We start from the raw sequence: 115,343 nt of genomic DNA, 5'->3' as shown, positions 1-115,343 counted from the left end.
GTATAGATTTTATTTTTAATAGGTACCGCCACCCGCATTCCTTTTTTTATAAAATGGAATTCAGCCTCAGAAACACGATAAGTAAGGGGCTTAACTGAGGAAAGCGGTAAAATAACGTCGATAAAAAACATGTAGTAATTTTAAAAAATTGAGAAATGACGCAGAACAATCAATATTTAATTTCTTTCAAACCAATTCTCCATCTGAATTCCGTCTAAAAGTTTAAAATCCTTAGTATTATCTGTAACTAAAATCAATTGATTCTCAACTGCGGTAACTCCAATTAAAAGGTCAAATTCATCATTCATTGGCTTTCCGATTTTTCGAAGTCTAACCTTCTCAATAGCATATCTTTTAATTGAACCAAAAATTGGAATTATCGTCAAACCTCTTAAAAAGACATCCACAGCTTTATTCGATTTTACTGGATCATCGCTGTTTTCTGCACCAAAACGAAGTTCCGCAACTGTTATTTCTGAGATATAACAATTTTCTAAACCAACTTGTTTCACCATTTTATCAAGATTAAGTTTTCCTCTAAGAAAGAAAACGCAAATACTTGTATCTAATAAATACCCCATTAAAACTTAATTTCTTTGTCCTTAAAGTTTCTATTAGATTTTATTTCTGAAACAATTTCCTCTGCAGATTTTTCAGATGCAAAAGCTCCAAAAGATTTATAAAAACTATTCTCTTTTGATTTATTACTTTTTAAAGATTTTGTAAGTCGTTCTATAAGTTCAATTTTATTAGAAAAACTAAGCCCTTCAAATAAGTTTGAATAAGTTTCAAGTATATTTTTATCTGTTACTGTCATTTCGATTTTTCTTAATAATTACAATTACAAAATTAAACTATTTTTAGGCTTTAATTATACACCACCGAGATTTATAAAATTTACTTTTTCTCGAAAGATTTTTGAGCTAAATATTCATCAACCAATTTCAAAGTATGATTTAAAGATTCAATATTTTTCCAATCTTCATGACCTGGAATAATATACTTTGGATTTTTAAACTTTGACTTCACTTTTGCAATTGATTTCTTCCATTCTTTCACATCAGCATCACCTAAATAACCAAGATCCTGAGCATCGGCACTTTTTATAAAACAAGCTCCATAAAGTACTTTTTCTTTATCAAACCAGACCACAATATTATCTGGCGCATGACCTTTTCCTGGATAATAAACTTCAAAAGAATACTGTCCGACTTCAAAAGTCTTGTCATTCGGAATTATAAATTCGGCTCTCGGTTCATTTTTCTTTTTCAGAATCTCATCTGTCAATTTAATAGAATAGGTTTTAATTCCTTTTTTTCTGTAAAAGTCGAATCCTCCCGCACGGTCTTCATGTGAGTGTGTAGCAAAAAGCATTACGACTTCTTTATTATGTTTTGCTTTTATTGAATCTAATAAAGGCTGAAATTGTGTTTGATCCCATGGAGCATCAAACAGAACAACTCCTTTATCTGTAACCAGATACATGGCATTGGCAGAAATCAACGTTCCTTTATAATCATGAAACGTTTTATAAACATAAAAGTCACCCGTAAGATGACTTATTTGTAATGGCGAATTCTTAGATTGTCCAAAGCTATTTGCAGTTAAAACTAAGAATAAAATTATCGAAGCTAATTTTCGCATGTATTTTTTGAATTAGTTATTTCACTCGTGTCCAGTATTGTGTTCTTCCCATTAAAGAAATCCCAACATACCCGCGAAGTTTTAATTTATCAGCAGATTCTAAAGTGATATAACATTTGTATTTTTTACCATTTGTAGGATCTAAAATAGTTCCGTCATTATATTCTGAACCGTCTTTTTTAAGACCGTTGATAATCACCATTCCTATAATTGGTTTGTTTTTTTCAGCACCATCGCATTTGGAACAAACATCTTTTTTATGATTTTCACGAAGTATCTCAACAACCTTTCCGTAAATTTTCCCTCCTTTTTCGTAAACCTCTACGATTGATTTTGCTTCTCCGGTTTCGTCGTCAATTGTTTTCCATTTTCCAATTACACTTTGACTTTGCATGGTCAGCGCAAAGAAGAACACTCCGATAGTTAGCATCAAATTTTTCATACTTATTTATTTTTTTTTTGTTTTAATTTTCTGATTGTAGCGTTCAATTCGAACCCTAAAAGCAGAATCATACAGTTTATCCAAATGTAGAACATTAGAATTAATAATGTCCCAATTGAACCATAAAGTTCGTTATATTTTGAGAATTTTATAACCCAAATCCCAAAAAAGAACGAAGATATAACAATTAAGACCGTTGTAAAAACAGATCCAATACTTATAAAAGGCACTTTATTGTACTGTTTAGTACCATAACGCAATAATATTGAAGATGTTATCAAAATCATTAAAACAACAAACAAATATCGGCCCAAAATAATCAACGGAATTCGATCACTAAGCACATCTTGAATGATTGTTTTTTGAATAAATACCTCAAAAACTACAATTGTTGCCACTGTTACGAACAAAATTATGGTCATTACAAGCGAAATAGCCAGCGCAACCAAATATTGATGCAAAAACCCACGTTTATCAAAAACATGTTTAGACGATTCAAAACCGCTCAGGATTCCGTTAATACCGTTCGCCATCAAGAAAATCGAAAGAAAAAAACCGGTTGACAATAATCCCGAGTGACTATTGTTTAAAATATCGCTGATAATTTTACTGATGGCATCAAAAGTATTTGGAGGAACACTTTGTTGCACAAACTGAAGAAAATCATCCTGAAAATTATCAATCGGGATAAACGGAATTAAGTTTAAAATAAATAAAGCAAACGGAAATAAAGCCATAAAAAAACTAAAAGAAACCGCACTCGCATGATAAGAAAATGCACCGTCAATAATTCCGATGACGTACATTTCGATCAAATCATACAGCGAAAAACCCTCAAGCCAAGGCAATTTTATTTTCTTTAAAAGTCGGGCTAAAGAGCGCACCACAGGCAGTTTCTCAATCCGAGCTTCTATCTCTTGCGACATATTTATTTGATTTTAGATTTTAGAGTTCAGATTTTAGATTAATAATCCGCTTTCTTTGAGATGTTTAAATATAATTTTATCGACTTCTGATATTATATCTAAATCATTATAATTTAACCATCTAATTTCTTCTATTTCATTGTTCTCTTTTAGCTCTCCAATGTAATTAGCTTTGTAACACGTCATTTTTACATTAATTCCTTCAACAGCGCCGTCTGATTGGGCTATAAACGTTCCCACATATTCAATAGTTTCATTTATTATTTCAACACTTAGCTCTTCTTGAATTTCTCTGCTTAAAGTTTGATGGTCAGTTTCATTATTTTCTCTTTTACCTCCTGGAATATAATATTTGGTTTTACCTTTCGATTTTGTGCTTAAAATTTGATTATTTTCAATTTTTATCAATGCTATTTTATCAATTTCTTTCATCGGGCTTTCCTTTTAACTGATACCTAACTCATAACTTATAACTAATAACTCATAACTTAAAAAGCTTTTAAGCTCAAATCCATATTATAAACAGAATGCGTCAAAGCTCCAGACGAGATATAATTTACACCGCAAAGACCGTACCCGCGAATTGTTTTTTCGTTGATATTTCCTGAAGATTCTGTCTGGCATTTTTTACCAATTAAATCCACAGCCTTTTTGGTATCTTCATAATTAAAGTTATCAATCAAAATTCTGTGAACGCCGTCGCTTAACAAAATTTCACGAATTTCATCAAGATTTCTAGCTTCAACAATAATCTTCAAATCTAAATTATTGGCTTTTAAAAACTCTTTGGTTTTTTTGATTGCAAGCGTAATTCCGCCAGCAAAATCAATATGATTGTCTTTCAGCATAATCATATCATACAAAGCATAACGATGATTTTCGCCTCCGCCAATTTTTACTGCCCATTTTTCGGCCACTCTAAAATTTGGAGTTGTTTTGCGTGTGTCTAAAATTTTCGCTCCAGTGCCATCTAAAAGTTGCATCAAATGATTTGTTTTTGTCGCAATAGCCGACATACGTTGCATGGTATTCAAAACCACTCTTTCGGATTTTAAAATCGACTGAGAACTTCCCGAAACTTCAAAAACGACATCGCCATATTCTACATGCGTTCCGTCTTCGATAAAAGTCTTTACTTTTAATTTTGGGTCAACAAATTCAAAAATCATTTTCGCCAAAGCAACACCCGCAATAATTCCCTGATCTTTTACCAATAATTTCGCCTGACCGTGAGCCGTATCCGGAATACAAGCCAACGAACTGTAATCGCCCGGGCCAACATCTTCTCTTATGGCATTGCTTATCAAAAGTTGTAATTCTGCCTGAAATTGCGCTTCGCTTATCATTTTTCTGTTTTTAATAATATGCTAAATTAGGATATATTTTATGGATTTGAAAGTTTACTTAACATGAAAAATTTTTCAAAACATTAAAATTTTCTTTTTTAACTATTAAAATATTCAGAAAAAAAAGTTACAATTCTTAACAAAACTTACTCCCATAATAAACGTTCAATTAAATATCTTTGAGGTTCATTCAAACAAAATCATGGGATTAATTAAAGATATTTATTCGGTTTCTTTTTACGAAAAATTTGGTCAGGCTGTCGCCGAAGTACATCCAACATTCAATAAACAAAAATTTATTGAAGCAATCTACGAAGGCGATTTTGCACAAAAAGAATGGAAAGAAAGAATGAAACATACAACTGTTGTATTTCATCAATTTATGCCTCAAAATTTCCCTGAAGCAGTTTCTTTAATTGATAAAATCATTGAAAATTTAAAGAAAAACAATTTTGCAGAAAGTAATTTGGCTTTCATCTTTTTTGCTGATTATATCGAAATATACGGTTTAGACGATTTTAAAACTTCGGCGAAAGCCTTTGTTTCCATCACACAGTTTATAAGCTGTGAATTTGCCGTTCGTCCTTTTATTTTAAAGTATAAAGAACAAATGATTGATGAAATGGTAAAATGGTCTTTACACGAAAATCATCATGCTCGTCGTTTAGCCAGCGAAGGTTCCCGCCCGAGATTACCGTGGGCAATGGCGATTCCGTTTCTTAAAAAAGACCCAACTTCTATTCTTCCAATTTTAGAGAATCTAAAAAACGATCCTTCAGAATATGTTCGCCGAAGCGTTGCCAATAGTTTAAATGATATTGCAAAAGATAATCCGCAGATTGTTCTTGAAATTGCCTCGAAATGGAAAGGCCACGGCAAAGAAACGGACGGAATTATAAAACACGGATGTAGAACTTTATTAAAACAAGGCCATCCTGAAATTTTAAGTCATTATGGTTTAGAAAGTACCAATATTGAACTTTCTTCTTTTGAAATTAAAACACCAATCGTAAAAATTGGTGATTATTTGCAGTTTCAATTTCATTTAAATAATAAAAATGAAGAAGCAAAAACGATTCGTTTAGAATATGCTGTTCATTATAAAAAAGCAAAAGGACATTTGGCTAAAAAAGTCTTTAAAATCAGTGAGAAAGTGTATCATCCAAATCAATTGACTAAAGTTGAACGAAATCAGTCTTTTAAGTTAATTACGACTAGAGTTTTTCATATTGGAGTTCATCAATTGTCGATTATTATTAATGGAACGGAAAGTGAAATTTTGGAATTTGAATTGATTGATTAAATGTAAATTATTCCCGTTTTAGTGCTCCAGCGGAGCAAAATATTTATAGAAAAACCATATTAAGGTCAAAAAAAGCTCCAGCGGAGCGACATTTATTTCGCCCCGCTGGGGCTCTATTGGATGTGATATTTTTATTTTCTATAAATATTTCGTCCCGATGGGACTTTTAAACTTAAATTTAATCATATCCTAAAAACTGAACCAACGTTTTTTCTTATTTTTATAATTCAAAAATCCAAAAACAACTTTTCTTAATCTAAATTAAGTTACAGATTTCTATCACAACTGTAATTTTGTTTTCAAATCAAATCAAAATACCACATGTCAAATATCAGTTTAATTATCGAAGAACGCTCAGCCAATATTGGCAACTTTATGGTAGGTCGATTATTACCTTTCCGTGAAAAAAGAGCTGTTGGGCCATTTGTATTTATCGATCATATGGGACCTGCACATTTAAGTGATCATGAAAATATGGATGTTCCTCCGCATCCGCATATCGGACTTTCAACACTAACTTTTTTGTTTGAAGGAAGTATTATGCACCGCGATAGTTTAGGAACAGAATTAGAAATAAAACCCGGAGCAGTAAACTGGATGACAGCCGGAAAAGGAATTGTACATTCTGAAAGAACTCCAGAATATTTAAGACATTTAGACAAAATGCTTCACGGATTACAAATTTGGGTGGCGCTTCCAAAAGAATTGGAGCAAATGGATCCGAATTTCACTCATGTTGAAGCAGATGATATTCCGGCTTGGGAAGAAGACGGTATTTCTTATAAATTAATCGCCGGAGAAGCTTTCGGAAAAAAATCGCCAGTTCCTGTTTATAGTCCGTTGTATTTTATAGAAATCAAAAGTACAGAAGCCAAAAAAATCAATATTGGAAGTCATTTATTTGGCGAAAGCGGTTTATATATTTTAGAGGGAAGCATTAAAAACGGTGAACATGTTTATGATCCGAGACAAATTTTAATTACAACTGAAGCTTCTCTTTGTGAGTTCGAAATTTCTGAAAATTCAACCGTTTATATCTTTGGCGGACAGCCGTTTCCTGAAGAACATTTTATCTTTTGGAACTTCGTTTCTTCGGATAAAGAATTAATCGAAAAAGCAAAAAAAGACTGGACAGAACAGACTTTCCCCAAAGTCCCAGGAGAAACCGAATTTGTTCCTTTACCTGAACCAAGAATCAAATAATTATGGATACAATATCTGCAAAAATAGATACGCGTTTGTATCGCACAGAAATTACTTCTGCAAGTGGCAATATCTTAATTTCAGATGAACCACAAGAACTTGGAGGAAAAAATTTAGGTTTAAATCCTACTGAACTTTTGGCTTCATCATTAGCATCTTGCACATTAATTACTTTAAGAATGTACATTAATCGCAAGCAATGGAATGTTGAAGAAATCAATATCAAAATTGATTTTGAAAGAGATTCAGAGCGAAATTGTACCTCATTCACCAGAAGAATTGAAGTAATCGGTGAAGTTGACGAAACACAAAGACAAAGATTAGAAACGATTGCAAACAGCTGTCCAATTCACAAAACATTGACACATTCAATTGAAATCAAAACCACATTAATTTAAAAACATGGAAATTCAACAAATAAACGATACAAGAAGAGGCTATTTTGAAGCAATTGAAGACGGAAAACAAGCTGGAAAAATGACTTACACTTGGGCAGGAGATTCAAAATTCATTATCGATCACACTGAAGTAAGCCCAGAATTCAACGGAAAAGGTGTTGGAAAAAAACTAGTTATGGCTTCAGTAGAATATGCAAGGGCAAACAACTTAAAAATTATTCCGCTTTGTCCTTTTGCTAAAAGCGTTTTTGATAAAGTTGAAGAAATTCGTGATGTACTTTTTTCTTGAGTTACAAAGGTTCAAAGTAACAAAGGTTCAGAGGTTTTAGTATAGAGACGCACAACAGTGCGTCTTTTTTTTATTTAATCATTTCTTTAAAAACTTTGTCCCTTTGAACCTTTGAGCCTTTGTCCCTTAAAAACAAAATTTTCAAATTTCTCCGAAAACTCGTATATTTGCGCGTAATTTAAACTTAATGTATGACAAGGATAATTACGCTTTTCTGTATTTTTATAGCACAAATCGGCTTTTCTCAAACTGCTGAAAGTTATTTAGAAAAAATCAGAAATAATGAAGCTCTCTTAACCGCTTTTTTTCAACAAATGCCAAAAGGAGGCGATTTACACCACCATTTTTCAGGATCAATTTATGCAGAACCACTTTTAGAAAGAGCCATTTCTGAGAATTTTTATTTGAATTTAGAAAACTTAGCAGTTTCGAAAACAAAACCAGAAAAAGGAAATTGGGAAAGCTTCTCCTCTCTTAAAGAAAAAGGAAAATTAGATTATTACGAACAGCAAATTATGCAAACCTGGTCGATTAAAGATTATAATGGTTCCGTTCCTTCTGATGATCAATTTTTTGACTCTTTTATGAAATTCGAGCCAACTATCGCAGGTCATTTTGCAGAAGGAATGCTTGAATTAAAAAAGCGTGCCATTGCCGAAAATGTAAGTTATATTGAAACACAATTATCGACAATTCCGTGTGATATGAATGTTTCTGATTTATCGGATTTTAATTCAAAATTACGTCAGGCTTCTGCACAAAAAGATGAAAAAGCAGTTTTAAAACTTTTAGACGAGTTATACAAATCGCTCCAGAAAAAAGAGGCTAAAAAATACGCCGAAGATTTTAATACCAATTTCTTAACAAAACTTCATAAAGACTTAAAAATTGACGACGAAAAATTCACAATGCGTTATCAGAACTTTGTACTTCGTTTTATGGAGCCGGTCGATTTATTCAAAAATCTGGTAATTGCTTTTATTTCGTCAAGCGAAAGTAAATTGACCGCGGGTGTAAATATCGTTTCTCCGGAGCACGGACAAACTTCCATGAAAGATTACTGGCTTCACATGGTTATGTTTAAATACTGCCACGATAAATTTCCGAATGTAAAATATACACTTCACGCGGGCGAATTGACTTTAGGTTTGGTTCAGCCCGAAGATTTAACTTGGCACATTAACGACGCGATTTATATAGCTGGCGCTAACAGAATTGGTCACGGAGTTGATATTGCATACGAAGTAAATTCATACGATTTGTTGAAATATATGTCGAAAAACAATATTCCGATTGAAATCAATTTAACCAGTAATGAATTCATTTTAAAAGTAAAAGAAAACAGACATCCGTTTACACTTTACAAAGAATTTAATGTGCCAATTGTAATCAGCACAGATGATGCAGGAATTCTAAGAAGCAATATGACCGAACAATATGTTTTATTGGCTAAAAGATATCAGGATGTTTCGTATGCAACTATAAAAAAATACGTTTACAATAGCATTAATTATAGTTTCATTCAAGATGATTCGGTTAAAAAACAATTGATTAAAAATTTAGATAATCGATTTAAAATTTTTGAAGCGAAGTTTTCTAAAAACTAATCTTTGCGAAAATTGCACGCAGATTTTAAACAGATTTAAGCAGATAAACACAGATTTTTATGCTAAAACATTAAAAATAAATCTGCTTAAATCTGTAAAATCTGCGTGAAAAAAATATTTTTATTATGATACTAGAAGCCGTATATCTTTTTATAAAACCTGAGTTAGCATCAACATTTGAAGCTGATTTTGCAAAAGCAAGCCAATACATTTCATCAATCGATGGTTATTTAGGTCATCGTTTAGAAAAATGTCTTGAAGTCGAAAACAAATATCTTTTATTGGTCGATTGGAATACGCTTGAAGATCACACCATTGGTTTCAGAACTTCAGAAGCGTATTTGGAATGGAAAAAGATTTTGCATCATTATTACGAACCGTTTCCAATTGTAGAACATTTTGAAACGGTTTATGAGAATAAAAAATAGAGCTTAAATTGGACCACAGATTATGCGGATTAAACTGATTAACACAGATAAATTTGTGAAAATTTGTGAAATTCGTGGCAAAAAAACTTTACAAATGAACATCAAACTTATTGCAATAGGAAAAACAGACAACAAATCGCTTCAAACTTTGATTGACGATTACACCAAACGTTTGTCGTTTTACATCAAATTTGATTTAGAGATTATTCCTGATATCAAAAACGTAAAAAACTTATCTGAAAGTCAGCAAAAAGAAAAAGAAGGCGAATTGATTTTGTCAAAGCTTTCCGCAACCGATCAGTTAATTTTATTGGATGAAAACGGAAAAAACTTTTCCAGCGTTGGTTTTTCTGAAGAATTGCAAAAGAAAATGAATTCTGGAGTAAAAACATTAGTTTTCGTAATTGGCGGACCTTACGGATTTTCTGAAACGGTTTACAAAAAAGCTCAAGGCAAAGTTTCACTTTCGCTGATGACGTTTTCACATCAAATGGTTCGCTTGTTTTTTATCGAACAATTGTATCGCGGATTTACGATTTTACGAAATGAACCTTATCATCATCAATAAAGTTTAATCGTTAATTTGTTTAATTGTTTAATCGTAAATCTAAAAAATAAATTCTTCGTTTGTGAGATTCATCTCTGGAACAGGAAACTTTAAAGTGCTAATAAAAATTTTGTTTTTTATATAAGCGTCGTAAGTAATGTTTTTGTCAAAAGAAAACATATACTTATTTGGTTTGTCACTAACCATATTATCAAAATAATGTTGTAATTCCGATTTCCCAACTGAAATGCCGTTTACTAAAACTGAATTATCTTTTTTGAAATAAACTACTACTCCAAATTTAGGTTTCTCCATTTTATAATACACTTTCGTGAAAGGCAAAAAAGCTAAATTCTTTCCAATTGAATCTGCGTAGGAATAATAATTTTGGGCATTTTCGTTTTTATGCGCGCTGTCGCCTCGTTTTTTCTCCTGTAATTTAATTACTTCCGGAATTATCAATTTTAAAGGTAAACGTTTGTCAATATTGAAAATCCAATTGGTGGAGATGATGCTGTTTTTTCTATTTACATCAGCAATGGTGTCATTTCCTTTAACTTTAAAAAAGATGTAAATTGGCGAATGATCTTGTACATCTTTTACAATTGTAATGTTTGATTTTGGGAGTAAAACGTCTTCTTTTTTTCCACAGGAGAAAAGAAGGAAAGCCATAATTAAAGAGATGTATTTCATATTTTTTATTTTCAGCAAACAGTTTGTCAATTCCGAGGAACGAGGAGATTAAATATACAATTTGTTGTATAAAGCAACACATTCCACCGCCTCTTTCACATCATGGACACGTAAAATTTTAGCGCCTTTAGTCAACGCAATTGTATTCAAAAACGTTGTTCCGTTTAAAGCTTCTTGTGGCGTTATATTAAGCGTTTTATAAATCATGGATTTTCTTGAAATCCCGACTAAAACTGGTAATTCCAACAAATTAAAAAGTTCCATCTTTTGCATCACTTCATAATTTTGATCGGTTGTTTTAGCGAAACCGAAACCCGGATCTAAAATCAAATCGTTGATTCCTAAACTTCTTGCTTTTTTTACTTTTTCAGAGAAATAAAAAAGCATTTCTTTAACAATATCGTCATATTGCGTCAAACTCTGCATTGTTTGAGGATTTCCGCGCATGTGCATCATAATATAAGGAACATTATATTTTGCAATAACCTCAAACATTTTATCGTCAAGTTCGCCCGCTGCGATATCGTTTATAATTGCTGCGCCACTTTCAATACTTGCTTTTGCAACTTCGGCCCTAAAAGTGTCGATGGATAATAATGCGTTTGGAAAATGCTTTAAAATCAATTCTATGGCTGGAACAATTCGGTCGATTTCTTCTTGTTCCGAAACAAATTCTGCACTTGGCTTGCTGGAATAGGCACCAATATCGATAAACGTTGCTCCTTCAGAAATCATTTTATCGACTTGCGAAATAATCTCGTCTTCGTTTTTATATTTTCCTCCGTCAAAGAAAGAATTTGGCGTAACATTCAGGATTCCCAGAACTTTAGGAATCGAGAAATCGATAAGTTCGCCTTTACAGTTAATAGTCATTGTTTATTTTATTTCAGGTTTCAAGTTTCAAGTTTCAAGTTGATGCAGATTGCACAAGTTCTGGAACTTAACCCGAGGCTGAAAGCCGAACTGACGAAGCAAACGTGAAACCTGAAACTTGAAACATTATTTTCAATTTCAAGTTTATCCCTGTTAACACTTTGTTTAGAAAAAACTTGGAACAAAGAAAACCTGAAACTTGAAACTCTTAAAAAATTATCCTTATTTTTGAAAAAATTTAAGCAAATATACAGCATATAAATGAAGAATACTTCCCAAGAATTTGATAATGTTATCGCGATTTGCCGAACATTGTACATCAATAAAATGAAAGATTACGGCAGTGCATGGAGAATTTTAAGACTTCCGTCATTGACCGATCAAATTTTCATCAAGGCGCAACGAATCCGAAGTTTACAGGAAAATGAAGTCCGCAAAGTGGATGAAGATGAAAAAGGAGAATTTATCGGAATCATTAATTATTCTATCATGGCTTTGATTCAGTTAGAATTAGGCGTAGTTGATCAGCCGGATCTTGACGTTGAAAAAGCAACTGAATTATATGATGCTAAAGTTAAATTGACAAAAGATTTAATGGAAGCCAAAAACCACGATTACGGAGAAGCTTGGCGTGATATGCGCGTGAGTTCTTTAACTGATTTGATTCTGCAAAAACTCCTTCGCGTTAAGCAAATTGAAGACAACAAAGGAAAAACTTTAGTTTCTGAAGGAATTGATGCTAATTATCAGGATATGATTAATTATTCTGTTTTTGCTCTGATTCTTAATCCTATCAAATAAATATTTAGCCACGAATTTCACTAATCTCCACGAATTGATTTGTGAAAATTTGTGAAATTGCTCCGCCAGTTCGCTATCGCTCGGGTCGTGGCAAAAAAAATCCCAAATAAATTATCATGAAAAACATCATTACCCAATTTTCCCGATTATTTGTCGGTGTATTATTTATCATTTCTGGATTAATCAAATTAAATGACCCAGTTGGATTCTCTTATAAACTAGCTGAATATTTCAGTGAACCAGTTTTCAACATGCCATTTTTAGAGCCTTTGGCTTTAGGATTAGCAATCTTTTTGGTGATTTTAGAAGTAGTTTTGGGCGTAATGCTTTTGGTGGGTTATAAATCAAAATTGACGATTTGGGCTTTATTATTATTAATCGTTTTCTTTACCTTCCTTACCTTCTATTCTGCTTATTTTGATGTAGTAAAAGATTGCGGTTGTTTTGGAGACGCTTTGCATTTAACGCCTTGGCAATCATTTACCAAAGATATTGTTTTACTTTTCTTTATCTTGATTTTATTCATCAACAAAAAATTAGTAAAACCATTATTTTCAAAAATGCTTACTAATATCGTCGTATTAATCAGCATTATTCTTTGTGTATTTATGGCAGTTTGGGTTTTAAATCACAATCCGATTAAAGATTTCCGCCCGTATAAAGTTGGAACCAATATTGAAAAAGGAATGGAAATTCCAGAAGGCGCTCCAAAATCTGTGGTTGAGATGATTTTCATTTACAAAGTAAACGGAGTAGATAAAGAATTTACTGAGAAAGATTTAATGAACATTCCTGAAGGCGCCACTTTTGTTGACAGAAAAGACAAAGTAATTACAGAAGGATATGTTCCGCCAATTCACGATTTCACGATGACAAAAGATGATTCTGACTACAAAGCAGAATTTTTGCAGGACCCTAAATTAGTGATTTTTGTAACTTATGACTTGGCTTTATCGAATCCTGAAGGAATGAAAAAATTAGAAAAAGTAAATCAAGACGCAAAAGCAAAAGGTTATAAAGTAATTGGGATGACCGCTTCTGGACCTGACGAAATTGCAAAAGCTAAAAAGCAATATGGTTTGAATGTTGATTTTTATTTCTGCGACGCAACAGCTTTAAAAACGGTTGAAAGAGCAAATCCGAGCATTGTAGTCTTGCACAAAGGAACAATTGTTCAAAAAGTACATTACAACGACGTCGATGATTTGAAATTATCTGATGTTGCGTATGGTATTTAAAAGCAACTTTAATAAAAACGACGCCAATATTCTTTTTGATTATTGGCGTTTTTTTTTGTTTTTGATTTTTTTAAATAGTAAAAATGGTCAATGCGACGTTGAAATATTTTAACAATTTATGAAAAATCAGATGGCTTTTTCCTTGCAAAAAATGGGCAAATGAAAATTATGATTTGAATTGATCTTTGAATAAAAAACAGATAGAAAGTCTTCGAAAAAAAATTAATACCGAAGACTTTTTTGATTCCGTCACGACGTTTTTTCTTCTTTAAAATTTCTTTCAAAACAAAAAAATCAATCCGTTTTTCATCTTTTGAAAAATGCAATCAAAAAAACTCAGGAATTTTAACCCAACTATTACGATTTCACTCCCCTTTTTCTAACCGAAATTCCATGTTTTGTTACAAAATAAACGACTGTTCAAATTTTGTTAATCTCCATTTGGCATTCCATTTGTTTGTTTAACTTTGTGAATTCAGTACTTAATTAAAACAATTAAAATATAATATGAAACAATTAGCCCTAGTCGTTATTGCGTTTATAACATTCTCTTGCTCTCAAGCTCAGAAAAAAGAATTTTCAAAAGAGGCTTTATCTGAAAAATTATTAGCTTCAGACGGAAGCCAAGTTGCTTTCAAAAACATTCTAAAAAAATACAAAGGAAAAACTTTAGTTATTGAAGTTTGGGCTTCATGGTGTGGTGATTGTGTAAAAGCAATGCCAAAATTAAAAGAATTACAAGCCAATAACCCAGATGTGTCTTACTTATTTATTTCAGCAGATAAAACGGCAGATAAATGGAAGGCTGGAATTGAAAAACATGAATTAAAAGGCGATCATTATATGATGAATGATGGTATGAAAGGTCTTTTTGGAAAAGCTATCGACTTAGATTGGATTCCGCGTTACATCATTGTTGACAAAACAGGAAAAATTGCGCTTTATCGTGCCATTGAAACAGATTTTGTTAAAATCGACGAAACATTAAAAGGTTTAAAAGATAACAAGGCATTTTAAATTAAAAAAAACAAAAAATTAAAAGAATAATAAAAACTACCAAAATGAGAAAATCGATTGTTGCAGGAAACTGGAAAATGCATAAAAATGCTGCACAGACTGAAGAATTATTGAATGAATTAATTGCTAAAATTCCAGCAAAAACTAATGCACAAGTAATTGTAGCTCCAACTTTTGTAAACTTACAAGCGGCTGCTTCAAAATTAAAAAACACACCAATTGGAGTTTCTGCTCAAAATGTTCACCAAGCTGAAGGCGGTGCTTTTACAGGAGAAATTTCTGCAGATATGTTGACAAGCATTGGCGTTAATACAGTAATTTTAGGTCACTCTGAGCGCAGAGCTATTTTCCACGAAACTGATGCATTAATCGCAAACAAAGTTGATACAGCTTTGAAACATGATATGACAGTAATTTTCTGTTTTGGAGAAGAATTAAAAGATCGTCAATCTGGAAATCACTTCAATATTGTTGAAAATCAATTACGTGACGGTGTTTTCCACATTGCAAAAGAATCTTGGTCTAAAATTGTTTTGGCTTACGAACCAGTTTGGGCTATCGGAACAGGAGAAACTGCTTCACCAGAACAAGCTCAGGAAATGCACGAATTCATCAGAGAAACTATCCGCAAAGCTTTTGGAGCTGAAATCGCTGACGAAGTTTCTATTTTATACGGTGGTTCTGTTAAGCCAGAAAACGCAAAAGAAATCTTCTCTAAACCAGACGTAGATGGTGGTCTAATTGGAGGTGCCGCTTTAAAAGCTGATGATTTCTTGGCAATTGTAACAGCTATCTAATTTTAGATTTTAGATTTTAGATTTTAGATTTTGAAATCTTACATTATAAAAAAAAGTGTTCGCCACGGCGAACACTTTTTTGTTTTAAATTATTCTTAAATTATCAATGTTCTGATAAATTTATAGACAACTTTTACTTTGTATTCTTACCTTTGCAAAAATTTTTATTTATGTCGAACATCTATTTAGGATATCATTTTACAATCGAACCAAAAGAATTGGGTTCTGAAATTTTAGTTGCGGAATTGGGCGAAAAAGCGTTTGAAAGTTTCACAGAAACTGAAAACGGAATTTCGGCTTTTGTAAAGAAAGATTTATGGGATGAGAATATTCTGGATGATATTTACATTTTACAATCTGAAGAGTTTAAAATTGAATATACAGTTGAAGAAATCGATCAGGTAAACTGGAACGAAGAATGGGAAAAGAACTTTGAACCAATAGATGTTGACGGAAAATGCCACGTTCGTGCTCCATTTCATCCAAAAACTGACGCAGAATTTGATATCGTAATTGAGCCTAAAATGAGTTTTGGAACAGGTCATCACGAGACAACTCACATGATGATTCAGCATTTATTAGAAATGGATGTAAAAGGTTTAAAAACTCTTGATATGGGTTGCGGAACTGCTATTTTGGCTATTTTAGCTGAAATGAAAGGCGCTGAACCAATCGATGCCATTGACATTGACAACTGGTGTTATTTGAACTCTATTGAAAATGCAGAACGCAATAACTGCAAGCACATCAGCGTTTATGAAGGCGATGCGGCTTTATTGGCAGGAAAAAAATACGATTTGATTATTGCTAATATCAACAGAAATATTTTGTTGAACGATATGCAAGCTTATGTTGATTCTTTGAACCCAAAAGGAATTATTTTATTCAGCGGTTTTTATGAAGAAGACATTCCGTTTATTGATGCGTCTTGTGTTGAAAAAGGGCTTACATATGTTAAAAAATTTCAAAGAAACAACTGGGTTTCATTAAAATACGTAAATTAGTTACAGTTAATTACAAAGTACAAAAACGAAACAAGATGAGTACTAAAGAAAAAGTAAGAGAAAGAGTTCGCGAGAAAGAAGCAACGGTTTTTAATAATGAAATTATTGTTTATAATGACGATGTAAACACTTTTGACCACGTAATTGATACTTTGATGCGTGTATGCAGCCACACGGCGGAACAAGCAGAACAATGTTCTTTAATTGTACATTACAACGGAAAATGCACTGTAAAAACGGGTCCGCTTGACAAGTTAAAACCACAATGTACACAACTTTTAGAAGCTGGATTGAGCGCAGAGATTGTTTAATTGCAAATAATTTAAAAAGCATTCTATTTTATTCTATATTTGGATAAAATAGAATGCTTTTTTTATGGAAGAATACGGAAAAATACTAATCATTGCGATGCCCGTTTTTTTGGCTTTAATCATTTTTGAAAAAATTTATGGCATTTATAAAAAAAACGACACGGCACCTTTAATCGACAGCGTATCGAGCATCAGTTCCGGAATCACTAATTCGGTAAAAGATGTATTGGGCTTGAGCATTACTTTTATTTCCTATGAATGGCTTGTTTCTAAAATTGCTTTACAACACATGGAACCAAGCGTACTCTCCTATTTTATAGCTTTTTTTGTTATTGATTTTTACGGTTATTGGAGCCACCGATTGGCGCATCAAATCAATTTTCTTTGGAACAAACATGCTATTCATCACTCCAGCGAAGAATTTAATCTTGCGTGTGCATTGCGTCAGCCTATTGCTAGTTTAGTGAACCTTTTTACATTTTTATTGATTCCCGCAGCACTTTTGGGAGTTCCAGCTTCAGTCATTGCAATTACGTTGCCGCTTCATTTGTTTTTACAATTTTGGTACCATACCAAACATATCAACAAAATGGGCGTTTTGGAACATATTATTGTAACGCCTTCACATCACCGAGTGCATCATGCCATAAATCCTGAATATTTAGATAAAAACCACTCACAGATTTTTATTTTTTGGGACAAATTATTTGGTACTTTTCAAGCCGAATTAGATGATGTTCCACCCGTTTTTGGCATCACGAGACCAGCAAATACTTGGAATCCAATAAAAATTAATTTTCAGCATTTAACACTCCTTATTAAAGATGCTTGGCGTGCTGAAAACTGGAATGACAAATTCACTATTTGGTTTAAGCCAACTGGTTGGAGACCCAAAAATTTTGAAGAGAAATATCCGGTAAACAAAATTGAGAATGTATTTGATTTTGAAAAATATGGTACACAAAACTCACAAAAACTAATTTATTGGTCCGTTGCTCAAGTGCTAATAACACTTTTGTTTGTCAGTTATTTGTTTGATAATATTGCCAAAATCGGTCTGCCAAACATTTTTATCTACGGATTTTTCATTTTTATAACAATATATAGCTACAGTGAGTTAATGGATAAAAGCAAATATGCCATTTTGTGGGAAGGATTCCGATTTAGCGCTGCAATTGGAATCATAACTTACAACGGAGACTGGTTTGGCTTAAATACAATTTTTTCGTTTTCTAATTACATCATTTTGATTTACTTAGGAATATCATTTTTAACCACAATTTATTTTGTAACTGTCGATTTCAAAAACAATCAAAACCAAACCATAAATTCATTAAACCCTTTATGAGAAACGCCACATATTTTAAAATTTTCATTGCTTTTTGCTTTGTCTATCTGCTTATTTTGATCTTAGGATATGAAAGTTTTGATTTGTTTTTAAAACCTATTTTAATTCCGCTATTAAGTTTTGGCGTTTATTTTTATAGATCATTTCCAACAAAAAACATGTTATTGCTTGCTTTATTATTTTCATGGATTGGTGACGTTATTCTACTTTTTGCAGATTTGGGCGAAATTTATTTCATTCTCGGATTAGTTTCTTTCCTAATTTCACATATCGTTTATTGTGTTTTATTCAACAAACAACCAAAAATCAAAAAGAAAAGAAATTTTATCATTTTTGGAATTGGAAGCGTATTGATTGCCTTATATTTAATTGGAATGTTATCTGTTTTACTGCCTACTTTGGGCGATTTGCAAATTCCTGTAATAGTTTATGCAAGTGTAATTTCGATTATGCTTTTATTTGCTTTTAACGGATATTTGGTGTGGCAAAAACCGGGGAACTTGTATGTTTTTTTTGGTGCAATTGCTTTTGTAATTTCAGACAGCATTTTGGCAATTAATAAATTTTATGCTCCATTTGAGAAAAGTTCTTTTTTTATAATGCTGACCTATCTTGTGGCACAATATCTGATTGTAGTTGGTATATTAAAAGTTAATCCGAAAAAAGTTGATTCATAATTAACTTGATTTTGATTTTCACAGAAAAAAAAATTAAAACCATTTTTTGTGAATAAAAAGCCTATACATTTGTATGACCAAAACTCTCAAACCATGAAAAGAATATTCTTTTTTTTAATTTTATTATTTTCTGCAGTTTCCTGCATGAGTACAAAATCGACTTTAAAAAATGTTGATGACAATGCTCCCGATTTAATTTTGAAAAAAGACAATACGTTTGCCATTACACTTTTTGCAAAAGACAAAAAATACGGTTACGACCCTGATTATCCAGTTAATATATTCTATCGAAACACCAAAGATGAAGCGCTAAATGAAACGCGTTTTCTGAATGCTTTGGCTGGTCCAAAAGGCGAAAAAATCACTTATAAACGCATGGAAACTTGTTGTCCTTTTCCAACAAAACGAAGCGACATGGGAGCAGGATTTTTAAATGTTTATGAATTGACTTGGGAAGGACAAAAAAAACCAATTACACTTTATTTAAATATTTACGAAAAAGGAATTTTAATGGTTCCGATGGGATTGAGTTTGAAGCAGAATTAATATGCTCTCAAATTGAAAAGGATAATTATTTGCATTGCAATTCTGTTATTTATCTTTTTAGGCTTGATTTGCTCTAGCTTGTATGTAATGGAAATTGAGGATCATTATGGAAGTCTTCAAGAAGTCTATTTTGAATCTAAAAACGGAGATATCATCGTTAACAAACAAACTCAAAACTTTGGTCTAATTTCAAAAGATTGGAAAAGAATCCATGTTATTACAAAAGAAAAAGACACTGTGGATTTATATGAATTCGTCAATGAAAACAAATACGAAGTTTTTAGAAGCGAAAATGAATTTTATTTAAACAATTTGACTTTTGAAAAAATAATTGATTTAAAAAGTAAAAAACTAATTGAATCAATCATCAATAATTAAACCTGATTTGGAATAAATCTATGATTAAGACAAAATTAGCTTTTATAGTATTCTTGCTTTTATCATTGATAATATTTCCATATTATATCCTAATTCATCTATCTTCAGATTTCTTTTCCTCATTGGTTCCTGGCTGGAATACCAATATCTATCCAGGAGAAATGATGGGAGATTTATTGAAATTTATGATTCTGAGTTTTTCAGTATTCTATTATTGGAAACTCTCTAAAAACTTGAATAATTTAAGTTTCAAAAGATTCATAATTCATTTTCTGCTGACAATTCCCGCAATTATAATCTCTAAAATTAGTTTTTATGAGCTTTTAAATTTGAATATTTTAGATCCTGAAAAAACTGTCGGAAGAATGCATATAATTGTTTACAGCATTACACTTGTCAATATTTTATTTTTTGCTGGTCAAGTTTACTTTTGGAGGTTTTATAATCAGTGCGAAAAAAGCAAGGAAAATTAACTTAATTTCTCATAATCCTACTAAATCTAGCCCTGATAGAAGTGGAAATCATTTTTCTCTAAAACTTACTTTTTTCTGGCTAAGCAGAGCGACCGGAGGAAGCTCCTGAACAAAATTTGGAAAAAAAAGTTGCCGAGAAAAATATTGAAACTGATAGCAGCTCCGATAGCTATCGGGTTCATAAAATAATCTTAAATCTTCATCTGAAACTCATAAATCATAACTACCTTTGCAGTGCAAAAAAATAATTTTATGAACTTACAACATATTCCACAAATTAAGCATACTGACAGCGGGAATTTCTTTTTATTAGCGGGGCCTTGTGCTATCGAAGGTGAAGAAATGGCGCTGAGAATTGCTGAAAAATTAGTTGGTATTACCGACAATCTTCAGATTCCTTATGTGTTTAAAGGATCTTTTAAAAAAGCAAACCGTTCTAGAATTGACAGTTTTTCTGGAATTGGCGATGAAAAAGCTTTAAAAATCTTAAGAAAAGTTTCGGAAACTTTTCACGTTCCAACTGTAACTGACATTCATACAAATGAAGATGCTGAGAAAGCAGCGCAATACGTTGATGTTTTGCAAATTCCAGCTTTCTTAGTACGTCAAACTGATCTTGTTGTCGCTGCAGCCAATACAGGAAAGACGGTTAACTTGAAAAAAGGACAATTTATGAGTCCGGAGAGCATGAAACATGCTGTTCAAAAAGTTTTAGACTGTAATAATGAAAATGTTATGGTTACTGACCGCGGTACTATGTTTGGCTACCAAGACATGATTGTTGACTTCAGAGGAATTCCTACTATGCAACAATATGCTTCTACGGTATTGGACGTAACGCATTCTTTACAACAACCAAACCAGACTGCTGGTGTTACAGGCGGAAGACCTGACATGATCGAAACGGTCGCTAAAGCTGGTATCGCTGTAGGTGTTGATGGTATTTTTATCGAAACACATTTTGATCCTGCAAACGCAAAAAGCGATGGCGCAAATATGCTTCATTTAGACTATTTTGAAGGTTTAATGAACAAATTAGTAGCCATAAGAAAAACTGTAAATGCCTTTTAATTTATAATACTTAAGTTCTTTGAAAACAAAAATTTTATTTTTCTTACTGGCTTGTGTTTCTTTAAACACATTTGCTCAGGAAGAAATACCTGTACAAAAATATGCTGCGCACAACAAAGGCAAATTCTTTGTGATGTGGGGAGGAAACAGAGAAAGTTATTCTGATTCTGATGTGAATTTCAGAGGTAAGGATTACAACTTTACGGTGGATAATATGGCAGCTCATGACAAACCAAAAGGATGGCATATTGATTATGTTAATCCGGTAAATATGACTATTCCGCAAACAAATTTGAGGTTTGGTTATTTTTTTAGCGATCATTACAGCGTTGCAATAGGTGTTGACCACATGAAATATGTAATGACGCAGAATCAAATTGCAAATGTTACTGGAAACATTAATTTACCTGCAAACGACCCTGGTTCAATTTACAATGGAATTTACAACAACACTCCTGTAGACATGTCTCAAGGTGGTGCTCAGGAAGGCGGTTACGAGAACGGTATTATGCCACCAAACGGCCCTGCTTTCTTAATGTACGAACATACAGATGGTTTGAATTATGTTCATACTGAAGTTGCAAGATTTGATGATATTTCTAAATGGTTTGGATTGCCTAATATTGATAAAGTGCAAATCAACTTAACGGAAGGTCTTGGAGCAGGACTTTTATATCCTAAGACCAATACAACACTTTTAGGCAAAGAACGTCACGATGATTTTCATGTTTCTGGTTATGGCATTTCTGCAAAAGCAGGTCTAAACATTACTTTTTTCAAACACTTCTATGTTCAAGGAGAATTGAAAGGTGGCTATATCGACATGAAAGATATCAGAACTACTTTAAGCAGTGAAGACAGAGCATCTCAGCATTTTACTTATTTTCAACGTATTCTTGCTGTTGGTGGGATTTTCAGAATCTAACAGAATTCTTTACAATATTAAAAACAGAATTTCATTTATTTGAGATTCTGTTTTTTTTTATAAAACGAGAATAAATCATATTTCTAATTTAAAATTCAAGATATGAAAAAGCCAAAATATCTCTTTCTCATAATTACTTTTATACTCAGCTTTTGCTGTGCCTTGTTTGTTTCGATGAAAGTTTTTCCAAACAATCCTTTTTCAGGAGAAAAGTTTAAAAATGAAAATTTTGAGAAAATTAAGGATGCTGATATTATTTTCCAGACTTCAGAATCAAAACAATGTGAAGCGGTCCGAATTGCAACAAATTCTAAATTTTCACACTGTGGGATTATTTATAAAATAAACGGTAACTTATTTGTTTTTGAAGCTGTACAACCAGTAAAACTTACGCCTTTACAAGATTGGATTTCACATGGAAAAGACGGCAAATATCTTATAAAAAGATTAAAAAATGCAGAGACAGTTTTAACCTCGTCGGCTTTACAAAAAATGAAGGATTACAGTCAGCAATTTAATGGAAAAGAATATGATGCCTATTTTGAATGGACAGATACCCGAATCTATTGTTCTGAATTAATTTGGAAAATTTATAAAAACGGAGCGGGAATCGAATTATCCAAACTTCGTAAATTGAAAGAATTTAATTTAGAAGATCCGAGAGTTCGAAAAATAGTACAAGACAGATATGGAAATGAAATTCCCCTTGAAGAAAAAGTAGTTGCACCTTCTGATCTAGCCGATTCTGATTTATTAAAAACCGTTATCGATACATATTAAACTTTTGCGAGCAATTAAAACAAAAAAGCTATGAGAAAATCTCATAGCTTTTTTGTTTATATACATTCAAAAATTAATTTGATGCAGGAAGAACAATTCCGTTTTGATCTATCAAATAAATTAATGACGTCATTGTTGCTGCACCAAGTTCTAATTCTCTTTTGTTGATTGCATCAAACTTATCGTTTGCTGCGTGGTGATAGTCAAAATAACGTTGTGAGTCTGGCTGTAAACCAGCTTTCACAATAGTTTTTGAAGTTAAATGATCAATATCTGATCCTGCATGTCCTTTTGTGAAATTATGAATTAAATATGGCTCAAAAAGGCTTTTATATTCTTGAAGCTTTTTAAAGTTAGCATCATCAGCTTCTATTGAAAATCCTCTTGGAGTAAATCCACCTGAATCGCTTTCTAAAGCAAAAATATGATTCTCGTTCTTTTGTTTAGAGACTTCTTCATATTTAGCGCCACCTTTTCCTCCATTTTCTTCGTTCATAAACAATACAACACGAATGGTGTTTTTAGGCTTATAGTTTAAATTTTTAAGAATTCGAACCACTTCCATACTTTGTACTACTCCTGCTCCATCATCATGAGAACCATCTGCTAAATCCCAAGAATCTAAATGTCCTCCAACTACCATAATATTTTCTGGAGTAACAGTTCCTTTTAATTCTCCAATAACGTTATATGACAATGCATCTGGCAAAGTCTCGCAAGATTGTTTAAAGAAGAATTTTATACCAGGATTTACTTTCAAAGTCTTACTCAACAGTTCAGCTCCATTTGTACTAATTGCCGCCGCCGGAATATATTGTTCTTTTGGCAAATCGCCATAACTTTGAGCTCCTGCATGAGGAAAATCATCTAAACGCAAGTTTAAAGAACGTACTATTGATCCCACCGCACCAAGTTTAGCTGCTTCTTTTGCGCCACTTCTTCTTTGATCTCCTGCCCCTGAATAAGAATCAAAAGTTCCAATATTTTCAGGATTCATTGGTCTGTTAAAAAATACAATTTTGCCTTTTACTTTATCACCAAGCCCTTTTAATTCGTCAAGGCTTTGTACTTCGATTACCTCAGCTGTAATTCCTGCTTTTGGAGTTGCAACAGAACCTCCCAATGCACAAATTGGTACAGCCGTTTTTACTTTTCCATCTAATATAAAAGCAGTCTCTTTTTCACCGCGAACCCAGTGAGGAACCATAACTTCTTGTAAATAAACTTTATCAAGCCCTAAACTTTCCAATTGACGTTTAGTGTATTCTACGGCTTCTGCAGCGCCTTTTGATCCAGATAAACGGCTTCCAATATCATTTGATAGATATTCTAACCAAGAATAGCATTTAGCTTCGGTTAGAGCTTTTTTGTAAAATAATTTAATGTTTTTTTCATCGTTCGACTGCGCAAAAGATGTCAATCCGTTTAAAACTAACGCAGCTAACAGAATCGTTTTTTTCATGGTTTTTATAGCATTTTTGGGTTGTTTCACAAAGGAACAAAATTCTTTTAGAACTGTCAGATTTTTTTGGAGTGTTTTCACAAAAAAACTCCAATTACAAAATTGCGATTGGAGTTTTAGTAATCTTTAATGAAAATTATTTCACTTCGATAAGTTTGTTTTTTGTACCGATTCCGTTTTCGTTAAAAGGCTCAATCGTAAAATAGTATTTTGTGCCTTTATCCAGGCCTCTAAAATCGTAGGTGTTATCACCGTAAACCATAATACTATTGTATAATTTATCGGGAGCAATTCCGTAATAAATATTATATCCAACGGCATCACTTTGTTTTTTCCAAGAAATCATCGCATTGCGCGAATCAGCTTTGTTTCTATCCACTTTAAAAGAAGAAACTGCTTTTGGTTTTTCTGCCAAACCATTTCCAAAAACTCTCAAATCAGAAATGGCAAACAAGCCTGATGCATTGTGAATGTTTTCCATTTTAATATAACGTGCTTTTATCGATTTTGAAAGCTCAACATAATCATGAGGGACATCTTTGTCATTTTTAGATTTATCTACAACCAAAGTCCAGTTTTGAGCATCATCAGACATGAATATTTTATATTGATAATAAATATCCATTGCTTTGTTGTACTGAGTAGCTTTGTGGTCTGCGTAATTTATTTGCAAAGCGTTGATTTCCATTTTTCGTCCTAAATCCATTTGAAGCCATTCGCCTGGATTGCTTGTTTTTGCCGACCAATAGGTTTGGATATTTTCATCTGTTAAATTTTCAGGTCCGTAACAAAATTTCTCATATACTTTTTTACCGCCATTGTCCATTCTGTGCGTTTCTACTTCCATACATTCTTCAGAAGATGAAACCGTCACAGGCTTTTTATACGAAAGCAACATCCAACCTGATGATGCTCCTTTTGTCTGATCACGCTGGCTTGTAGGAAGTACAATTGGAAAATCTCCGTAAGCAGTAATAGAATACATTACATCATCTTTATCGAATCCAGCTGGAAACATATCAATACGACGCTCAAAACGATCTTTAATAGAGATTTTGCAGGTTCCCGTATTCCAATAATTTCCGTAATTGTCTGCAAAAGTATTTCCGTGTCCTGCACCAATTACGAATCCGCCTGGTTTATAAGACATTGGATTATGCTTTTGATACGTAAATGGCCCTAACGGGTTATTACCAACATGAACACCATTTGCATAGCCTTTAAATTCGGTTGCAGGCGCTCCATATTGCATATAATATTTCCCGTTATGTTTGGTCATCCAAGCACCTTCAATAAAATTCCCCCAAGGTGCAGGTTCCATATCATTGTTTGGACCAAAGCGTTCCCATCCATGAGCTGAAGGATCTAGAATTGCAACTTCTTTGATTTGTCCGTATGGCTTTTGAATATCTTCTACTTCTGTAGCTTTGTATAATGTAGCATAATCCGCTTGATTACCTTTTGGAAGCCAAGTATTGTAATCTACCTCTACCCCAACAAGAGGCAATTTTCCACTTGAGCCGTAGTACATGTAAACTTTTTTGTCGTCATCTTGAAAGATCGCTGGATCCCAAGTTGGCAACATTGCTTTATCGACGTGACGCGTCCAACGACCCGATTTTGGGTCGGCTGTTTTCCAAATTGGATGATCTCTTTTCCAAGTTGAACCTACATAAAACAATGTATCATTCACTACCCAAGCCGCAGGAGCGCATTGATCGTCATCGCCTGGCTGTCTTTGGAAGCTTCCATAAACAAAATTCCAATTCGACATGTCTTTACTCCAGAAAAAACCAGCCTGATTGGTTGCAAATAAATAATATTCACCTTTGTAAGTTATAATCACAGGATCGGCGCTAGAACGGCGAGATTCAGGAATTCCATTATGATTGTGGGTTGTAAAATTATATCCAATATTAATTGGATTACAATACGTCGTGGCTGGTTTATTTGGGTCAAACCATTCTGTTTTGCCAAGTGCATTTTGAGCCAAAATGGCATTATTGCAAACAAGGAAAAACAATAAGATGGGCAATCTCATTTCTTTATATACTCTTTTCATGATTTGATTTGGTTTAAGAGGTTTTAAGATTATTTTTTTGCGTTTAATCTTTCCTTCAAAAGTTCTGGTTCATTTGTAGTGATATAATTGAATTTATGCGCGATAATCCAATCCATATCTTTTGCATCATTTACAGTCCAAGCATTCAAAATAATTTTGTTTTCTTTGGCTTCGTCTATCCATTCAGGATGTTTTTGAAAAACCGAATAATGGTAATCAACACCGTTAATATTATCGGCTTTCACTTCTTTTGGCGATTTATTCCCTTCTAAGTATTGCAGCGAAGTTTTAACATCTATTGCTCTAATTTGTTTTAGGATGTCGTAATCAAAACTTATGTAGCAGGCAATTTTATCTGCTTTTAATTTCTTGATGGTTTCAACTGCTTTTATGGCCGTTTCCTTTCCTCGCTCTTTACTAATTTCTGAAGGCTTTATTTCGCAAACCAAAAGCGTACGTTTGTTTTTTCTTTTTCCTGCTGAAATGTATTCATACAGCGTTGGGAGCTTTTCTCCATTTGATAATTTAAACTTTATCAAATCTTCATAATTAGTTTGCTCAATTAGCATTTTATTAAAATGAGCATCATGATTAATTACAAGCGAATCATCGGCAGTTCTCCAAACATCAAATTCTGATCCTGGCAATTTCAAATCAATTGCATGTCGCAAAGAAGCAATTGAATTTTCTGGAAGATTATTTTTTTTCCACGCGCCTCTATGTGCAACAATTGCATTTTTTTGTGCATTCGAAGAAAAACCAATCAATAAGAAGATTAGAAAAGAAAAAGAACGAAATATTTTAAAAGTATTCATGGCATTTTAAGATTAAAAAGGTTTACTGTTTTAGAAAAAAAGCCCTCCAAATGAAGGGCTTTTAACTAACCAATAAACCAACTATTTAGTTAACTCGAAACTAACTTTCTTATCGGCGTTTGAATTTCCTCCAACGAAAACATCAAACTGTCCAGGCTCTGCTACGAATTGTAAATCAGAGTTATAAAATTTTAAATCCTCAACAGTAATGTCGAAACTTACGGTTTGTTTTTCACCTTTTTTAAGTGCTATTTTTTGGAAACCTTTCAATTCTCTAACTGGTCTTGTTACTGAACCAACTAAATCTCTAATATATAATTGAACTGTTTCTTTCCCATCAAAATTTCCAGTGTTCGTTACATCAACTGTTACTTTCAATTTTCCGCTGAAATTCATTTTATCAGAAGAAATTTTCAAGTTTGAATAATCAAAATTGGTATAGCTCAAACCAAATCCGAATGGAAATAAAGGCTCATTTCTTTCGTCAATATAGTTTGATCTGAATTTTTCGAATTTTCCTTCTGTATTAGAAAGTGGTCTTCCAGTATTTTTATGCGCGTAGTAAATTGGCAATTGACCAACACTTCTTGGGAAAGTTGAAGTCAATTTTCCAGAAGGATTTACATCTCCAAATAAAACATCAGCAATAGCATAACCTGCTTCTGTACCAGCAAACCAAACGTTTAAGATTGCAGGAACCGTTTTTTCTTCGTCAGTAATCACTAATGGACGACCATCAAATAAAACGACAACAACTGGTTTTCCTGTTTTCAATAAAGCATTCAATAAATCTTTTTGCGCTTGTGGAATCTGTAAATTTGTACGGCTGCTTGATTCTCCACTCATTTCTGCAGATTCTCCTAAAGCAGCAACAATTACGTCTGACTGCTCTGCTACTTTTAAAGCTTCTGCTAATAATTCTTCTTTTGAACGTGAATCACGGTGTAATGTTTTTCCAAACATTGTAGCGTTGGTTTCAAAAGTTTCGTCATAATCTAAATTGCTACCTTTTGCATATAAAACTTTAGTTCCTGTTCCAGCAACTTCTTTAATACCTCTCAATAATGAAACAGCATTTTCCATTTTAGTAGCCACACTCCAAGTTCCCGGCATGTTTTCTTTAGCATCTGCCAATGGTCCAATCAAACCAATAGTTCCAGATTTTTTAAGTGGTAAAAGCTGGTTTTGATTTTTTAATAAAACTAAAGATTGCGCTGCAATTGCACGAGCTTCTTTTCTGCTATCATTTGTAAAAATTTCAGTTTTAGCTCTTTTCTCATCACAATATTTATATGGATCTTGAAACAATCCTAAATCGTATTTTGCTTCTAAAATCAATTTTACAGCATTATCGATTTGTTCGATAGTTACTCTTTTTTCATCCAAAGATTTTTTCAAAGTTCCTAAAAAGCCTTCTCCAACCATATCCATTTCAACACCTGCATTTAATGCTAAAGCAGAAACATCTTGAAGATTACCCATTCCGTGCTCGATCATTTCAGGAATTCCTGTAAAATCTGTTACTACGAAACCTTTGAAACCCCATTGTTTTCTCAAAACATCTGTCATCAACCATTTGTTTCCTGTTGCGGGGATTCCGTCAACTTCATTAAAAGATGCCATTACAGAACCTACACCAGCATCAACTGCAGCTTTGTAAGGAGGAAAATAATCATTAAACATTCTGATATGGCTCATATCCACTGTGTTGTAATCACGGCCAGCTTCTGGAGCTCCATATAATGCGAAGTGTTTAACACAAGCTAAAATTGAGTTGTTTTTAGAAAGATCATGTTGTTGGTAACCGTTAACCATTGCTTTTGCAATTTGGCTTCCTAAGTATGGATCTTCTCCTGAACCTTCAGAAACTCGTCCCCAACGCGGATCGCGAGAAATATCAACCATTGGAGAGAATGTCCAGTTGATTCCGTCTGCACTAGCTTCTTTGGCAGCAATTTGAGCACTTCTTTCAATCAATCCCATATCCCAAGTACAAGACAATCCTAACGGAATTGGGAATGTGGTTTCATAACCGTGAATGACATCCATACCAAAAAGCAACGGGATTTTTAAACGGCTTTTTTCAACCGCAATTTTCTGTACTTCTTTAATTTTTTGAACTGATTTAATGTTGAACAAACCACCCACTTTTCCTTCAGCAATATTTTTTGCCACATTTGAGCTGTTCGCTTGCCCTGTGGTAATATCACCAGATGTTGGCAAGTTCAATTGACCCAATTTCTCGTCTAAAGTCATTTTTGACATTAATTCCGCCACAAATTCAGACTTTGGTTTAATTTTCACTGTATTTTTAGTTGTCTTTTTTTGAGCATAACCCAAAACAGCACATCCTAAAAAAAGCAAGACTAATTTGTTTTTCATTCTATTGTATTTATTTGTTTGTATTCGTTTTTCTTTGCTGCAACATCCAGTCGTAGATTGCTGCGTTATCATAAACTCTTGTCCAGCTATCGTGATTTGCATCATCAAAAATGGTCAGCTTTACATCTTTTGCATTACACTTTTTCAATTCTTTATAAATTGTGATTGCATAATTCACATTCACGACATCGTCTAATAATCCATGATAAATTCTGGTTGGAATATTGGCTATTTCACAAGCGTATTCTAACTGAATTAAATCTACAAAACCAGCGACAGGTACATTTGCGGCAAATAGATCCGGATGTGCAAAAGCCAAATTCCAAGAAGCCCAACCTCCTGAGCTCAAACCAGTAACATATATTCTTTCTGAATCAATTTTGTTTTCTTTCTGGATTTTTAAAATCAGTTCATAAATTGATTCGATATCCCAATTTTCATCTTCTTTACATTGCGGTGCCAAAACATAAGCATCTAATTGATGTGTTTTTAGGTATTTGAGAGGTCCATGATTTTTTACCTTTTCAATATCAGTTCCCTTCTCTCCATCTCCAGAAATAAACACTATCAAAGGCTTCTTCTCTTTTGTATTTGCAGGTTTGTGCAGTGCATAACCCAATTCATACTTTGTCATTATTACTGTATTTATTTTTCCCGTTGTTTCACTTTGAGCAAAACCAAATACAGAAAACAATAAGACTAGAAGCGTTATTTTTTGTTTCATTATTTTGAATTAAATTCCGTATTTCCCTGATGTGAATCCAAGTTTTTTCAAGCCTTGCTTGGTTTCTGAAGCATTCATAAATAATTTCCATAACAAACCGCTTCGATAGTTTTCGACCATCGGAGCGATTGTTCCTTGATCAATCGCTAAATAACGTTTTGTTACCCAATTGTATTGAGGTGAAAAGGCATCATATGGCCCAGCAATTCCAACATATTTTGCTTTGTTGTCATCATATAAATAATGCAAAAACTTCATTGCTTCAACCGGTGTATAAGGGAATGAAGACAGCGCTGCAGTTGGAGAAATCACACCATTATCATTATTTGGCTGATGAGCAGTATATCCTGTAGTTCCGTCAGGATTGCGAGTATAACTTGCAGTAAGTCCCCAACATTTATCAGAGTAATCTTTAAACCCTTTTGGATTGGCAACACTATATTGGACCATGATTTTAGCATGATTTTGTGACAATTGCCAATAATCAGCATATTTATCTTTTAATGAATTTGGATCTAAACCTAAATAAGAATAATGCGACCAAAACATAGGACCAACATTTCCGACTGCTCCGTTATAACTTAAAACAACCGGAATTCCATATTGAGAACCTCCGTTTACTATAGCACCATTTCTTGCCCAAGCTTGGTGATAAGCTTCTGCTGAAATTGGATGTGTTGGCGATGAAGCTGCCATTACGTATGTAATCAGACATTCATTATAGCCTTCCAATTTGAAATTCATTTCCCAGCCATAATTTGGAGACCAATGCCAATAAAGAGCGTTTTCTCCTTTTGTGTACCAGTCCCACTCTACACCTTTCCATAGTTCATCTGCTTTGGCAGCTAATGCTTTTTCAGATGTACTTCCATCTTTAAAATATTCTCTAATTGTGATTAAAGCCTGGCAAACGAAAGAAGTTTCGACTAAATCTCCTCCATTATCTTTTGTTCCAAATGGTATAACTTTTCCCGAAGTATTGTCCATCCAGTGTGGCCAAGCACCGTGAAATCTATCAGCTTTTTCAAGAAAGTTTAATGCCGTTGTAAGTCTAGAAACAGCTTCAGCTCTTGGCAAAAAACCTCTTTCTACACCTACTACGATTGTCATTAAACCAAACCCAGATCCTCCCGTAGTTATAATATTTGATTCAAAATTTGGATCTTCTGTCAAGTATCTTTCTCTTGCCAATTTTGAATTCGGATCAGCATAATCCCAAAAATATTTTATTGCATCTTTTTGAACCTGATCCATTGCCTCTGTATCTGTCAAAGGTTTTGTTGGCGTTGTTGGATTTGTTGGTAACGGAGTTCCTCCAGTATTACCTTCATTTGGTGAAGAAGACGAACAAGAAGCTACTGCCCCTAAAAACATTATAATATATAAACCTAACTTCATTTTATCAATTTCTAATAATTATTATTTAAATAAAACATACACCTGATTTTTAATCAGGTGTATGCTTAAAAAAATTTTATCTCTTGTCTTTTTCTAATTTGTATAAAGCTGTGACCTCGTTATCTGCCAGTGCTGAATCGTAAATTCTAAATTCATCCATCAAGCCTGTATAGTGCAGCATCCATCCATCAGCAGCGCCCCATGGAGCGCCTAAATGTTGTTGATAGCCACCAATAATAAATTTTGAAACTTCAGAACTAGCCAATTCTCCAAAAGGACCGCCTCCTGCTGCAGGATCGCTTGCGTATCTTTTAGAAATTGATGCTGGCAAGGTCACCTTTTGTCCGTCAATATAAAGGCTGTAAGTTGAACTTGTTCCATTATATGACCAAACTACATGTTTCCACGCACCAAACATATTAGGCAAAACATTAGCTCCTCCATGCTCAATAAATTGTCCAGCCCAAGGAATACTTGGTGTAACATCTCTTTGAATATGGTTTTTCATCAACATTGTTGTTGCTGGTCCAGTTCCTTCAATCAGTGTGAAAATATTTCCCCAGAAATCTGTTTTCTTTGGAAGCATAAACAAGGACTGAGCTCCTCCAGTATGAGGATCAGTTTTAATCCACATTGAAACTGTGATATTCTTTAAGTTTACAACTGAATTTGCAACATTGTTGTAAGCAATAAATGAAGTTGCTGAACCTTTGTAAGCACTTCCTTTCACACCAGTTTCATAAGAAACATTTGTTCCTGTTCCACCAGTAATTCCGCCTTTTGAATCATCGATAGTTCCATCAAAACTAAATTTTGACACTAAGTGACCAGGAGCAATATCATCTGAATTCTCATATCCGCCAATTGACTCGTATGGAATTGGACTGTTAACTTTATCTATACTATCCTCACAGCTCACAAAAAATTGCGAAGCCAAAGCAAAAGAAAGTAATAAAATAGATTTATTTTTTTTCATTTTAATTAAGATTTAAGGATTAGTAACCAGGATTTTGAGCTGATAAACCACCAGCTTGTTTAATGAATGTAGCCGGAATTGGGAATAACTCATTTTTACCTTCTGTAAAAGTTTTGCCATCAATTGCAAAAGCCGCTTTTGCTTGACCAGTACGAACTAAATCAAAAAATCTGTCGTGCTCAAAAGCCATTTCTACTCTTCTTTCTTTCCAGATTGCTGTTCTAACATCTGCTTGAGAACTTGCAGTTGTGTTTCCTAAACCTGCTCTGTTTCTGATTTGATTCAACAACGGAATCGCAGCAGAAGTTTGTCCTAATTCATTTGATGCTTCTGCTTTCATTAATAAAACTTCAGCATATCTTAAATATTTAATATCAACATCTGTTTCCCATGCATTTGTATACGCAGATGAATATGCTTTGTAGTTGTATCTTTCGTTTTCAACCGTATTTGGCACCACTCTTCCATCGTATAAAGTCTGACCTCTAAAAATAATTGTTGCCGCTTTTCTAACGTCACCTGCCTCATATGCATTTACTAAACTTTGAGATGGTGTATTGAAACCCCAGCCCCAGCCTCCAGTACCACGAGCGCCTTGTGTATTAGAATAACCTTCAATTCCTTTTGCTGGTATAGCACCTTGCGCATAAATTTCAAAGATAGACTCAGAGTCAAACTTTCCTGTCACTTTATACTGTGATGCATAATCACTTACAAGAGCATATCCAGTAACTTTATTGCAATTGTCAATTACTTGCTGCCATTTCTTTTGGTACAAACTTACTTTTGCCAATAAAGCGTAAGCGGCACCTTTTGAAACTCTTGATTTTTCATTAGCTGAATAAGCTGTTTTGTCTGGCAAGGCTGCAATAGCATCGTTCAAATCAGATTCAATAAAAGCATATACCTCAGGAGCCGTTTTACGTGTCAACTGCATAATTCTGTCTGCATCTGAACCTGGAACTGGCAAATGATCAACAATTGGCACTCCTCCATAACATTTCACCAAGGTGAAATACATAAAAGCTCTCATAAATTTAGCTTCACCAGCTAATCTGTTTCTTAAATTAGCATCAACTTTATCTAATTTTGGAAGTATATTCAAAGCTTGATTACATCTATTGATTCCATCATAATTAGCAATAAAAGTACTTTCTGCAGAAGGATTAGAAGCATTGTAAGTCAAAGCATCCAATACATCTTTATCAGTTCCCGTATCTCCTGGAGACGATCCTTTGTCAGCATCATCAGAAGTAATACTCGACAAACCAATCCATCCAAAAGAAGTCATATCCCAATTTAGAAACTTGTTGTAAATAGCGGTAACAAACTGAGTTGCACCTGCATCATTATTATATAACTCAACATCACTTGTTGAAATAGTTTCTGTTTGATCTACGTCTAAATAGTCGCTTGAACATCCTGTAAAAATGGATGCTGATAATACAAACGCTGCTATATATATCTTTTTCATCTTATTAAAATTTTAAATTAGCACCAATTACAAGCGATCTTAAAGTTGGATATGCATCCAGCTCAACACCTTGAGTTCCATAAGGATCTCCATCTCCATTTAACTCTGGAGAAAATCCTGAGAATTTTTGTGTAATAAATGGGTTGATAGCATTTACATACAATCTGCAAGAACTAATAAAATTGTTGCTTGCGATAGGCAGTTTGTAACCAACAGTAATGTTGTTTATTCTAAAGAAATCACCTGACTCTAAGTAATAAGTAGAAGCTACTGGCACTTCATTGAATGGTGCAGGATTTGAAGCTGATAAATTATTTAGTGTCCAGAAATCTGTAGCTAAAGAATCTTCAATATTTTCTCCTGAGAAACGTTGTGCTTTTTTACCATTGTAAACTTTAGCACCGCCAGTACCATATCCGTCAACTGAGAAATCAAAGTTTTTATAGTTGAAACCTAATGTGATTCCGTAGTTTGTTTTTGGCAAACTAGACCCCATGTATTTTCTATCTTTATTAGCATCTAAAGCATCTTGAGTAACTTTATCTCCTGCTGCATTGTAATATAACATTTTTCCGTTTGTAGCATCAAACCCAGCATATTCATAAAGGTAAAAACTTCCTAATGGCTGACCAATTGTTGTGTTATCCAACAATTTAGTAGTTTGACCATTCCCTAAACTTCCACCCGTTTTTGGAGCTAAAATAACGTCTTTTAAACCTGTAAGTTCATTTTTATTGTTTGAAAAGTTACCACCAATCCAGTAGCTGAAATCATCACCAATTTTGTCTTCCCAACGCAATGAAATCTCATACCCTTTGTTTGATACTTCTCCAACGTGTGCTGGTGATTGATCTGTAAGCCCTGAAGTCATGTAAGGTTTAGTATATAAAATTACATTAGATGTATTTTTATCGTACAAATCAAAAGATCCTTTTAATCTATTATTAAGCAATTCGAAATCTAAACCTACAGAAGATTCTTCAGTAATCTCCCAAGATAAACTAGGATCGATTTGCGAACTGATTGTAGTTCCTTCATATAAAATAGAACCCCCTAAATAAGCATTTTTACCAGATGCATAAGACTGATTGTTAAGCGGTACATTTTGGTTACCTAATTTACCCCAGCCTCCTCTTAATTTCAATAAATTGATCGCTTTAACATCAGACATGAAATCTTCTTTTGTTATAACCCATCCTAAGCCAAAAGCTGGAAAAGTTCCCCAACGATAATCTTTACCAAAGTTAGATGATCCGTCACGTCTTAGTGTTCCCGTAACCAAATATCTATCTTTTAATTTATATTGAAAACGACCAAAATAAGATGCCAATTTAGTTTCGTTGAATACTACATCATACAAACTTGTTACTGTAGCCGCATATTCAACTCCGTGTCCTACTGTTGGATCATTTAATGCCCAGTAATTAGAATCTGGATTTACATTTTTTCTAGCAATTGTAAGCTTTTCTCTTGGCCCTTTTACAGAAGTCTCAATACCAGCTGTCGCTTCCACATCATGAATCTCAGCAAAAACTTTATTATAAGTCAAATAATTAGACAAGTTCCAGTTAAAGTATTGCTCTCTTCCTTTTGTCAATAAATTGATGTTTCCGTTTGGAAATTCTTTTGCGTAATCGCTATCCACTTTATTAGGATTTGCTGCTAGCCAAATATTTTTAGTATCATCATAATTATACTGTTTCCAAGTATAAAACTCACCATTAAATTGTGAAGTAAATTTCAATGATTTAATAATTTCGTAGTCTAATTTTAAACCACCTTGCAAAGTTACGCTTCTCTGTTCTTCATCATAAAAATTCAATTGAGCAACTGGATTTCCAACATTGTTGAATGAAGAACCCGTTTCACTTGCAAAACCGTTTTCACCTACACGAGATACACCATATTTACCATCAGGAAAATATACTGGTACAATAGGAGATTGTTTATAAGCATTTGTAAATGCACTTAACGGTTTTGGCGATGAATTTGCGCTTGAAACGCTAAAATTTTGATTTAAAGTGATTTTTTTAGAAATCTTATATTCATTATTGTTTCTAAACGTTGTACGACCATAATCTAAGCCATTTAAAACTGCTTTTTCTTGGTAGTTACCCAAACTGAAAAAATATTTTACACTTTCAGTTGCTCCTGATACCGACACGTTATTTTGAGTATAACTTCCAGTTCTTGTAATTTCGTCAAACCAATCTGTATTAACCGGCTGATCTTGTGAAAAAGTTGTTGATTGCAAAGCCGAATTTGAATAATAAGCATACTTATTACTTCCAGCCATTTTTACCGTTTTAAGAGGTGCTCTAAAACCAGCAAAACTTTCAACTTCTACAGAAACCTTGTCTCCTGAGCCTTTTTTAGTAGTAATGATAATAACCCCATTTGCGGCTCTGGTACCATAAATGGCTAAAGCGGAAGCATCCTTTAAAATCTCATATGACGTAATATCATTAGTATTGATATTATTGATGTTTTCAGTTTGCATACCGTCTACAATATATAATGGATTTCTTCCTCCAATTGCTGTACCCAAACCTCTAATAACTACTGAAGGTGTGCTTCCTGGCAAATCAGATGAAATTACCTGAACACCAGCCGCTTTACCTTGAATAGCTTGGGATGCATTTAAAACTTTGGTTTTTACAATCTCTTCTGATTTGATAGAAGAAATTGCGGTAGTATTATCAACCTTTTTCCTAGTTCCATATCCTATTACAACAACTTCTTTTAAAGCAGTGTCTTCAGATTCTTTTAAGGTGATTTTCATTGGAGTTAACGTTGCTGCTACAGAAACAGCTTCGAAACCCAACATTGAGATTTTCAAGATCTCACCTTCTTTGGCATTGATTGTAAAGTTACCGTCGAAGTCAGCATCAGCAGTTGTTCTGGAACTTGAAGCGCTGATAACCGCCCCTGGAACTCCCATTCCACTGCCGTCTACTACTTTTCCTTTAATTGCTTGTCCAGACATATAAGCCGGAAGCAGCAATAGTGCTAAAAAGCTAAAAATAAAATTTTTCATACAGTATGTAATCGTTTAAGTTAGTACAGCCAAATTAAACAATTACAACGTTGTAGTACATCAATTTGCACTACTACATAGCTACATCATTATGTTAAAAACCTTTTGTATACTATTAAAAATCAACACTATAATTGTTAATTTATTTTCTTTAACATTACCTTATGATGTAGTAATGATGTATTGGAATTCTATAAAAAAAGAACAGTAAAAGTATAATATCTTTAAAAATCAAAAGCAAATCTTACACTGTTAATAAAAATTTTGACAGGTTTTCGTCTTGAGTTAGGTTTAACTTCTTTCTTAAGCGATATCTGTGCAATTCTACACCTCTAAAAGAGATATTCATCATTGGTGCTATTTCTTTTGAAGAAAGATTCATTTTAAGATAAACACACAGTTTTATATCCTTTGGAGTAAGGTTTGGAAACTTTTTGGAAAGATTAATAATAAACTCATTATGGATCTGATTCAGATTTGTTTCGAAAATCTCCCATTCGTGTTTATTCACCTCGTTAATTTTAATCGCTTTCTTGATTTCACTTTTCAGTTTATTGAAATCTTTTTCAGTATCTAAAATATGTTGAATATTATCAATCATTTCGCTTTGTTTCGCAATTGATAACGATTTCCCAGCAACTTCTGAAGATTTTGTCTGTAATTCAAGTTCAAGAATATGTTTCTCATATTCCTGAATATTCAGCTCATTTTCTTTTTTCAACTCCATTTTCAGAATTTCACGCTGATGCTTCAATTCTTCAGCCTGCAATTTTAATTTTTGAGTGTAGCGAAGTTTGTTCCATTTGTAATAGAAAAACAAAACTGCTCCTATTATCAATAAATAAAGCAAAATCATCCAAAAAGAAAAATACCATGGCTGCGCTACTTTAAAATCAAAAAAAGAAACTTTGTCATAATTTGCACCGTCATGCTTAAAAATAACAATCGAATGCCATCCACTGTTTAAATTATTCAAAACAATTTTTCCGTTTGAAATTGGAATGTAATTTTTTCCGCCATTGATCTGATAAAACAAATTTGGTTTGCTAGCTCCATAAATTCCAGAAATCACATTTATTCGCAACTCTGTATTATGTTTTATTTTACCTTCATTTGGAAGCAAAAGATTCTCGTTGTAAGCTTCAAGTTTAACACCTTTATTTTGCTTGTTTTCATAAGAAAGTTGAAGCGAAATAAAACCATCGTCAAGATTCATTAAATAATGATTGTTGCTTTTGAAGATTCGCAGATTCTCATTAATTAATTTTCCTTTATAATATTTCTCCTGAATCATATTCCAGACAAACTTGTTTCCGGTGGCATATATGTGATACAAGATCCCTTCTTGAAGTACAATAAAATGATTTTCGTCAATGGCTACAACATCAGATATATTTCTAAAATTTGCATTGAATAATTCGTTTTCTTCTAATTTGTTTGTAATGGAATTGAAAGTGTACCATACATTATTAATCAAGAAAAGAATCTCTTCTCTGAATTCAAAAATCTTGACACCAAAATCATTTTCAATTTTGCTTTGCTGTGTGATATTTTCAACTTTAGTGGTTTTATAATTATCATCAAAAAGAACTCGGTACAAACCACGGTAATTATCTGCGGCCCAAATTTCATTTCTTTTATTTTGAGCTACATATTTTATAGGTTTTGAAAAATCATTAAATTTCTTGCTGTGACCAAAATCAGAAGCATTATCGTAAACCAAAACCCCGCTATAAGTAGATTGAAAGTAGGTATCATTTATGATACTTTTTGACAGATTCCATCCACCGCTAACATTATTGATTTTTGTTAAAGCTCCATTTTCATAACTAAATGTTCCATCATTGTGGCCAATCACATATTTATTTCCAATTTTGGTAATATTCCATCCTTGCCCTTGCGTATTTGGAAGCATTTTGAAATTACCCGATTGAAACTCAAAAATCCCATGATTTGAAGCAATCAAATAACCTTTATTAGTTGTCGCTACAGAATAAACAGAACCTAAAAGACCTGAATTATCATAAAAAAATGAAATAGGCGAATTTACCTCAACATGTGCAATCCCATTATCCAGACCTAGCCACAAGTCCTCTTCCTTATCAAAACCAATGCATAAAACCGAATTGTTCATCAAAACATTATTTCGGTCAATGTTTTTAAAAGTCTGAGAGCTAAAATCGTAAATATAAACCCCTTTATTTCCTGTCCCAATTACGAGTTTATTGTTTTTTATAAACTTGGCAACATTAATTCCCGTCCCTTTTAATTCTTCATTTAATGGATGATTCCAAACTGCTAATCCATTTTTTTCAACAACAAAAATGCCGCGTTTATGCGTAAAAATATAAGTCTTGCCTTTATACTTTTCAATTGCATGAACAACAGTGTTTTTTAGAACATTCCAGCCTTTTGGGTTAGTAATTCTCGAGCCGTTCATTTTAAAAATACCTTTATCTACAGAAGCTACGTAAAGATTTTGGTCGACAACAAAACAATAGGAAATTAAAAATGGAAACTTGATTTTTTTAATATGTTTTCCGTCATAAATAAAAACATCATTAAAAGATTGAAAATATAAAGAACCGTTAAATCTGAAAATTTTCCAGATTTCTTCATTGTCTTTTTCATCAAACAAACGAAGCTTTTTTGTGATAGAAACATAACGCATTTTTCCATCTTTCCTTTGCCAATAACCAAACTCTTTATAAGAACCTGAATAAATTCGGTCTCCTTCAATCAAAATAGAGCGAATAATGGTTTTATTAGGCAAAGAATATTTTTCCCAAACTACACCATCATAACGAAGCAAATAATGATTGTTTGCAAAATACATGGCTTTGTCCTTTCCTTGGACAATGTTCCAAATTTGATTATCACCCTGATAATCTGATTTATTGTAATTTTCGACAAATGGAAGTAATTCTTGTGCTTGTAGATGCGAAGCAATGAAAAAGAAGAAAACTAATTTTAAAAGTATCGATTTCAAGATATTCGTTTTTATCCTCAAAGATACTGACAAATATTTGATTTTTAGAAGTAAAAAAGCTTCTCAATGGAGAAGCTTTCGAAGTTTAGAATGGATAAATTTTAGTTTTTCAACAGATGAAAAACCTGATTTGCAATTTCATATTCTTCATCAGTAGGAACGACTAAAACTTTTACAATTGCGTTTTCCTTATTAATTTCTCTGATTTCCTTTGAACGAACTTGGTTTTTTGAAGCATCAATTTCAATTCCTAAATAATCCATATCTGTGCAAACTAGATTACGCATATATGATGAATTTTCACCGATTCCTGCCGTAAATACAATAGCATTCAAACCATTTAAGGCTGCTGCATATGCCCCAATTGTCTTTTTGATTCGATATGCGTTCATTAATAAAGCCAACTGGCATTCCTTATTTCCTTTTTCTGCTTCAGCTTCAATGTCGCGCAAATCGCTGTAGCCAGTAAGACCAAGCATACCACTTTGTTTCAGCAAAACAGCATTTACTTCATCTGGCGTATAACCTAAATTTTTAATCATATAAAAAATCACAGACTGATCAATATCACCAGCGCGTGTTCCCATAATCAAACCATTGGAAGGCGAAAAACCCATTGTTGTATCAATACATTTACCATCTTTGATAGCTGCCATGCTACAGCCATTTCCTAAGTGTATAGTAATTATTTTGGAATTATCTTTTAAATAATTAATCGCTTTTTCTGAAACATATTTATGACTTGTTCCGTGAAAACCATAAACACGAACTTTGTTTTCGGTCAATAAATAATTCGGAATTGCGTATTTATACGCTACTTCAGGCATTGTTTGATGAAAAGCCGTGTCAAAAACAGCAATTTGTTCTGCCGAGCTGAAAATCTCTTCTGCAACATTAATTCCCTCTAAATTTGCGGGATTATGCAGCGGTGCTAATTCAAAAAGTTGTTTGATTTTTGCTTTTACTTTTTCGTCGATTTTTACGGTGTCACTAAAATCGCTTCCCCCATGTACCACGCGGTGTCCAACTGCCGCAATTTCTGAAGTTGATTTGATTACGCCTTTTTCGGCATCCAAAAGCATATTGGCTACTTTTTGCAAACCTACTTTGTGATTTGGAATTGCAATCATTTCTTCAAGCGAATTAACCGCTGTTTTAAATGTAACATTTGAAGTTTCCAAACCAATTCTGTCAATCATACCAGAACAAATAACTTCGTTTTCTGGCATAACCATTAATTGATATTTTATTGAAGAACTTCCAGAGTTTATGATAAGTATTTTCATATTTTTTAAGGTGCTGACACGCTAAGGTTTTAAGTCTGATACTGTAAACTCAAAGCAGTTTATTTTTAATTTTTAATTGATTTTACATTCCCTGTGCTTGAATTGCCGTAATTACAACAGTATTAATGATATCATCAACCGTACAGCCACGACTTAAATCATTTACAGGCTTGTTTAAGCCTTGCAACATTGGGCCAATGGCCAATGCCCCAGTTTCTCTTTGAACGGCCTTATAAGTATTGTTTCCTGTGTTCAAATCAGGGAAAATCAATACGCTGGCCTGTCCAGCTACTTCAGAATCTGGCATTTTACTTTTTCCTACTGCACGGTCAACTGCAGCGTCATATTGAATTGGCCCTTCGATTTTTAAATCGGGGCGTTTTTGTTTAACGATTTCCGTTGCCGTTCTTACTTTATCAACTTCATCTCCTTTTCCTGACGCTCCAGATGAATAGGAAAGCATTGCAATTTTAGGTTCAATTCCGAAAGCAGAGCTCGATTCTGCTGACGAAATAGCTATTTCTGCCAATTGCTCTGCTGTAGGATTTGGGTTAATCGCACAATCTCCAAAAACAGATACCCTGTCCTCAAGACACATAAAAAAAACTGAAGAAACTACAGACGAATTAGGTTTTGTTTTGATAAACTGCAATGCTGGCAAAATGGTATGCTGCGTAGTGTGCGCCGCGCCCGAAACCATTCCGTCTGCGTGGCCTTTGTATACCATCATAGTTCCGAAATAAGAAACATCCTCCATTAAATCTCTTGCCATGGTAATGCTTACATTTTTTGCTTTTCTTAGCTCATAATATGTATTGGCATAATCCTCGTATAAAGGTGATTTTTTTGGATTAATGATATTTACTTTTGAAAAATCCAAAGTAACTCCGAGTTCGACAACTTTGCTTTCAATTTGTTTTTTATCTCCAATGATTGAAATATCAACCACATCCATATCCATTAATCGTGATGCTGCCAAAATTATTCGATCATCATTCCCTTCTGGCAAAACAATATGTTTTCGGTGCTGTTTAGCTCTTTTAACCATGTTGTACTGAAACATTTTTGGTGTCATTCCTTCTGGTTCAAAAGTAATTACGCGTTCAGACAAAGCTTCAATTTGAACATATTTTTCGAATGTATTTATTGACGTTTCAATCTTATGCGTATTTGTCGCATAGATTTCAGATTTTATAGAACCTATTTTATTGGTAATATTATACGTTCCGCCGTCAACAGCAATAATTGGAACAACAGCAGAAAGTCCTTCTATCAACTTCAAAATGCTTTCTTCAGGAACAATATTTCCAGTTAGAATAATTCCCGAAATCGTAGGGTAATTTGCTGATTCATTAGCTTGTAAAGCACCTAAAATAATATCTGAACGATCTCCAGGCGTAATCACAAGAGCATTATTATTCAAATGCACTAGATAATTATGCAATTGCATCGCACCAACGCTATAATGTCCTATTTCATTATTAAGATAATTTTCTCCAAACAAGACTTTGGCATTAAGCGCATTTACAATTTCTTGCATGGTAGGATTGTTCAAGCTTGAAATAAGCGGAATTGTATTAATCAAAACACTTGGTGGCAAACTTTTTTGAAGACTTTTAGTTACCAATTTAATATTCTCAGGCTGCACTTTATTTGCAAAGACCGACAAAACCTCAACCTCTTTTACTTTGAACGAATCGTATACCAAATACAAACTATCAACCAATTCTTCTAAAGTCTTTCCAACACCTGAGCCAATAATGATGGTTGGAATTCCAAGATTTTTGGCAATTAAAACATTCAGATCCAATTCTATTGAAGTTCCTTCGCCAGTAAAGCTCGTTCCTTCGACCAAAACAAAATCAAAACGGTCTTCGAGTTTTTTATATTTTTCGATAATCAGATCTAAAACCTCACCTATTTTGCCTTTATTTTTCTTCTTGATCAGTTTGCTTTTTGTTATTGCATAAGCATCTTCAAACTTAATATCGAGGTTAAAAAAGGACAAAACAGTCTCAATATGATTATCTTTTTCACCATCTACAAAATCTTCAATTATTGGCCTAAAATATCCCACTTTAGCCGTTTTACCAATCAAAATGCTCATCACTCCTAGCGTAACAATCGATTTTCCGCTATTGTGATCACTCGTGGCAATATATATTGCTTTGCTCATAATTTATATTTTTAATTTGCAGCTATTTTTACTAATTGGCATTAAAACCAACGTCTTTTTTTAAAATAAACAATCAAGGCAACAACTAATAAAAGCATCACGCCCATTACAATAAAATAGCCGTTTTGCGTCTTTAGTTCAGGCATATTTTCAAAATTCATTCCGTAAACTCCAACTATGAAGGTGAGCGGAATAAATATGGCTGAAATTATCGTCAGCGTTTTCATAATTTCGTTCATTTTTCGGCTTTGTTCCGAAAAATAAAAATTGGAAGCACTTTCCAATGAACTCATATCCGATTCTATTTGTTCTAAAAGTTCCAAGCTCTTTTGATGCAATCTGATAAAGAAATTAAAAGTGTCCTTTTGAATTAATCCATTTGTCTCGTCGTCTTTAATCGTTTTCAGATAGTATAACGAATCACGAAGAGGCACAATAGAACGTTTTAAAAAATTAAAATTATCACGATGGTTTTCAATCTTTTCCAAAATAACAGGATCAGCGCCTTTTTTGGTCAAATTAATCAGTTCTTCAATGTTATTTTCTTCGTCTTCTATCGTAATGTAAAAGTTTTCCATCACGGCATCTAACAACAGATAAAGAAGATAATCGACTTTTTTGGTTCTTACGATTCCTGCATGGGTACGCAGACGCTCGCGGATGTGAGTAAAGAAATCGCTTCGTTTTTCCTGAAAGGAAATCAAAATCCCATCTTTCAAAATAAAACTAAGTTGTTCCACTTTTAGATCGTCGGATGACTCTGACGGTAAAAGTGATTTTATATTGAAAAATAAAACGTCTTGTTGTTCTTCAAGTTTCGTTCTTTTAGTAGTGTTTAAAATATCTGCCAACAAAAAATCGTCAAGTGCAAAATGTGCACCAATCATTTTGATAAGATTAATATCATTTAATCCGTGGATGTTAAGCCAATTGTTTTTAGAATAATCAAAACAAGAATTTAAAGCCAAAGGATTAAACTTTTCATATTCTGTAATCTCAGTATCATTATATACAAAAAGTTGCATCTCTGTCTGAAAATCTTTGTGAGATCCTGTATACTCTAAACTAGTATGTTGCAGTTTACGCCCTTTCTTGTATTTTATCTTTCTCATTCATGAAAATTTACAATAGTAATATTACGAAAAAGATTTGGAATGGGAAATGACAATTGTCAGTTTGTGAAAAACCTATAAACAAAAAAACCGAGCCATTTCTGACTCGGTTTTCTATCTTAATACTTTGTACTAATTACTTAATGCTAAAGAATTATTTTACTTCTTCGAATTCAACGTCTTCAACGTTATCTCCAGAAGACTGCTCTTGTTGTGGAGCAGCTTGTTGACCTTCACCACCTTGAGCGTACATTGCTTCTGTAGCTGTTTTCCAAGCTGCATTTACATTGTCTAATCCTTTTTGGATTGCATCAAGATCTTGAGATTGGTGAGCCATTCTCAATTCAGTTAAAGCATATTCGATAGCTGTTTTTTGATCGTCTGTCAATTTATCTCCTAACTCTTTCAATTGAGATTCAGTTTGGAAAATAGTACTGTCAGCTTCGTTCAATTTCTCAGCTCTTTCTTTTGCAATTCTGTCAGCATCAGCGTTAGCTTCAGCATCTTTTTTCATTTTTTCGATTTCTTCAGCTGTTAATCCAGAAGAAGCTTCGATACGGATATCGTGAGATTTTCCAGTTCCTTTATCAGTTGCAGAAACTTTGATGATACCATTAGCATCGATATCGAAAGTTACTTCGATTTGAGGAACTCCTCTTGGTGCTGGTGGAATACCATCTAAGTGGAAACGACCGATAGTTTTGTTATCAGCAGCCATAGCTCTTTCTCCTTGTAATACGTGGATTTCAACAGATGGTTGAGAATCAGCAGCAGTAGAGAATACTTGAGATTTTTTAGTTGGGATAGTTGTGTTAGACTCGATTAATTTAGTCAATACACCACCCATAGTTTCGATACCTAAAGAAAGAGGTGTTACGTCAAGTAACAATACATCTTTTACATCTCCAGATAAAACTCCACCTTGAATAGCAGCTCCAATAGCAACAACCTCATCAGGGTTAACTCCTTTAGAAGCTTTTTTACCGAAGAATTTCTCCACTTCGTCAGCGATTCTTGGCATACGAGTAGAACCTCCTACAAGGATTACTTCGTCGATATCAGATGTAGATAAACCTGCATCTTTTAATGCTTTAGCAACTGGCTCCATAGAACGTTTTACTAAAGTATCAGATAATTGCTCAAATTTAGCTCTAGATAATTTTTTCACTAAGTGTTTTGGTCCAGAAGCAGTAGCAGTTACGTAAGGTAAGTTGATTTCTGTTTCAGCAGAAGATGACAATTCAATCTTAGCTTTCTCAGCAGCTTCTTTTAAACGCTGTAATGACATTGGATCTAAACGTAAATCAATTCCTTCTTCAGATTTGAATTCGTCAGCTAACCAGTCAATAATAACTTGGTCAAAATCATCACCTCCTAAGTGAGTATCACCATTTGTAGATAATACTTCGAATACACCGTCTCCTAATTCAAGAACAGAGATATCAAAAGTACCTCCACCTAAATCGTAAACAGCAATTTTTTGATCGTTTCCTTTTTTATCTAATCCGTAAGCAAGTGCAGCAGCAGTTGGCTCATTGATGATACGCATAACTTTAAGACCAGCGATTTCACCAGCTTCTTTTGTAGCTTGACGTTGTGCATCGTTAAAGTAAGCAGGAACTGTAATAACTGCCTCAGTTACTGTTTGACCTAAATAGTCTTCAGCAGTTTTTTTCATTTTTTGAAGTGTCATTGCAGACAATTCTTGAGCAGTGTATAAACGACCATCAATATCCACACGTGGAGTATTGTTGTCACCTTTTACTACTTTGTAAGGAACTCTTTTTGCTTCACCTTCAGTTTCTGCAAAAGTGTGTCCCATAAAACGTTTAATAGAAGCAATCGTTTTTGTAGGATTCGTTACTGCTTGTCTTTTTGCAGGATCACCTACTTTAATTTCTCCACCTTCAACAAAAGCGATGATAGATGGTGTAGTTCTTTTTCCTTCTGCGTTAGGGATAACAACTGCTTCGTTACCTTCCATTACAGAAACACAAGAGTTCGTCGTACCTAAGTCAATTCCGATTATTTTACCCATTTTTTATATATTTAATTTTTGATTTAATTTTATAACTCAGGTGGCATAAGTCAATCTTTGTGCCATTATAAAAAACTAAATAAAATTGTCAGTTTTGCCGTCAGAACTTTTAAAATCATCTGACAACATGACATTTTGTACGTCTGACAGGTGTGGCATAGTTATTTTTGGCTGTCATTATTTTCGACAAACTTTTTGATTATGACATAATTACAAGGAATTCATCTTTTATTAAACTCTTTATTTACCAAATAAAAAATCTTGTTTGAAATAATCGCTAGCATTGTTAAAAAAATAAATTCCTTAAAAGAAAAACCGAATTAAGCGATAATTGTTTTATTTTTAATCACTTAAACAAAAATAAAATGAAGTCAGAAATTACAGCAACCACGCCAGAATCAGAAATCGTGACAACCCGAGTTCTGAATTTTCCCCAAGAACTGGTTTTTAAAGCTTGGAGTGATCCTGATCATTTGAAAAATTGGTGGGGACCAAAAGGCTTTACCAATACTTTCAATGAATTTAATTTTTGCGAAGGCGGCAAATGGAGCTTTATCATGCACGGGCCTGAAGCTGGAAATTATGCCAATGAATGTGAATTCATAAAAATTGACAGACCCAATCTTATTGCTTGGAAACGTTATTCCAAACCACTATTCCAAATTCTAACAACTTTTGAAACGGTTGACGAAAACAAAACAAAAGTCGTTTTTAAAATGCTTTTCGAAACCGTCGAGGAATGTCAAAAACTGAAACCCTACGTTGTCGATAAAAATGAAGAAAACTTTGATAAACTTGAAGTTGAATTATCGAAAATGAATCTCTAAACATCTAAATAAATTATATCGCATGGTAATTAATGAAGAGCGAATATGTGTAGAGTTTACAATACCATCGGATGTCTAAATACTTTACAAATTGATTTAGTCAGATATAACATTGACCATTTTGATTCGTTGAATGAACTAATTAATTTCCGGAATAATCATCAAATCAACGAAGAGCAAATTATTTCGAATCATACTTTATTTATTGAAGAAGAAAAGTTCGCACTTGAAAAAGATTTATCCGATTTAAATACTTCCATTTCACAAAAAAAAATGGTTCTCGAACTGCAATTAAGACAGCAACTTGACAATTTTAATGACCAAATTGAAAATCTTCCGGAAACCCATTCCAAAATTATCCCCACAATAAAAGACTATTGGCTCAATCTCGTTATCTGCACAAAATTTTGGTCGGCACAGCTTAAATTTCATTACGACATCTTTCTTTTTAATTATCAGGTAAAAAAACAGCTTTTTCGAAAAAATAAACGATTCGAGTATATTTCTGCCAATTTCCAAAATGTTGTAAACGAAAGCAGTTTTTATGATTTACAAGCTTTTGAGAAGAAAAAAGACATAATTGAAACACTAAGCAATACCATTTACGGCGCAATTGGCGAGCAAAAAGTAGAAAGCACACTCAAAAAATTAACCGACGATTACATTTTGATAAATGATTTTTGCTGCACTTTCGATCCGCCAATCTATAATAAAAACAACGACGATCGCATTCATTCGATTCAAATTGATCATCTATTGATTTCTCCCGCTGGAGTTTTTCTGATCGAAACAAAAAACTGGAGTGACAGTTCTTTAAACAATCCCGATTTGCGCTCTCCTGTTGAACAAGTCCTTAGAACCAATTATGCTTTATTTCGGCTCTTCAACAATCAAATAAGCAAATTAAACCATGATTTTTCCCGGCAATATTGGGGAAACCGAAAAGTACCGATTAAAAACGTAATTGTTTTTACCAACAAAAAACCAATCGAAGAGTTTCAATTTGTAAAAATACTCACAGTTGATGAATTACTTCCTTACATTAAATATTTCAACCCAAGCTTTCTTATTGAAGAAACCGAAATAATCGCTGATTTTCTCCTAAAATTCTCTGAACAAAAACGACTTCACTCTAAACTAAACAGTTAACAATAGTTAAGATTTTCTAAAGAATTCTTACAATTAAAAATCAACTTACAAAAAGCTCTTATATTTATCAAAAACTATAAAATCTAACCCATGAAAAAACTAATTTATTTTGCTCTTTTGTTAATTACACCGCTCTTTTACGCACAAACTAAAGTCGCAAAAAAACCTGAAAGAGTAATCATAGCCAACAATGAAATTATCACCATGCAACAACTTGAAGAATATGGCAAAGAAGGGCGTATAAAATCAATGTCAAATGGTGTTTCGGAAGAAAAAAGAAATGAATTTGCAAAAAAATTTGGTGATAAAATTGGAGATAAAGAGTTTATAAGCTTGGTCGAGATTTATGATATTGCAAAACCAGAAAATAGTAGTTCAACTCCTGAAAAAATAGCCAAAAAAGAAAATCTCGAATATCTTCTGAATGTAAACGATAAAGCCAAATATTTTACCTTGAAACTTGTTGATGGAAAAGAACTAAAACTTTCCGATTTAAAAGGAAAAGTGGTTCTTGTCAATTTTTGGGCAACTTGGTGCGCGCCTTGCCTTCAAGAATTTTATGATGTTCCGGAAAAAATTCTAGAGCCATTCAAAAACGACAATTTTGTGTTTTTAGCCATTTCAAGTGGAGAAGCTGAAAAAATAGTGGCAAAAAAAGTTATTAAACTTAAAAGCGACGGACTGAATTTTAATTACGGAATCGATGCCGACCGAAAAATTTGGAACGATTATGCCACAAATTCAATTCCTAAAAACTTCGTGATCGATCAAAATGGAGTTGTAAAATTTACGGCAACAGGAAATGCTGAAGGAAATCTAGATAACATTGCCACTGAAATCAAAAAACTGCTTGCAAAATAATCCATTCTCATACATCTATAGAAATAATTCAAAAATAGCAAGATTTGGATTTTCTAATATTCTAAAACAAAAGATTTTTGCTTAAAAAAAAATATGAAAGCAAATTTTAAAATTCTTCCTTTAAATCATCTTCAGTTTTTAGGATTATTTGAATTAACTGATTTAGAACTAGAAAAAATTGGTGCAATTAAAATGACAGTTGATAAGTTTCCTGGATTTCCTTGTAGATTAAGTCTCGAAGATGCAGAAATAGGAGAAGAAGTTATTCTCTTGCCATATCAGCATCACAAAACAAACTCGCCGTATCAAGCTAGCGGACCAATTTTCATTCGACAAAGAGCCAGCACCCCAATATTTAAAAACAACGAAATACCAACAATGCTCAATCATAGGTTACTTTCACTCCGTGGTTATGACAAAAACGGTATTATGAAGGAAGCAACCGTAATAGAAGGAAATAATCTTAAGGAACAGATTTTTAAGGCTTTTGAAAACGAAAAAATAGATTACATCCACATTCACAATGCAAAACCTGGTTGCTATAACTGTTTAGTTGAAAGAGTATAATGAAAATATTTCCCTTAAAGAAAAACAATAAAAATATGCATGCATAGTAATTTTGTGTTATTCGTCTATTTTTTATTCGTAATTTCGGTTTCTCATTAATTACAATTACAAAATGGCTTCATTTATTAAAGAAATTTCTTTTCGCTGGTCCGATTTAGACCCAAATTTTCACGTTCGCCACAGTGCTTATTATGATTTTGGTGCACAGCATCGTATTGAAATCCTCGAAGAACTTGGTTTGACTTTGAAAGTAATGCAGACACAAGGTTTTGGACCGGTTTTATTTAGAGAAGAATGTGTTTTCAGAAAAGAATTAAAACTTTCAGACAAAATATTCATTCATACCAAAACATCAAAAATGAAAGCCGATGCTTCGCGCTGGTCAATCATTCATGAGTTTAAAAGAGAAGATGATACACTTTGTGCAACCATTACCGTTGACGGCGCATGGATGGACACAAAACTTAGAAAACTAGCTTCTCCAACGCCAGAAATAGCAATTGAAGCGTTGAGCATTTTCCCAAAAAGCGATGATTTTGTTGGACTATAAAATCGAACAAATATTTGTCTTAACTTTATAAAATCCAAAAAGCAATATTCAAAAATTGTTTTTTGGATTTTTTTTCTCAAAATCAAAATTTATGATTGATTACGTAAAAGACTTTAGAATTGTATTTTTTATTGTTATTATCGCTATCGTTACAATAGTTTTGGGCGCTTTAACAGATAAAATTCTTCGTTATTTTTTATACCGAAAACTAAATGACAAAGAATATGATGCCACTGGTTTTAGATTCTTAAAACATTTGGTCATAACCGTAATTTACATTCTTGGATTTGCTTTTGCCCTAATCCAAATTCCCGAGTTTAAAATCATCGGACATTCCTTTTTAGCCGGCGCCGGCGTTATTTCTCTCGTTGCTGGTTTGGCTTCTCAGCAAGCGTTGAGCAATATTGTTAGCGGAATATTTTTAGTTATTTTCAAACCTTTCAAAATCAACGATAAAATCACAATCAATAATTTTGTCGGAACAGTTGAAGATATTAATTTAAGACAAGTTGTTCTGAAAGATGCTGAAAACAACCGAATCATTATTCCTAATTCTGTAATCAGCGCTCAAATTATTGTAAACACCAATATGCACGACACAAAATGCTGTAAAATAATAGAAATCGGAATTGGCTATGAATCAAATATCGAAGAAGCATTAAAAATCATGCAAGATGAAATTGCCAAACATCCATTTTTTATTGACACCAGAACTGCCGAAGCCAAAAAGCAAAACACACCATTAGTCGTGGCTCGCGTTGTTGCGCTGGCAGATTCTAGCGTAAATTTAAAAGCGTGGGCCTGGGCAAAAAACTCTACCGAAGGTTTTGTTATGTATTGTGATTTGCTTCAAAGCATTAAAAAACGTTTTGATGAAGCGAAAATCGATATTCCATATCCACAAAGAGTGGTGACAATCAAGCAATAATTAATTTCAACACATAGAATCATAGATCCTATAGTTTAAAATAAGGCGTTTCACTAATTTAAATGCATCCCGAGACTTCGGGACTATGTGTTGGAAACTAGTTTCTTTCTCAACTCTTTTCGCTAAATAAATCTATGTTTCTATGTGTTAGAAAATATAGAGGATCTTTTATTCAAACTTAAGTCCAAAATTTACTTTCTCAAAAGTCGTACTGCAGGAAAAGGCAAATCGGCCAACATTTACAGTTCCGAAGATTCCTCCTACTGAATGTCCTGAATAAAACCCGCCAGCAGAAAATCGGCGAACTTGATATTTCAGGGCAATATCATTCACTCTTGAACTTAATTGTCCAAAAGCAATCACATGTGGAATAATTTCATAGCTTCCAAAAACTTTCGGAACTAACTTTTTGTAATAATCAAAACTTTCATCGGTTTCGTAATCAACACTTGTAGAATGCAGATTTTCTAGATTTCCACCTATATAAGTGTTTTCAGAGAAATGCCACGAAATACTGAAACCTGTAAAAGTTCCATCATAGCCGCTCCGCGATTCAAAATAACCAACTCCAATTGTGGCTCTGAATTTACCGCAAATTTTTCCGATGTAGCCAATGTAAGTTCGATCAATTTCCGACTTGTCGATTCCAGCGCCGAAAATAATGTCGTCATCACACATACTAAAGGCGTACTGAAAATAAGCCGAATATTGATCTTCATTGGCAGCGACCACACTCCGTCCTTTATCAAGATCGATATTTGCAGAAATTAAGGTTGAGTTTATAACGGCGAAATCAAATGTATTGAGTTCTTGGGCAAATGTGGGGACTGTGAGCAGGAACAAAAGTATTGCTTTTCTCATAATACTATTTTTTAGCTAACAACATTCTGATACTAAATTACATACAATTTTCCTGTTAATAAAAGAAGCTCCCTGAAGTGCTACATTACTCGTCAAAATGCATTATTTTCAAAATCGATATCATTTAATCGATAAAATTTCAATAAATCATCGATAATTGGCAATAAAAGCTATCAAACTATTTCAAAAGCTTTTTTTCTGATAACTTTAAGAGAGTATTCTTTGCATTTCAAATTGGTTAACGGTAATTTTATGCTTTTAACATATAATCTGCTCCAAAATGAAAATTGCAAAGCTTTTATTGTTCCTATTTCCTTTTTTGGCACCTGCTCAAGATTTCAATATCAAGCCTTTAGATATTAATTTAACAAATTACGAATATCCTTTTCCTGTTCAATTTTTGGAATTAAGCAATCAGCGCCAATACATGCAAATGTTTTATATGGATGTTGTTCCTGAAAACTATAACAACAAAAATGTGGTATTGCTTCACGGAAAAAATTTTAATGGTGCGTATTGGGAAACTACAATAAAAGCATTAAACGCTGCTGGTTACCGTGTAATTGTTCCGGATCAAATTGGCTTTGGAAAATCATCAAAACCAGATAATTTTCAATATACTTTTCAGCAATTGGCAGAAAATACCAAAAAATTATTGGATCATCTTGGAATTGGAAAAGCTACTATTCTTGGTCATTCAATGGGTGGTATGCTCGCTACACGATTTGCGTTGATGTATCCAGAAATGACTGAAAAATTAGTTCTTGAAAATCCAATTGGTTTAGAAGATTGGAAATTAGTCGTTCCATACAAACCTGTGGATTGGTGGTACGAATCGGAGCAAAAACAAAATTTTCAGTCGATTAAAAATTACCAAATGGCCAATTATTACAACGGAAAATGGAATGCCGATTACCAAAAATGGGCTGAACTCAGCGCAGGTTGGACAACCGCTCCTGATTACGACAAAGTAGCGTGGAATTCGGCACTTTTATATGAAATGATTTTTACGCAACCCGTTTTATATGAATTCAAAAACATTCAGGTTCCTACGCTTTTAATCATTGGAACAAGAGACAAAACGGCTTTAGGAAAACCCTTGGTTTCTGAAGACATTCAAGCAACAATGGGAAATTACGCCGAATTAGGAAAACGAACTCAAAAAGCAATTCCGAATTCAAAACTGGTTGAAATTCCAAACACAGGACATTTGCCACATATTGAATCTTTTGACCAATTTATAAAACCATTAATCGTATTTTTGAAAGAATAATTTTTAAAAGCCACGAATTCACGAATTACTTTAAATTAATTCTTAAATAAAAATTCGTGAATTCTGGGCGAAAACTTTTATAATAACTAATTTAAAACCACAAACTATGTTTACAATCGAACAAATAAAAGACGCACATGCTAAAGTAAAAAGCGGAGCTGATTTCCCAAATTATATACAAGATTTAATCATTCTGGGCGTAAAAGGATATGACACTTACGTGAATGACGGACATGCAGAATATTTTGGCGTGAACAATTATTCTGTTTCTTCAGATGAAAAATACAGCACCATTTCTGTTGCTTCATCTGTCAACAAAGAACTTTTTATCGAATTTTTGGTAAAACACCAGCACGGAGAAACTGATTATCTGACTTTCTGCAATCATTGCGGACAATGTGGTATCGCAAAATGGCGCGTCGATATTATCGAAATGACTTGTACTTATTTTGATAGTGCCGAAAATGAAATTTTAATTGAAAAAATTCCAAGCTAATTTTAAATAGATATGAAGATTTTCAAGAGAATAAATTCAGTTTTTAAAACAAATATTTTAATTGCCTTTTTGTTGGTTTGCTTTACAGCCTTTTCACAACATAAAAAAGAAAAAACTAAGTTTAAAGTAATTGCATTTTATACTGCCAAAAATGATCAAGCACACATTAGTTTTGTGCATGAAGCCAATAAATGGTTTCCAAAAGTTGCAGAAGAAAATCATTTTGAATACGATTCTACAAGCAATTGGGACAATTTGAATGCAAAATTTTTAGCAAAATATCAAGTTGTATTGTTTTTAGACACTCGACCAGAAACTCCAGCGCAACGCGAAGCCTTCCAAAAATATATGGAAAATGGAGGCGGTTTTATTGGATTTCACTTTTCAGCCTTTGCTTTGAATGATTCTTCGTATGCGCAAAACTGGGACTGGTATCATAATACGTTTTTAGGTTCTGGTGAATACGGAAGCAATACTTGGCGACCAACATCAGCCATTTTGAGAGTTGAGAATCAAGATCCAATCACTAAAAATATCCCAAAAACCTTTAAATCACAACCGAATGAATGGTACCGATGGAGCAATGATTTGACAAAAAATCCAGACATAAAAATCCTTCTGGTGATCGATGAGAGCAGTTTTCCATTAGGAACTGGGCCAAAAGCACATGAAATTTGGCACAGCGGGTATTACCCTGTTGTTTGGACTAATAAAAAATACAAAATGCTTTATGTAAACATGGGGCATAATGATATTGATTATGAACACGGAACGAATAAAAGTTTGTCATACACTTTTGAGAACGAAAATCAAAACAAATTAATTTTGAATGCTTTACAGGTATTTGGAAAATCAAAAAAATAAACTTCTTCAAAATGTCTAAATTGTCATCTCTTATTGATCCTCAAGAATTAATTCAATTGTCACATTCAAAAGCCATTGTTTTAATCGACGCAAGAGCAGGATTAAATGCTCAAGAAAATTACGAAAAAGAGCATTTAAAAAGTGCTCGCTACGTTGATTTGAACAAAGATTTGGCAACAGTTGACTGCAACCCGAAAAATGGTGGAAGGCATCCACTTCCTTCTTTAGAAAAATTCTCCGATGTACTTTCTAAAACAGGAATTTCACCAGAAAGCCATATCATAATTTATGACGACAAAAACGGCTCAAATGCGGCTTCGAGATTTTGGTGGATGCTGAAATCAATTGGACATGAAAAAATTCAGGTTTTAAACGGTGGTTTGCAGGAAGCTATCAAAGCTGGGTTTCCTGTAAATTCAGAAATAGAACAATTTGAAAAAAGCAATTATCCTGTTTCAAATTGGAAATTAGCTGTCGCCGATATTGAAGAGGTCGAAAAAGCACGTAAAAACGATCAAAACATCGTAATCGATGTTAGAGATAAAAATCGATTTGATGGTTTGACAGAACCGCTGGATTTAATTGCTGGGCATATTCCTGGCGCAATCAATGTTCCGTTTAGTGAAAATTTAGATGAAAACGGATTTTACAAATCACGAGAGGATTTAAATGAAAAATATACAGCCATTTTAGGCAATATCAATCCAGAAAATGTAATTGTGCACTGTGGCTCAGGTGTAACGGCCTGTCACACCCTATTGGCAATGGATTACGCAGGAATTCCGATTCCGAAACTTTACGTTGGTTCATGGAGCGAATGGTCAAGAAATGATCGCGAAATGGCAACAAAAAAAATAGAATAATTATTTTAAGAATTTATAATGCAACACTGGGATATACTTTTATCAAATCAGGTAAATAAAAAAAAACTAATCGACAACATATTAAATGGCGAAGCAACTGGAGAATTAGCTGTTTTTAATACTCAAAAAGGAATACTGTTTTCTGATATCGCGATCGAAAAATTCATTGAAAAAGAGTTCCAATATGACAGCGTAGAAGCTTCACCAGAGTCGCACAGACAACTTCGAACTTTTTCGTCTGGCGAACGCAAAAAAGAGTTTTTAAAATACTGCATCAATCAAAAGCCAGATTTTATCATTTTCGACAATCCTTTTGATCATTTAGATCAGGCTTCGAGAGTCGTTTTAGCTGATTCTTTAAAAGATCTCACAAATAACATTGCAATTATCCAGCTCTTAAATCGTACTGTTGATGTACTTGAATTTGTTCCAAACAAAGCTCAAATCAAAGACAATACTTTTGAACTCCATCCATTTGTAAAAAACGAAAATCATTTCAAGACCTTAAACACAACTGCAATTCCAAAAGCAACAGAAGTTCATACTTTTCCTGAAAATGAATTAATAAGACTGGAAAATGTTTCTGTAAGCTATGACGAAAGAAAGATTCTCGATAATATTTCATGGACAATAAAACAAGGCGAATTTTGGCAACTAATCGGGCCAAACGGCTCGGGAAAAAGCACCATTTTATCTTTAATTACGGGCGATAATCCAAAAGGCTTTGGACAAGATTTATTTTTATTCGGAAGAAAAAAAGGAACTGGAGAAAGCGTTTGGGACATCAAGAAACAAATCGGTATTTACACCACCGCAATGATGGATTTGTTTCAAAAAGGTCATACTTTAGAACAAATGATTCTATCAGGTTTCTTTGACCAGATTGGGCTGTATACAGAACCTACAACACATCAAAAAAATATCGTAACACAATGGCTGGAAGTGATTGAAATGACACATCTAAGAAAAAAGCGTTTCATCGATCTTTCTATCGGACAACAAAGAGTTGGGTTAATCGTTCGTGCCGTTTTAAAACATCCGCCATTATTAATTTTAGATGAACCTGTAGAAGGTTTAGACGATGAAAATGTAGATTTGGTAATTCAGCTTATCAATACGATAAAACAAGAAACAAATGTATCTATACTGTACGTTTTACATCGTATCGAATCTGGATTAGCTCCTACTTCAGTATTTGAACTTCTGCCATCAGCAACAGGTTCAACAGGACAAATAAAATAATTGGGCAATTAGAAAATTAGATAATTTGGCAATTCGATAATATCGCAATTATAACACAAAGCACATCTGTAGAGGCGCACTGCAGTGCGCCTACGCAACGAATATCCACAATATGTTAGACGCACTGTGGTGCGTCCTCTACGGAATATCAAATTGATTATAAAAATATCTTAAAAAAAACAAAAAGCTCCATCAGGAGCTTTTTGTTTTTTCATTAAAAGAAATTATCTAATTTTCTAATTGACACATTATCTAATTCAGTTCTCCTCCTCAGTATTGTGCGATTTCACATAATTTTGCCATTTCTCGATACAATCCTTAAAATCTTGAGGAAGTTCAGTATCAAAACGCATCATTTCACCTGTGTTTGGATGAACAAAACCAAGCGTTTTAGCATGCAGTGCCTGACGCGGCAACGCTTTAAAACAATTTTCAATAAACTGTTTGTATTTTGTAAACGTTGTTCCTTTCAAAATCAAATGGCCGCCGTAACGCTCATCATTAAATAACGGATGCCCAATATGTTTCATGTGCGCACGAATCTGGTGTGTTCTTCCTGTTTCCAGTTTGCACGAAACCAAGGTCACGTAACCAAAACGTTCCAAAACTTTATAATGCGTAATAGCTGGTTTTCCAATTTCAGGATCATCAAAAACAGCCATTTGCATGCGGTCTTTTAAATGCCTTGCTAAGTTTCCTTCAATTGTACCACTATCTGCAACGACATTTCCCCAAACTAGAGCAATATACTCGCGTTCTGTCGTTTTAGCTTCAAATTGTTTCGCTAAATGTGTCATTGCTGCTTCCGTTTTCGCCACAACCAAAAGTCCAGAAGTATCTTTGTCAATTCTGTGAACCAATCCAGGGCGCTCACTGCTGTTCATTGGCAGATTTTCAAAATGAAATGCCAACGCATTCACCAAAGTTCCGGTATAATTGCCATGACCTGGGTGTACAACCAATCCGGGTGGTTTATTGATCAGCAAAAGTGCATCATCTTCATAAACGATATCCAGTGGAATATCCTCAGGATCCACCCTATTTTCAAATGGAGGATGCGACAACATCACTGTTATCACATCAAAAGGTTTTACTTTATAATTTGATTTTACCGGAATATCATTCACAAAAATATTCCCATTTGTTGCCGCATTCTGAATTTTATTTCGCGTGGCATTCGGAATCAAATACATTAAATATTTGTCAATACGCAAAAACGCTTGACCTTTAGGCACTTCAAATCTGTAATGTTCGAATAATTCGTCTTCCAGATCTAAGTTTTCTTCAATATTATTGTTCATCTTGTGGGGTTTCTACAGGTGCAGTTGCAGTACTGTCTGCCTGACTATCATCTACATAACTCGCTTTTCCATCTCCTAAAACCAAATCAATTTTAGACGCTTTCAAAACACGGTCTCCTACTTTTAAATTTCTTCCTTTGTAACGCATTTCCAAAACCATATCTTTTCCAAGATTCGGAATATAAGTAATAGTTCCTGGCTCAAGCCCTAAAGCTTTCAATGTTGGAACTGCTTCACGATATGTTTTTTCAATTAAATCAGGAATCTTAACAGATGAAAATCCCGATGCATTAATTTTGATATATATTTTTCTACCTACTTTAACCATCGTTCCCGGCAACGGATCTTGCTCGACAACACTAAATTTCGGATATTCACTTCGGTAATCAACACTGTCCAAAAGCACATAATCTAAATCCAGTTCATCAAGTTTGTCCTCAACTTGCTCTTCTGTCAATTTAGATAAATTTGGAACCGCAATTTCATGCCCATGATCAGTTGTAAAAGTCAACCAATGCATAAACAAATAACCCAAAACTGCAATGATAGCTGCAGCACTTAACAATTGTAAAAAAAATACGCGGCTAGTTAAATACTTACGTAAACTCATAAATTAATTTTTAGATGAACGCAAAGATAAAGTATTTCATTTCAAAAAAAATGATAATTTTGTTTAAAACAAAAATGCTCTGCGATTGTTATTTCTATTAAAAACTAAAATCTTCGGAATTTGGTATTTTAGAATTTAAAATTTCAATTTTTAGGAGCTGTTTCCTGCTGTCCGCTGTATCTTTTGCGCCGAACCCCGGCACAAAAGGATGCCGCTCCCATCAGGGCTAGGGCACTCGGTTTCAAAAGAAAATCTCGATTAAACAAATTAACGATTAAACAAATAAATAGAAAGTCAATGAAAAACATTGCCATTATCATGGGCGGATATTCAAGCGAATACAAAATTTCGCTTATCAGCGGAAACGTTGTATATCAATATCTTGACAAAACAAAATACAACGGATTCCGAATTCATATTTTCAAAGAAAAATGGGTTTATGTAGATGCAAACGACGCCGAATTCCCAATTGACAGAAATGATTTCTCAGTAACTGTAAATGGCGAAAAAATCACTTTTGACTGTGTTTTCAATGCCATCCACGGAACCCCAGGAGAAGATGGATTAATGCAAGCTTATTTTGATTTAATTGGCCTGCCACAATCATCTTGCGATTATTACCAATCGGCTTTGACTTTCAACAAAAGAGATTTGTTATCCGTTTTAAAACCATACGGAATCAAAACGGCAATTTCATATTACCTAAACAAAGGAGACGAAATTAACACAGCCGAAATCGTTAAAAAAGTAGGCTTACCATGCTTCGTAAAACCAAATAAAGCAGGTTCTAGTTTCGGAATCTCAAAAGTAAAATCTGAAGCTGAACTTCCAATTGCAATTGAAGTCGCTTACAAAGAAGACAACGAAATTATCATAGAAAGTTTCCTTGATGGAACTGAGGTTTCAGTTGGCGTAATCAATTACAAAGGAGAAATAAAAGTATTGCCAATTACAGAAATTGTATCAGACAATGATTTCTTCGATTACGAAGCAAAATACGAAGGAAAATCACAAGAAATCACACCAGCGAGAATCTCTGATGAACTGACACAAAAAGTTGGAGAAACAGCAAAACGTGCCTACGAAGTTTTAAAAATGAAAGGTTTCTCAAGAAGCGAGTTCATTATTGTGAACAACGAACCATTTATGCTTGAAATGAATACAATTCCAGGTTTAACAACCGAAAGTTTGATCCCACAACAAGCAAAAGCAGCGGGAATTTCTCTTGAAGAATTATTTACAAATGCAATAGAGCTAGCGCTCTCTTAAAGGTGCTAAGATACTAAGATGCTAAGGTTCTAAGATCTTAGCATCTTCTTTTTTCAAGCGCATATTGTCAGGCTGAGCGAAGTCGAAGCCTCTTCCATTAAATAAAAACCTTAGTACCTTAGCCACTCAGAACCTTAGAACCTCAAAAAAAATGCGAAAAGCCATATTCCCAGGATCCTTTGACCCAATTACTTTAGGACACGAAGACATCATCAAAAGAGGAATTCCTTTGTTTGATGAAATTGTAATTGCTATTGGTGTCAATGCCGAAAAAAAATACATGTTTTCATTAGAAGAAAGGAAACGTTTTATTGAAGAAACTTTTAAGGACGAGCCAAAAGTTTCGGTTATTACTTATGAAGGATTAACAATCGATTTGGCGAAAAAAGAAAAAGCGAATTTTATTCTAAGAGGTCTTAGAAATCCTGCCGATTTCGAATTCGAAAAAGCAATTGCGCACACCAACAGAAAACTTTCAAAAATCGAAACCGTATTTTTATTGACTGCAGCTAGTACTTCATTTATCAGTTCTAGTATTGTACGCGATGTATTGCGCCATGGAGGTGAATACGAAATGCTGGTTCCAGACGCTGTAAGGGTTAAGAAATAAAATTAGTTATCAATCTTTAAAATTTAATATTTGTAAGCGAAGCAAATTATAAGTAATTTCGCATTTTTAAAATAAACGAGAAATAATGAGCATCGAGAGAGAATTAAGCAAACGTAGCGGATCTAAATGTGAACTTTGCGGAAATGAAGAGAATTTAAAAGCTTATCAAGTCCTGCCAACAAGAAAAGGCGGAATTGATGAAGCTGTATTTGCCTGTAACACTTGTATTGATCAGATTGAAAATCCAGACAACGTAAATGTAAATCACTGGAGATGCCTTAACGACAGTATGTGGAATGAAAATATTCCAGTTCAAGTGGTAGCATGGAGAATGTTAAGCAGATTGCGCGCTGCAGGATGGCCTCAGGAATTACTTGACATGATGTACCTAGACGAAGATACGCTAGAATGGGCAAAAGCAACTGGCGAAGGCGAAGACGACGAAAACAAGCTCGTTCACCGCGATAGCAACGGAGTGGTTTTACAACACGGAGATTCTGTAGTTTTAATCAAAGATTTAAAAGTAAAAGGATCAAGCATGGTTGCCAAACAAGGAACTGCTGTTAGAAACATTCGCTTAGACCACGAAAATGCTGAATATATTGAAGGAAAAGTTGATGGTCAACAGATTGTGATTATCACGCAGTATGTCAAGAAAATATAGTTGTTTTTAGTAACAAAGAGACAAAGTTACATAGGGACAAAGGTATTTCACTTAAAACCTCAATTTAAACAAAAAAGCTGTTCAATTATGAACAGCTTTTTTTATGTCAATAAGTAACAAAGGTTTAAAAAACTCTGTCCCTTTGTAACTTTGTAACTTTGAACCTTAAAAAAATTACTTCTGGAATAATTTACTAATTTGATCTCTTACAAATGGCTCCGAAACGCTGCTTGTTGCAGAAGTTGCTTCTTTGCTTGAAACCATAAACTGAACTGTAGCTTTCTCAGGAATAACACTTCCTACGTAGTGTAACCAGATATAGTTGTTTGGCAATTCTAATTTAATATCATACAATGGATTTGCTCCAAAACCATTCATAATGATAGTGTAAAGATTTGCGTAATCGTTATTCACATTTTTGAATGAAAATTTTCTCAAAGATGAAGAATCGTCATCGTTTTGAATACTAGTGTAATACACTGTGTACTCGTCTCCAATTTTTTGAATGTAATTGTTATTTACTTTTCCTAATTTTTCAACTGGAACTGTTTCAAGAACTTTAATTTGTGCAAATGAAACAAAACTTAAAAACAAAGCAGCAACGGTAATAATGTTTTTCATAACAGATTTGGGGTTTACAATTTTACTGTAGCAAAAAAACATAGAAATAATGAAAAAATCGCTATCAAATCATTATTTTTTTAACACAAAATTGTAAAACTTAATTCAAATTTTACAAAACACTGACAAACAACATAATAAGACAAATTTTACACACCTGTCCTATTTTTCCTCATACTAATATTTCTTGTTTTTATCTTCTTCCTTCTTCACGACATTGCGGGCAACTTCAATTTTAAACTTTTTGCCTTTCATTTTTTCGTCTTTAATATTCTTCAAAAGATCTTTTACTTTATTGAATTTTACCGCCGCAAACGAAACAAAATCTTTTACTTCGATCAATCCCAAATCATCTTTTTCCAGTTTTCCTTTTTGAGAAAAGAAACCCACGATGTCAAATTTATTCAGTTTTGTTTTCTTTCCGCCACTGATATAGATTGTTTGAAATTGCGGTGGTTTTGGCAACGAAGCTTTTCCTTCAACGTCCAAAACTTCCATTTCGTAATCAATATAATCCAATTGTTTTTCACTTTCGTGAATAATTACATAAGCCGTTCCAGTTGCCTGCATACGAGCCGTACGCCCATTTCTATGTGTGAATTCGTCTTCTTTTAATGGCAAATGGTAATGGATAACGTGTTTCATTTCTGGAATATCCAATCCACGTGCAGCCAAATCAGTTGTCACCAAATAACTGATGCTTCCGTTTCTAAACTGAATCAAAGCGCGCTCTCGTTCGTCCTGATCCATTCCACCATGATAATAAACAGAATAAATGCCTTTTTCATTCAAAGTGTCGCTAATTCGTTCCGCGGCATCTCTATGATTACAAAAAATAATAGCCGATTCTGATTTTAACGAACAAATCAAATTAAATAAACTTTGTAATTTATCTTTTGCTGGTGAAATCACCATTTTCATCGAAAGATTTGTTTTTTCCTCTTCTTCAGGAATAAAATCCAAAACAACAGGATTTACAACTTTAGTATATTTCGGAATTTCAATATCTGAAGTTGCTGAAACCAAGACTCTTTTATTGATTTTCGGCAATCTTGCAATAATAAAAGACATTTGCTCATGAAAGCCCAATTGCAAAGATTTATCGAACTCATCTAAAATCAGCGTCTGAATTTTATCTGTTCTGAACGTTTCTCTATCAATATGATCGGCAATTCTTCCCGGAGTTCCAATCAAAACTGCTGGCGGATTGCTTAAATTCTTAATTTCAGTATCAATCGAATGTCCGCCATAACAAATATTAACTTTGTACTGCGTTCCCATTTTTTTCCAAACCTGTTCAATCTGCAATCCAAGCTCGCGCGACGGAACTAAAATCAAACATTGCACTGATAAAATCTCAGGTTGCAACAATTCTAAAATTGGAAGCAAAAAAGCTAACGTCTTTCCAGAACCTGTTGGAGAAAGTAATAACGTATTGTTTTCGTTTAAAATAGCATCATGTGCCATTTCCTGCATTTCGTTCAGGCTCTCAATCCCTAAATTCGAAAGTATATCGTTGGAATGGTGTTTTTTCATGCTGCAAAAGTAATTAAAAGGTTTCAAGTTTCAGGTTTTCTTTGTTTCAAGTTTATGAAGCGCAATGACACAAAGAAAATCGGAAGAGTAATAAAGATTTATTCTCTCGCAGATTTTGCAGATTGAGCAGATAAATTTTAAATAAATAAAAAATCCGCGCTATCTGCAAATCTGCGGGAGATTAATACCCGCAAAGTTCGTTAACCTGAAACTTGAGACTTGAAACAAATAAAACTAAATCATATATTTGAATCCTATTAAAAACCAAATCATGAAACGCATTACATTTCTCTTTTCACTTTTCACTATCACTCTTTTCGCTCAAAACAACAAAAAATACGATACGTTTTTTGAGAAAGGAAACGGAAATCAATCGGCATCATATCAAGAGACTATTGCTTATTTTAAGATGCTAGCAAATGATTTTCCGACCATTCAAATGAAAGAAATGGGTTTGACAGATTCTGGAGAACCTTTGCACATGATTACGTTTAATCCTGACGCAGTATTTGATTTTGATAAAATTCAGAAAACCAAAGCTGTTTTATTTGTCAATAACGGAATCCATGCGGGAGAACCAGACGGAATCGACGCTACAATGCAATTTTACAGAGATTTAGCAACGGGAAAGATGAAAGCGCCAAAAAATACTGTTTTGGTTACGATTCCAGTTTATAATATTGGCGGTGCTTTGAATAGAAATTCTACAACGCGCGCCAATCAAGACGGACCGGAAATTTATGGTTTTAGAGGAAATGCTCGAAATTACGATTTGAATCGAGATTTAATGAAATCGGACACTCGAAATACAAAAAGTTTTGTCGAAATTTTCCAGAAAATAAATGCAGATGTTTTTATCGACAATCACGTGAGCAATGGTTCTGATTATCAATACAAACTGACTTATATTATGACGGAACATAACAAACTGGGGAAAGTTTTGGGCGATTTTATGAACGATGAAATGATGCCAGCTTTGGTAAAAGATCTTCAGAAAAAGAAAATCGAAACTACTCCGTACGTTGATTCGTTTAAAGATACTCCAGATAAAGGTTTCGGGCAGTTTGTCGACAGTCCGCGCTACACGACGGGTTATACTTCTTTGTTCAACACAATTGGTTTTGTGGTGGAAACGCACATGCTGAAAAAATATGCCGAGCGCGTAAAAATGACGTATGAATACATGAAATCGACTTTGGATTTTACCGATGCGAATTATCAAAAAATAAAAGATTTAAGAGTAAAGAATTTAGAACAATATCAGCCAAAGAAAAAATACACTTTGCAATGGCAATTAGACAGCACAAAAGCGACTACTTTTTCGTTTTTAGGATATGAAGCTTCATACAAAAAAAGCGAAGCCACAACAGGCGATCGTTTGTATTACGACCGAAGAAAACCTTATAAAAAAGACGTTCCGTACATCAAGGAATTCAAATCACTGAAAGATGTTGTTATTCCGTCTGCTTATATCATTCCAAGAGGATATTGGAATATCGTTGACCTTTTGAAAAACAATAATATCTCATTCAGACAAATTAAAAACGACACGATTATAGAAGTCGAAAGTTACAGAATTGCCGATTTTAAAACTGTTCCATCTGCTTACGAAGGACATTACTTGCACAGAAACACAACTGTAACTTCTAAAATGGTTAAAATAGCTTTCGCAAAAGGAGATTATTATGTTCCAACAAGTCAAAAAGGGGTAAAATATTTAATTGAAGCTTTTGAACCAGAAGGTGTTGATTCGTTTTTTAACTGGAATTTCTTCGACCCAATTTTACAGCAAAAGGAACATTACTCTGAATATATTTTTGAAGATACCGCTGGACAACTTTTAAAAGATAATCCAGCTTTAAAAGCAGAATTGGAAACCAAAAAACAAAACGACCGCGAGTTTGCTAAAAATGCTGAAGCGCAGTTAAACTGGATTTACAAACATTCTGTTTATTATGAGAAGGCGCATTTGCAGTATCCTGTTTATAGGGTTTTATAGATTTTTTTAAACCACAATCCCGATAGCTATCGGGATTGTGGTTTTTTAATTTAGATTGAGTTGAGCAAACGCTAAGATCGCATATAGAACTTTCACATTTTTTTAGCTCGACTACGCTAATTTACAATCCCTACCAATAAACAAATCGTCAACTAGTGTAAACATTGTGCTAATCAACGCATAAAATTCAATTATATTAAAAATGTATATTCAAATTAATGAAAGAGCGACAATGACAAACAAAATCCTAAAACCAATATTCATTTCTTTTATTCAATTCATTCTATCGGTGATAACATATAAGGCAATTGTCCGACTTTATCCAATACCACACAAATCTGTTGGGTTTGGATTAACGATTTTTTTCACTGGAATTTTTTTCAATCTCGCTATTCTTTTATTTAATTTTTATTTAGCATTTTTTAAAAAGAATATTTATTGGGTCGCATTAATACTTTTCTTTTTGGTCGCTGTTTTTCCATTTGAGGCTTTTAACGAAAAACCATTAAGAAGTTTACTTTTAATTTTAATCGCTTTCTTTGGTTTTCTATCTTCTTTAATACTAAACAAGATATTAACTAAAAAAGAACAATAGATTGGATTTGAAACCCCCAGCTAGCGCGAGCGTCCCGCTCGTGAACGAAATCAAAATCAATTCAATAAAAATTTAAAAAAGTAATCATGAGCGGGACGCTCGCGCTAGCGAAAAACTTGAAACCTGAAACTCGAAACTTAAAACCTGAAACAAAATTAAAGACAAAGTGAAGCTCCGCGTGAGGGATAGAAGCAAGCTACCGAAGTAGCGCGGATAGCCCGACAGCAATAAAAAAAAGACCCAATGAACGCAAAGTTGATTGGGTCTTTTTTTTTATTGCTGGCACGCCATTATTTTAAAGATGCTGAGGTGCTAAGTTACTAAGATTCTAAGTTTTCTTTTTTTGTCTTTAAATCTACAGGAACTTTTTTTTCTTCTTCAAACAATAATTTAATGTTTTCGTAAGAATTTTTAAGCGCTTCTTTGATTTGTTCTGGATTTAACCAGGCAACTTTTTCGATTCCTTCTTCTAATTGTCCGTGTGGAGTTCCTTCAAAATCAGATTGCATTTCGAACCAGTGCGTGATTTTGAGCTTGTATTTTCCGTTGCGTTTAAAGATATGATAGGTTTTTTGAAGTTTATTCGTAATACGAAGCTTGTTTACTCCTGTCTCCTCCTCTACCTCACGCATAGCCGTCGCCTCGATGTCTTCCCCTTTCTCGATACCGCCTTTTGGCAGGTCCCATTTTCCGTTTCTAAAGATAAACAAGACTTCGCCTTTCTTATTGTAGACAAAGCCTCCGCCCGCTTTATTCACCGGAATTTTGGCCTTCAGGGTTTTCATCATTTCACTTTCGTCGGGATGATATAGAATCGCTTTTTGAATTTTATTTTGAAAAATTTTTATAATAAGCTGTTCGATATCAATACTCTCCAACAAGAACAATTGGAAATCTGTTTCCTTCGAGATTTCATTTGTCAAAAAAAGTGGTTTGTCGTTTACAAAAACTTTATACATTTGTACTATGATTTTTAATAAAGATACTGCCGAAAAAACAGCCGAATTGCTTTTGCAAATAAATGCAATTAAATTGAATCCCGAAAATCCTTTTACGTGGGCTTCTGGTTGGAAATCTCCTATTTACTGTGATAATAGGTTAATTCTTTCATTTCCGAGCATCAGAAACTATGTTCGTGATGAATTTGCTAAAAACATTGAAAAACAATTTGGAAAACCTGATGTGATTGCTGGTGTTGCTACTGGAGCGATTGGCGTTGGAATTTTGGTTGCCGAAAGTTTAGGACTTCCTTTCGTTTATGTACGCCCGGAGCCTAAAAAACACGGCAGACAAAACCAGGTGGAAGGTTTTTTACAAAAAGGTCAAAATGTTGTAGTTGTCGAAGATTTGATTAGTACTGGAAAAAGCAGTTTAATGGCTGTGGAAGCTTTAAGAAGCGAAGGTGCAAATATAAAAGGCATGGCTGCGATTTTCACCTATGGCTTTGGTGTTGCCGAAGAAAATTTCAAAGAAGCTAATATTGATTTATTCACTTTGAGCAACTACGAAAATCTTTTAAGCTTAGCGGTTCAAAAACAATATATCACCGAAGATCAACAATCGACTTTATTAGAATGGAACGCGAGTCCATCGACTTGGGGACAGGACTAAATTTTAGATTTTAGATTTTCAAAAAGTTGCTCCTTTAGAATTCATCTAAAGTTTTAGCTTTGTGAACTTAGCGTTTATTTATAAAACCTTAGTATATTAAAAAAATCTTAGCGCCCTTTGCGTTAAAAATAAAAAAACAAAAACAATATGAACTTAGAAAGTCCAAAAGTTACTGTTCAGAAATCGGCTCAGGATTTATTTGACCAACTGACTGATGTAAAGAATTTCGAAAAATTAATGCCAGACAACATCGCTAAATTTGAAGTGACTGGCGAAGACGCTTTTATTTTTGGATTGAAAGGGATGCCGGAAATCAAATTAAAAATGAAAGACAAAGTAGCTCCAAACAAAATCGTTTTGGGCGCTGCTAGCGATAAACTTCCGTTTACTTTGACTTCAAACATTGATAGTGTTTCTGACTCAGAAAGTGCTGTTCAATTATTTTTTGAAGGCGAATTCAACGCTATGATGGCAATGATGATCAAAGGGCCAATCAGCAAGTTCATCGAGACTTTAGCAAACAATATGCACAAACTTTAATAATGGTTAATTATTAATTGTGAATTATAAATGAAATGCCCGATAAATTATCGGGCATTTTTATTTAGAAGAAATGACAAACATAATATTAGACGCACTGCAATGCGCCTCTACAGAAAAAACTTAGCAACTTAGTATCTTAGAACCTTAGCATCTTTAAAAAAAAAACACTTCATCCTCAAAAAACCACAGTTCGGCAGCAAAAATTATTTTCCGTTGAAATATTGATCGAAGTTTGAATCATCAAACTAAACATATCAAAATGGAACCAGCTATTAAGATTTTAATTTACATTCACGCATTTTTTGGAGGAATTGGGTTAATTACCGGAATTGGAAGCATCGTTGTCAAAAAAGGCGGAAAACTGCATAAACGAATGGGGAAACTGTTCTCTATCGGAATGATCACTAGTTCACTTATTTCACTTCCAATTTGTTGGATGCCGAATCACCAAAACATCTTTTTATTCCTTATTGGATTATTTACGATTTATCTAGTAATTTCAGGAAACCGAGCTTTAAGCTTCAAAACAAAATCAAAAGCCGATTTGCTAGACAAACTCATTTCTGGAACAATGCTTTTCTTTTCTGTAGTAATGATTTCGATTGGCTTCTACTGTCAGATAAATTCAATTGCAAACGGAATATTATTTACATTTTTCGGCGGATTTGGACTTTTTATGACCATAAAGGATTTTATCTTTTTCAAAAACTTCTCAGAAACCAACAGAAACTGGCTTTCTAAACATATCGGAAAAATGATGGGTGCATTAATCGCCTCAATAACAGCATATATTGTAGCAGGATTAGGAATTGGTAGTTTGATTGCCTGGATAACACCATCAATCTTAGGCACATTCTATATTATTTATTGGAACAGAAAAATAGAACCAAAAGCAATAATCAATCCGAGCTAAACAGTTGCGATAAGAGAAACCTTAGCAACTTAGAATCTAAGCGTCTTAGAGACTTTTTAATAAAGCATCTGAATTTCTTTAATCTCAAATTCTGCAACCGAATCATCTTCCAATAAAACTTGCAATTTTCCAATCGAAGAAACACCTTGAATGATTCCCATAAAGTTTTGTCCAGAGGAATTCGGATGCAGATTTTTAAAAGGCATTGGAACACCTTTTCGGAACAATGTATTAAAATATTTGTCCCAAAAGTCAGCAGCATTATTTTCCCATGAATTGATTTTCTCTTTGATTTTTTCAATAATCAATTCCGGCAGAATATCTTTGTTTATAGAGTTGCCCAAAATAACTGCCAGTGAAGAGGCATTTGGCAATTCAGTAAAATTAGTTTGATTGACATTTAGTCCCAATCCCACAACTGACACGATTCTGCCATCACTTTTAATGGTATTTTCAATTAATATGCCACCAATTTTTTTATTGTATGACATAATGTCGTTTGGCCACTTTATGCTTAATTCAGGAATATTAAACGATTTTAAAACATCAACAACACTCAATGAGACAATTAAACTTAAATTAAAAACCTGTTCATGATCAAATACAAAATCTTTAACCAAGGCACTCATAATTAAGTTTTTACCCGATTCCGACTGCCACTTCGATCCCATTTGCCCTTTCCCTTTTGTCTGATTTTCAGCCGTTACCACTGTAAAATTCTCGAGTTTATCTTGGCTTGACAATACCTTCAGAAAGTCATTTGTAGAATCTATGGCATCGAGTTTGATTAGTTTCATCTAAATAATTTAAATTAACTTAATTTAATATTTTGTTAAGGTTCAAAAATAATCACAAATTTTGGTAACTTTACAAATTCATAAAAATAATTCATGGCGAAAAAGACTATTAATAATGATGTTCTATTGGCGAACATAATCAAAGGGATTGAAGAAGTAAAAGGGAATGATATCGATATTCTTGACTTAAGAGATATAGATACAGCTGTGTGCGACTATTTTGTTATTTGCAACGGTACTTCAAACACTCAAGTTAACGCCATAGTAAACTCTATACAGAAAACAGTATCTAAAGACTTAAAAGACAAACCTTGGCACGTAGAAGGAACCGATAATGCAGAATGGGTCCTGATGGATTATGTGCATATCGTGGTACATGTTTTCCAGAAACACATTCGTGAATACTATAATATCGAGAGCCTTTGGGGTGACGCCAAAATAACTACAATCGAAAACAAATACTAAAGAAAATTTTTCTAATGGCTAAAGATAATAATCCAAATCCGAATAAATTTAAAATAAGTCCTTGGTTAATATATACCGCAATACTTTTAGTTTTTTTATTTATAAGTTTTGCAACCGGAGGATCTAACTTAAGCGAGCCTGCTCAATTGACTTCTTCTAAATTCAATACGCTTTTAGAAAAAGGACAAATTGAGAAAGTTATCGTTTACAATAAAGCTGAAGCCGAGGTATATTTGAATGCAACCGCACTTAAAGATCCCGCAAATAAAAAAGTAGCAAAAGATATTTTTGAAAGACCAAATAAAGGCCCTCACTATACACTTGAAATTGGTAACGATCAAATCTTTCAAACTAAACTTGAAAAAGCAGTTGGTGAAGGAAAATTAAAAGATTTCAATTTCTTGCAGAAAAACAACTGGAGCGATATTTTAATCAGCTTGCTTCCTATCATCATCATTATTGGTGTTTGGATTTTCATTATGCGTAAAATGTCAGGCGGAGGCGCTGGCGGAGGCGGACAGATTTTCAATATCGGAAAATCAAAAGCTAAACTTTTTGATGAAAAAACAGATATCAAAACGACTTTTAAAGATGTTGCTGGTTTAGAAGGTGCAAAAGAGGAAATTCAAGAAATTGTTGAATTCCTTAAAAATCCAGAAAAATATACAAATTTAGGTGGTAAAATCCCTAAAGGAGCTTTACTTGTAGGGCCTCCGGGAACGGGTAAAACTTTATTGGCAAAAGCTGTTGCTGGTGAAGCTCAAGTACCATTCTTCTCACTTTCAGGTTCTGATTTCGTAGAAATGTTTGTAGGAGTTGGTGCATCACGTGTACGTGACTTATTCAAACAAGCAAAAGAAAAATCTCCTGCTATTATTTTCATTGATGAGATCGATGCTGTTGGTAGAGCAAGAGGAAAAAGCAATATGTCAGGCGGAAACGACGAGAGAGAAAATACTTTGAACCAATTATTGACAGAAATGGATGGTTTTGGTACAAACTCTAACGTAATTGTTTTGGCAGCAACAAACAGAGCAGACGTTTTGGATAAAGCTTTAATGCGCGCCGGACGTTTTGACAGACAAATTTTTGTTGATTTACCAGACATCCGCGAAAGAGCTGAAATTTTCCAAGTTCACTTAAAACCAATCAAAAAAGTTGAAGGTCTTGATCTTGATTTCTTAGCAAAACAAACTCCAGGTTTCTCTGGTGCGGATATTGCAAATGTTTGCAACGAAGCTGCCTTAATTGCAGCTCGTAACAATAAAGATGCTGTTGACAGACAAGATTTCCTTGACGCCGTTGACAGAATCATTGGTGGTCTTGAAAAGAAAAACAAAATCATTACTCCTGACGAAAAAAGAGCAATTGCGATTCACGAAGCTGGTCACGCTACTGTAAGCTGGATGTTAGAGCATGCTGCGCCACTTATCAAAGTAACAATTGTTCCTCGTGGACAAAGTTTAGGGGCCGCATGGTATTTACCAGAAGAAAGACAAATCGTTAGAACAGATCAAATGTTAGACGAAATGTGTGCAACAATGGGCGGAAGAGCTGCTGAAAAAGTAACTTTTGACAGAATTTCAACTGGAGCATTGAGCGATTTGGAAAAAGTAACACGTCAAGCCCGTGCTATGGTAACGATTTATGGTTTGAATGACAAAATCGGTAATGTTACGTATTACGACTCAAGCGGACAAAGCGAATATAATTTCTCAAAACCATATTCTGATGAAACAGCAAAAATTATTGACGCTGAGATTTCAGAATTAATTGAAGGCCAATATCAAAGAGCTATTCAAATTCTTGAGGAAAACAAAGACAAATTAAATCAGCTTGCTGATATTCTGATAGAAAAAGAAGTTATTTTTAAAGATGACTTAGAAACAATTTTCGGAAAACGCACTTTTGACAAAAATTTAGAAGAAGTGGTTTCGTAAATTATTTAGAAATATGTAATATTTTTCAAAATCTTAATTCAAAATAGCCTTTTGAATTAAGATTTTTTTTATCTTTGAACGTTTTCAATTAACATGTAAAGTATTTCATATAAAAATGAATTTTTTCAAAAAAATATTTGGTTCCAGCGACGCTGCTTCTGACGAAGAAAATGAAAGCGAATACGGAAGAAATCCTGTTCAAAACAGTCATTTATCTATAGACGAGCAATTCATTTTCAACTTCAAGAAAAATGGAGGTAAATTTTTGTATTGTGAAAATACACAAGAAGTTGCTGAACAATTTGAAAATATACTAGAAGAAAATGATTGGTTTGAAAACGAAGTTTTATGCTATGAGCCTGGTTTATTTCATTTATTAGAAGAAAATAAACTGCTTTATATTTCGCCAAAAAATCCTAGATTTTTATTGGCTTCCTGTGAAAACTTAATTGCTGACGAAGGTTCAATTTTGTTTTCTTCCAAACAAATCAGACAGGACAAACCAAATGAACTTCCTGCAAACATTGTCATAATTGCTACCACAAGCCAAATTCTGCCAATGAAAAGTGACGGACTAAGCGCTATTAAACGCAAATACGAAAGAGACTACCCAACTAACATTACCACTATAAAATATTTCGAAAAGGCAAAAGAGGAAGATTTTACTCAATACGGAAGTGTTGCGAAGAATCTTTATTTACTGCTTTTAGAAGATCTTTAAGATGAACGAAACATTGAAGAGAACCATTTCTGGTGCTGTTTATATCGCTTTGCTGCTTACCTCTATTCTGTTTTCGACTGAAAGCTTTATTGCTCTTTTTGGGATTTTCTTGATTATTACAATTTATGAATTCAGCAATCTGGTCAATCTCAATAAAATATTTTCAATTCTTTTTGGGATTCTGATTTACACATCTGTTCTGTTGATTAGTCACTACAACAAACAAACGACTTTGTTTTTGAATGAAAAATTAAATGCTAATTTGGATTTAAACACTAACATTCAGCAATTAGACTTAATCTTGCTTGCTGTGACTGTTGTTGTTTCAATCAAATGTATTTTGTTTTTGTTTTATGACTCGGTTCAAAAAATCAGCACTTCATCAAAATATTTATACTTATTAGGATACATTACGCTTCCTTTTATTTTTATTGTAAAAATCTCATTTGGAACCAATGATTACAATCCAAAAATCATTCTTGGACTATTTATTTTGATTTGGACGAATGATACATTTGCATATTTGGTTGGAAAATCAATGGGGAAACATAAATTATTCGAAAGAGTTTCACCTAAAAAAACAATAGAAGGATTTTTAGGCGGTGCCGTTTTTGCTGCTTTTGCAGGTTTTTTGATATCAAAATTATACATACAGCCTACTCCTGAGTTCAGCAGCAAATCCATTTTGATCTGGACCATCATTGCCATAATTGTGAGCATTTTTGGAACGATTGGAGATTTGATTGAATCCAAATTCAAAAGAATTGCCGGTGTAAAAGACAGCGGTTCAATAATGCCAGGACATGGAGGCATATTAGATCGCTTAGATAGTGTTATATTTGTAGCACCAATTATATTTTTATTTTATCAAATTTTATATTATGTTTCATAAAGAAGGAGGACCATCCATTTTACTAGGTACTATTTTTGCCGTTGCTGTACTGCTAATTGCCGACAAATTCATTGATATTGCCTGGCTGAGAATGCTTGTCCAGATTGCTGGCGTAGTAGTTTTGATTATTATTTTACAGTTCTTTAGAAACCCTAAAAGAATTGCAATCCGCAACAGCGATCACGTTCTTGCACCGGTTGATGGAAAAGTAGTGGTTATTGAAGAAGTTTACGAAGGAGAGTACTTCAAAGACAAACGTTTACAGGTTTCTATCTTTATGTCTCCAATCAATGTGCACGTTACACGTTACGCAATGGACGGAATTATAAAATTCAGCAAATACCATCCCGGGAAGTTTTTAGTTGCATGGCATCCAAAAGCGAGTGAGGAAAATGAAAGAACCACTGTTGTAATCGAAAATGACACTTTTGGAGCTGTTCTTTACAGACAAATTGCAGGAGCATTGGCACGAAGAATTGTCAATTATGCTAAAGAAGGAATGCAAGTTGTTCAAGGAACTGATGCCGGTTTTATTAAATTTGGTTCAAGAGTAGATTTATTTTTACCTTTAGGTACTCCAATTGATGTGGTTTTAGGCCAAAAAGCAATTGGTGGAAAAACGATCATAGCTAAAAAAGCTTAATGGCTGAAAAAGATTTAGATACACGCTTTTCTGAGGCTGTTGAAACTGCCATGCAAATGACCCAAGCCTCGCTGCCTCAAGATGTGCAGTTAAGGCTTTATGCTTATTACAAACAAGCTACTTTTGGGACAGCAGTTTACAATCAATCGCAAAATTTTGATTTGAGAGATGCTTTCAAAACAAACGCTTGGATGCAGATAAGTCATATTTCGATTGAAGAAGCAAAAGAATGCTATATCGAAATCATCAATTCACTAACATCAAAATAAATTAATCATGAAGAAAAACATTACTCGTTTTGGCATATTAGCTTCATTTTTTGTATTATTTTCTTGTAATGATGGTAATAAACTGACTGAAGTAGTCGAGGTTCCTCTGCCAACTAAAGAAGAAAAAATTACCATTGGAACTCCTGATCAGGTGACTATAGAACCAGGCTCTTTTGGCCTTACAAAACTGCCATTTGGCTACGACGGTTTAGCACCAGATATTCGTTCTTTAACTTTGGAATCACATTATTCGAAACACTATGTTACGTTCACGAATAATTTAAACAAAGAAATCATTTCGACTGAGTATGAAAATATGCCTATTGAGGATATTTTGAAAAAAATGGATCTGAGCAATGCTAAGCTCCGTCAAAATGCTGGAGGCTATTATAATCACACATTATATTTTAATGTGCTGACGCCAAAAGAACAGACTCCCAAAGACACACTTTCTGGATCAATCAACAAAGAATTTGGTTCATTTGGAAATCTTACAAATCAATTCAAGGGACAGGCCGAAAAACAGTTTGGTTCAGGCTGGGTTTGGTTGGTTGTTGACCGATACGGTAAACTGCAAATCACCACAACTGACAATCAAGACAATCCATTGATGAAAAACGCTCTGATTCCTGGAACTCCAATTTTAGGAATTGATTTGTGGGAACACGCTTATTATCTTGATTACCAAAATAGAAAAGGAAGTTATATCGATGCTTTTTACAAACATATAAATTGGGAAAAAGTAAACGAAAATTATATCGAGGCTTTAAAGAAAGTCAAAAAAGTATAAATCATAAAAAAGCTGATACACAACAATGTATCGGCTTTTTTTTTATATCTTAATGTTTAATTTCAGAAAACATGAAAGATATTGCCAACCGTTTTATAGAAAATCCGTTATTATCTCCGGCGGATATTCCTCCCAGCAGAGAAGGATTAGAAATCACTTGTCTTTTGAATCCAGGCGTATTTCAATTTCAAAATAAAATATGGCTGGCGGTACGAGTTGCTGAAAGACCAAAACAAATTGAAAATATTATTTCATTTCCAATCTTAACCGAAACGGGAACGATTCAAATTATTGAAATTTTAAAACACCATCCTGAATTAATCGCCACAGACGCTCGGGTGATTAACTACAAAGGAAATGACCACTTAACAACCCTCTCGCATATTAGACTGTTATGTAGTGAAGACGGACATCATTTTTATGAACCTGAAGATTATCCGCACTTGGTTGGCGAAGGCGTTTTAGAAACTTTCGGTATTGAAGATTGTCGTGTTGCATTTATTGAAGGGAAATATTACCTTACTTTTACTTCTGTTTCTGATAACGGCGTGGGAGTTGGATTACGCACTACAACAGACTGGAAAACCTTCCAAAAATACGGAATGATTTTGCCTCCGCACAATAAAGACTGCGCAATTTTTGAAGAAAAAATAAACGGATTATTTTATGCTTTGCATCGCCCAAGCAGTGTCGATATTGGTGGCAATTATATCTGGATTGCTTCTTCGCCTGATGGCATTCATTGGGGAAATCATAAATGCATTATCAAAACCCGAAAAAATTTCTGGGACAGCAAAAGAGTTGGTGCAGGCGCCGCTCCGATAAAAACAGAAAAAGGGTGGTTGGAAATTTACCACGGCGCAAATGAACATCACTTATACTGTCTAGGCGCTTTTTTAATGGATCTTCATGACCCATCGAAAATAATTTCAAGAACCGAAAATCCTATTATGTTTCCAACAACTGATTATGAATTAAGTGGCTTTTTTGGAAATGTTGTTTTCACCAACGGACATATTGTAGAACCTGATGGCGACACGCTTACAATGTATTATGGCGCATCAGATGAATTTGTTTGTGGCGCTCAATTTTCAATTAAAGAAATCTTGTCACTTTTAGTGGCCATCTAAAAAAAACAGGTTTAGAAAATCTTTCCTTAAACCTGTTTTTAATATAATTTAATGCGTGAATTTAATTTAATTCACTTCATAAATAAATGATTCTGACGGTTTGATTTTAACTCTCGCCACTCCTTCTCCATTCTTCACCGTAAAATAGGTTTTATTTTCTGAATACAATTTATCAACGAAAACATACGAACCGTCTTTCAGTTTCCATTTTGAAATAACATCAGCAGGCACTTTCAACTCGAATTCACTTGTTTTTTCAGATGAAAAATTAGCAATAACGATCAATTTTTGTTTTTCAGACCATCTTGCATAAGAATAAATCAATTCGTCATATCCCGCATTCTGGCGATTAGCAGATTGAATTTCTTGAAAACTTCCCATTAAAGCCGAACTGTTAATCGAAAAGTTCAATAATCTTTTATAAAAATCACGCAGTTTTTTTTCTGAATCAGATAATTTTCCGCCATCGAATTTTCCGCCGTTCATCCATTTTTGATGATTTGGCACTCCGATATAATCAAAGATCGAAGTTCTCGAACGTTTACCAAAACCAGCATCTTCATTTCCTGCCTCTCCCACTTCTTGTCCAAAATAAACCATTGTAGGCGAAGTGCTTATTGTTGTAGAAACCACCATCAAAGGTTTTCCACGCTCTGGAGTTCCAGCAAATTCTGGACTTGCTAAACGCTGTTCATCATGATTATCCAAAAAGTGAAGCATATGATGTTCTATATCTGCCATACCTTTTTGAATATCCGAAAGTCCATCTGGAGAAGATTTTCCTCTAATCACATCTTTTAGCTTATCATATGTTTCTACTTTATCATACAAATAATCCATTTTACCTAATCGAATATAATTTCGATATTCATTTGGATTATAAACTTCGGCTAGTAAAAATGCATTCGGATTCTTCATTTTGATAGCCGAATTCATATAACTCCAAAATTCGTATGGAACCATTTCGGCCATATCATAACGGAAACCATCAACACCTTTTGCTGTCCAGTACAAGGCAATATCCCTGAACTTTTTCCATGAACTTGGAACATCCTTATCCTGCCAAAAAGCAAAATGTTCTTGATAGTTTTTTTGATCAAATCCTGCAGGAAGTTCTGGAAAATCTTTTGAACCATCAGGACGAACGCCATAATTTACTTTTACGGTCTCGTACCAATCATTTTGGTCTGGTTTTGCTTTTCTAGAACCATTTCCTGTCCATTTCGCGGGATTTTCTCCAAACTTGCCATCAATCAGCGGATTTTTTTCTCCATTTAGAGGAACATCTCCATCAGGAATTTCAAAAGGAGCATTTGGAATATAATAAAAGTTGTTATCTCTTTTGTATTCAACAGTTACATCGTCATCAACACCAAAATCGCTAACTCCTTCCGGATTATTTTTCCCTTCATATTTTCTCGCAATATGATTTGGAACAATATCAATAATGAGTTTTAGACCTGCTTTATGCGTACGCGAAATCAAAGCTTCAAATTCCTGCAATCTGTTTGCTGGATTTTCTGCCAAATCTGGATTTACATTGTAATAATCCTTAACCGCATAAGGCGATCCAGCGCGTCCTTTTACTACCTCTGGATCATCATTTGAAATTCCGAAAGTGGTATAATCTCGAACTAAAGCATGATGAGGCACACCAGTGTACCATATGTATGTTACGCCCAAATCTTTAATTTCATGCAACGCTTTGTCGGTAAAATCATTGAACTTTCCAATGCCATTTTCTTCGATTGTACCCCAAGGCTTGTTTGTTGCATTTTTATTTCCAAACAAACGTGTAAAAACTTGATAAACTACAACTTTATTTGCTGGAGCATTTTCTTTTTTGACATTACTCATTTTTAAATCTTTTGTTTTACATGCCGTAAAAAGCATGCTTGTTGCCATTCCTACAGCAAAAAATCGTTTATTTATCATATTCTTTATAAAATCAGTCTTTATTGAGATTTCAGAATAAAATTAGGTTCTGAAAATCATTTCCTAAATTTACTCTAATTTTTAAAACTCAAATAAAACTGATTTCAAATTGTTTTAAAATCAGCAAAAAACAGTTTACTACAACGTGAGAGTTAACCGTTTTGTTGATAAATTTAAAGATTGAGAGGGACAAAGTAACAAAGGGACAAAGATTCCTATAATATCATTAAAAATATAAAGAAAATCAATAGTAAACTTTGCAACTTTGCCTCTTTATCACTCTAAATCTAAAAATATAAATTAATCCTAATAACATTATAAGGTTGTAACCTTTTTCATAAATTTGACAAAAATTTAATCAATTGAAGAAAGCACTCTTTTTCATATCTTTTAGTCTGTTGTTATTGACTATGCAATTCGGTTTTGCGCAGGCATCAAAAAATAAGCCTGGAACTAAAAAAATCATTATCGAGAATGCTGACTTTTCTGATGTCAACCAAGAAATAGCTCCAGATGCGGTTTTATTAACTGGGAACGTAAAAATAAACCATGATGGAGTGGTTTTGACTTGCAATAAAGCTTATTTTTTTCAGAAAGAGAATTACTTAAAAGCTTTTGGAAATGTACAACTGGTGCAAGGTGATACGTTATACTTAAACAGCAAATATGCTGAATACAACGGAAATTTTAAAAAAGCGTTTGCGACTGGAGATGCCGTAATGACTTCGCCAGATGCTACTTTGCAAACCGACACAATTAATTTTGACCGAAATGTACAGCAGGTTTTTTACAATACAAAAGGGACGATTGTAAACAAAGACAATACTTTGGTCAGCAAATCAGGAAAATATTTTGTTGCTGAAAAAAAATTCCAGTTTTTGACGGAAGTAACCATTACCAATCCGAAATACGTTATCAAATCAAATCATTTGGATTATTATAGTAATTCTGGGCATACTTATTTGCTTGGTCCTTCGACCATTACTAGTAAAGCCAATTACATTTATACCGAGAAAGGTTTTTATGACACCAAAAAGAATCTCGCTCATTTTCTCCGAAAATCATACATAAAATATGACGATAGGCGTATTGAAGGCGATAGCTTGTATTATAATCGAAACATTGAATTTGCATCGGCAACACGAAATGTAAAAATTACCGATTCTATAAATCGTGGTATTGTAAAAGGTCATTATGCGGAAATTTTCAAATTAAAAGATTCGATGTTTGTGACCAAAAGAGCAGTGGCCGTTAATTTTGTTGAAAATGATTCGGTTTACATTCATGGAAAAAAATTAATGGTGACTGGAAAAGAAGGTGAACGAATTTTGAGAGCCTTCAACAATGTCCGTTTTTATAAAACCGACATGAGCGGTAAATGCGATTCGATTCATTCAAATTCTAAAACTGCGCTGACAAAATTGATCGGAAATCCAATTTTATGGAGTGGCGAAAGCCAAATTACCGGTGATGTCATGCATTTAATTGGCGACAACAATACCAAAAAAATAGATTCGCTAAAAGTACTCAACAACACTTTTCTGGTCTCGCGGGATACATTAGGAACCGGGTTTAATCAAGTAAAGGGGCTCAATTTGTTTGGGAAATTCAAAGACGGAAAACTTCATAATGTTGATATTATCAAAAATACAGAGGTAATTTATTACAGCCGAAACGACCAAAACGAGCTCGTTGGAATTGACAAAAGTGTGAGTAGTAAAATTAATTTGGTTCTAGAAGACAACCAAATCGAAACGCTGACTCTCTTTACTAATGTCGATGGAGATTTATATCCTGAAGCTGATTTGCCTGAAAATGCCCGAAAATTAAGAGGTTTACATTGGCGTGGTGATGAACGAATAAAATCTAAGGATGATATTTTTACTGATGAAGACAATGAACTGAATGACAAATTAATAAAAGAAGGAAAAGATCAAGAAGAAAAAGGCAAAGACGTCCCGATAAAAGTCAGGAAAGAAACCCTGAATTACGACAAAAAGAAGCCTGCTGTCAAGACGAAGAAATAGTTTTCAGTCTCAGTCTCAGTTTTCAGTATTCTGAGATCTTTTAGTTTTAAAAACTTAACCTAAGCCTAAAATTAAAATCTTAGCGCCTTAGTATATTTGCCACTTTGAACCTTAAAAAAATGAATCCAGATTTTATAAAATACCAGGCACAAACTTCACCTTATCCTTTAGGAATGGAAGTTTCTCACGCCATTGGCTCTTATATTTACGATACAAACGATAAAAAATACTTAGATTTTGTTGCAGGTGTTTCTGCTTGTACGCTTGGACATCAGCATCCTAGAGTAAATCAGGCAATAAAAGATCAGTTGGACAAATATTCGCACGTTATGGTTTATGGCGAATATTCGCAAAGTCCAGCCGTTCAATACTGCAAATTAATGGCTTCACTCCTGCCTGAATCTTTAAACAAAACCTATTTGGTAAATTCTGGCACTGAAGCTATTGAAGGCGCTTTAAAATTAGCCAAAAGAACCACAGGACGCAGCCAATTAATTTCGTGCCATAACGCCTATCATGGAAACACAATGGGTTCGATGAGTGTTATGGGTTTTGAAGAACGCAAACAAGCTTTTAGGCCACTTCTTCCAGATGTTGATTTTGTTACTTTCAACAACGAAGAAGATTTACAAAAAATAACTACTAGAACCGCAGCAATTCTTTTAGAAACTATTCAAGGCGGCGCAGGATTTATCCAACCCGAAAATAATTATCTAGAGAAAGTGCGCAAGCGTTGTGATGAAGTTGGGGCATTAATGATTGTTGATGAAATTCAACCTGGTTTCGGACGAACAGGAAAGCTTTTCGGTTTCCAAAATTATGACGTTGTTCCAGATATCGTCGTGATGGGAAAAGGAATGGGAGGCGGAATGCCTGTGGGCGCATTTACTGCTTCGGCTGAAAAAATGGATTTACTTACAGAAAACCCAAAATTAGGGCACATCACCACTTTTGGAGGACATCCTGTCATTGCGTCAGCCTGTCTTGCTACTTTGCAAGAATTAACTGAAACAAATTTAATGGCAGAAACGTTGCAAAAGGAAAAACTCTTCAGATCGCTTTTGGTACACCCTTTGATAACAGAAGTAAGAGGAAAAGGATTGATGTTAGCTGCCATGACAGAATCAGCTGAAATTACAAACGAAGTCATTTTAAATTGTCAAGACAAAGGATTGATTTTGTTTTGGCTTTTGTTTGAAGGGTGCGCAATTAGAATTACTCCTCCTTTGACCATTTCGGAAGAAGAAATCAAAGAAGGATGCGCAACGATTTTAGCGGTTATGGATGAAATATTGAAGAAGAAAAACAAATAGATTTTTAAAAACTTTTTTAATCTTCTTAGCGCGTACAGAACATCAAACAACAGATTTACAACCGATTAAAAATTTAGGTTATGAATCAAAAAAAAATCAAAAACGAAGCTGATCCCTTGAGAATAAAGGAGATTTCTTCCCAAAATAGAATAAAAAACCTCATATATTGTTAATTAAATTGTTCAAAACAATTAATTCCCTTTCCTTTCAACAATTATATGGTTGCCTAAATTTATAACAGGCTAATTTCAAATAGAGAGAGTATGCAATTAAGCAACGAAGAAGAAGATTATAACCTATCCCTATCCAAATTTGAGTCGATGTTAAAAACTAACAAAGTACTCTTTTTTGATTCTGAAGAATTCGAAGAAATTATTCTTCATTATTTAGACATAGGTAAGGCTAATTTAGCAAAAAAGGCCTTAAAACTTGCATTAGATCAGCATCCAAAATCTACAGGCTTAAAATTAGTACAAGTAGAAATGCTGGTTTACGACGACAAACTAGATATTGCTGAGAAGCTTTTGAACGAGTTGTATGCAATTGAGCCGAACAACGAGGAAATTTATATCCAGAAAGCCAATATCTGCTCAAAAAGAGATCAACACGAAAAAGCTGTAGAATTACTGAAAATTGCGTTGCAATATACAGATGACTACGCCGACGTGTACAACTTGATTGGAATGGAATATCTTTTTATGGATAATCTTGAAATGGCAAAAGACAGCTTCATTAAATGTCTTGAAGAAGATTTGGAAGACCAGTCTGCCTTGTACAACGTAGTGTATTGTTTTGAGTTTTTAGATCAAAATCAAGAAGCTATTATTTATCTTAACGAATACATCAACAGAAATCCGTATAGTGAAATTGCTTGGCATCAGCTTGGACGTTTGCATTATGGCGTAAAAGAGTATGAAGCCGCCATTCGCGCTTTTGACTATGCAACCTTGATTGATGATGAATTTTTAGGCGCGTTTATGGAAAAAGCAAAAGCTTATGAACGTCTTAAAAAATACAACGAAGCAATTGAAAGCTACAATCGAACGATTGAGCTTGACGATGCAACTTCGTATGCTTTACTGCGAATTGGAAAATGCTACGAAAAACTTGGAAATTCGGTAAAAGCCCTTCAATATTACAATCAAACTGTTCATGAAGATCCGCTTTTGGACAAAGGATGGATTGCGATTACTGACTTTTATATGCGCCAGAAAAATTTCCAAAAAGCATTGTTCTTTGTAAACAAAGCTTTGGCAATTGACAATCAAAATCGTTTGTATTGGAAACGTTATGCAACAATCAATAAACAAATGAACTTTTTTGAAGAAGCCGAATTTGGATACCGAAAAGCTGTGGAATTTGGCGATTATGCATTAGATACTTGGTTGTTTTGGGTTGACATTCTTCAATTTCTTGGTGAATTTGAAAGCGCAATTCAAACATTATTGCAAGCAACAGAATATTTTCCAGAAGAAAACGAAATTGAATACCGTTTAGCAGGATTGTATTTCATGATTCAGGACAACACAAAAGCGAAATTCCATTTAAGCAATGGTTTGCGTTTGAACTTTGATAACTATATCTTAATTGAAGATTTATTTCCGGTTGTGTGGTCAAAAAAAATGGTTAAAAATTATATTGAAAAACATAAGAAATAAGAATGATTGATACTCTAAAAAGACGTTTTGGCTTGTTAGGCCGTAATATAAGTTACTCTTTTTCAAAAGGATATTTTACAGAAAAATTCAACAATGAAGTTTTTGCCGGAAATACTTATGAAAATTTCGACATTTCTGAAATTAGTCATTTCAAAGGATTACTTAAAAACAATCCTGATTTGAAAGGCTTAAATGTTACAATTCCGTATAAAGAGCAAGTTATTCCCTTTTTAGACAAGCTTTCAACAAAAGCAACTTTGATTGGCGCCGTAAATACCATTAAGTTCACTAAAAAAGGCAAATTAAAAGGCTACAATACTGATTATTATGGATTCAAAAAATCCTTAAAGCCGTTATTGGAACCACATCATAAAAAAGCATTGATTTTAGGGACTGGAGGCGCTTCAAAAGGTGTAGCTTTTGCACTTGACGAACTTGATATTCCTTATGTTTTTGTATCTAGAGAAGCTAAAGAAAATATAATTGACTATAGCTTGATCAATGCGACAACTTTTGACAATTTTCAAATCATAATCAATTGTACTCCAATAGGAACAAGTCCGAATATTGAAGCTTGTCCTGACCTGCCATATGATTTTTTTACCGAAAAACATATCGCTTACGATTTAATTTATAATCCAGCTGAAACCCAATTTTTAAAAAATGCAAAAGAAAAAGGAGCAATTATTAAAAATGGTTACGATATGTTAATTTTTCAGGCCGAAAAAGCTTGGAAAATTTGGAACAAATAAAAAAAAGCTGACCATCAGAATGTTAAAGTAATTTTTGTAAATTAGTCTACTCATTTGTAGACAGTTATGAAAAAAAAACTACTTTACGTCTTTCTGGTTTTTCTGTTTGCTTTTTCAGCTAAAGCACAAGATCAAGATATTAGCAAAGTCGATGGTCCCTTTAATGAACCGCGATTTAATTATTTTCTAAAAACGATTTTGCTTTACAATGAATATTTAGATACTAAAAACGGTTCCTTCAATACAACCAATTTACGTATCCTGCATCCAATTGGAAACAAATCTTGGAATCTCAGATTTGATCTCCCTTTAATTTCTACTAATAATCCTAATTCAACCAATCAAACAGGTCTTGGTGATGTAGGTGCTGGAATTAGTTATATTCCCTACTTTAAAAAAAATGAAGGATTTGCTGTTAGAACTAGAGTAACAGCACCGTCGGCAGTTGCCCCAAATTTTGGAAGCGGAAAATGGGTCGCTATTCCAGCTTTTTTTTACGCGAGGTATTTTAAGCAAAGGCAATTTTTATGGATTGCAGATGTAGAACATTCCCAAAGTTTCGCAGGTTCAAACAACAGAAGTGATGTTAGTGTAACCGTGATCGAAAATAATTTGTTATGGTTCTTTGGCAAAAACTGGATTGCAACCGATGTAGCCTTTAGATATAATTACGTATTGGACGGTTTTCAAAATAATGCCTTTATTGAGTTTGGACGAAAAATTACACCAAAAAACCTAGCGTACGTACACCCAAGCGTAGCGTTTGGAGGTGAAAAATCTTATAATTTTGGTATAGAAATGGGATTATTAATTTTATTCTAATTTAAAGATAAGTTGCATAAAAAGCCCATCATCAACATTTTTCTTTTCCTTTTTCTAAAAAATTTAAGAAATGTAAATTTTCATTTCATTCAACAAAAAAGATAAAACTAAAGTATCCTACTTGCAAAATAGTATAACTAATAGGAATTTAATCGTAAAATAAAGCATAAACAAGTGATTTATTTTGTATTTAGAAACACCTTTACTATCTTTCGCACTGCTAAAAGTAAAAACCTTATACATTTAAAATGTTAGAAGAAAAGAATGATAACCTGCAAAAAGCAGACGGAAAATTAGGAATCGACACTACTGATTCTATTCAAGAAAACGCAATTGATACATCGAGCGCTGAAACAACTGATGAAAATGCAGTTTCAGAAACAGAAACTGCAACAGTAGAAGCTGCAGAAAATGACCATCAAGAAGCGCTAGACGCTATTACAAATTCTAATGCAGAAGAAAGTGAAGATGAAACGCTGAAGGAGCGTCATGATATTCCTATGAAGGATTATGACACTTTTACATTAGATGCTCTTGTCGATGAATTAAGAAAACTGATTCAGATAGACAAAGTAATGTCTGTAAAAGATCATATCGAAGAAATTAAAAAGTCATTTTTACTGCAATACAATCATTTAATTGAAGAGAAAAAAGAAGAATTCAATGCTTCAAAACAAGATCCAAATGAAGAGTTTGAATATCATTCACCACTGAAATTAAAATTTGATGAATATTATAATGTTTTTAGAGAAAAAAGAAATGCTCACTTTAAACATTTGCAAAGCAATTTAAAAACCAATTTAGAAACTCGACTTGCAATAGTTGAAGAACTAAAGGAACTTATAAATCCGCAAGAAAACATCAAAGATACTCTTAAACATTTTAATGAATTGAGAGAAAGATGGAAAAATGCTGGCGCAATCCCTAAAGACAAATACAATCACGTTTGGAATAATTACCATTTTCATGTAGAAAATTTCTATGATTATCTGCATTTAGACCGTGAAGCGAGAGATTTGGATTTCAAATACAATTTGGAACAAAAACAAAAAATCATCACTCGCGTTGAAGAATTGGCTAATGAAGCTGACATCAGCAAAGCATTCCGTGAACTCCAGGATTTACACAGAATTTGGAAAGAGGATATCGGGCCGGTTTCGAAAGAACATCGTGACGCTATCTGGAATAAATTTAGCGAATTGACAAAAAAAATTCACGACAAGAGAGAAGTTTTGTTTGAAAGCCAAAGAGCTAACGAACAAAAAAATCTTGAAGTGAAAAAAGAAATAATTGGCAAAATTGAAGTTTTAGGAACTGAAAAAGTAAATTCTCATTCACAATGGCTTGTTCAAATTCAAAAAGTTGAAGCACTTAGAAATGAGTTTTTTGCCGCTGGAAAAGTGCCATCAGAAGTAAATGAAGAAACTTGGGCCTCATTTAAAACTGCAGTTAGAAACTTTAACGCATTTAAAAATTCGTTTTACAAAGACATCAAAAAAGATCAAAACGATAATTTAAATAAAAAAATGGCTTTAGTAGCAAAAGCTAAAGAGTTACAGGAAAGTACTGATTTTAACAGCACTACTCCAATTATGAAGCAAATTCAGGAAGAGTGGAAACAAATTGGGCATGTTCCTAAAAAATATTCTGACAAAATCTGGAAAGAATTCAAAGATGCCTGCAATCATTATTTTGATAAATTAAAAGAGCACAAATCTGAAGAAAATCAAGATGAAGTTGTCGCTTTTGACAACAAAAAAGCTTATTTGGATATCTTAAGAGCTTATCAGCTTACTGGCGATCATAAAACTGATTTAGACGCTATTAAAAAACATATTGAAATCTGGAAAGGCTATGGTAAAGTACCTTTTTCAAGACGCCATATCGAAGGGAAATTCAATAAAATTTTAGATGCTCTTTTTGAAAAATTAAGCTTGAGCAAAAAAGAAAGCGAAATGATGCGTTTCTCTAATCGCATTGATTCGCTTACCGATAGTAATGACACACGCAAGTTAGACAATGAAAAAATCTTTATTATGCGTAAGATTGAAGAGGTTCAAAATGAAATTTTTCAATTGGAAAACAATATTCAGTTTTTTACGAATACGAAGAATGCTAAAAAAGAAAACTCAATTGTTCTAGAAGTACGCAAAAACATTGCAATCCATAAGGAAAGCCTTGAAGTATGGAAAGATAAACTAAAACAATTGCGTAATTTAAATCAAGAATAACAACAAAAAATACAATCCCAAAGGTTTTTCGGGATAAAAGATGCAACAATAAATCATTGCATCTTTTTTTATGCATTTTACTTTCAGATAACAAATTGATAAAGCGACACTTAAAAATATTGACTATATTTGATATCATCATAACAATTGATAATCAACATCTTAACTGCTTTTTATTTATTAATTAAAAAATAACTGAAATATGAAATTTACAAGAAAAGCACACGCCAATTGGCAAGGAACCGGCATGGAAGGCAAAGGAACGATAAGCACGCAAAGTACAACTTTAGACAATGCACAATTATCATTTAAAACGAGATTTGCAGATGGTGTTGGTACAAACCCAGAAGAACTTGTTGCAGCTGCACATTCGGGCTGTTTTACAATGCAATTAAGTTTTTTATTAAATGACGCAGGTTTTACAGCAGATGATTTAACAACAGAAGCTTCTGTAACTTTTGAAGACGGAACCATCACATTAATCCATTTGGAATTAAAAGGAAAAGTCCCTTCAATTTCTGCAGCTGAATTCAATGCTATAGCTAATAAAGCAAAAGAAATTTGCCCAATTTCCAAACTTTTAAATACAACAATTACGCTTAATGCCAATTTAGAATAAAACAAAAAGGCATAAAAAAAAAAAAAAACATTCACCGCGGTGAATGTTTTTTTTTATATATCTAGAAAACTGTTATTACATTTTAGCTTTCAATGCTTTAGCTTCAGCAGTCATTTCAAGAGCGCTGTAAACTCCTAACAATGTTTTAGTAACATCTTCATTTTTAGGATCTAGCTCGTTAGCTTTTTTAAGGTAAGGAATTACACTTTTGAAAACTCCTTCTCTTTTCGCTTTTAATACATCATAACGCTTCATATCTTTATCTGAAGTACCTAACTTATTCATTTCATCAATGATTGGTTTTTCAGCCTCTAATTTCAACGCTGCAAGGTTGATATAAGCATTTACATAATCAGGTTTAATTTCTATTGCTTTTAGATAGTATTTCTCAGCATCTGCAGTATTTTTTGCACCCGCACTAATAACTCCTAAATTAAAAATCAAATCAGCATTATTTGGATCTTTTTCCAAAGCTTCGTTAACTAGTTTTTTGTATGTATCAAAATCTTTAGTTTCCAAGTACAAGTTAGCCTCTGTAAGAATCAAAGAAGTGTCTTCTGGATTTGTTTTTCTTGCATCGGCAATTGCTTTTTTAGCATCTTCTGTTCTTCCTTTTTGAACTAAAATCAACGCCAAATTTTTGTAAATCTCACCTCTTTTAGAAGGAACTGCTTCTGTTTTTGGTTTTTCGTGAGTTCCTAATTTTACAGCTAAATCTCTATCTTTTGCATTAGCAAAACCATCTTCGCTTCCAGAAATCTTGTTTACAGCAGTATAAAGAGTTCCTTTTCCAGAATAGTTTAATTTTTTCAATTCTTCATACATAGGCAAAGCAGTATCATAATCTTGTGCATTTACTGCTGTAGAAGCTGCATAGTATAAATTGATTGTATCATTTTTGTCCAACATATAAGCATCATACAATTTTTTAGCCCCATCAGTGTTTTTACCAGCCTGAGAATCAGCAATAGCCGAATTGATCAACAATCCTTTAATGCTAGTTATTGAAGCAGCTGCTTGAGTTGAGTATTTTTGTTTCCCAGAAGCTTTTTCAACCTCAATTAATTTTTTGTAGCTTTCAGCAGCAGCACTTAAATTTTTGCTTTCTTCAACTTTTTTGTTAGCCAAATCCAAGTAAGCATTTCCTTTAACAAAATAGTATTGAGCTTGCTCAACATCTTTTGCATTTGTTACCAAGTTTTCAGCATCTTTCAATATTGCAATTGCCCCTTGAGCATCTCCGCCTTTTAAAGCTTTCTCAGCATTTTTGATTTGATCTTTCTGAGCAAAAGTAGCTACTGAAATCAATAACGCTGAAGCAAGTATTACATATTTACTTTTCATAATATTCAATTTGTGTATTTAATTTTAATTTTTCTTTTTTATTATTCTTCTGATTCCTCCTCATCAGATTCTTCTTCGTCTTCAACTACATCATCAGCGTCATCATCGTCATCATCTGATACTCCATCGTCTTCAAGAACTTCATCAAGATCAGGCTTAACTCTTTCGATTGCAGATTCAATCACATTTCCATCTTCGTCTACAACAACTTCTTCAGCTTCGTCTTTCATTACAGTTGTTACAGCAGCGATAGAATCTTTTCCTTTTAAGTTGATCAATCTCACACCTTGAGTTGCACGTCCCATAACGCGTAAGTCTTCGATCGCCATTCTAATTGTCAATCCTGATTTGTTGATAATCATCAAATCATCAGAATCTGTCACAGCATTGATAGAGATTAATTTACCTGTTTTTTCAGTGATATTAAGCGTTTTAACTCCTTTACCACCACGGTTTGTAATTCTATAAACATCTTCTCCATCTTCGTCAACCAATTTGGTACGTTTTCCGTAACCGTTTTCAGTTACAACCAAAATTTGAGATTCTGCGATATCGTTTTTATCAACAGTAACCATTCCGATTACTTCGTCAGTTTCATCTTTCAATGTAATTCCACGAACTCCAGAAGCTGTTCTTCCCATCGGACGTGTTTTAGTTTCCTCAAAACGAACTAATTTACCAGATTTAACCGCTAAGATAATTTGGCTTTCACCGTTTGTTAACTGAGCACCAATCAATTCGTCACCTTCTTTAATTGTAATCGCAGCAACTCCATTTACACGAGGCTTAGAATACTTCTCTAACGAAGTTTTCTTAACCTGTCCTTGTTTCGTTACCATTACAAGATTATGGGTATTGATATAATCTTTATCTTTTAAGTCTTGCGTACAAATGAAAGCTTTTACTTTATCATCACTTTCAATGTTCACCAAGTTCTGAATTGCTCTACCTTTTGCCGTTTTGCTTCCTTCAGGAATTTCATAAACACGCATCCAGAAACATTTTCCTTTTTGCGTAAAAAACATCATATACTGGTGATTAGTTGCAACGAACATGTGCTCAAGGAAATCCTGATCTCTTGTTCCGGCACTTTTTTGACCAACTCCACCTCTATTTTGAGTTTTGTATTCTGTCAAATTAGTACGTTTGATATAACCTGCATGTGAAATTGTAATTACAACATTTTCGTCAGCAATAAGATCCTCAATACTTACATCCCCACCAGAATATTCAATTTGAGAACGACGATCATCACCGTATTTATCACGAATTTCTGTAAGCTCTTCTTTAATCAAATCAATTCTTAAATTAACATCTGCTAATAAAGCTTTTAAGTGCTCAATTAACTTCATTAATTCTTCAAACTCAGCTCTTAATTTATCTTGTTCCAGACCTGTTAATTGACGTAAACGCATTTCAACAATGGCACGAGCCTGAATATCTGATAATTTAAATCTTTCGATTAATTTCTCTCTCGCTTCATCTGTGTTTTTAGAACCTCTAATTAACGCAATTACTTCATCAATATTATCAGAAGCAATAATTAATCCTTCTAAGATATGTGCCCTTTCTTCCGCTTTGCGTAATTCAAACTGTGTTCTTCTAACTACTACATCGTGACGGTGCTCGATAAAATAGTGAATCATGTCTTTTAGATTCAACAATTGAGGACGTCCTTTTACTAATGCAATATTATTTACACTGAAAGAAGATTGTAATTGAGTGTATTTATATAAGGTATTCAAAACTACGTTTGGCGTAGCATCACGTTTCAAGATATAAACGATACGCATACCACTTCTATCCGATTCGTCACGGATATTGGCAATACCTTCGATTTTTTTCTCGTTAACTAAATCAGCCGTACGTTTGATCATTTCGGCTTTGTTAACTTGATATGGAATTTCAGTAACGATGATGCATTCTCTTCCGTCAACTTCTTCAAAACCAACTTTTGCACGCATTACAATACGTCCACGCCCCGTTTTGAAAGCTTCACGAACACCTTCATAACCATATATTACACCACCAGTTGGAAAATCTGGTGCTTTAATATGCGTCATTAATTCGTCAACTTCAATATCGTTATTATCTAAGTACGCTAAAGTACCATTGATAACTTCAGTTAAATTGTGTGGTGGCATATTGGTTGCCATACCAACTGCAATACCTGTCGCCCCGTTTACTAATAAAGTAGGAACTTTTGTAGGCATTACTTTTGGCTCATATAATGTATCGTCAAAGTTCAATTGAAAATCAACTGTTTCTTTTTCGATATCTGCCATAATTTCTTCAGAAATCTTGCGCATTCTGGCCTCGGTATAACGCATTGCTGCAGGACTATCACCATCGACAGAACCAAAGTTACCCTGACCATCAACTAATAAATATCGCATACTCCACTCTTGAGCCATACGTACCATTGCGTCATAAACAGAAGTATCTCCGTGTGGGTGATACTTACCCAGAACCTCCCCTACAATTCTCGCAGATTTTTTGTGGGCAGATCTTGATGTTACACCTAAATCATACATTCCGTAAAGAACTCTTCGATGCACTGGTTTCAAGCCATCTCTAACATCAGGAAGTGCTCTAGATACGATTACCGACATCGAATAATCGATGTAAGCTGACTTCATTTCATCCTCTATGTTAATAGGAATTAACTTTTCTCCTTCAGACATAAGTTGTTATATTAAATAATTATAATAGTTTCAAAGCGTGCCAAGATACGTTTTTTTAAAATTTTTTCAGCTATTTCCTTACACTTATTTAAATGATTTATTAACAACTTTATTTTCGCTTTTAGTTAATAAATTAAGCGTTTTTTAACGCTTTTTTTGTTATTTTTTTTGTCAATTAGCTGACAGCAGATATCGCTAGGTATGATTTTTGTTTTTCAACCAGTAAATAATTAAATTTACATTACGAATTAATATATTATGGATAATAATTTTTCACCAAGGGTAAAAGATGTTATTACATACAGTAAGGAAGAAGCTCTACGTTTAGGGCACGACTTTATTGGTACTGAACATCTGATGCTAGGCATTTTAAGAGATGGTAACGGAAAAGCTATTCATATACTTAATAACCTAGCTGTCGATTTAGATCATTTACGCAGGAAAGTAGAAATACTCAGTCCAGCCAATCACAGCGTTGAAATAAACACTGAAAAGAAAAACCTTCATCTAACACGTCAGGCCGAAAGAGCCTTAAAGACAACATTTCTTGAAGCAAAAGTATTTCAAAGCTCGTCGATTAGCACGGCGCACCTGCTTTTGTGTATCTTACGAAACGAAAACGATCCAACAACCAAGCTATTGAATAAGCTAAAAATAGATTATGACATAGCTAAAGAACAATATCTAAACATGACGCCAAACGAAGAAGAATTTTTAGAAAACTTGCCACGAAATGAGTCATACAATGACGATTCAGGACAAGATGACAGTTTAAAAGAAAGTAGTTTCAATAATCCCGCCAATAAGTCAAACAAAAAATCTAAAACTCCGGTGCTAGATAATTTTGGGAGAGATTTAACAGAAATGGCTGAGGAAGGAAAACTTGACCCTGTCGTGGGACGCGAAAAAGAAATTGAACGCGTTTCTCAAATTTTAAGCCGAAGAAAAAAGAACAACCCGCTTCTTATTGGAGAACCTGGAGTTGGTAAATCTGCTATTGCAGAAGGACTGGCTTTGCGTATCATCCAAAAGAAAGTATCTCGTATTCTTTTCAATAAACGTGTTGTGACTCTTGATTTGGCTAGCTTAGTTGCTGGAACAAAATACAGAGGACAATTTGAGGAAAGAATGAAAGCCGTAATGAATGAGCTGGAAAAAAACGACGATATTATTCTTTTTATTGATGAAATCCATACTATTGTGGGGGCTGGAGGAGCAACAGGTTCACTTGATGCTTCAAACATGTTCAAACCTGCTTTAGCAAGAGGCGAAATTCAATGTATTGGTGCTACTACTCTTGATGAGTACAGACAATATATTGAAAAAGATGGTGCTTTAGAAAGACGTTTCCAAAAAGTAATTGTTGAGCCAACTTCGGTTGAAGAAACAATCGCTATTTTGAACAATGTAAAAGACAAATACGAAGATCACCACAATGTAACATATACTCCAGAAGCAATTGAGGCTTGTGTAAAATTAACAAACAGATATATGTCTGAGCGTTTCTTGCCAGACAAAGCTATCGATGCAATGGATGAGGCTGGATCACGCGTGCACATCACAAACATTGATGTTCCGAAACAAATTTTGGATTTAGAACGTCAATTGGAAGAAGTTCGCGAAATGAAGAATATGGTTGTTAAAAAGCAAAAATATGAAGAAGCAGCCAAACTTCGTGATGATGAAAAACGTATCGAAAAAGATCTTGCTTTAGCACAAGAACAATGGGAAGAAGATTCTAAAAACAACCGAATTGAAGTTACTGAAGATAATGTAGCTGATGTTGTTTCAATGATGACTGGAATTCCTGTTAATAGAATCGCGCAAACAGAAAGCAACAAATTGGCTCATTTACCTGAACTGATTCAGAATAAAGTAATTGGTCAAAATGAAGCGGTTCTTAAAATTGCACGTTCTATCCAACGTAACAGAGCCGGACTTAAAGATCCAAACAAACCAATTGGTTCGTTTATTTTCTTAGGTCAGACTGGAGTTGGTAAAACGCAGTTAGCAAAAGTTTTAGCAAAAGAATTATTTGATTCTGAAGATGCATTAGTTCGTATCGACATGAGTGAATACATGGAGAAATTTGCAATCTCTCGTTTAGTTGGAGCGCCTCCAGGATATGTTGGTTACGAAGAAGGTGGTCAATTGACTGAAAAAGTTCGCAGAAAACCTTACTGTGTGGTTCTTTTAGATGAGATTGAAAAAGCGCATCCTGATGTATTTAATATGATGCTTCAAGTTCTTGATGATGGATATTTAACAGATAGTTTAGGTCGTAAAATTGACTTTAAAAACACTATCATCATCATGACATCTAACGTTGGTGCACGTCAGTTGAAAGACTTTGGACAAGGTGTTGGATTCGGAACTGCAGCAAGAACCGCTCAAGCTGATGAAAACTCAAAAAGCATTATCGAAAATGCATTGAAGAAAACTTTTGCTCCTGAATTTTTAAACAGAATTGATGATGTAATTGTATTCAACGCACTAGAAAAAGCTGATATTGACTTGATTATCGAGATCGAATTGAAAAAACTTTATTCTCGTATTGCTGAATTAGGATACAAATTAAGCTTGACTGACAAAGCAAAAGCATTTATTGCTGAAAAAGGTTTTGACAAGCAGTTTGGAGCTAGACCGCTTAAAAGAGCAATTCAGAAATATGTTGAAGATTTGCTAGCGGAAGAAATCATCACTTCAAAAATACATTCTGGTGATGAAATCATGATGGATTTGAAAGATGATTCACAAGAATTATCAGTTGAAATCCATAAAGCTGAAGAGCCGACAAATCAGTAAATTAGTTTAAATTTATAACATTCATAACATGCCCGTTACGTTTTCATAACATAACGGGTATTTTTTTTATTAAAAATCACTATCTTTAGTAAAAGCAAATAGCTATTTTTGAATTTAAATTCTATAATAAAAACAACTTATGCTTCAAAACAAAGTCATTTTAGGCAGCGAAGAATGGTGCTCATTTCCAGAACTCGGAATCCCAACTATTAAAGCTCGTGTGGATTCTGGTGCCAAAACTTCGGCAATGCATGCAATAAACATAGCTCCTTTTATAAAAAATGATGCCAATTGGGTGAAATTCGATATTAATCCAATTCAGAATAATATCAAAACGATCATTCATTGTGAAGCTCCATTGGTTGATAAAAGAATCGTAAAAAGCTCAAGCGGCTTTAGAGAACATCGATATGTAATTCAAACCAGCTTAAAAATTGGCGATGCAAAATGGCCAATTGAAATGACTTTGACCAATCGCGATTCTATGGGTTTTAGAATGCTTTTAGGGCGCGAAGCGATGAGCGGAAGGGTTTTGGTCGATCCAGAACAAAAATACCTTCTAGGACAGCCAACAGCAGAATCTTTAAAAGAATTATATCAAAATTCTGAAAAAGCAAAAACAGGCTTGCGAATCGGCCTTTTAGCCAGCAATCCAGAATTATACAGCAACAAAAGAATCATGGAAGCCGGCGAAATGCGTGGCCACGAAATGCATTTCCTAAATATCAAGGAATGCTACATGAAGTTAGATGCCAAAAAACCTGAAATTCATTACAGAGGCGGAAAAATCTTAAACGAATTTGATGCTATAATTCCGAGAATTCGTCCGAGTATTACTTTTTATGGTTGTGCTTTAACGCGCCAGTTTGAGGCTTTGAAAGTTTTTGTTTTAAATTCAGCTACTGCCATAACACAATCTCGCGATAAACTATATTCACTTCAATTGCTTTTGAACAGCGGAATTGATATTCCAACAACCGGATTTGCCAATTCTCCGCTTGATACAGACAACTTAATTAAAATGGTTGGCGGTTCACCGCTAATTGTAAAATTACTGGAAGGTACACAGGGAAAAGGCGTTGTTTTAGCCGAAACCAAAAAAGCAGCAGAAAGTGTTATTAATGCTTTTAAAAGTTTAAATGCCAATATCTTAGTTCAGGAATTCATCAAAGAAGCAAACGGAAAAGATATCCGTTGTTTTGTAATTGACGGAAAAGTGGTTGCCGCAATCCAGCGTGAAGCTATGCCAGGCGAATTTAGAGCTAATATTCACTTGGGCGGAACAGCATCTGTAATCAAAGTTACCGCAGAAGAAAAAAAGATCGCTATTAAAGCTGCAAAAGCAATGGATTTAAAAGTAGCAGGTGTTGATATTATTCGTTCTTCTAAAGGACCTTTATTGCTTGAAGTAAACTCTTCCCCTGGTCTTGAAGGAATTGAAGGCGCAACTAATAAGGATGTTGCTGGCGAAATGATTAAAGCGATTGAGAAGAATTTCAAACTATAATTAAGTTCATTTCAACTTAATTCCGGATCAATATTTTAGCAGCTTTGTCAAAGTTTTAAAACTTTGACAAAGCTTTTTTATTTAACTTTAAAATAAAGTTTCAGTAAAAATACATCAAAGATTAATATCAGGCAAAACGGTTGTAAATAAAGGCTTTACAGCCGTTTTATGATTTTTTGGTAATGAGGTAAAAAGCAGTAAAAAGCGAGGTTTGGCAAAAGTAAGGTTACTAAAACGTTACTTTTAAATATTAGAAACAATCGTTTTAAAATACTGTATTTCAGCTTTATGCATAGTTTTTCATATTGTTCCGTAGCTCACATAGGTTTAATTTTATCATTAAGAATTGTGAGTATGGAAACGACAAAAAAATCAACATTTAAGGTATTGTTCTACCTTAAAAAGAACGCCCCAAAGAAAAACGGAAAAGTTACGGTTATGTGCAGGATTACCGTAAACGGCAAACAGTCTGCATTCAGTACCAAATTGGATATTTCCGCAACAAATTGGGATTTGAAGTACGGCAGGGTTTTAGGTAAAAGCCGAGAAGCCCAAGATGTGAACGGCAAGCTTGATAAAATCCGTTTGGGTATCGAGGAATGTTATTCCAAAACCCTAAAAAACGAGGGAACGGTAAACAGTTCTAAACTCAAAAATACCTTTCTCGGTATGGAAAGCGGAGAACTTACCTTTTTCAAATTCTATCAACAGTTTCTATCCGATTATGAGAAAAAAGTCAATAGCGGACTTCGGGTAAATGGAACACGAAGTAAGTATAAAACACTTTTAAAGCATCTGCGAAATTTTGCACTGACAAAATACGGTTATTCTGACTTATCATTCAACGACCTTACATCTGATTTTGTGCAGGACTTTGATTACTACCTGCGTGACGACAAAAACTTGACACACAACACCATTTGGTTGTATATGATTGGATTTACCACGCTTTGCCGATTGGCAATGAGCAGAAAGCATCTTGCTTTCAATCCGTTCAGCGAGTATAAGAACACCAAAAAGGACAAAGACAGGGGTTATCTGTTGCGGAACGAGTTGGAACAGCTCGTAACATTCAACTGCGAGAAAAAGAAAGGCGAATTGGTTAAAGATTTGTTTGTTTTCAGTTGCTTTACAGGTCTTTCCTATTCAGATATGAAAGGGCTTAGAAACAGTAATATTCAAGATTTTTTTGACGGTAACCAATGGATTATCATACGTAGGAAAAAGACAGCCACATCGTCAAACGTGATGCTGTTGGATATTCCCAAAATGATTATTGAGAAATATGCGGGATTTTCAAAGGATGGAAAGGTATTCCCTGTACCATCAAACACAGTCTGCAATGACAGCCTAAAGAGAATATCCCAACAGATTGACTGTCTAAAAGAAAAGAGAGTAACGTTCCATTTGGCACGTCATACATTTGCTACCTTGTTTTTGAGTGAGGGTGTTCCGCTGGAAAGTTTAAGCAAGATGTTAGGACATAAGAACATTGCTACCACACAGATTTATGCCAAGATACTCAACGAGAAAGTCGGAAAGGATATGCAAAAGGTTTCCCATAAATTCAAGGGTATGGAACGGTCTTTTATTACTCAACTTTAATATAATATTCTTCAGATAATAGATTTGGAAGTTTCATCATCTTAATAAATAGTTATATTTCATTATATTCGTATTTCATCCATATTGTAATACTTAAATCATAAATTCAGAATAATGCCATAATGATTACGAAGTTCAAATCAATCAATAACCTTGCTGTTTTCCAAAATTTCAATTGGGACACAGCTATTCGCGACGATGGAAATAATATAGTTTTATTTAAACCAATCAACATTTTATACGGACGTAACTATTCTGGTAAAACAACTCTTTCAAGAATAGTAAGAGCATTAGAAATAGGCAACATTTCTGATAAATACGAAAATCCACAATTTGAAGTAAGCATTCAAGACATTGCAGATACAACGCAAAATAATCTAACGGCACACGGAAAGAAAATCAGAGTGTTTAACGAAGATTTTGTAAAAGACAACCTTCGTTTCATTGTGAATTCGGATGAAAGTATTACCCCATTTGCAATAATTGGAGGTAATGCCACTATTGAAGAAGAAATACAAACATTAAAAAATGATTTAGGTAGCAACGAAGAAGCAAACGAAACTGGATTTTATCTTGAACTTAAAAACGCTACAACAATTGCAAACACAGCATTACAAGCGTATCAAACAGAGAACAGTAGTTTGAGCCAACAACTAAGCCATAAAGCAACTAACAACCCTAACGGAATAAAATACAAATCTGAAAAGTTTGGTGACCAAAATTATAACATCAATAAACTTCAAAATGATATTTCCACTGTTTTAGAAACTTCGTTTCTACCATTAACAGATACCGAAATAACAGAAAAACAAAATTTACTGAATGAAAGAACAAATGCAGATATTCCCACAATTGTAAAACCAAATTTAAATTTAAACACGCTTAATACAAAAGCGAAAGAACTTGTTACGAAATCAATCAGCAGTTCTAACAAAATTGAGCAACTTTTGAAAGATGCTATTCTTAATCGTTGGGTTAAAGATGGACGACAAATACACAAAGATAAACTTGAACAATGTGCTTTTTGTGGCAATGATATTTCAGAGAATCGTTGGAACGAACTGGACAGCCATTTTGACGAAGAATCTGAGAAATTAGAAATAGAAATCAATGTGTTAATTTCTCAAGTTGAAAATTCAATTCGCGATGTTGATTCACAACTTCAAATCGACAAAAGTGCTTTTTATTCAAAATTTCATTCGGATTTAGATAGATTAATTTCACTAAGACAAAACATCGTTGATAAAATCAAAATAGAATTAAATCGCATTATTACAAGCCTTAAAGAACGAAAAGATGACCTTTTAAATACTAAAGAATATATTGATATTATTGATAATAGTAAGAGAATTCAATGGTGTTGGGAAATTTTTGAAAAATATAAAAATGAAGCAAACGGTTATAGTAATTCCTTGGACAGCGAACAAACAGAAGCAAAAAAACTTTTGAGATTACGTGAAGTCTCCGATTTTGTAACAACAATTCAATATTCGAATGCAACCGCAAGAATACAGACATTGAAAGAAACTTCCGAAAACGAAACACAGGGCAAGCAAGCTGTAGAAGAGAAAATTAGACAACAGATTACCCAGATTGAAGATAAAGAACGCCTGATGAAAGATGAAGAAAAAGGAGCATTGAAAGTAAATGAATATCTTAACAATTTCTTCGGACATGATTTTCTAACATTACAAGCCTTAGAAGATGCAGATGTTTTAGGCGGTAAAAAAATACGATTTGAAATAGTAAGAAACGGGAAGAAAGCACACCACCTAAGCGAAGGGGAATGTAGTTTGATTGCATTTTGCTACTTTATGGCAAAACTTGAAGATGTTGATACCAAAGGAAGCAAACCAATCATTTGGATTGATGATCCAATTTCAAGTTTAGACAGTAATCACATTTTTTTCGTTTATTCTCTTATCAATGCTGAAATTATTGCCAAACAAGAGTTTGAGCAAATATTCATTTCTACACACAACCTTGATTTTCTAAAATACTTGAAACGTTTGCCAAGTGCTTTAAACAAAAATCAGAGTGCATACTTCTTGATCGCAAGAGAAAAAGAAAGTAGTAAAATTAAAATAATGCCACGTTATTTAAAGGATTATGTAACTGAATTTAATTTTTTGTTTCATCAAATTTATTTGTGTTCAACAGCCAATACTGACGATGAAATCCAACATAACTTATTTTACAACTTCGGAAATAATACACGAAAGTTTTTAGAAGCGTTTCTTTATTACAAATATCCAAATGCAGTCGAAAAAGACGATAAACTAATAAGATTCTTTGGAGGGAATAGACAAGCTTCAAGCTTAACAGACAGAATAAATAATGAATTTTCCCATTTAGAAGCATTGTTTGAAAAAGGTATGACACCCATTGATATACCTGAAATGAAAAAGACGGCAACATTCATTTTAGATAAAATTAAAGAAAAAGACTGTGAACAATATGAAGCCTTACTTTTAAGCATTGGAGTCGAGATTCTTACGGAATCAGAAACACCTCAATCATGAACACCACAGCCCACTGCTTCAAGCAGTGGGCTGTTTCTTTAATTGACTGATACGGTTACAGTTTCAGACAATCGGCTAACGCTGATAGTTATCTTCCAATACCTTGATAATATCGCTTTCACGGAAAAGGATTTTCCTTTCGAGTTTGATAAAAGGTATCAGTCCGTCATCTCTGTACTGTTGCAACGTTCGTTTGCTGATGTGTAGCATCTGGCAAACCTGTTCGCCTGAAAGGTAGATTTCCCCTTTTAAGAGTGGATGAAAATATTCCCTGATATACAGCAGTTCATTTTTGATACCTACCATAGCTTCGAGCATGACAAGCATATCCTCGTTTGAATTTCCAATCTGTTTCATTTCTTTTGCTTTTTTAATGGTCGCTCTCCCTGCATAAGTAACTCCACTTCGGATAATCTGAAATAAGTTTTCCGATTGATTTGCGTTGCCCCAAGAATGCCTTTTGCCCTATATGTCTGCAATGTTCTTTTACTGATATTGAGCAGTTGGCAGGCTTCCTGTTGGTCGAGCCATTTTGTTGCCTGTTGCAATGCTTTGTAGGGTGCAGTTATTTCCGCTATCAAATTGGAAACTTCCTTAACTTCCCTATGCAATGCTTTTAAAATCTGAATGTCTAAAACTGTTATTTCCATATCTGTATCATTTAAACCTCGAAAATAAAAGCTATTGACATAGGTTATTCTAATGTTGCATCCGATGGCGGTATTTGGCGTACAGTTGCCAAATACTGTATTACAATCCCAGTTTTGGTTTATTGTTTTTCGGGCGAGCCTGTTGTGGTTTGATTGCATTTTCTGTCTTCATAGCAGGCTTTTTGTTTTTCTGTACAGTCTGACTTTTTTCATCTTTTTTGAAATCCGAACGCATAACCGTTTTTGTCGCACCTATTATGCTTTCAGGTTCGGCAGTCTGTTTTTGTTGTTCAACACGCTTGCCCCCGAACAGACTGCCCAGACCTAAACCCTTTGTTTCTTTGAATTGACGTTTAAAGTTGGTAATGAAATTGGAAATCGGGTCGCTATGCTTATCGACCTGCATAAAAGGAGTATTCTTTTTCTTCTCGGATAGCTCTTTGTCTTTACGCTCTTTGTCGGTTATTACTTTCTGTGCCATAGGTTCAAAATTTCCCCCAATATAGAACACAAAGGAATGTATTGTTTTCATTTGGTATTACGTGGCAGTATTTGGCTTATGTTGGCACAATATGAATAGAAAGTACTCCTCAAAACACTTTAAATTTTCCTCGCAAAGCCCTCACACATTTAAAGAGTTTTGTACGGATAAAGGAAAGCATACCAAAAACATCCTACCCTTAGCCCTTACGTGTTTTTTGTACCCTTTCATTTATTGGAATTGATTAAAAAAAGAATAAAAAGGTAGCAAAGATAAAGCGGACAGCCACCGCACCACCCAACCAAAAGACTACGGCATAATGGCAGGGCAAATATGGTTGCTTCGCCGAGTGGTTGTGTTTGCCCTGCCACCCTTCGGGACTTATTCCGTTTCCTTTTGGTTTTTCCGCTTGTCCGCCTTGTTAAAATGGCTTTCTTTTTTTTCTGTTTTTTTCTTTTGGAAAATAATTTTAAGAGGGAGCAACGCATCGCATCTGACAATACACCATAATCAAAACAACGGTTTGTGTTTCTCGTTATAGATTTCGCTAATCAATTCCCCAAACTCTTGAAAATGGTATTCGATAATGTTGTCGAGATACGCATAAATCGTCAGCTTGTCAATTCCCATAATGTTGGTAAGCCTGCTAAACGTATCGTGGTGTTCCTGTCGCACATAGACCGATTTGCCTTTACTTGCCGTAGTATTCGGGATTTTAAAGAACTGTCCGCAGTAGTCCTCTTTATCCAGTTTCTTTGGCTTAGAGGTACTTTTTTTAGCATTGTTTGCTGACGGTCTTGTACGATCCGTTTCAATTTCAGCAGGTTCTTCCCCTGCCATTACCAGCATCAAAGCTTCCTCATCTACATCGGGTTTGGTAAAGTCATCCTGATGTCTTACTGCCTGTTGCTTCGTCGAAGGTTGTTTCTTTTCATCGCCAAGAAAATTTTCAATAGAAAAACCCTGTACTTCTGGTTGCTGTTTTTTATCATCTTCGTTTATCATATAACTGTTTTTAATATTGTTTCAAATTAGCCGTTTGGTTAGCTGAACAATTAGTTATACATATCATTGTACAGATGTAACTATCTATGTACCTACATATTTTTCATTAGCTAAAAAGTCAATGGATTTCCAGCAATCACTCACGCTGATTTGCCATCTAAATTTATGCTGTTTAGTTACTTCATTAAGGGTATAACCAGTCAGCCAGCTAACCATATACAAAGTAAATAAAAGCAGTCCCAATCTGCCTTAAGGTGGCATTTAGTGGCATCATTTGGCGCTCATTGTCGTCGTTATAAATAGCTGTTATTCAAATAGTCTTGCCGAAATTTGTAAGGGAAGCTATGGGTTTCCCCTGCTAACTACAATCCGTTTGCAAAACGGATTTTTCTGAACCCTTGTTCAGAGCAAGTTATATCTTGAGGTCCTCGAAATAAATTTCCGTACCTCAAGAGCACTTGCCCTTGCAGGGGGCTGGAAACGGCTCCGAAGTCGCCCGTTTGTTTAAAATTTAAATGGATTATTATGGAAGAGAAAAACAGAAAACAGATTAGGAAAACAGGGAGAAAACCAAAGATTGACCCTGCGGTACATCGGTATTCCTTTAACCTGAATGCGGAGGATAATGCCAGATTCCTTGCCCTCTTTGACCAGTCAGAAATGAAAGTAATCGCTCATTTTATTACAGCCTGTATCTTTCAGAAGACAGTAAAAACCGTAAAAATTGATATGGATGCAATAGAATATCACGAAAAATTGACCCGGTTTTTTAGCCAGTTCCGATCAATCGGAACAAATTACAATCAGATTGTGAAGATATTATACCGCAATTTTTCGGAGAAAAAAGCAGGAACATACCTTTTTAGATTGGAAAAGGAAACCATAGAATTGGTACAAGTTACTAAAGAGGTCATCCGTTTGACACAGGAATTTGAAGAGAAGTATCTGAAAAAAGAGTAAAGTTATGATTGCAAAAATTGGAAAGGGAAGCAATATGTATGGTGCAATTTTGTACAATCAGCAGAAAGTGGACAAGGAAAACGGAACGGTTCTATTGCTCAATAAGATACCCGACACAGTAGATGGTAAGTATTCCGTAGCGCATTTCAACAAGTGCTTTGAGCCGTATTTATCAGCAAATAATAAAACGGAAAAGACGGTTCGGCATATATCACTGAACCCAGATCCTTCGGATACGGTCAATGATGAACAGTTTATGGAAATGGCAAAGGAATATATGGAGCGTATGGGATATGTCAATCAACCTTACATCGTTTTCAAACATACAGACATAGACCGTACACACATCCATATCGTTTCAACCTGCGTAGGTATAGACGGTAAGAAAATCCCCGATGATTACGACCACCCACGTTCAATGGCTATCTGTAGGGATTTAGAACAGAAATATAATCTACAAAAGGCAACCGAACAAGAACAGAAACAAAACAATAGAGTTTTCAAGCCCATAAATCATAAAAATGGTGACATCAAAAGTCAGATTGCTTCGATAGTACGGCATCTGCCAAATCATTATAGTTTTTCAACTATGGGTGGTTACAATGCTTTGCTTTCTCTATTCAACATCACAGCAGAAGAAGTCAAAGGCGAACGGAATGGACAACCTGTAAACGGATTGGTCTATGTTGCTTTGGACGAGAATGGAAACAAGGTAAGTAATCCATTCAAAGCATCACTTTTCGGGAAAGATGCAGGAATTGCACAACTTCAAAAACATTTTGAGCAGTCCAAAGAGAAAATGAAAACCAATCCTGCAAGGTTAGTTTTAAAGAATACCGTTGAATTGGCTATGCACACCATAAGCAACGAAACGGATTTTAAAAAACAATTGGCTGAACAGGGAATTAATACGGTTGTGAGACGTAATAATGAAGGACGGATTTACGGTATGACTTTTATTGACCACGAGAGCCGTAGCGTTTGGAACGGTTCACAGTTAGACAGAAACCTTTCAGCTAATGTCTTTAATGATTGGTGGAACAATGGAAACAAGCCCGAATTGAAAGTACAGGAAAGCCCTGTTTCCAATACGGACACATTAGACCACCAACCGACAAAAGACCTTTTCGAGTTTATCTCGCAGGAGCATTCAGCTAATTCCGATTTGGGATTGTTCAGTCTGTTGCCTAATACACAGGAAGAAGATTACGAGGAAGAACAGTTTGCTAAACAAATGAAGAAAAAGAAATACAAAAGAAATCAATAATATTTCTGTGAGCCTTATAAAAAAAGAGCTTTGCAGGAAATTGAAAGCAATTACAAGCGGATAAAACAGGATATTGTACAGATTATCGAAACAGAATTGGAGCGAATTAAGAATGACCCGAACTTGCAGCATTTGGTACAGCAGGAATAATCACAGGTAAAAAAGATAATCTATCATTAGTCTAATTTTTTAGAAATAATTAAATTTGCCAATAGCTTAAATTATTACTGTTGCACGCAAATTATATCAGTCTTGTTTTAGTATTTTTTAAACATTTCAAAAATTATTAACTTTTTAGAAGTGTAGTAATGCTAAAACGGTTTTTATTCGGTATTCTTTTTTTTCTGGTTTCGTCTATATCTTGTCCGGCTCAGAATATAGATATAGATAACCGTTTGCTTTCTCTTTCCTCAGCTGAACGCATCCGGTATATGAACGGATATATGGAAGAAAGCAACTTGGTAAACTCCGATAAATTTGATTTATTTCTGGAACAGCTAAAAGATTTTGCAAAACTACAAAATGACCAATTATTACTTAGTCACGTTGAATATAACATCAAAGGAAAACCAATTTTCTATGAGAAGAATGTTCAAAAGAAAATTAATCTAATTCGTGAATTACAATTGTATAGTGAAAAGAAAAATGATTTGTTTCACGTAGGCGATTGTTTGGTTGCTATCGGACAGGTTCAGTTTGGTAACGGGCAATATGCCGATGCTTTTGAAAACCTGCTTGCTGCTGACGAAATCTTCAAAAAAATAGGTTATAGAAATGTACCTATGATGGGAAAATATCTGCACGATTTTGCATTGGACTATTTCTTTTTTCAAGATTACGAGAAGACTATTAAATATATGAAGGAATCAATAAAGCTTCCTAAATATAATGATAATCTTGATATACAACGCTACAATACGCTCGGTTCATCTTACCTGAAACTGAACCAACCGGACAATGCCTATTACTATTTTAACATTGCATACAAAAAGGCTAAAATATATAAAGACATTACCTGGCTTGGAATAATTGCAGGCAATATAGGTGAAGTATTATATAAAAAGGGCGAATACCAAAAAGCTTTAAAACATTTTCAGGAAGTTGAGCAAATCAACAGAGAAAATAATTTTTCTGACGCACAACATAGCACTGCTCTTAATTTAACAAAGACCTATCTAGAGTTAGGAGATTCAAAAAAAGCATCCGAATATTTATTACTTGCCCGAAAATATTTTCCCAAACCTCAAACTTCAATTTTTGGAAACCAGCAAGTATTGGAACAACAAAAGCGATATTATTACGAGGTAAGTCGCCAGTACCATCTTGCTTCAAGGGATTATAAAACGGCTATCCTGTATGCAGACAGTCTTCACAGATCTGAAAAGGCACTTGATAGAAAATACAATGCATTGGTGGTAGGAAAAGCAGCAGACCAGCTGCAATTGCTGCAATCCAAGATGACACTTCAAATTCACGAAAAAGAACAAAGAATAAAAAATATTATCATTATTTCGCTTATTATTATTTCTGTTTTAGGAGCAGGTGTTACATTTTTTATTTCTAAATATAAAAAGAAGCTTAATTATCAAAAGCAATTATTGTTGAGCTCTAAACTCGAAATAACGGAACAGAATTTAAAGCTGTCCGAACTTAAATTAGATGGCTTCAAAAAAAGGATCCAGGAAAAAAGACAGCTTATAGACAATATGCAGGAGCAGCTTGCTTCGCTTTCAAATATTAATAACGACATCATATTTCAGTTGCAGCAATCCACCATTCTCACAGAAGAGGATTGGCAAAATTTCAAAATTTTATTTGAGCAGGTACATTCCGGATTTTTAACTCAGCTCAAAGAAAAATATCCACAATTATCTCCGGCAGAAATTCGATTTCTTTCTTTAGCTAAACTCAATTTCTCAAGAAAAGAAATGTCATCTGCTTTAGGGGTTTCCACCCAAAGCATTCATACCAACTGGTACCGTATCCGCAAAAAAATAGATCTTTCTGAAAGCGCAACAGTAGAAGAACTTATCGAAACGATTTAATTTATCACAATTGTGTAGTAAGTGATTTTATTTGTAATTGATTGATTTATAGTACCTATTTAAACTTGTGATGTTTTTGTGATGTGCCTTTTTGTTCCTTAAAAAGCAGAATGCGTTTATTTTACCTATCGTAATTTTAAAATTCACGCTGCTTTGAAACAACCTTTACTTTATCTAAGAAATTGGCTTGCTATTAAATCATTTTTTATAGCTAAGCCCGCAACATGTATTTCCGGAAATTTCCGTTCCGTTCATTTTTTATATGCAATAATAAACAGATTATCCTTTCGGGATATGCTGACGTATTAGCAGCTACCTTTTATGTTGTACTCCATAGCTAATTGTCATTCTGTTGACTTACAAAGTACAGCATAAGGGTAAGACACTCATATAATATGTTATTTCTAATCATTAGTAAACAATCTTAAAAACTAAAATAATGACAGACACATTTAACTACGTTGGAGAAATCAAACTTTTCTCAGGAGCAAAAATCCCGGAAGGCTGGCTTCTTTGCGACGGTAGAGAGCTCCCTATTAACGAATACGAAGCACTTGCAAGCTTACTTGGCAATTTATATGGTGGTACAGCCACTACCTTTTGCCTGCCCGATCTGCGAAGCAGAATTCCACTTGGGCAAAGTACTGCATTTGCTCAAGGCAGTAAAGGCGGTAAAGAAACGGTAATACTGGAAACAAGTCACTTACCCGCACACCAACACACTCCCGCTTGTAATGATGCTGGTAATGCAGAGGTCCAAGATGCCTCCGATGCTTTTTGGGCTGGAGCAAAAGGCAATATTTATGCATTAAAAACAAGTAATGTTCAGATGAACGATGAAAGCATATTGCCCGAAGGCGATGGTATGCCGCACGAAAACAGGATGCCTGTACTTGCAATGTCCTACATTATCGCAGAAAGCGGTACACTTCCTAATCCTCATTAAATAACACAAAAAAAATATAACAATGGAACAATATGCATCAGAAATAAGATTATTCGGATTTGATTTTGCCCCTAAAGGCTGGGCAAAATGCGAAGGCCAATTATTACCTGTCAGCAGTAATCCTGCTTTATATGCGCTGCTGGGCAACCGGTTTGGTGGCGATGGTAAGACAAACTTTGCGTTGCCGGATTTGCGGGGAAGGGTAGTAATAGGCAGCGGAGCCGGATATCCTGCTTTTTTGTACGCCGGTGAGCAAGCACACAGGCTTACCATAAAAGAAATGCCCGCACACAATCACGGAGCTATGGCAAGCAGTGAAGATGCCAATGATACTGCTTTAGCAAATAATTTTTGGGCAGCAAATACCGGATATGCAAAATCTAACAATAGAATAATGAGTGATAAAGCACTTGCCCCAACCGGTGACAACCTGCAGCACGAGAATATGTCGCCCTATTTAAGCCTTAATTATTGTATTTGTTTAGATGGGATGCATCCTACAGAAAGTTTTAATGACGATGAGGAATTTACCGGAGCCATCAAAGCCTTATCTATCCCGTTGGTTCCAAAAAACTGGCTTTTTTGTGATGGCCGCAAGCTGAAGGTATCAGCATATTTCAACTTATTCTCTGTAATCGGCTACACTTATGGCGGCGAGGGTGATACTTTTTGCTTACCAGATTTGCGAGGCAAAGCTGCCGTAAGTTACGGTACTACCAATGAGCTTACCTCTTATGAGCTTGGCGAAAATGCCGGGAAAAAAGAGGTCATATTAACTAAGGCACAACTACCCCGACACAGGCATAATACCAATGCCGGCTTATCGGGCAATGATGCAAAACCTGCAAACAACGTCTGGGCTAATGGTCCAACACGACCTGCTATTGTCAGCTATGCAAAAAACAAAGGGAAAGGCGCTCTTATGAACACCAATGCCATAGGCAAAACAGGTGGCGATCTTCCTCATAACAATATGATGCCCTTTTTAGCCCTGAATTATTATATCAATGCCGGTGGCTATGCTTCGGAAAATTCTTAGCCGGTTTAGTAAAAGAGGTATTGATTGATATACACAAGAGTTTATGCTGTAGGTATCTGTAGTATAAACTCTTTTATCAGTGTTATTGATGCTTCCCAAAATAAATATTAAAACCTGTTTTATGACATTTTTACATCGAATTATTCAACACATACAATACACAGTACTACTACTGTTGGGTATGTTCTGCATCAGCAACAGTGCTTATGCCATAACCTACAATGTTACCAATACCACAGACGGTATGGCTACCAACCAGCTTCGGGGCGCTATCCTTGCTGCCGATGCTGCCGGAGGCGGACCCCATGTCATCAATGTGCCTGCCGGTACCTATAACCTTACGATGGGGACAATTCATTTTGGTAATAATGCGCAGAATATTTCCATTATAGGTGCAGGACTCGGGCAAACCATTATCAGTATGACCAACACCAACCGGGATCGTATTTTTTTTATTAATCCGACGGCTGAGATTGCAGATGTAAGCACAAGCATATCAGGCATTACATTTACTAACGGATATGTAACATCAGATTATTATGGCGGTGGAGCTATTCTTTGTGGTGGGCCCGGTAATGTCATAACAATAACCAACTGTGCTTTTGAAGGAAATACTGACCCTATGGGAGGGGATGGAGGTGCTATATCTTATGCATCGACAGGCATCATTAATATCGATCAGTGTTCTTTTATTAATAATACAGCATACAATTATAGTGGTGGTGGTTATTTTGTGGGTAGTGGAGGTGCAGTTTCTATTGCGTATTATACTTATGCCAATGCTACTGCTCCTGTTACCGGAAGTACAAGTATTACCAATTGCAGCTTTACCGGGAATAGTAGTTTTGAACAAGGCGGTGCAATTTACATATATGCAGAAAAAAAAGATTACGCTACCAGCTTTAATACAGTCATTCAAAATAATATTTTTACGGGCAATTCTCTTGCGGGCTGGTCTACTTATCCCGGGAATGGAGGAGCTGTTTTTATTGGTACGGATTTTCCGACAGCGGTTAATTATAATTATTTCAGCAATAATACAGTAGCCGCCGGCACTGTCAAAAACGCATTGTACGTTACAGAAGGGTATTCGTATTATCTTGGGAATGGTGGTGGTGCAACAGTAGATGCCACCAATAACTGGTGGGGCTGCAATACCGACCCGCAAGCTTCGGGTACTTGCAGCGAAGTCGCAACAGTGGTAAGCGGTTCTTTTGTTCCCCCGACCACTTTGATAACCCAGCCACAATTAGTACTGAAAACTACGGCAAGTACCAACACTTTATGTACTGCAAACGGTACCACTGTTACGGCAAGTGTACTGCAAAATTCGGCAGGTACCACAATGTCTCTTGCCAATGTATCACGTCTCATAGGTATGCCGTTAACTTTCAGTGCTGCTAATGGTACCATCAGCAATGCACAGGCAACCATACAGGCCAATGGTACGGCAACCGCTACCTACACGGCAGCTACAACTGGCAATGGTACGGTAAAAGCACTGGCAGGTTATATGACCTCGGGCAATACCACTCAGGTTGCCAATATTACAGTAAATGCATCGCCTGTTATAACGGCACAGCCTGTCAATGTAGCCAGTTGTTCGTCCGGTTCTGTAAGTATGAGTGTTACCGCCACAGGTGGTACTTTAACCTATCAATGGTATAAAGGCAGCACTCCTTTAACGAATAACAGTGTAATATCAGGAGCTACAAGTGCCACGCTTACATTTACCAATCCGGATGCATCTTACAATGCTACAGACTACAAAGTTACCGTATCCAATAGCTGTGGCAATATTACCTCTTCAGATGCTTCTCTTATTCTGTACAACAACGTAAACCGTCTGTATGTTGCAACGGGGGGTACAGGCAACGGCAGCAGTTGGGGCAGCGCTATGGGTAATCTGCATACTGCCCTTTCGGCAGCAGCGGGTTGTAACAGCATTACCGAAATATTTGTAGCTGCGGGAACCTATAACGTAGGAGCCAACAGCTTTATTATGAGAAACAACCTGGCAATATATGGTGGTTTCGACCCTTTAAACGGAATTACCGATTTAACCCATAACCGTATTATGCCGAATGCTTCCAATGGGCAAGGCTCTATATTAAACGGGCAAAATGTAAGACCTGTTATCTGGAACGTATTTACATCTGCAACGGCAATGGACAATACCGCCGTTCTGGACGGTTTTACCATTACAGGCGGCAGTTACAGCAATGGAGCAGGAATACGAAATGAGTATGCTTCGCCGACACTTAGAAATTTGGTTATCAGAGGTAATATAGCAAGTGTATCAGGAGCCGGAATTTATAATAGTGCTTCCAATCCTGTTATCAGCAATTCGGTTATCAGCGGAAATCACGTCTTAAATGCAGCTTCCGATGTTTCGGGAGCAGGAATAACAAATGCCAATTTTTCAACTCCTACCATTATCAACGCTACCATTACAGGTAATTCACTGACCAGTGCTTTGGGAACTATCAGAGGTGCAGGTATTTGCAATCAAGGATTTTCTGTCCCGGTGGTATATAACAGCATCATCTGGAACAACCTGAAAAACAATAATCCTACCTTAGCAGGAGCCGACATAGAAAACAACGGCGGAAACATTACCCTTAAAAACAGTATTACCCAGGGCTACACCACAGGTAACACAGCAGATAACAATCTGGCAAATACTGACCCATTGTTTGTCGGGACAGATTTCCAATTGTCAAATACATCTCCGGCAATTAACGCGGGCAGCAATACCTTTTACCCAGGATTATCAGCCGCTACCAAAGACCTGGCAGGAAATCCGCGTTTAGCAGGATTGGTTATAGATATGGGAGCGAATGAAAATCAATCGGTTATCACGCCCGACGCTAACTTGACCGTTTATGTACGTGAGGGCTTTACCGGAAACGGTTCAAGTTGGGCGAATGCTACTTCCAACTTGCAGGGAGCTATTAACTCCGGTGCCACCAAGGTTTTTGTTGCTGTAGGTAGTTATAGCGTGCCTTTGCCCAACAGCTTCCGCCTGAAAACTGGTGTGGCAGTTTACGGAGGCTTTGACCCGGTCAACGGTATTACCGATTTAACGCACAACCGCATACTTCCCAACAGAGGAATGGGTGACGGCTCTGTCCTGACTGCCAACAATGCAGGAAGAGTAATGGAAAATATTAGTTGCGACAACACCGCCGTACTGGACGGCTTTACCATCACAGGCGGTTATGCCGAAACCTGGAGCGCCGGAATATACAATCACCACAATGCCTCGCCTACACTGATGAATTTAGTGATTAAAGGAAATACTTCTTATTATGTTAATTCAACTTCTTATGGCGGAGGTATCGCCTGCTGGGTACAGAGTTCACCCATTATCTCCAATGTGATTATTAAGGGTAATTCGGCAAAAATTGGTGCAGGGGTTTTTGTTCAAGGATATAGCCATCCTGTTATTACCAATACGTTGATTACAGACAATCACGTGAGCGCCGGCGGTACAGGAGGCGGTATAGCACTAGATAATGTCGATGTGTCGGCAACACTCCATAATGTAACCATTGCCGGCAATACAGGAGGCGTAGCGGATGCGCTTGCTATCAATAATACCAATACGATGGATATTAAAAATTCTATTGTTTTTGGATCTATACTTACAGTGGGTTCCGGCACTTATACCGCGCAATATTCCTTCATTGAAGGAAACAGCAGTACGGCAAATGGGAATATTGATGCTACAAGCATTACCGTTAACGATATTTTCACCAATCCGGCGGCAGGAGATTACAGTTTAAGAGGAGCTGCTTTTGTGGTTAACAAAGGGAACAATACCTTATTTACAGGGTTGAGCGCTGCTACAAAAGATTTGGCAGGCAATGCGAGATTGAACGGAACAGATATTGACCTTGGAGCGTATGAATTTTTTATTCAGCCCGGTGCTAACAGCATTGCATATGTAAGACCTGCTGCCACAGGTTTAGGAAACGGTTCTTCGTGGGCAGATGCCACAGGACTTTTACAGCTGGCAATAGATGCTACGAATGTGCAAAAAGTTTACGTTGCCACAGGAAATTATCCGGTAGGCAACCATAGCTTTATAATGAAAAACAATGTAGAAATCTACGGAGGTTTTAATCCTGCAAATAATACCACCGACTGGAATACCCGTACTTTACCCAATAAAGGATTGGGAGATGGTTCTGTTCTGGACGGACAGAATGTAAGACCTGTAATCTGGAATTACAACAACGGACTGAACACTACTGCCATTCTGGATGGTTTTACCCTGACGAACGGAACAGGCAGTAATGGCGGTGCAATGTATAATTACAATACCGCACCTGCTTTTAACAATCTGGTTATCAGAAATAATTCTGCAACTCGTGGCGGAGGTATATACAACCAAACCGCTTCTATTACCCTGAATAATGCTGTTATAAAAGACAACACTGTCAGCAATGATGGTGGCGGAATGTATAATGTAACCAATTCTTCCCCGGTGATGACCAATGTAGCCTTTACCGGAAACACTGCCAATAACGGAGGCGGAATGTTCAGTGTTACCAACTCTTCACCTGTAGTAACCAATGCACTGTTTGCCAATAATACGGCAGTAAATACCGGTGGTGCAATTATAAATATGACAATCGATCCGTTACAGTTAACCAATGTTACCATAGCAAATAATACCGGCACAGATCCCGTTTATTCCACAGGAACGGGAAGTATCACGTTTCATAATTCTATTGTTTTCGGCACGGTTTCGGGACCTTATACTGCACAGCATTCTTTGGTAGAAGGGTCGTCTGCTACTGCCAACGGAAATATAGATGCAACAGGTATTTCTGCCGCCGATGTTTTTACCGATAATGCCACCGGCGATTATACGCTGAAAAACACATCACCTGCCGTTAATGCAGGGAACAATTTGCTGAACAACACGGCTACCGATTTAGCGGGGAATGCGAGGATAACCGGAACAAATATAGATATGGGAACGTATGAGTTTCATTGTGCATCGACTATTGATTTCAGTAATGTAGTTTTTACTGACAGCATAATTACGTATGATGGTAATCCGCACAGCATTATTGCCCAGAATATTCCATCTGGAGCAGCCGTTACCTATGAAATAACCGATGCAAATAATCAGACTATATTGGGTAATACCGCTACCAATGCAGGTGTTTATATCATTACGGCAACTATTTCGGATACAGCAGCAAGTTGTAATACGGCCATAAGAACGGCATCTTTAACCATTAACAAATCGCAATCAGTTATTACCACCAATAATACACAAACCCATCTGTATGACGGAACAGTTAAAAATGTTGTGGCTACTTTAAATCATAATGAAACTACTTTGGTATATACACCACAACAAGGTTATACCGATGTCGGTAACTATCCGGTAACCGTTTCTGTTTCTGAAACAGCTAATTATTTAGCTGCTACAGAAAATGTGAATTTGATTATTGACAGTGCGACAATCACAGGAGTTACCTTCAACAACGGAACCTTTACGTATGATGGAACGGCTCATTCGATATTCGTTTCGGGAGCTCCGGGAGGTGCCACGGTAACCTACACAGGTAATGCTCAGACCAATGCAGGAACATACACCGTAAACGCTTTGGTACAGATGCCGAACTACAATGATTTGCAGTTATCAGCTACGATGACTATTGACAATGCAGTCTTTGCAGGCATCACATTCAACAACGGAACCTTTAC

General features: G+C 34.5%; 103 protein-coding genes (1 of these 103 cut by a window edge). 65 read left to right on the top strand and 38 right to left on the bottom strand.

The genetic code is table 11. The features are described 5' to 3' along the window. The 8 genes from priA to nadC all read right to left on the bottom strand — a co-directional run. A protein-coding gene (priA, locus tag H600_RS0114240; protein WP_026729422.1) for a replication restart helicase PriA crosses the window boundary here: on the bottom strand, window positions 1-131 show its beginning. It extends 2,317 nt beyond the left edge of the window; 131 of the gene's 2,448 nt are visible here — the first part of the coding sequence; the start codon lies at window positions 129-131; its stop codon lies off the left edge, out of view. A 45-nt stretch (window positions 132-176) separates the two neighbouring features. After that, window positions 177-581, bottom strand: coding sequence for a type II toxin-antitoxin system VapC family toxin (locus H600_RS0114235; protein WP_026729421.1), 405 nt, complete (start codon window positions 579-581; stop codon window positions 177-179). After that, entirely contained in the window at window positions 581-817 is a 237-nt protein-coding gene (locus H600_RS0114230; protein ID WP_026729420.1) for a hypothetical protein, read from the bottom strand. Before H600_RS0114230 ends, H600_RS0114235 begins: the two co-directional genes overlap by 1 nt. A gap of 80 nt (window positions 818-897) precedes the next feature. Continuing rightward, entirely contained in the window at window positions 898-1,644 is a 747-nt protein-coding gene (bla-B1-FLAV, locus tag H600_RS0114225) for a subclass B1 metallo-beta-lactamase (protein WP_026729419.1), read from the bottom strand. 16 nt (window positions 1,645-1,660) lie between these two features. Next, on the bottom strand, window positions 1,661-2,086 hold the full coding sequence (locus H600_RS0114220; RefSeq protein WP_026729418.1) for a DUF2147 domain-containing protein: 426 nt from the start codon (window positions 2,084-2,086) through the stop codon (window positions 1,661-1,663). A gap of 2 nt (window positions 2,087-2,088) precedes the next feature. Beyond that, window positions 2,089-3,012: a YihY/virulence factor BrkB family protein gene (locus H600_RS0114215; RefSeq protein ID WP_026729417.1), complete on the bottom strand. Its 924-nt coding sequence runs from the start codon at window positions 3,010-3,012 to the stop codon at window positions 2,089-2,091. 33 nt (window positions 3,013-3,045) lie between these two features. Further along, window positions 3,046-3,444, bottom strand: coding sequence for an NUDIX hydrolase (locus tag H600_RS0114210; RefSeq protein WP_026729416.1), 399 nt, complete (start codon window positions 3,442-3,444; stop codon window positions 3,046-3,048). A 56-nt stretch (window positions 3,445-3,500) separates the two neighbouring features. After that, on the bottom strand, window positions 3,501-4,358 hold the full coding sequence (nadC, locus tag H600_RS0114205; RefSeq protein WP_026729415.1) for a carboxylating nicotinate-nucleotide diphosphorylase: 858 nt from the start codon (window positions 4,356-4,358) through the stop codon (window positions 3,501-3,503). 202 nt (window positions 4,359-4,560) lie between these two features. Here nadC and H600_RS0114200 point away from each other — a divergent pair, with 202 nt between their 5' ends. From H600_RS0114200 to rlmH, 7 genes are all read left to right on the top strand, one after another. After that, window positions 4,561-5,661 carry a DNA alkylation repair protein gene (locus H600_RS0114200; protein ID WP_026729414.1) on the top strand — a complete coding sequence of 367 codons (1,101 nt, stop codon included), beginning with the start codon at window positions 4,561-4,563 and terminating at the stop codon, window positions 5,659-5,661. A gap of 321 nt (window positions 5,662-5,982) precedes the next feature. Further along, window positions 5,983-6,864 (top strand): pirin family protein, encoded by an 882-nt coding sequence (locus H600_RS0114195; protein WP_026729413.1) that lies wholly within the window; start codon window positions 5,983-5,985, stop codon window positions 6,862-6,864. 2 nt (window positions 6,865-6,866) lie between these two features. Further along, window positions 6,867-7,262 (top strand): OsmC family protein, encoded by a 396-nt coding sequence (locus H600_RS0114190; RefSeq protein WP_026729412.1) that lies wholly within the window; start codon window positions 6,867-6,869, stop codon window positions 7,260-7,262. Between the two features lie 4 nt (window positions 7,263-7,266). Then, window positions 7,267-7,551 carry a GNAT family N-acetyltransferase gene (locus H600_RS0114185; protein ID WP_026729411.1) on the top strand — a complete coding sequence of 95 codons (285 nt, stop codon included), beginning with the start codon at window positions 7,267-7,269 and terminating at the stop codon, window positions 7,549-7,551. 191 nt (window positions 7,552-7,742) lie between these two features. Next, the gene (locus H600_RS0114180; protein ID WP_026729410.1) at window positions 7,743-9,158 is read left to right on the top strand and encodes an amidohydrolase family protein; all 1,416 of its coding nucleotides are present in this window, start codon (window positions 7,743-7,745) and stop codon (window positions 9,156-9,158) included. 125 nt (window positions 9,159-9,283) lie between these two features. Next, a complete protein-coding gene (locus H600_RS0114175) occupies window positions 9,284-9,586 on the top strand; it encodes an antibiotic biosynthesis monooxygenase family protein (RefSeq protein ID WP_026729409.1) in 303 nt (100 codons plus the stop codon). 94 nt (window positions 9,587-9,680) lie between these two features. Next, window positions 9,681-10,154: a 23S rRNA (pseudouridine(1915)-N(3))-methyltransferase RlmH gene (gene rlmH, locus H600_RS0114170; protein WP_026729408.1), complete on the top strand. Its 474-nt coding sequence runs from the start codon at window positions 9,681-9,683 to the stop codon at window positions 10,152-10,154. Between the two features lie 39 nt (window positions 10,155-10,193). Here the strand turns inward: rlmH and H600_RS0114165 are convergent, their stop codons facing one another. Further along, on the bottom strand, window positions 10,194-10,826 hold the full coding sequence (locus H600_RS0114165) for a hypothetical protein (protein WP_026729407.1): 633 nt from the start codon (window positions 10,824-10,826) through the stop codon (window positions 10,194-10,196). 48 nt (window positions 10,827-10,874) lie between these two features. Then, window positions 10,875-11,699 carry a dihydropteroate synthase gene (folP, locus tag H600_RS0114160; protein WP_026729406.1) on the bottom strand — a complete coding sequence of 275 codons (825 nt, stop codon included), beginning with the start codon at window positions 11,697-11,699 and terminating at the stop codon, window positions 10,875-10,877. Window positions 11,700-11,960: 261 nt separating this feature from the next. Here folP and H600_RS0114155 point away from each other — a divergent pair, with 261 nt between their 5' ends. From H600_RS0114155 to H600_RS0114080, 14 genes are all read left to right on the top strand, one after another. Continuing rightward, window positions 11,961-12,500: a DUF1599 domain-containing protein gene (locus H600_RS0114155; RefSeq protein ID WP_026729405.1), complete on the top strand. Its 540-nt coding sequence runs from the start codon at window positions 11,961-11,963 to the stop codon at window positions 12,498-12,500. Window positions 12,501-12,616: 116 nt separating this feature from the next. Then, window positions 12,617-13,738 (top strand): BT_3928 family protein, encoded by a 1,122-nt coding sequence (locus H600_RS0114150; RefSeq protein WP_026729404.1) that lies wholly within the window; start codon window positions 12,617-12,619, stop codon window positions 13,736-13,738. Between the two features lie 507 nt (window positions 13,739-14,245). Further along, window positions 14,246-14,755 carry a TlpA family protein disulfide reductase gene (locus tag H600_RS0114135; RefSeq protein ID WP_026729402.1) on the top strand — a complete coding sequence of 170 codons (510 nt, stop codon included), beginning with the start codon at window positions 14,246-14,248 and terminating at the stop codon, window positions 14,753-14,755. A 44-nt stretch (window positions 14,756-14,799) separates the two neighbouring features. After that, complete coding sequence (gene tpiA / locus H600_RS0114130; protein ID WP_026729401.1) at window positions 14,800-15,552, top strand: triose-phosphate isomerase; 753 nt, start codon at window positions 14,800-14,802, stop codon at window positions 15,550-15,552. A 170-nt stretch (window positions 15,553-15,722) separates the two neighbouring features. Beyond that, window positions 15,723-16,556, top strand: coding sequence for a 50S ribosomal protein L11 methyltransferase (gene prmA, locus H600_RS0114125; protein WP_026729400.1), 834 nt, complete (start codon window positions 15,723-15,725; stop codon window positions 16,554-16,556). 35 nt (window positions 16,557-16,591) lie between these two features. After that, on the top strand, window positions 16,592-16,867 hold the full coding sequence (locus H600_RS0114120) for an ATP-dependent Clp protease adaptor ClpS (protein WP_026729399.1): 276 nt from the start codon (window positions 16,592-16,594) through the stop codon (window positions 16,865-16,867). A 64-nt stretch (window positions 16,868-16,931) separates the two neighbouring features. Further along, on the top strand, window positions 16,932-18,215 hold the full coding sequence (locus H600_RS0114115; protein ID WP_026729398.1) for a sterol desaturase family protein: 1,284 nt from the start codon (window positions 16,932-16,934) through the stop codon (window positions 18,213-18,215). Further along, window positions 18,212-18,892 (top strand): lysoplasmalogenase, encoded by a 681-nt coding sequence (locus H600_RS0114110; RefSeq protein WP_026729397.1) that lies wholly within the window; start codon window positions 18,212-18,214, stop codon window positions 18,890-18,892. Before H600_RS0114115 ends, H600_RS0114110 begins: the two co-directional genes overlap by 4 nt. Window positions 18,893-18,985: 93 nt before the next feature. Continuing rightward, window positions 18,986-19,438 (top strand): hypothetical protein, encoded by a 453-nt coding sequence (locus H600_RS0114105; protein ID WP_026729396.1) that lies wholly within the window; start codon window positions 18,986-18,988, stop codon window positions 19,436-19,438. A gap of 12 nt (window positions 19,439-19,450) precedes the next feature. Further along, window positions 19,451-19,816: a hypothetical protein gene (locus H600_RS0114100; protein WP_157509924.1), complete on the top strand. Its 366-nt coding sequence runs from the start codon at window positions 19,451-19,453 to the stop codon at window positions 19,814-19,816. Between the two features lie 20 nt (window positions 19,817-19,836). After that, window positions 19,837-20,289 (top strand): hypothetical protein, encoded by a 453-nt coding sequence (locus tag H600_RS0114095; protein WP_157509923.1) that lies wholly within the window; start codon window positions 19,837-19,839, stop codon window positions 20,287-20,289. A gap of 252 nt (window positions 20,290-20,541) precedes the next feature. Next, on the top strand, window positions 20,542-21,360 hold the full coding sequence (gene kdsA, locus H600_RS0114090; protein ID WP_026729393.1) for a 3-deoxy-8-phosphooctulonate synthase: 819 nt from the start codon (window positions 20,542-20,544) through the stop codon (window positions 21,358-21,360). Window positions 21,361-21,379: 19 nt separating this feature from the next. Beyond that, window positions 21,380-22,285 carry a hypothetical protein gene (locus tag H600_RS0114085; RefSeq protein WP_026729392.1) on the top strand — a complete coding sequence of 302 codons (906 nt, stop codon included), beginning with the start codon at window positions 21,380-21,382 and terminating at the stop codon, window positions 22,283-22,285. A 102-nt stretch (window positions 22,286-22,387) separates the two neighbouring features. Next, window positions 22,388-23,065 carry a YiiX family permuted papain-like enzyme gene (locus H600_RS0114080; protein ID WP_026729391.1) on the top strand — a complete coding sequence of 226 codons (678 nt, stop codon included), beginning with the start codon at window positions 22,388-22,390 and terminating at the stop codon, window positions 23,063-23,065. A gap of 73 nt (window positions 23,066-23,138) precedes the next feature. Here H600_RS0114080 and H600_RS0114075 read toward each other — a convergent pair whose 3' ends face one another. The 14 genes from H600_RS0114075 to dnaK all read right to left on the bottom strand — a co-directional run bounded on the left by H600_RS0114075 (window position 23,139) and on the right by dnaK (window position 46,996). Further along, window positions 23,139-24,527 carry a M20/M25/M40 family metallo-hydrolase gene (locus H600_RS0114075; protein WP_026729390.1) on the bottom strand — a complete coding sequence of 463 codons (1,389 nt, stop codon included), beginning with the start codon at window positions 24,525-24,527 and terminating at the stop codon, window positions 23,139-23,141. Window positions 24,528-24,663: 136 nt separating this feature from the next. Further along, window positions 24,664-26,589: a discoidin domain-containing protein gene (locus H600_RS0114070; protein ID WP_026729389.1), complete on the bottom strand. Its 1,926-nt coding sequence runs from the start codon at window positions 26,587-26,589 to the stop codon at window positions 24,664-24,666. Between the two features lie 29 nt (window positions 26,590-26,618). Further along, complete coding sequence (locus tag H600_RS0114065; protein WP_026729388.1) at window positions 26,619-27,404, bottom strand: glycerophosphodiester phosphodiesterase family protein; 786 nt, start codon at window positions 27,402-27,404, stop codon at window positions 26,619-26,621. 81 nt (window positions 27,405-27,485) lie between these two features. Then, entirely contained in the window at window positions 27,486-29,786 is a 2,301-nt protein-coding gene (gene bglX, locus H600_RS0114060) for a beta-glucosidase BglX (RefSeq protein ID WP_026729387.1), read from the bottom strand. A gap of 10 nt (window positions 29,787-29,796) precedes the next feature. After that, the gene (locus tag H600_RS0114055; RefSeq protein WP_026729386.1) at window positions 29,797-30,510 is read right to left on the bottom strand and encodes a carboxylesterase family protein; all 714 of its coding nucleotides are present in this window, start codon (window positions 30,508-30,510) and stop codon (window positions 29,797-29,799) included. A 9-nt stretch (window positions 30,511-30,519) separates the two neighbouring features. Beyond that, a complete protein-coding gene (locus tag H600_RS0114050) occupies window positions 30,520-31,908 on the bottom strand; it encodes a glucoamylase family protein (RefSeq protein ID WP_026729385.1) in 1,389 nt (462 codons plus the stop codon). A gap of 76 nt (window positions 31,909-31,984) precedes the next feature. Continuing rightward, window positions 31,985-32,884 carry a LamG domain-containing protein gene (locus H600_RS0114045; RefSeq protein ID WP_026729384.1) on the bottom strand — a complete coding sequence of 300 codons (900 nt, stop codon included), beginning with the start codon at window positions 32,882-32,884 and terminating at the stop codon, window positions 31,985-31,987. A gap of 19 nt (window positions 32,885-32,903) precedes the next feature. Then, window positions 32,904-34,358 (bottom strand): RagB/SusD family nutrient uptake outer membrane protein, encoded by a 1,455-nt coding sequence (locus H600_RS0114040; protein WP_026729383.1) that lies wholly within the window; start codon window positions 34,356-34,358, stop codon window positions 32,904-32,906. A 4-nt stretch (window positions 34,359-34,362) separates the two neighbouring features. Next, entirely contained in the window at window positions 34,363-37,395 is a 3,033-nt protein-coding gene (locus H600_RS0114035; protein WP_026729382.1) for a SusC/RagA family TonB-linked outer membrane protein, read from the bottom strand. A gap of 244 nt (window positions 37,396-37,639) precedes the next feature. After that, window positions 37,640-40,384: a helix-turn-helix and ligand-binding sensor domain-containing protein gene (locus H600_RS0114030; RefSeq protein WP_026729381.1), complete on the bottom strand. Its 2,745-nt coding sequence runs from the start codon at window positions 40,382-40,384 to the stop codon at window positions 37,640-37,642. A gap of 101 nt (window positions 40,385-40,485) precedes the next feature. After that, window positions 40,486-41,670, bottom strand: coding sequence for an acetate/propionate family kinase (locus H600_RS0114025; RefSeq protein WP_026729380.1), 1,185 nt, complete (start codon window positions 41,668-41,670; stop codon window positions 40,486-40,488). Window positions 41,671-41,752: 82 nt separating this feature from the next. Then, window positions 41,753-43,846: a phosphate acetyltransferase gene (gene pta / locus H600_RS0114020; protein ID WP_026729379.1), complete on the bottom strand. Its 2,094-nt coding sequence runs from the start codon at window positions 43,844-43,846 to the stop codon at window positions 41,753-41,755. 41 nt (window positions 43,847-43,887) lie between these two features. Beyond that, complete coding sequence (gene corA / locus H600_RS0114015) at window positions 43,888-44,958, bottom strand: magnesium/cobalt transporter CorA (RefSeq protein WP_026729378.1); 1,071 nt, start codon at window positions 44,956-44,958, stop codon at window positions 43,888-43,890. Window positions 44,959-45,112: 154 nt separating this feature from the next. Continuing rightward, window positions 45,113-46,996 carry a molecular chaperone DnaK gene (gene dnaK / locus H600_RS0114010; RefSeq protein WP_026729377.1) on the bottom strand — a complete coding sequence of 628 codons (1,884 nt, stop codon included), beginning with the start codon at window positions 46,994-46,996 and terminating at the stop codon, window positions 45,113-45,115. Between the two features lie 365 nt (window positions 46,997-47,361). Here dnaK and H600_RS0114005 point away from each other — a divergent pair, with 365 nt between their 5' ends. From H600_RS0114005 to H600_RS0113980, 6 genes are all read left to right on the top strand, one after another. After that, window positions 47,362-47,823, top strand: coding sequence for an SRPBCC family protein (locus H600_RS0114005; RefSeq protein WP_026729376.1), 462 nt, complete (start codon window positions 47,362-47,364; stop codon window positions 47,821-47,823). Between the two features lie 45 nt (window positions 47,824-47,868). Then, window positions 47,869-48,972 carry a nuclease-related domain-containing protein gene (locus tag H600_RS0114000; RefSeq protein ID WP_084157388.1) on the top strand — a complete coding sequence of 368 codons (1,104 nt, stop codon included), beginning with the start codon at window positions 47,869-47,871 and terminating at the stop codon, window positions 48,970-48,972. Between the two features lie 90 nt (window positions 48,973-49,062). Next, window positions 49,063-49,833, top strand: coding sequence for a TlpA disulfide reductase family protein (locus H600_RS22565; protein WP_051234429.1), 771 nt, complete (start codon window positions 49,063-49,065; stop codon window positions 49,831-49,833). A 93-nt stretch (window positions 49,834-49,926) separates the two neighbouring features. Then, window positions 49,927-50,400, top strand: a complete 474-nt coding sequence (locus H600_RS0113990) for a DUF1203 domain-containing protein (RefSeq protein ID WP_026729374.1) — start codon at window positions 49,927-49,929, stop codon at window positions 50,398-50,400. 112 nt (window positions 50,401-50,512) lie between these two features. Further along, the gene (locus H600_RS0113985) at window positions 50,513-50,950 is read left to right on the top strand and encodes an acyl-CoA thioesterase (protein WP_026729373.1); all 438 of its coding nucleotides are present in this window, start codon (window positions 50,513-50,515) and stop codon (window positions 50,948-50,950) included. A 91-nt stretch (window positions 50,951-51,041) separates the two neighbouring features. Then, window positions 51,042-51,878, top strand: a complete 837-nt coding sequence (locus H600_RS0113980; protein WP_026729372.1) for a mechanosensitive ion channel family protein — start codon at window positions 51,042-51,044, stop codon at window positions 51,876-51,878. Window positions 51,879-52,046: 168 nt separating this feature from the next. Here H600_RS0113980 and H600_RS0113975 read toward each other — a convergent pair whose 3' ends face one another. Beyond that, complete coding sequence (locus H600_RS0113975) at window positions 52,047-52,739, bottom strand: hypothetical protein (protein WP_026729371.1); 693 nt, start codon at window positions 52,737-52,739, stop codon at window positions 52,047-52,049. 280 nt (window positions 52,740-53,019) lie between these two features. On the opposite strand from H600_RS0113975, the gene H600_RS0113970 reads away from it, so the two are divergent. The 5 genes from H600_RS0113970 to H600_RS0113950 all read left to right on the top strand — a co-directional run bounded on the left by H600_RS0113970 (window position 53,020) and on the right by H600_RS0113950 (window position 57,477). Then, window positions 53,020-54,012: an alpha/beta fold hydrolase gene (locus H600_RS0113970; protein ID WP_026729370.1), complete on the top strand. Its 993-nt coding sequence runs from the start codon at window positions 53,020-53,022 to the stop codon at window positions 54,010-54,012. Between the two features lie 106 nt (window positions 54,013-54,118). Continuing rightward, complete coding sequence (locus H600_RS0113965) at window positions 54,119-54,508, top strand: DUF1398 domain-containing protein (RefSeq protein ID WP_026729369.1); 390 nt, start codon at window positions 54,119-54,121, stop codon at window positions 54,506-54,508. Window positions 54,509-54,520: 12 nt separating this feature from the next. Continuing rightward, window positions 54,521-55,372 (top strand): ThuA domain-containing protein, encoded by an 852-nt coding sequence (locus tag H600_RS0113960; protein WP_026729368.1) that lies wholly within the window; start codon window positions 54,521-54,523, stop codon window positions 55,370-55,372. A gap of 11 nt (window positions 55,373-55,383) precedes the next feature. Continuing rightward, window positions 55,384-56,235, top strand: coding sequence for a sulfurtransferase (locus H600_RS0113955; protein ID WP_026729367.1), 852 nt, complete (start codon window positions 55,384-55,386; stop codon window positions 56,233-56,235). 18 nt (window positions 56,236-56,253) lie between these two features. Next, a complete protein-coding gene (locus H600_RS0113950; protein ID WP_026729366.1) occupies window positions 56,254-57,477 on the top strand; it encodes an ATP-binding cassette domain-containing protein in 1,224 nt (407 codons plus the stop codon). Window positions 57,478-57,734: 257 nt separating this feature from the next. Here H600_RS0113950 and H600_RS0113945 read toward each other — a convergent pair whose 3' ends face one another. Next, complete coding sequence (locus tag H600_RS0113945) at window positions 57,735-58,778, bottom strand: RluA family pseudouridine synthase (RefSeq protein WP_026729365.1); 1,044 nt, start codon at window positions 58,776-58,778, stop codon at window positions 57,735-57,737. Then, window positions 58,768-59,388 carry a PASTA domain-containing protein gene (locus tag H600_RS0113940; protein ID WP_026729364.1) on the bottom strand — a complete coding sequence of 207 codons (621 nt, stop codon included), beginning with the start codon at window positions 59,386-59,388 and terminating at the stop codon, window positions 58,768-58,770. The genes H600_RS0113945 and H600_RS0113940 overlap by 11 nt, the downstream gene beginning before the upstream one ends. A 297-nt stretch (window positions 59,389-59,685) precedes the next feature. On the opposite strand from H600_RS0113940, the gene H600_RS0113930 reads away from it, so the two are divergent. The 3 genes from H600_RS0113930 (at window position 59,686) to H600_RS0113920 (ending at window position 61,931) form a co-directional block, all read left to right on the top strand. Further along, complete coding sequence (locus H600_RS0113930) at window positions 59,686-60,657, top strand: D-alanine--D-alanine ligase (protein ID WP_026729363.1); 972 nt, start codon at window positions 59,686-59,688, stop codon at window positions 60,655-60,657. A 151-nt stretch (window positions 60,658-60,808) separates the two neighbouring features. After that, window positions 60,809-61,267: a pantetheine-phosphate adenylyltransferase gene (gene coaD, locus H600_RS0113925; protein WP_026729362.1), complete on the top strand. Its 459-nt coding sequence runs from the start codon at window positions 60,809-60,811 to the stop codon at window positions 61,265-61,267. An 85-nt stretch (window positions 61,268-61,352) separates the two neighbouring features. Continuing rightward, window positions 61,353-61,931, top strand: a complete 579-nt coding sequence (locus tag H600_RS0113920) for a PhnA domain-containing protein (protein ID WP_026729361.1) — start codon at window positions 61,353-61,355, stop codon at window positions 61,929-61,931. Between the two features lie 174 nt (window positions 61,932-62,105). Here the strand turns inward: H600_RS0113920 and H600_RS0113915 are convergent, their stop codons facing one another. Together H600_RS0113915 and H600_RS0113910 are read right to left on the bottom strand one after the other, a co-directional pair. Further along, window positions 62,106-62,552, bottom strand: coding sequence for a hypothetical protein (locus tag H600_RS0113915; protein ID WP_026729360.1), 447 nt, complete (start codon window positions 62,550-62,552; stop codon window positions 62,106-62,108). A 177-nt stretch (window positions 62,553-62,729) separates the two neighbouring features. Further along, a complete protein-coding gene (locus tag H600_RS0113910) occupies window positions 62,730-64,088 on the bottom strand; it encodes a DEAD/DEAH box helicase (RefSeq protein ID WP_026729359.1) in 1,359 nt (452 codons plus the stop codon). Window positions 64,089-64,359: 271 nt separating this feature from the next. Here H600_RS0113910 and H600_RS0113905 point away from each other — a divergent pair, with 271 nt between their 5' ends. After that, a complete protein-coding gene (locus H600_RS0113905; protein WP_026729358.1) occupies window positions 64,360-66,087 on the top strand; it encodes a M14 family metallopeptidase in 1,728 nt (575 codons plus the stop codon). A 202-nt stretch (window positions 66,088-66,289) separates the two neighbouring features. Continuing rightward, window positions 66,290-66,682, top strand: coding sequence for a hypothetical protein (locus H600_RS0113900; RefSeq protein WP_026729357.1), 393 nt, complete (start codon window positions 66,290-66,292; stop codon window positions 66,680-66,682). 320 nt (window positions 66,683-67,002) lie between these two features. Here H600_RS0113900 and H600_RS0113895 read toward each other — a convergent pair whose 3' ends face one another. Further along, on the bottom strand, window positions 67,003-67,641 hold the full coding sequence (locus tag H600_RS0113895) for an NUDIX hydrolase (RefSeq protein ID WP_026729356.1): 639 nt from the start codon (window positions 67,639-67,641) through the stop codon (window positions 67,003-67,005). Window positions 67,642-67,648: 7 nt separating this feature from the next. On the opposite strand from H600_RS0113895, the gene pyrE reads away from it, so the two are divergent. The 3 genes from pyrE (at window position 67,649) to H600_RS0113880 (ending at window position 69,749) form a co-directional block, all read left to right on the top strand. After that, on the top strand, window positions 67,649-68,293 hold the full coding sequence (gene pyrE, locus H600_RS0113890; protein WP_026729355.1) for an orotate phosphoribosyltransferase: 645 nt from the start codon (window positions 67,649-67,651) through the stop codon (window positions 68,291-68,293). 147 nt (window positions 68,294-68,440) lie between these two features. Then, on the top strand, window positions 68,441-68,833 hold the full coding sequence (locus tag H600_RS0113885) for a hypothetical protein (RefSeq protein ID WP_026729354.1): 393 nt from the start codon (window positions 68,441-68,443) through the stop codon (window positions 68,831-68,833). 262 nt (window positions 68,834-69,095) lie between these two features. Continuing rightward, window positions 69,096-69,749 (top strand): hypothetical protein, encoded by a 654-nt coding sequence (locus tag H600_RS0113880; RefSeq protein WP_026729353.1) that lies wholly within the window; start codon window positions 69,096-69,098, stop codon window positions 69,747-69,749. Window positions 69,750-69,805: 56 nt separating this feature from the next. Here H600_RS0113880 and H600_RS0113875 read toward each other — a convergent pair whose 3' ends face one another. After that, on the bottom strand, window positions 69,806-70,546 hold the full coding sequence (locus tag H600_RS0113875) for a biotin--[acetyl-CoA-carboxylase] ligase (protein ID WP_026729352.1): 741 nt from the start codon (window positions 70,544-70,546) through the stop codon (window positions 69,806-69,808). 93 nt (window positions 70,547-70,639) lie between these two features. On the opposite strand from H600_RS0113875, the gene rsfS reads away from it, so the two are divergent. From rsfS to H600_RS0113835, 8 genes are all read left to right on the top strand, one after another. Next, a complete protein-coding gene (rsfS, locus tag H600_RS0113870; protein ID WP_026729351.1) occupies window positions 70,640-71,011 on the top strand; it encodes a ribosome silencing factor in 372 nt (123 codons plus the stop codon). Window positions 71,012-71,025: 14 nt separating this feature from the next. Beyond that, window positions 71,026-72,951, top strand: coding sequence for an ATP-dependent zinc metalloprotease FtsH (gene ftsH, locus H600_RS0113865; RefSeq protein WP_026729350.1), 1,926 nt, complete (start codon window positions 71,026-71,028; stop codon window positions 72,949-72,951). Window positions 72,952-73,066: 115 nt separating this feature from the next. Continuing rightward, window positions 73,067-73,672 (top strand): lactate utilization protein B/C, encoded by a 606-nt coding sequence (locus H600_RS0113860; protein WP_026729349.1) that lies wholly within the window; start codon window positions 73,067-73,069, stop codon window positions 73,670-73,672. A gap of 1 nt (window position 73,673) precedes the next feature. Further along, entirely contained in the window at window positions 73,674-74,564 is an 891-nt protein-coding gene (locus tag H600_RS0113855) for a phosphatidate cytidylyltransferase (RefSeq protein WP_026729348.1), read from the top strand. Next, window positions 74,554-75,207: a phosphatidylserine decarboxylase family protein gene (locus H600_RS0113850; protein ID WP_026729347.1), complete on the top strand. Its 654-nt coding sequence runs from the start codon at window positions 74,554-74,556 to the stop codon at window positions 75,205-75,207. Before H600_RS0113855 ends, H600_RS0113850 begins: the two co-directional genes overlap by 11 nt. After that, on the top strand, window positions 75,207-75,476 hold the full coding sequence (locus H600_RS0113845; protein WP_026729346.1) for an acyl-CoA-binding protein: 270 nt from the start codon (window positions 75,207-75,209) through the stop codon (window positions 75,474-75,476). Before H600_RS0113850 ends, H600_RS0113845 begins: the two co-directional genes overlap by 1 nt. 7 nt (window positions 75,477-75,483) lie before the next feature. Then, a complete protein-coding gene (locus tag H600_RS0113840; RefSeq protein WP_026729345.1) occupies window positions 75,484-76,266 on the top strand; it encodes a superoxide dismutase in 783 nt (260 codons plus the stop codon). A 71-nt stretch (window positions 76,267-76,337) separates the two neighbouring features. After that, window positions 76,338-77,396, top strand: coding sequence for a glycoside hydrolase family 130 protein (locus H600_RS0113835; RefSeq protein WP_026729344.1), 1,059 nt, complete (start codon window positions 76,338-76,340; stop codon window positions 77,394-77,396). Window positions 77,397-77,462: 66 nt separating this feature from the next. Here H600_RS0113835 and H600_RS0113830 read toward each other — a convergent pair whose 3' ends face one another. After that, window positions 77,463-79,331, bottom strand: coding sequence for an alpha-amylase family glycosyl hydrolase (locus tag H600_RS0113830; RefSeq protein WP_026729343.1), 1,869 nt, complete (start codon window positions 79,329-79,331; stop codon window positions 77,463-77,465). A gap of 410 nt (window positions 79,332-79,741) precedes the next feature. On the opposite strand from H600_RS0113830, the gene H600_RS0113825 reads away from it, so the two are divergent. From H600_RS0113825 to H600_RS0113795, 7 genes are all read left to right on the top strand, one after another. Then, window positions 79,742-81,358, top strand: a complete 1,617-nt coding sequence (locus H600_RS0113825) for an OstA-like protein (protein ID WP_051234428.1) — start codon at window positions 79,742-79,744, stop codon at window positions 81,356-81,358. A gap of 119 nt (window positions 81,359-81,477) precedes the next feature. Beyond that, the gene (locus H600_RS0113820) at window positions 81,478-82,671 is read left to right on the top strand and encodes an aspartate aminotransferase family protein (RefSeq protein ID WP_026729341.1); all 1,194 of its coding nucleotides are present in this window, start codon (window positions 81,478-81,480) and stop codon (window positions 82,669-82,671) included. Between the two features lie 263 nt (window positions 82,672-82,934). Further along, window positions 82,935-84,329 (top strand): tetratricopeptide repeat protein, encoded by a 1,395-nt coding sequence (locus H600_RS0113815; RefSeq protein ID WP_026729340.1) that lies wholly within the window; start codon window positions 82,935-82,937, stop codon window positions 84,327-84,329. A 2-nt stretch (window positions 84,330-84,331) separates the two neighbouring features. Then, a complete protein-coding gene (locus H600_RS0113810) occupies window positions 84,332-85,081 on the top strand; it encodes a shikimate dehydrogenase family protein (protein WP_026729339.1) in 750 nt (249 codons plus the stop codon). 66 nt (window positions 85,082-85,147) lie between these two features. Next, entirely contained in the window at window positions 85,148-85,903 is a 756-nt protein-coding gene (locus H600_RS0113805; protein ID WP_026729338.1) for a hypothetical protein, read from the top strand. Between the two features lie 248 nt (window positions 85,904-86,151). Further along, window positions 86,152-88,134 (top strand): DUF349 domain-containing protein, encoded by a 1,983-nt coding sequence (locus H600_RS0113800; RefSeq protein WP_026729337.1) that lies wholly within the window; start codon window positions 86,152-86,154, stop codon window positions 88,132-88,134. 202 nt (window positions 88,135-88,336) lie between these two features. Further along, window positions 88,337-88,753, top strand: coding sequence for an OsmC family protein (locus H600_RS0113795; RefSeq protein ID WP_026729336.1), 417 nt, complete (start codon window positions 88,337-88,339; stop codon window positions 88,751-88,753). Between the two features lie 75 nt (window positions 88,754-88,828). Here H600_RS0113795 and H600_RS0113790 read toward each other — a convergent pair whose 3' ends face one another. After that, window positions 88,829-90,097: a tetratricopeptide repeat protein gene (locus H600_RS0113790; RefSeq protein WP_026729335.1), complete on the bottom strand. Its 1,269-nt coding sequence runs from the start codon at window positions 90,095-90,097 to the stop codon at window positions 88,829-88,831. Window positions 90,098-90,138: 41 nt separating this feature from the next. Continuing rightward, window positions 90,139-92,781, bottom strand: coding sequence for a DNA gyrase subunit A (gene gyrA / locus H600_RS0113785; RefSeq protein WP_026729334.1), 2,643 nt, complete (start codon window positions 92,779-92,781; stop codon window positions 90,139-90,141). A 258-nt stretch (window positions 92,782-93,039) separates the two neighbouring features. Here gyrA and H600_RS0113780 point away from each other — a divergent pair, with 258 nt between their 5' ends. The 4 genes from H600_RS0113780 (at window position 93,040) to H600_RS0113765 (ending at window position 101,220) form a co-directional block, all read left to right on the top strand. Further along, window positions 93,040-95,586, top strand: a complete 2,547-nt coding sequence (locus H600_RS0113780) for an ATP-dependent Clp protease ATP-binding subunit (RefSeq protein ID WP_026729333.1) — start codon at window positions 93,040-93,042, stop codon at window positions 95,584-95,586. Between the two features lie 139 nt (window positions 95,587-95,725). Next, entirely contained in the window at window positions 95,726-97,093 is a 1,368-nt protein-coding gene (gene rimK / locus H600_RS0113775) for a 30S ribosomal protein S6--L-glutamate ligase (protein WP_026729332.1), read from the top strand. A gap of 354 nt (window positions 97,094-97,447) precedes the next feature. Then, a complete protein-coding gene (locus H600_RS0113770; RefSeq protein ID WP_026729331.1) occupies window positions 97,448-98,698 on the top strand; it encodes a site-specific integrase in 1,251 nt (416 codons plus the stop codon). A 122-nt stretch (window positions 98,699-98,820) separates the two neighbouring features. Then, window positions 98,821-101,220, top strand: coding sequence for an AAA family ATPase (locus tag H600_RS0113765; RefSeq protein WP_026729330.1), 2,400 nt, complete (start codon window positions 98,821-98,823; stop codon window positions 101,218-101,220). 75 nt (window positions 101,221-101,295) lie between these two features. Here H600_RS0113765 and H600_RS0113760 read toward each other — a convergent pair whose 3' ends face one another. From H600_RS0113760 to H600_RS0113745, 4 genes are all read right to left on the bottom strand, one after another. After that, entirely contained in the window at window positions 101,296-101,577 is a 282-nt protein-coding gene (locus H600_RS0113760) for a helix-turn-helix domain-containing protein (protein ID WP_026729329.1), read from the bottom strand. After that, entirely contained in the window at window positions 101,574-101,870 is a 297-nt protein-coding gene (locus tag H600_RS0113755; RefSeq protein ID WP_026729328.1) for a helix-turn-helix domain-containing protein, read from the bottom strand. The genes H600_RS0113760 and H600_RS0113755 overlap by 4 nt, the downstream gene beginning before the upstream one ends. Before the next feature lie 100 nt (window positions 101,871-101,970). After that, window positions 101,971-102,402: a hypothetical protein gene (locus tag H600_RS0113750; RefSeq protein ID WP_026729327.1), complete on the bottom strand. Its 432-nt coding sequence runs from the start codon at window positions 102,400-102,402 to the stop codon at window positions 101,971-101,973. Window positions 102,403-102,861: 459 nt separating this feature from the next. Continuing rightward, the gene (locus H600_RS0113745) at window positions 102,862-103,356 is read right to left on the bottom strand and encodes a DUF3408 domain-containing protein (RefSeq protein ID WP_026729326.1); all 495 of its coding nucleotides are present in this window, start codon (window positions 103,354-103,356) and stop codon (window positions 102,862-102,864) included. A gap of 525 nt (window positions 103,357-103,881) precedes the next feature. Here H600_RS0113745 and mobA point away from each other — a divergent pair. From mobA to H600_RS22105, 6 genes are all read left to right on the top strand, one after another. Further along, window positions 103,882-104,316, top strand: coding sequence for a conjugal transfer protein MobA (gene mobA / locus H600_RS0113735; RefSeq protein ID WP_026729325.1), 435 nt, complete (start codon window positions 103,882-103,884; stop codon window positions 104,314-104,316). Window positions 104,317-104,320: 4 nt separating this feature from the next. Further along, a complete protein-coding gene (gene mobB, locus H600_RS0113730) occupies window positions 104,321-105,583 on the top strand; it encodes a conjugal transfer protein MobB (RefSeq protein WP_026729324.1) in 1,263 nt (420 codons plus the stop codon). Window positions 105,584-105,891: 308 nt separating this feature from the next. Further along, complete coding sequence (locus tag H600_RS0113725; protein WP_084157387.1) at window positions 105,892-107,628, top strand: tetratricopeptide repeat protein; 1,737 nt, start codon at window positions 105,892-105,894, stop codon at window positions 107,626-107,628. Window positions 107,629-108,067: 439 nt separating this feature from the next. Beyond that, a complete protein-coding gene (locus tag H600_RS0113720; protein WP_026729322.1) occupies window positions 108,068-108,574 on the top strand; it encodes a phage tail protein in 507 nt (168 codons plus the stop codon). A gap of 22 nt (window positions 108,575-108,596) precedes the next feature. Then, the gene (locus tag H600_RS22560) at window positions 108,597-109,613 is read left to right on the top strand and encodes a phage tail protein (protein WP_051234427.1); all 1,017 of its coding nucleotides are present in this window, start codon (window positions 108,597-108,599) and stop codon (window positions 109,611-109,613) included. Between the two features lie 1,897 nt (window positions 109,614-111,510). Then, the coding region (locus H600_RS22105) for a beta strand repeat-containing protein (protein ID WP_167330305.1) at window positions 111,511-115,343 on the top strand (3,833 nt) is incomplete at its 3' end.

Source organism: Flavobacterium denitrificans DSM 15936, from assembly GCF_000425445.1.
Taxonomy (GTDB): Bacteria; Bacteroidota; Bacteroidia; order Flavobacteriales; family Flavobacteriaceae; genus Flavobacterium; species Flavobacterium denitrificans.
Note: the sequence above shows the minus strand (reverse complement) of the source record. Positions and strands in the feature narration are given on the sequence as shown.

Coding starts and splice junctions, on each gene's coding strand:
- H600_RS0114155 (WP_026729405.1), top strand. CDS start 11,961: ATGAAGAATACTTCCCAAGAATTTGATAATGTTATCGCGATTTGCCGA.
- H600_RS0114135 (WP_026729402.1), top strand. CDS start 14,246: ATGAAACAATTAGCCCTAGTCGTTATTGCGTTTATAACATTCTCTTGC.
- H600_RS0114095 (WP_157509923.1), top strand. CDS start 19,837: ATGATTAAGACAAAATTAGCTTTTATAGTATTCTTGCTTTTATCATTG.
- dnaK (WP_026729377.1), bottom strand. CDS start 46,996: ATGGGTAAAATAATCGGAATTGACTTAGGTACGACGAACTCTTGTGTT.
- H600_RS0113790 (WP_026729335.1), bottom strand. CDS start 90,097: ATGAAAAGTAAATATGTAATACTTGCTTCAGCGTTATTGATTTCAGTA.
- H600_RS0114035 (WP_026729382.1), bottom strand. CDS start 37,395: ATGAAAAATTTTATTTTTAGCTTTTTAGCACTATTGCTGCTTCCGGCT.
- H600_RS0113840 (WP_026729345.1), top strand. CDS start 75,484: ATGAAGAAAAACATTACTCGTTTTGGCATATTAGCTTCATTTTTTGTA.
- H600_RS0114235 (WP_026729421.1), bottom strand. CDS start 581: ATGGGGTATTTATTAGATACAAGTATTTGCGTTTTCTTTCTTAGAGGA.
- H600_RS0113800 (WP_026729337.1), top strand. CDS start 86,152: ATGTTAGAAGAAAAGAATGATAACCTGCAAAAAGCAGACGGAAAATTA.
- H600_RS0113745 (WP_026729326.1), bottom strand. CDS start 103,356: ATGATAAACGAAGATGATAAAAAACAGCAACCAGAAGTACAGGGTTTT.
- H600_RS0114025 (WP_026729380.1), bottom strand. CDS start 41,670: ATGAAAATACTTATCATAAACTCTGGAAGTTCTTCAATAAAATATCAA.
- H600_RS0114050 (WP_026729385.1), bottom strand. CDS start 31,908: ATGAAGTTAGGTTTATATATTATAATGTTTTTAGGGGCAGTAGCTTCT.
- H600_RS0113815 (WP_026729340.1), top strand. CDS start 82,935: ATGCAATTAAGCAACGAAGAAGAAGATTATAACCTATCCCTATCCAAA.
- H600_RS0113855 (WP_026729348.1), top strand. CDS start 73,674: ATGAACGAAACATTGAAGAGAACCATTTCTGGTGCTGTTTATATCGCT.
- H600_RS0113850 (WP_026729347.1), top strand. CDS start 74,554: ATGTTTCATAAAGAAGGAGGACCATCCATTTTACTAGGTACTATTTTT.
- H600_RS0113950 (WP_026729366.1), top strand. CDS start 56,254: ATGCAACACTGGGATATACTTTTATCAAATCAGGTAAATAAAAAAAAA.
- H600_RS0113990 (WP_026729374.1), top strand. CDS start 49,927: ATGAAAGCAAATTTTAAAATTCTTCCTTTAAATCATCTTCAGTTTTTA.
- bglX (WP_026729387.1), bottom strand. CDS start 29,786: ATGAAAAACAAATTAGTCTTGCTTTTTTTAGGATGTGCTGTTTTGGGT.
- H600_RS0114200 (WP_026729414.1), top strand. CDS start 4,561: ATGGGATTAATTAAAGATATTTATTCGGTTTCTTTTTACGAAAAATTT.
- H600_RS0113880 (WP_026729353.1), top strand. CDS start 69,096: ATGGAACCAGCTATTAAGATTTTAATTTACATTCACGCATTTTTTGGA.
- H600_RS0114045 (WP_026729384.1), bottom strand. CDS start 32,884: ATGAAAAAAAATAAATCTATTTTATTACTTTCTTTTGCTTTGGCTTCG.
- mobA (WP_026729325.1), top strand. CDS start 103,882: ATGGAAGAGAAAAACAGAAAACAGATTAGGAAAACAGGGAGAAAACCA.
- H600_RS0114000 (WP_084157388.1), top strand. CDS start 47,869: ATGTGTAGAGTTTACAATACCATCGGATGTCTAAATACTTTACAAATT.
- H600_RS0113830 (WP_026729343.1), bottom strand. CDS start 79,331: ATGATAAATAAACGATTTTTTGCTGTAGGAATGGCAACAAGCATGCTT.
- rimK (WP_026729332.1), top strand. CDS start 95,726: ATGCTTCAAAACAAAGTCATTTTAGGCAGCGAAGAATGGTGCTCATTT.
- tpiA (WP_026729401.1), top strand. CDS start 14,800: ATGAGAAAATCGATTGTTGCAGGAAACTGGAAAATGCATAAAAATGCT.
- H600_RS0113725 (WP_084157387.1), top strand. CDS start 105,892: ATGCTAAAACGGTTTTTATTCGGTATTCTTTTTTTTCTGGTTTCGTCT.
- H600_RS0113845 (WP_026729346.1), top strand. CDS start 75,207: ATGGCTGAAAAAGATTTAGATACACGCTTTTCTGAGGCTGTTGAAACT.
- H600_RS0113980 (WP_026729372.1), top strand. CDS start 51,042: ATGATTGATTACGTAAAAGACTTTAGAATTGTATTTTTTATTGTTATT.
- H600_RS0113900 (WP_026729357.1), top strand. CDS start 66,290: ATGTATATTCAAATTAATGAAAGAGCGACAATGACAAACAAAATCCTA.
- rsfS (WP_026729351.1), top strand. CDS start 70,640: ATGGCGAAAAAGACTATTAATAATGATGTTCTATTGGCGAACATAATC.
- pyrE (WP_026729355.1), top strand. CDS start 67,649: ATGATTTTTAATAAAGATACTGCCGAAAAAACAGCCGAATTGCTTTTG.
- coaD (WP_026729362.1), top strand. CDS start 60,809: ATGCGAAAAGCCATATTCCCAGGATCCTTTGACCCAATTACTTTAGGA.
- H600_RS0113805 (WP_026729338.1), top strand. CDS start 85,148: ATGAAAAAAAAACTACTTTACGTCTTTCTGGTTTTTCTGTTTGCTTTT.
- H600_RS0114115 (WP_026729398.1), top strand. CDS start 16,932: ATGGAAGAATACGGAAAAATACTAATCATTGCGATGCCCGTTTTTTTG.
- H600_RS0113760 (WP_026729329.1), bottom strand. CDS start 101,577: ATGAAACAGATTGGAAATTCAAACGAGGATATGCTTGTCATGCTCGAA.
- H600_RS0113755 (WP_026729328.1), bottom strand. CDS start 101,870: ATGGAAATAACAGTTTTAGACATTCAGATTTTAAAAGCATTGCATAGG.
- H600_RS0113910 (WP_026729359.1), bottom strand. CDS start 64,088: ATGAAAAAACACCATTCCAACGATATACTTTCGAATTTAGGGATTGAG.
- H600_RS0113960 (WP_026729368.1), top strand. CDS start 54,521: ATGAAGATTTTCAAGAGAATAAATTCAGTTTTTAAAACAAATATTTTA.
- H600_RS0113940 (WP_026729364.1), bottom strand. CDS start 59,388: ATGAGTTTACGTAAGTATTTAACTAGCCGCGTATTTTTTTTACAATTG.
- H600_RS0114075 (WP_026729390.1), bottom strand. CDS start 24,527: ATGAAAAAAACGATTCTGTTAGCTGCGTTAGTTTTAAACGGATTGACA.
- H600_RS0114165 (WP_026729407.1), bottom strand. CDS start 10,826: ATGAAATACATCTCTTTAATTATGGCTTTCCTTCTTTTCTCCTGTGGA.
- H600_RS0114215 (WP_026729417.1), bottom strand. CDS start 3,012: ATGTCGCAAGAGATAGAAGCTCGGATTGAGAAACTGCCTGTGGTGCGC.
- H600_RS0114175 (WP_026729409.1), top strand. CDS start 9,284: ATGATACTAGAAGCCGTATATCTTTTTATAAAACCTGAGTTAGCATCA.
- H600_RS0113750 (WP_026729327.1), bottom strand. CDS start 102,402: ATGAAAACAATACATTCCTTTGTGTTCTATATTGGGGGAAATTTTGAA.
- H600_RS0113975 (WP_026729371.1), bottom strand. CDS start 52,739: ATGAGAAAAGCAATACTTTTGTTCCTGCTCACAGTCCCCACATTTGCC.
- H600_RS0113985 (WP_026729373.1), top strand. CDS start 50,513: ATGGCTTCATTTATTAAAGAAATTTCTTTTCGCTGGTCCGATTTAGAC.
- H600_RS0113895 (WP_026729356.1), bottom strand. CDS start 67,641: ATGTATAAAGTTTTTGTAAACGACAAACCACTTTTTTTGACAAATGAA.
- H600_RS0114005 (WP_026729376.1), top strand. CDS start 47,362: ATGAAGTCAGAAATTACAGCAACCACGCCAGAATCAGAAATCGTGACA.
- H600_RS0114220 (WP_026729418.1), bottom strand. CDS start 2,086: ATGAAAAATTTGATGCTAACTATCGGAGTGTTCTTCTTTGCGCTGACC.
- folP (WP_026729406.1), bottom strand. CDS start 11,699: ATGACTATTAACTGTAAAGGCGAACTTATCGATTTCTCGATTCCTAAA.
- H600_RS0113875 (WP_026729352.1), bottom strand. CDS start 70,546: ATGAAACTAATCAAACTCGATGCCATAGATTCTACAAATGACTTTCTG.
- H600_RS0114065 (WP_026729388.1), bottom strand. CDS start 27,404: ATGAATACTTTTAAAATATTTCGTTCTTTTTCTTTTCTAATCTTCTTA.
- H600_RS0114120 (WP_026729399.1), top strand. CDS start 16,592: ATGAGTACTAAAGAAAAAGTAAGAGAAAGAGTTCGCGAGAAAGAAGCA.
- H600_RS0114080 (WP_026729391.1), top strand. CDS start 22,388: ATGAAAAAGCCAAAATATCTCTTTCTCATAATTACTTTTATACTCAGC.
- mobB (WP_026729324.1), top strand. CDS start 104,321: ATGATTGCAAAAATTGGAAAGGGAAGCAATATGTATGGTGCAATTTTG.
- H600_RS0114180 (WP_026729410.1), top strand. CDS start 7,743: ATGACAAGGATAATTACGCTTTTCTGTATTTTTATAGCACAAATCGGC.
- pta (WP_026729379.1), bottom strand. CDS start 43,846: ATGAGCAAAGCAATATATATTGCCACGAGTGATCACAATAGCGGAAAA.
- H600_RS0113915 (WP_026729360.1), bottom strand. CDS start 62,552: ATGAAAAACATTATTACCGTTGCTGCTTTGTTTTTAAGTTTTGTTTCA.
- H600_RS0113720 (WP_026729322.1), top strand. CDS start 108,068: ATGACAGACACATTTAACTACGTTGGAGAAATCAAACTTTTCTCAGGA.
- ftsH (WP_026729350.1), top strand. CDS start 71,026: ATGGCTAAAGATAATAATCCAAATCCGAATAAATTTAAAATAAGTCCT.
- H600_RS0113860 (WP_026729349.1), top strand. CDS start 73,067: ATGAATTTTTTCAAAAAAATATTTGGTTCCAGCGACGCTGCTTCTGAC.
- H600_RS22565 (WP_051234429.1), top strand. CDS start 49,063: ATGAAAAAACTAATTTATTTTGCTCTTTTGTTAATTACACCGCTCTTT.
- H600_RS0113795 (WP_026729336.1), top strand. CDS start 88,337: ATGAAATTTACAAGAAAAGCACACGCCAATTGGCAAGGAACCGGCATG.
- H600_RS0113905 (WP_026729358.1), top strand. CDS start 64,360: ATGAAACGCATTACATTTCTCTTTTCACTTTTCACTATCACTCTTTTC.
- rlmH (WP_026729408.1), top strand. CDS start 9,681: ATGAACATCAAACTTATTGCAATAGGAAAAACAGACAACAAATCGCTT.
- H600_RS0113885 (WP_026729354.1), top strand. CDS start 68,441: ATGAACTTAGAAAGTCCAAAAGTTACTGTTCAGAAATCGGCTCAGGAT.
- H600_RS0114210 (WP_026729416.1), bottom strand. CDS start 3,444: ATGAAAGAAATTGATAAAATAGCATTGATAAAAATTGAAAATAATCAA.
- H600_RS0114150 (WP_026729404.1), top strand. CDS start 12,617: ATGAAAAACATCATTACCCAATTTTCCCGATTATTTGTCGGTGTATTA.
- H600_RS0113810 (WP_026729339.1), top strand. CDS start 84,332: ATGATTGATACTCTAAAAAGACGTTTTGGCTTGTTAGGCCGTAATATA.
- H600_RS0113920 (WP_026729361.1), top strand. CDS start 61,353: ATGAGCATCGAGAGAGAATTAAGCAAACGTAGCGGATCTAAATGTGAA.
- H600_RS0113825 (WP_051234428.1), top strand. CDS start 79,742: ATGCAATTCGGTTTTGCGCAGGCATCAAAAAATAAGCCTGGAACTAAA.
- H600_RS0114195 (WP_026729413.1), top strand. CDS start 5,983: ATGTCAAATATCAGTTTAATTATCGAAGAACGCTCAGCCAATATTGGC.
- H600_RS22560 (WP_051234427.1), top strand. CDS start 108,597: ATGGAACAATATGCATCAGAAATAAGATTATTCGGATTTGATTTTGCC.
- H600_RS0114070 (WP_026729389.1), bottom strand. CDS start 26,589: ATGAAAAGAGTATATAAAGAAATGAGATTGCCCATCTTATTGTTTTTC.
- H600_RS0114185 (WP_026729411.1), top strand. CDS start 7,267: ATGGAAATTCAACAAATAAACGATACAAGAAGAGGCTATTTTGAAGCA.
- bla-B1-FLAV (WP_026729419.1), bottom strand. CDS start 1,644: ATGCGAAAATTAGCTTCGATAATTTTATTCTTAGTTTTAACTGCAAAT.
- H600_RS0114190 (WP_026729412.1), top strand. CDS start 6,867: ATGGATACAATATCTGCAAAAATAGATACGCGTTTGTATCGCACAGAA.
- H600_RS0113955 (WP_026729367.1), top strand. CDS start 55,384: ATGTCTAAATTGTCATCTCTTATTGATCCTCAAGAATTAATTCAATTG.
- H600_RS0114055 (WP_026729386.1), bottom strand. CDS start 30,510: ATGAAACAAAAAATAACGCTTCTAGTCTTATTGTTTTCTGTATTTGGT.
- gyrA (WP_026729334.1), bottom strand. CDS start 92,781: ATGTCTGAAGGAGAAAAGTTAATTCCTATTAACATAGAGGATGAAATG.
- H600_RS0113970 (WP_026729370.1), top strand. CDS start 53,020: ATGAAAATTGCAAAGCTTTTATTGTTCCTATTTCCTTTTTTGGCACCT.
- nadC (WP_026729415.1), bottom strand. CDS start 4,358: ATGATAAGCGAAGCGCAATTTCAGGCAGAATTACAACTTTTGATAAGC.
- H600_RS0113930 (WP_026729363.1), top strand. CDS start 59,686: ATGAAAAACATTGCCATTATCATGGGCGGATATTCAAGCGAATACAAA.
- corA (WP_026729378.1), bottom strand. CDS start 44,958: ATGAGAAAGATAAAATACAAGAAAGGGCGTAAACTGCAACATACTAGT.
- kdsA (WP_026729393.1), top strand. CDS start 20,542: ATGAACTTACAACATATTCCACAAATTAAGCATACTGACAGCGGGAAT.
- H600_RS0113835 (WP_026729344.1), top strand. CDS start 76,338: ATGAAAGATATTGCCAACCGTTTTATAGAAAATCCGTTATTATCTCCG.
- H600_RS0113765 (WP_026729330.1), top strand. CDS start 98,821: ATGATTACGAAGTTCAAATCAATCAATAACCTTGCTGTTTTCCAAAAT.
- H600_RS0113780 (WP_026729333.1), top strand. CDS start 93,040: ATGGATAATAATTTTTCACCAAGGGTAAAAGATGTTATTACATACAGT.
- prmA (WP_026729400.1), top strand. CDS start 15,723: ATGTCGAACATCTATTTAGGATATCATTTTACAATCGAACCAAAAGAA.
- H600_RS0113820 (WP_026729341.1), top strand. CDS start 81,478: ATGAATCCAGATTTTATAAAATACCAGGCACAAACTTCACCTTATCCT.
- H600_RS0114040 (WP_026729383.1), bottom strand. CDS start 34,358: ATGAAAAAGATATATATAGCAGCGTTTGTATTATCAGCATCCATTTTT.
- H600_RS0113965 (WP_026729369.1), top strand. CDS start 54,119: ATGTTTACAATCGAACAAATAAAAGACGCACATGCTAAAGTAAAAAGC.
- H600_RS0113770 (WP_026729331.1), top strand. CDS start 97,448: ATGGAAACGACAAAAAAATCAACATTTAAGGTATTGTTCTACCTTAAA.
- H600_RS0114105 (WP_026729396.1), top strand. CDS start 18,986: ATGAAAAGAATATTCTTTTTTTTAATTTTATTATTTTCTGCAGTTTCC.
- H600_RS0114110 (WP_026729397.1), top strand. CDS start 18,212: ATGAGAAACGCCACATATTTTAAAATTTTCATTGCTTTTTGCTTTGTC.
- H600_RS0113945 (WP_026729365.1), bottom strand. CDS start 58,778: ATGAACAATAATATTGAAGAAAACTTAGATCTGGAAGACGAATTATTC.
- H600_RS0114230 (WP_026729420.1), bottom strand. CDS start 817: ATGACAGTAACAGATAAAAATATACTTGAAACTTATTCAAACTTATTT.